Annotated in this window: 111 protein-coding genes and 1 pseudogene (1 of these 112 only partly in view); 47 read left to right on the forward strand and 65 right to left on the reverse strand. The window is 69.7% G+C overall.

Features of this window, described 5'->3' with window-relative positions; genetic code table 11:
* Positions 1–2,874: GLUG motif-containing protein (locus tag ACODT0_RS18425; protein WP_489041934.1), on the reverse strand; the 2,874-nt coding region annotated here is incomplete at its 3' end.
* A gap of 194 nt (positions 2,875–3,068) precedes the next feature.
* On the opposite strand from ACODT0_RS18425, the gene ACODT0_RS18430 reads away from it, so the two are divergent.
* The 3 genes from ACODT0_RS18430 to ACODT0_RS18440 all read left to right on the forward strand — a co-directional run bounded on the left by ACODT0_RS18430 (position 3,069) and on the right by ACODT0_RS18440 (position 5,236).
* Positions 3,069–3,950, forward strand: coding sequence for a substrate-binding domain-containing protein (locus tag ACODT0_RS18430; protein WP_413765403.1), 882 nt, complete (start codon positions 3,069–3,071; stop codon positions 3,948–3,950).
* Between the two features lie 97 nt (positions 3,951–4,047).
* On the forward strand, positions 4,048–4,722 hold the full coding sequence (locus tag ACODT0_RS18435) for a M24 family metallopeptidase (protein WP_489041935.1): 675 nt from the start codon (positions 4,048–4,050) through the stop codon (positions 4,720–4,722).
* Between the two features lie 13 nt (positions 4,723–4,735).
* Positions 4,736–5,236, forward strand: a complete 501-nt coding sequence (locus ACODT0_RS18440; protein ID WP_489041936.1) for a guanylate cyclase — start codon at positions 4,736–4,738, stop codon at positions 5,234–5,236.
* A gap of 1 nt (position 5,237) precedes the next feature.
* Here ACODT0_RS18440 and ACODT0_RS18445 read toward each other — a convergent pair whose 3' ends face one another.
* The 7 genes from ACODT0_RS18445 to ACODT0_RS18475 form a co-directional block, all read right to left on the reverse strand.
* On the reverse strand, positions 5,238–7,073 hold the full coding sequence (locus tag ACODT0_RS18445) for a cytochrome c biogenesis protein DipZ (RefSeq protein WP_489041937.1): 1,836 nt from the start codon (positions 7,071–7,073) through the stop codon (positions 5,238–5,240).
* 30 nt (positions 7,074–7,103) lie between these two features.
* Positions 7,104–7,616, reverse strand: a complete 513-nt coding sequence (gene msrB / locus ACODT0_RS18450; RefSeq protein ID WP_489041938.1) for a peptide-methionine (R)-S-oxide reductase MsrB — start codon at positions 7,614–7,616, stop codon at positions 7,104–7,106.
* A 172-nt stretch (positions 7,617–7,788) separates the two neighbouring features.
* Positions 7,789–8,613, reverse strand: a complete 825-nt coding sequence (locus ACODT0_RS18455) for an anti-sigma factor family protein (protein WP_057593070.1) — start codon at positions 8,611–8,613, stop codon at positions 7,789–7,791.
* Positions 8,610–9,173 (reverse strand): RNA polymerase sigma factor, encoded by a 564-nt coding sequence (locus ACODT0_RS18460; RefSeq protein WP_057593069.1) that lies wholly within the window; start codon positions 9,171–9,173, stop codon positions 8,610–8,612. The genes ACODT0_RS18455 and ACODT0_RS18460 overlap by 4 nt, the downstream gene beginning before the upstream one ends.
* A gap of 40 nt (positions 9,174–9,213) precedes the next feature.
* Complete coding sequence (locus ACODT0_RS18465) at positions 9,214–10,701, reverse strand: YncE family protein (protein WP_489041940.1); 1,488 nt, start codon at positions 10,699–10,701, stop codon at positions 9,214–9,216.
* A 39-nt stretch (positions 10,702–10,740) separates the two neighbouring features.
* Positions 10,741–11,076, reverse strand: a complete 336-nt coding sequence (locus tag ACODT0_RS18470; protein ID WP_261213313.1) for a DUF305 domain-containing protein — start codon at positions 11,074–11,076, stop codon at positions 10,741–10,743.
* A 190-nt stretch (positions 11,077–11,266) separates the two neighbouring features.
* Positions 11,267–12,220, reverse strand: a complete 954-nt coding sequence (locus ACODT0_RS18475) for a LysR family transcriptional regulator (protein ID WP_489041941.1) — start codon at positions 12,218–12,220, stop codon at positions 11,267–11,269.
* Between the two features lie 85 nt (positions 12,221–12,305).
* Here ACODT0_RS18475 and ACODT0_RS18480 point away from each other — a divergent pair, with 85 nt between their 5' ends.
* Positions 12,306–13,430 carry a YeiH family protein gene (locus tag ACODT0_RS18480; protein WP_082321801.1) on the forward strand — a complete coding sequence of 375 codons (1,125 nt, stop codon included), beginning with the start codon at positions 12,306–12,308 and terminating at the stop codon, positions 13,428–13,430.
* Between the two features lie 30 nt (positions 13,431–13,460).
* Here the strand turns inward: ACODT0_RS18480 and ACODT0_RS18485 are convergent.
* The 11 genes and pseudogenes from ACODT0_RS18485 to ACODT0_RS18535 all read right to left on the reverse strand — a co-directional run bounded on the left by ACODT0_RS18485 (position 13,461) and on the right by ACODT0_RS18535 (position 23,958).
* Positions 13,461–14,938 (reverse strand): annotated as a pseudogene (locus tag ACODT0_RS18485) (benzaldehyde dehydrogenase).
* A gap of 176 nt (positions 14,939–15,114) precedes the next feature.
* Positions 15,115–15,837 (reverse strand): cysteate racemase, encoded by a 723-nt coding sequence (gene cuyB / locus ACODT0_RS18490; protein ID WP_057593065.1) that lies wholly within the window; start codon positions 15,835–15,837, stop codon positions 15,115–15,117.
* The gene (locus ACODT0_RS18495; protein ID WP_422099050.1) at positions 15,837–16,526 is read right to left on the reverse strand and encodes an aspartate/glutamate racemase family protein; all 690 of its coding nucleotides are present in this window, start codon (positions 16,524–16,526) and stop codon (positions 15,837–15,839) included. The genes cuyB and ACODT0_RS18495 overlap by 1 nt, the downstream gene beginning before the upstream one ends.
* Positions 16,523–18,034, reverse strand: coding sequence for a dihydropyrimidinase (gene hydA / locus ACODT0_RS18500; protein ID WP_422099049.1), 1,512 nt, complete (start codon positions 18,032–18,034; stop codon positions 16,523–16,525). The genes ACODT0_RS18495 and hydA overlap by 4 nt, the downstream gene beginning before the upstream one ends.
* 20 nt (positions 18,035–18,054) lie before the next feature.
* The gene (locus ACODT0_RS18505) at positions 18,055–18,990 is read right to left on the reverse strand and encodes an N-carbamoyl-D-amino-acid hydrolase (RefSeq protein ID WP_489041942.1); all 936 of its coding nucleotides are present in this window, start codon (positions 18,988–18,990) and stop codon (positions 18,055–18,057) included.
* A 45-nt stretch (positions 18,991–19,035) separates the two neighbouring features.
* On the reverse strand, positions 19,036–19,722 hold the full coding sequence (locus ACODT0_RS18510) for an amino acid ABC transporter permease (RefSeq protein WP_057593062.1): 687 nt from the start codon (positions 19,720–19,722) through the stop codon (positions 19,036–19,038).
* A 21-nt stretch (positions 19,723–19,743) separates the two neighbouring features.
* Positions 19,744–20,424, reverse strand: coding sequence for an amino acid ABC transporter permease (locus tag ACODT0_RS18515; RefSeq protein WP_261213147.1), 681 nt, complete (start codon positions 20,422–20,424; stop codon positions 19,744–19,746).
* Positions 20,425–20,445: 21 nt separating this feature from the next.
* Positions 20,446–21,195 (reverse strand): amino acid ABC transporter ATP-binding protein, encoded by a 750-nt coding sequence (locus tag ACODT0_RS18520; protein ID WP_057593060.1) that lies wholly within the window; start codon positions 21,193–21,195, stop codon positions 20,446–20,448.
* A 52-nt stretch (positions 21,196–21,247) separates the two neighbouring features.
* Complete coding sequence (locus ACODT0_RS18525) at positions 21,248–22,090, reverse strand: transporter substrate-binding domain-containing protein (RefSeq protein ID WP_261213144.1); 843 nt, start codon at positions 22,088–22,090, stop codon at positions 21,248–21,250.
* 257 nt (positions 22,091–22,347) lie between these two features.
* Positions 22,348–23,262, reverse strand: a complete 915-nt coding sequence (locus ACODT0_RS18530; RefSeq protein ID WP_057593058.1) for a LysR family transcriptional regulator — start codon at positions 23,260–23,262, stop codon at positions 22,348–22,350.
* A gap of 54 nt (positions 23,263–23,316) precedes the next feature.
* Positions 23,317–23,958, reverse strand: coding sequence for a GntR family transcriptional regulator (locus ACODT0_RS18535; protein ID WP_057593057.1), 642 nt, complete (start codon positions 23,956–23,958; stop codon positions 23,317–23,319).
* Between the two features lie 498 nt (positions 23,959–24,456).
* Between ACODT0_RS18535 and ACODT0_RS18540 the strand changes: the two genes are divergently transcribed.
* The 14 genes from ACODT0_RS18540 to ACODT0_RS18605 all read left to right on the forward strand — a co-directional run bounded on the left by ACODT0_RS18540 (position 24,457) and on the right by ACODT0_RS18605 (position 36,672).
* Positions 24,457–25,407 (forward strand): TauD/TfdA family dioxygenase, encoded by a 951-nt coding sequence (locus ACODT0_RS18540; RefSeq protein ID WP_489041943.1) that lies wholly within the window; start codon positions 24,457–24,459, stop codon positions 25,405–25,407.
* A gap of 116 nt (positions 25,408–25,523) precedes the next feature.
* Positions 25,524–26,495, forward strand: coding sequence for a Bug family tripartite tricarboxylate transporter substrate binding protein (locus tag ACODT0_RS18545; RefSeq protein ID WP_261213139.1), 972 nt, complete (start codon positions 25,524–25,526; stop codon positions 26,493–26,495).
* A gap of 71 nt (positions 26,496–26,566) precedes the next feature.
* Positions 26,567–27,442, forward strand: coding sequence for an ABC transporter substrate-binding protein (locus ACODT0_RS18550; RefSeq protein WP_489041944.1), 876 nt, complete (start codon positions 26,567–26,569; stop codon positions 27,440–27,442).
* 15 nt (positions 27,443–27,457) lie between these two features.
* Positions 27,458–28,597, forward strand: coding sequence for an amino acid ABC transporter permease (locus ACODT0_RS18555; protein WP_479669234.1), 1,140 nt, complete (start codon positions 27,458–27,460; stop codon positions 28,595–28,597).
* Positions 28,598–28,612: 15 nt separating this feature from the next.
* Positions 28,613–29,356: an amino acid ABC transporter ATP-binding protein gene (locus ACODT0_RS18560; protein WP_261213133.1), complete on the forward strand. Its 744-nt coding sequence runs from the start codon at positions 28,613–28,615 to the stop codon at positions 29,354–29,356.
* A gap of 63 nt (positions 29,357–29,419) precedes the next feature.
* Positions 29,420–30,139: a histidine utilization transcriptional repressor HutC gene (hutC, locus tag ACODT0_RS18565; RefSeq protein WP_489042020.1), complete on the forward strand. Its 720-nt coding sequence runs from the start codon at positions 29,420–29,422 to the stop codon at positions 30,137–30,139.
* A 23-nt stretch (positions 30,140–30,162) separates the two neighbouring features.
* Entirely contained in the window at positions 30,163–30,933 is a 771-nt protein-coding gene (locus ACODT0_RS18570) for an AraC family transcriptional regulator (RefSeq protein WP_261213131.1), read from the forward strand.
* 33 nt (positions 30,934–30,966) lie between these two features.
* On the forward strand, positions 30,967–31,749 hold the full coding sequence (locus tag ACODT0_RS18575; RefSeq protein WP_413765418.1) for an NAD(P)H-dependent oxidoreductase: 783 nt from the start codon (positions 30,967–30,969) through the stop codon (positions 31,747–31,749).
* A gap of 22 nt (positions 31,750–31,771) precedes the next feature.
* On the forward strand, positions 31,772–32,947 hold the full coding sequence (locus ACODT0_RS18580) for an NAD(P)/FAD-dependent oxidoreductase (protein ID WP_489041945.1): 1,176 nt from the start codon (positions 31,772–31,774) through the stop codon (positions 32,945–32,947).
* Positions 32,948–32,960: 13 nt separating this feature from the next.
* Positions 32,961–33,734, forward strand: coding sequence for an SDR family NAD(P)-dependent oxidoreductase (locus ACODT0_RS18585; RefSeq protein WP_203207251.1), 774 nt, complete (start codon positions 32,961–32,963; stop codon positions 33,732–33,734).
* Between the two features lie 3 nt (positions 33,735–33,737).
* On the forward strand, positions 33,738–34,190 hold the full coding sequence (locus tag ACODT0_RS18590; RefSeq protein ID WP_489041946.1) for a VOC family protein: 453 nt from the start codon (positions 33,738–33,740) through the stop codon (positions 34,188–34,190).
* 16 nt (positions 34,191–34,206) lie between these two features.
* Entirely contained in the window at positions 34,207–34,965 is a 759-nt protein-coding gene (locus ACODT0_RS18595) for a LamB/YcsF family protein (protein ID WP_489041947.1), read from the forward strand.
* Between the two features lie 8 nt (positions 34,966–34,973).
* On the forward strand, positions 34,974–35,675 hold the full coding sequence (locus tag ACODT0_RS18600; RefSeq protein WP_489041948.1) for a 5-oxoprolinase subunit B family protein: 702 nt from the start codon (positions 34,974–34,976) through the stop codon (positions 35,673–35,675).
* Positions 35,668–36,672, forward strand: coding sequence for a 5-oxoprolinase subunit C family protein (locus ACODT0_RS18605; protein WP_489041949.1), 1,005 nt, complete (start codon positions 35,668–35,670; stop codon positions 36,670–36,672). The genes ACODT0_RS18600 and ACODT0_RS18605 overlap by 8 nt, the downstream gene beginning before the upstream one ends.
* 6 nt (positions 36,673–36,678) lie before the next feature.
* Here the strand turns inward: ACODT0_RS18605 and ACODT0_RS18610 are convergent, their stop codons facing one another.
* The gene (locus ACODT0_RS18610; protein WP_489041950.1) at positions 36,679–37,611 is read right to left on the reverse strand and encodes a LysR family transcriptional regulator; all 933 of its coding nucleotides are present in this window, start codon (positions 37,609–37,611) and stop codon (positions 36,679–36,681) included.
* 109 nt (positions 37,612–37,720) lie between these two features.
* Here ACODT0_RS18610 and ACODT0_RS18615 point away from each other — a divergent pair, with 109 nt between their 5' ends.
* The 3 genes from ACODT0_RS18615 to ACODT0_RS18625 are packed head-to-tail and all read left to right on the forward strand — an operon-like array spanning position 37,721 to position 40,343.
* Positions 37,721–38,257: a phosphonopyruvate decarboxylase gene (locus ACODT0_RS18615; RefSeq protein ID WP_413765425.1), complete on the forward strand. Its 537-nt coding sequence runs from the start codon at positions 37,721–37,723 to the stop codon at positions 38,255–38,257.
* On the forward strand, positions 38,257–38,853 hold the full coding sequence (locus tag ACODT0_RS18620; RefSeq protein ID WP_057593043.1) for a thiamine pyrophosphate-dependent enzyme: 597 nt from the start codon (positions 38,257–38,259) through the stop codon (positions 38,851–38,853). The genes ACODT0_RS18615 and ACODT0_RS18620 overlap by 1 nt, the downstream gene beginning before the upstream one ends.
* 11 nt (positions 38,854–38,864) lie before the next feature.
* Positions 38,865–40,343: an aldehyde dehydrogenase gene (locus tag ACODT0_RS18625; RefSeq protein WP_489041951.1), complete on the forward strand. Its 1,479-nt coding sequence runs from the start codon at positions 38,865–38,867 to the stop codon at positions 40,341–40,343.
* 4 nt (positions 40,344–40,347) lie between these two features.
* Here the strand turns inward: ACODT0_RS18625 and ACODT0_RS18630 are convergent, their stop codons facing one another.
* From ACODT0_RS18630 to ACODT0_RS18660, 7 genes are all read right to left on the reverse strand, one after another.
* On the reverse strand, positions 40,348–41,610 hold the full coding sequence (locus ACODT0_RS18630; RefSeq protein WP_489041952.1) for a putative Na+/H+ antiporter: 1,263 nt from the start codon (positions 41,608–41,610) through the stop codon (positions 40,348–40,350).
* Between the two features lie 113 nt (positions 41,611–41,723).
* Entirely contained in the window at positions 41,724–42,596 is an 873-nt protein-coding gene (locus ACODT0_RS18635; RefSeq protein ID WP_489041953.1) for an SDR family oxidoreductase, read from the reverse strand.
* Positions 42,593–42,910, reverse strand: a complete 318-nt coding sequence (locus ACODT0_RS18640) for a hypothetical protein (RefSeq protein ID WP_413765430.1) — start codon at positions 42,908–42,910, stop codon at positions 42,593–42,595. The genes ACODT0_RS18635 and ACODT0_RS18640 overlap by 4 nt, the downstream gene beginning before the upstream one ends.
* Positions 42,907–43,089 carry a DUF3606 domain-containing protein gene (locus ACODT0_RS18645; protein WP_296723326.1) on the reverse strand — a complete coding sequence of 61 codons (183 nt, stop codon included), beginning with the start codon at positions 43,087–43,089 and terminating at the stop codon, positions 42,907–42,909. Before ACODT0_RS18645 ends, ACODT0_RS18640 begins: the two co-directional genes overlap by 4 nt.
* A gap of 19 nt (positions 43,090–43,108) precedes the next feature.
* Positions 43,109–43,315, reverse strand: coding sequence for a hypothetical protein (locus ACODT0_RS18650; protein ID WP_489041955.1), 207 nt, complete (start codon positions 43,313–43,315; stop codon positions 43,109–43,111).
* A gap of 2 nt (positions 43,316–43,317) precedes the next feature.
* Positions 43,318–43,788 (reverse strand): PA2169 family four-helix-bundle protein, encoded by a 471-nt coding sequence (locus ACODT0_RS18655; protein WP_489041956.1) that lies wholly within the window; start codon positions 43,786–43,788, stop codon positions 43,318–43,320.
* 250 nt (positions 43,789–44,038) lie between these two features.
* Positions 44,039–44,980 (reverse strand): LysR family transcriptional regulator, encoded by a 942-nt coding sequence (locus ACODT0_RS18660; protein WP_489041957.1) that lies wholly within the window; start codon positions 44,978–44,980, stop codon positions 44,039–44,041.
* Between the two features lie 103 nt (positions 44,981–45,083).
* Here ACODT0_RS18660 and ACODT0_RS18665 point away from each other — a divergent pair, with 103 nt between their 5' ends.
* Positions 45,084–45,458, forward strand: coding sequence for a nuclear transport factor 2 family protein (locus ACODT0_RS18665; RefSeq protein ID WP_057593005.1), 375 nt, complete (start codon positions 45,084–45,086; stop codon positions 45,456–45,458).
* 21 nt (positions 45,459–45,479) lie between these two features.
* Here ACODT0_RS18665 and ACODT0_RS18670 read toward each other — a convergent pair whose 3' ends face one another.
* Positions 45,480–46,427, reverse strand: a complete 948-nt coding sequence (locus tag ACODT0_RS18670) for a GlxA family transcriptional regulator (protein ID WP_057593004.1) — start codon at positions 46,425–46,427, stop codon at positions 45,480–45,482.
* A 114-nt stretch (positions 46,428–46,541) separates the two neighbouring features.
* Between ACODT0_RS18670 and ACODT0_RS18675 the strand changes: the two genes are divergently transcribed.
* A complete protein-coding gene (locus ACODT0_RS18675) occupies positions 46,542–47,375 on the forward strand; it encodes an isocitrate lyase/PEP mutase family protein (protein WP_489041958.1) in 834 nt (277 codons plus the stop codon).
* A 10-nt stretch (positions 47,376–47,385) separates the two neighbouring features.
* Complete coding sequence (locus ACODT0_RS18680; RefSeq protein ID WP_479669268.1) at positions 47,386–48,570, forward strand: MFS transporter; 1,185 nt, start codon at positions 47,386–47,388, stop codon at positions 48,568–48,570.
* On the opposite strand, the gene ACODT0_RS18685 is transcribed toward ACODT0_RS18680, so the two are convergent.
* Both ACODT0_RS18685 and ACODT0_RS18690 read right to left on the reverse strand, forming a co-directional pair.
* Positions 48,565–49,482, reverse strand: a complete 918-nt coding sequence (locus ACODT0_RS18685; RefSeq protein WP_296723371.1) for a DMT family transporter — start codon at positions 49,480–49,482, stop codon at positions 48,565–48,567. The two genes, ACODT0_RS18680 and ACODT0_RS18685, sit on opposite strands and share 6 nt — an antisense overlap.
* 54 nt (positions 49,483–49,536) lie before the next feature.
* Positions 49,537–50,331 (reverse strand): helix-turn-helix domain-containing protein, encoded by a 795-nt coding sequence (locus tag ACODT0_RS18690; RefSeq protein WP_479672820.1) that lies wholly within the window; start codon positions 50,329–50,331, stop codon positions 49,537–49,539.
* 154 nt (positions 50,332–50,485) lie between these two features.
* Here ACODT0_RS18690 and ACODT0_RS18695 point away from each other — a divergent pair, with 154 nt between their 5' ends.
* The 6 genes from ACODT0_RS18695 to ACODT0_RS18720 all read left to right on the forward strand — a co-directional run bounded on the left by ACODT0_RS18695 (position 50,486) and on the right by ACODT0_RS18720 (position 56,691).
* Positions 50,486–52,507 carry an FUSC family protein gene (locus tag ACODT0_RS18695; protein WP_489041959.1) on the forward strand — a complete coding sequence of 674 codons (2,022 nt, stop codon included), beginning with the start codon at positions 50,486–50,488 and terminating at the stop codon, positions 52,505–52,507.
* On the forward strand, positions 52,504–52,710 hold the full coding sequence (locus ACODT0_RS18700) for a DUF1656 domain-containing protein (RefSeq protein WP_057594640.1): 207 nt from the start codon (positions 52,504–52,506) through the stop codon (positions 52,708–52,710). Before ACODT0_RS18695 ends, ACODT0_RS18700 begins: the two co-directional genes overlap by 4 nt.
* A 45-nt stretch (positions 52,711–52,755) precedes the next feature.
* Entirely contained in the window at positions 52,756–53,718 is a 963-nt protein-coding gene (locus ACODT0_RS18705) for an HlyD family secretion protein (protein WP_489041960.1), read from the forward strand.
* Positions 53,715–55,178 carry an efflux transporter outer membrane subunit gene (locus ACODT0_RS18710; RefSeq protein WP_489041961.1) on the forward strand — a complete coding sequence of 488 codons (1,464 nt, stop codon included), beginning with the start codon at positions 53,715–53,717 and terminating at the stop codon, positions 55,176–55,178. Before ACODT0_RS18705 ends, ACODT0_RS18710 begins: the two co-directional genes overlap by 4 nt.
* A 3-nt stretch (positions 55,179–55,181) precedes the next feature.
* On the forward strand, positions 55,182–56,078 hold the full coding sequence (locus tag ACODT0_RS18715; protein ID WP_489041962.1) for a LysR family transcriptional regulator: 897 nt from the start codon (positions 55,182–55,184) through the stop codon (positions 56,076–56,078).
* Between the two features lie 187 nt (positions 56,079–56,265).
* Positions 56,266–56,691, forward strand: a complete 426-nt coding sequence (locus ACODT0_RS18720) for a hypothetical protein (RefSeq protein WP_057594637.1) — start codon at positions 56,266–56,268, stop codon at positions 56,689–56,691.
* Here ACODT0_RS18720 and ACODT0_RS18725 read toward each other — a convergent pair.
* The 3 genes from ACODT0_RS18725 to ACODT0_RS18735 all read right to left on the reverse strand — a co-directional run bounded on the left by ACODT0_RS18725 (position 56,681) and on the right by ACODT0_RS18735 (position 59,208).
* Positions 56,681–58,216 carry a lactonase family protein gene (locus ACODT0_RS18725; protein WP_489041963.1) on the reverse strand — a complete coding sequence of 512 codons (1,536 nt, stop codon included), beginning with the start codon at positions 58,214–58,216 and terminating at the stop codon, positions 56,681–56,683. The genes ACODT0_RS18720 and ACODT0_RS18725 overlap by 11 nt on opposite strands.
* Positions 58,189–58,671, reverse strand: a complete 483-nt coding sequence (locus ACODT0_RS18730) for a hypothetical protein (RefSeq protein WP_489041964.1) — start codon at positions 58,669–58,671, stop codon at positions 58,189–58,191. The genes ACODT0_RS18725 and ACODT0_RS18730 overlap by 28 nt, the downstream gene beginning before the upstream one ends.
* A 135-nt stretch (positions 58,672–58,806) precedes the next feature.
* Complete coding sequence (locus ACODT0_RS18735) at positions 58,807–59,208, reverse strand: hypothetical protein (protein WP_489041965.1); 402 nt, start codon at positions 59,206–59,208, stop codon at positions 58,807–58,809.
* A gap of 347 nt (positions 59,209–59,555) precedes the next feature.
* On the opposite strand from ACODT0_RS18735, the gene ACODT0_RS18740 reads away from it, so the two are divergent.
* The 9 genes from ACODT0_RS18740 to ACODT0_RS18780 all read left to right on the forward strand — a co-directional run bounded on the left by ACODT0_RS18740 (position 59,556) and on the right by ACODT0_RS18780 (position 65,283).
* Entirely contained in the window at positions 59,556–60,719 is a 1,164-nt protein-coding gene (locus ACODT0_RS18740) for a replication initiation factor domain-containing protein (RefSeq protein WP_489041966.1), read from the forward strand.
* Between the two features lie 21 nt (positions 60,720–60,740).
* Positions 60,741–61,082 carry a hypothetical protein gene (locus ACODT0_RS18745; protein ID WP_489041967.1) on the forward strand — a complete coding sequence of 114 codons (342 nt, stop codon included), beginning with the start codon at positions 60,741–60,743 and terminating at the stop codon, positions 61,080–61,082.
* Entirely contained in the window at positions 61,082–61,312 is a 231-nt protein-coding gene (locus ACODT0_RS18750; protein WP_489041968.1) for a hypothetical protein, read from the forward strand. The genes ACODT0_RS18745 and ACODT0_RS18750 overlap by 1 nt, the downstream gene beginning before the upstream one ends.
* Positions 61,309–61,482: a hypothetical protein gene (locus ACODT0_RS18755; RefSeq protein ID WP_489041969.1), complete on the forward strand. Its 174-nt coding sequence runs from the start codon at positions 61,309–61,311 to the stop codon at positions 61,480–61,482. Before ACODT0_RS18750 ends, ACODT0_RS18755 begins: the two co-directional genes overlap by 4 nt.
* A 265-nt stretch (positions 61,483–61,747) precedes the next feature.
* Complete coding sequence (locus ACODT0_RS18760) at positions 61,748–61,885, forward strand: hypothetical protein (RefSeq protein WP_489041970.1); 138 nt, start codon at positions 61,748–61,750, stop codon at positions 61,883–61,885.
* Positions 61,886–62,008: 123 nt separating this feature from the next.
* Complete coding sequence (locus tag ACODT0_RS18765; RefSeq protein WP_489041971.1) at positions 62,009–63,370, forward strand: hypothetical protein; 1,362 nt, start codon at positions 62,009–62,011, stop codon at positions 63,368–63,370.
* An 11-nt stretch (positions 63,371–63,381) separates the two neighbouring features.
* Positions 63,382–63,687: a hypothetical protein gene (locus tag ACODT0_RS18770; RefSeq protein WP_489041972.1), complete on the forward strand. Its 306-nt coding sequence runs from the start codon at positions 63,382–63,384 to the stop codon at positions 63,685–63,687.
* A gap of 3 nt (positions 63,688–63,690) precedes the next feature.
* Positions 63,691–65,031: a zonular occludens toxin domain-containing protein gene (locus ACODT0_RS18775; RefSeq protein ID WP_489041973.1), complete on the forward strand. Its 1,341-nt coding sequence runs from the start codon at positions 63,691–63,693 to the stop codon at positions 65,029–65,031.
* Positions 65,032–65,091: 60 nt separating this feature from the next.
* On the forward strand, positions 65,092–65,283 hold the full coding sequence (locus ACODT0_RS18780) for a hypothetical protein (RefSeq protein WP_489041974.1): 192 nt from the start codon (positions 65,092–65,094) through the stop codon (positions 65,281–65,283).
* Between the two features lie 452 nt (positions 65,284–65,735).
* Here ACODT0_RS18780 and prpB read toward each other — a convergent pair whose 3' ends face one another.
* From prpB to ACODT0_RS18880, 20 genes are all read right to left on the reverse strand, one after another.
* A complete protein-coding gene (gene prpB, locus ACODT0_RS18785; RefSeq protein ID WP_489041975.1) occupies positions 65,736–66,635 on the reverse strand; it encodes a methylisocitrate lyase in 900 nt (299 codons plus the stop codon).
* On the reverse strand, positions 66,632–68,029 hold the full coding sequence (locus ACODT0_RS18790; RefSeq protein ID WP_489041976.1) for an FAD-dependent oxidoreductase: 1,398 nt from the start codon (positions 68,027–68,029) through the stop codon (positions 66,632–66,634). Before ACODT0_RS18790 ends, prpB begins: the two co-directional genes overlap by 4 nt.
* A gap of 37 nt (positions 68,030–68,066) precedes the next feature.
* Positions 68,067–69,704: an FAD-dependent monooxygenase gene (locus ACODT0_RS18795; RefSeq protein WP_489041977.1), complete on the reverse strand. Its 1,638-nt coding sequence runs from the start codon at positions 69,702–69,704 to the stop codon at positions 68,067–68,069.
* A gap of 29 nt (positions 69,705–69,733) precedes the next feature.
* A complete protein-coding gene (locus ACODT0_RS18800; protein ID WP_489041978.1) occupies positions 69,734–71,143 on the reverse strand; it encodes an FAD-dependent oxidoreductase in 1,410 nt (469 codons plus the stop codon).
* A 5-nt stretch (positions 71,144–71,148) separates the two neighbouring features.
* On the reverse strand, positions 71,149–71,397 hold the full coding sequence (locus ACODT0_RS18805; protein ID WP_261214165.1) for a hypothetical protein: 249 nt from the start codon (positions 71,395–71,397) through the stop codon (positions 71,149–71,151).
* Between the two features lie 42 nt (positions 71,398–71,439).
* Positions 71,440–72,195: an SDR family NAD(P)-dependent oxidoreductase gene (locus tag ACODT0_RS18810; protein ID WP_489041979.1), complete on the reverse strand. Its 756-nt coding sequence runs from the start codon at positions 72,193–72,195 to the stop codon at positions 71,440–71,442.
* Positions 72,196–72,197: 2 nt separating this feature from the next.
* Complete coding sequence (gene prpF, locus ACODT0_RS18815) at positions 72,198–73,415, reverse strand: 2-methylaconitate cis-trans isomerase PrpF (protein WP_489041980.1); 1,218 nt, start codon at positions 73,413–73,415, stop codon at positions 72,198–72,200.
* Positions 73,412–74,506, reverse strand: a complete 1,095-nt coding sequence (locus ACODT0_RS18820; RefSeq protein WP_489041981.1) for an amidohydrolase family protein — start codon at positions 74,504–74,506, stop codon at positions 73,412–73,414. The genes prpF and ACODT0_RS18820 overlap by 4 nt, the downstream gene beginning before the upstream one ends.
* Positions 74,507–74,537: 31 nt before the next feature.
* Positions 74,538–75,326, reverse strand: coding sequence for an SDR family oxidoreductase (locus ACODT0_RS18825; protein WP_489041982.1), 789 nt, complete (start codon positions 75,324–75,326; stop codon positions 74,538–74,540).
* A gap of 48 nt (positions 75,327–75,374) precedes the next feature.
* Positions 75,375–76,079 carry an ABC transporter ATP-binding protein gene (locus tag ACODT0_RS18830; RefSeq protein WP_489041983.1) on the reverse strand — a complete coding sequence of 235 codons (705 nt, stop codon included), beginning with the start codon at positions 76,077–76,079 and terminating at the stop codon, positions 75,375–75,377.
* On the reverse strand, positions 76,076–77,914 hold the full coding sequence (locus ACODT0_RS18835) for a branched-chain amino acid ABC transporter ATP-binding protein/permease (RefSeq protein WP_296730130.1): 1,839 nt from the start codon (positions 77,912–77,914) through the stop codon (positions 76,076–76,078). The genes ACODT0_RS18830 and ACODT0_RS18835 overlap by 4 nt, the downstream gene beginning before the upstream one ends.
* Positions 77,911–78,774 (reverse strand): branched-chain amino acid ABC transporter permease, encoded by an 864-nt coding sequence (locus ACODT0_RS18840; RefSeq protein WP_261214176.1) that lies wholly within the window; start codon positions 78,772–78,774, stop codon positions 77,911–77,913. Before ACODT0_RS18840 ends, ACODT0_RS18835 begins: the two co-directional genes overlap by 4 nt.
* A 13-nt stretch (positions 78,775–78,787) precedes the next feature.
* A complete protein-coding gene (locus tag ACODT0_RS18845) occupies positions 78,788–79,927 on the reverse strand; it encodes an ABC transporter substrate-binding protein (RefSeq protein WP_296730129.1) in 1,140 nt (379 codons plus the stop codon).
* A gap of 39 nt (positions 79,928–79,966) precedes the next feature.
* Complete coding sequence (locus tag ACODT0_RS18850; RefSeq protein ID WP_261214179.1) at positions 79,967–80,773, reverse strand: SDR family NAD(P)-dependent oxidoreductase; 807 nt, start codon at positions 80,771–80,773, stop codon at positions 79,967–79,969.
* A gap of 43 nt (positions 80,774–80,816) precedes the next feature.
* A complete protein-coding gene (locus tag ACODT0_RS18855; protein WP_296730128.1) occupies positions 80,817–81,821 on the reverse strand; it encodes a Bug family tripartite tricarboxylate transporter substrate binding protein in 1,005 nt (334 codons plus the stop codon).
* Between the two features lie 30 nt (positions 81,822–81,851).
* Positions 81,852–83,300, reverse strand: coding sequence for an MmgE/PrpD family protein (locus tag ACODT0_RS18860; protein ID WP_489041984.1), 1,449 nt, complete (start codon positions 83,298–83,300; stop codon positions 81,852–81,854).
* A 136-nt stretch (positions 83,301–83,436) separates the two neighbouring features.
* Positions 83,437–84,411: a cupin domain-containing protein gene (locus ACODT0_RS18865; protein WP_489041985.1), complete on the reverse strand. Its 975-nt coding sequence runs from the start codon at positions 84,409–84,411 to the stop codon at positions 83,437–83,439.
* Between the two features lie 26 nt (positions 84,412–84,437).
* Positions 84,438–85,340 carry a Bug family tripartite tricarboxylate transporter substrate binding protein gene (locus ACODT0_RS18870; protein ID WP_489041986.1) on the reverse strand — a complete coding sequence of 301 codons (903 nt, stop codon included), beginning with the start codon at positions 85,338–85,340 and terminating at the stop codon, positions 84,438–84,440.
* Between the two features lie 8 nt (positions 85,341–85,348).
* Positions 85,349–86,233 carry a fumarylacetoacetate hydrolase family protein gene (locus ACODT0_RS18875; RefSeq protein WP_489041987.1) on the reverse strand — a complete coding sequence of 295 codons (885 nt, stop codon included), beginning with the start codon at positions 86,231–86,233 and terminating at the stop codon, positions 85,349–85,351.
* Between the two features lie 42 nt (positions 86,234–86,275).
* Entirely contained in the window at positions 86,276–87,241 is a 966-nt protein-coding gene (locus ACODT0_RS18880; RefSeq protein ID WP_209539543.1) for a Bug family tripartite tricarboxylate transporter substrate binding protein, read from the reverse strand.
* 223 nt (positions 87,242–87,464) lie between these two features.
* Here ACODT0_RS18880 and ACODT0_RS18885 point away from each other — a divergent pair, with 223 nt between their 5' ends.
* On the forward strand, positions 87,465–88,232 hold the full coding sequence (locus ACODT0_RS18885) for a FadR/GntR family transcriptional regulator (RefSeq protein WP_261214193.1): 768 nt from the start codon (positions 87,465–87,467) through the stop codon (positions 88,230–88,232).
* 15 nt (positions 88,233–88,247) lie between these two features.
* Here the strand turns inward: ACODT0_RS18885 and ACODT0_RS18890 are convergent, their stop codons facing one another.
* The 12 genes from ACODT0_RS18890 to ACODT0_RS18945 form a co-directional block, all read right to left on the reverse strand.
* Complete coding sequence (locus tag ACODT0_RS18890; RefSeq protein WP_296730123.1) at positions 88,248–89,402, reverse strand: ATP-binding protein; 1,155 nt, start codon at positions 89,400–89,402, stop codon at positions 88,248–88,250.
* A gap of 132 nt (positions 89,403–89,534) precedes the next feature.
* Positions 89,535–90,506, reverse strand: coding sequence for an MYG1 family protein (locus ACODT0_RS18895; protein ID WP_296730122.1), 972 nt, complete (start codon positions 90,504–90,506; stop codon positions 89,535–89,537).
* Positions 90,507–90,519: 13 nt separating this feature from the next.
* On the reverse strand, positions 90,520–90,924 hold the full coding sequence (locus ACODT0_RS18900) for a hypothetical protein (protein WP_296730121.1): 405 nt from the start codon (positions 90,922–90,924) through the stop codon (positions 90,520–90,522).
* 137 nt (positions 90,925–91,061) lie between these two features.
* Positions 91,062–91,862: an SDR family NAD(P)-dependent oxidoreductase gene (locus ACODT0_RS18905; protein ID WP_261214197.1), complete on the reverse strand. Its 801-nt coding sequence runs from the start codon at positions 91,860–91,862 to the stop codon at positions 91,062–91,064.
* Positions 91,859–92,866: a Bug family tripartite tricarboxylate transporter substrate binding protein gene (locus tag ACODT0_RS18910; RefSeq protein WP_261214198.1), complete on the reverse strand. Its 1,008-nt coding sequence runs from the start codon at positions 92,864–92,866 to the stop codon at positions 91,859–91,861. The genes ACODT0_RS18905 and ACODT0_RS18910 overlap by 4 nt, the downstream gene beginning before the upstream one ends.
* Complete coding sequence (locus ACODT0_RS18915; protein ID WP_489041988.1) at positions 92,859–94,541, reverse strand: GMC family oxidoreductase; 1,683 nt, start codon at positions 94,539–94,541, stop codon at positions 92,859–92,861. Before ACODT0_RS18915 ends, ACODT0_RS18910 begins: the two co-directional genes overlap by 8 nt.
* A gap of 4 nt (positions 94,542–94,545) precedes the next feature.
* Positions 94,546–95,547 (reverse strand): Bug family tripartite tricarboxylate transporter substrate binding protein, encoded by a 1,002-nt coding sequence (locus ACODT0_RS18920; RefSeq protein WP_261214202.1) that lies wholly within the window; start codon positions 95,545–95,547, stop codon positions 94,546–94,548.
* Positions 95,548–95,598: 51 nt separating this feature from the next.
* Positions 95,599–97,086 (reverse strand): aldehyde dehydrogenase family protein, encoded by a 1,488-nt coding sequence (locus ACODT0_RS18925; RefSeq protein WP_261214204.1) that lies wholly within the window; start codon positions 97,084–97,086, stop codon positions 95,599–95,601.
* 101 nt (positions 97,087–97,187) lie between these two features.
* Positions 97,188–97,619 (reverse strand): Zn-ribbon domain-containing OB-fold protein, encoded by a 432-nt coding sequence (locus ACODT0_RS18930; RefSeq protein ID WP_261214206.1) that lies wholly within the window; start codon positions 97,617–97,619, stop codon positions 97,188–97,190.
* Positions 97,616–98,794 (reverse strand): thiolase domain-containing protein, encoded by a 1,179-nt coding sequence (locus ACODT0_RS18935; protein ID WP_261214207.1) that lies wholly within the window; start codon positions 98,792–98,794, stop codon positions 97,616–97,618. The genes ACODT0_RS18930 and ACODT0_RS18935 overlap by 4 nt, the downstream gene beginning before the upstream one ends.
* A gap of 2 nt (positions 98,795–98,796) precedes the next feature.
* Complete coding sequence (locus tag ACODT0_RS18940; RefSeq protein WP_261214208.1) at positions 98,797–99,822, reverse strand: Bug family tripartite tricarboxylate transporter substrate binding protein; 1,026 nt, start codon at positions 99,820–99,822, stop codon at positions 98,797–98,799.
* Positions 99,815–101,371: a class I adenylate-forming enzyme family protein gene (locus ACODT0_RS18945; RefSeq protein WP_261214209.1), complete on the reverse strand. Its 1,557-nt coding sequence runs from the start codon at positions 101,369–101,371 to the stop codon at positions 99,815–99,817. Before ACODT0_RS18945 ends, ACODT0_RS18940 begins: the two co-directional genes overlap by 8 nt.
* A 94-nt stretch (positions 101,372–101,465) precedes the next feature.
* Here ACODT0_RS18945 and ACODT0_RS18950 point away from each other — a divergent pair, with 94 nt between their 5' ends.
* From ACODT0_RS18950 to ACODT0_RS18980, 7 genes are all read left to right on the forward strand, one after another.
* Positions 101,466–102,482, forward strand: coding sequence for a LacI family DNA-binding transcriptional regulator (locus tag ACODT0_RS18950; protein ID WP_489041989.1), 1,017 nt, complete (start codon positions 101,466–101,468; stop codon positions 102,480–102,482).
* Between the two features lie 133 nt (positions 102,483–102,615).
* The gene (locus ACODT0_RS18955) at positions 102,616–103,800 is read left to right on the forward strand and encodes an acyl-CoA dehydrogenase family protein (protein ID WP_489041990.1); all 1,185 of its coding nucleotides are present in this window, start codon (positions 102,616–102,618) and stop codon (positions 103,798–103,800) included.
* Between the two features lie 6 nt (positions 103,801–103,806).
* On the forward strand, positions 103,807–104,940 hold the full coding sequence (locus ACODT0_RS18960; protein ID WP_057594634.1) for an acyl-CoA dehydrogenase family protein: 1,134 nt from the start codon (positions 103,807–103,809) through the stop codon (positions 104,938–104,940).
* Positions 104,937–105,833 (forward strand): enoyl-CoA hydratase-related protein, encoded by an 897-nt coding sequence (locus ACODT0_RS18965; protein ID WP_489041991.1) that lies wholly within the window; start codon positions 104,937–104,939, stop codon positions 105,831–105,833. Before ACODT0_RS18960 ends, ACODT0_RS18965 begins: the two co-directional genes overlap by 4 nt.
* Positions 105,830–107,353, forward strand: coding sequence for an acyl-CoA synthetase (locus ACODT0_RS18970; protein WP_057594632.1), 1,524 nt, complete (start codon positions 105,830–105,832; stop codon positions 107,351–107,353). Before ACODT0_RS18965 ends, ACODT0_RS18970 begins: the two co-directional genes overlap by 4 nt.
* 1 nt (position 107,354) lies before the next feature.
* Complete coding sequence (locus ACODT0_RS18975) at positions 107,355–108,359, forward strand: phosphotransferase family protein (protein WP_489041992.1); 1,005 nt, start codon at positions 107,355–107,357, stop codon at positions 108,357–108,359.
* A 17-nt stretch (positions 108,360–108,376) separates the two neighbouring features.
* A protein-coding gene (locus ACODT0_RS18980; protein ID WP_489041993.1) for a DUF6285 domain-containing protein crosses the window boundary here: on the forward strand, positions 108,377–108,732 show its 5' portion. 13 nt of this gene lie beyond the right edge of the window; the window shows 356 of its 369 coding nt (coding positions 1–356); its start codon is at positions 108,377–108,379; its stop codon lies off the right edge, out of view.

Below are 108,732 nucleotides of genomic sequence, written 5' to 3' on the forward strand. Positions count from 1 at the left end.
GGCCGCCGCCTCGGCCGCGGCCTGGGCCGCTGCTTCGGCCGCCGCATCGCGGTAGGTGCTGTTGGTGATGGTGCCCGAACCCGTGTTGTTCCCGATCAGGCGACCCGTGGTGTCGTTGCCGTGGATCACCGACCCGGTGGCGTGCGAGTTGTCGATGTCGCCGCCCTGCATGCGGCCCACCAGTCCGCCGGTGAAGTCGTGGTCGGCGCCGCCCGTCACGTTGCCGCTGGCACGCGAGTTGAGGATCGAGCCACCGTCCATCTGCCCGACCAGGCCACCGGCCGCGTAGGAGCCGAACACGTTGCCGCTCGAAAAGGAATCCGTGATGAGGCCCGCGTTGCCGCCGACCAGGCCGCCCGCGATCTCGCCCCTGACGTTGCCCGTGGCATGCGATCCGGAGATGGCGCCGCTGTTCGAACCCGCCAGGCCGCCCACACCCTGACTGACAGGTCCGCCATTCACGTCGCCGGTGGCATAGGAGTTGGTGATACTCGCTGCCGCGCCTCCGTTGTTGCCGACAAGCCCGCCCACGGAAACTCCGGACGCCGTGACGGTACCGCTCGCATGCGATCCGGAGATGGTGCCGGCGTGGTTCCAGCCGACCAGGCCACCGATGTTCTGGGTGCTGTTGTTTGCTTTTACATTGCCGGTGGCGTAGGAATCGACGATCCGGGATGTCTCTGCGTTCTGCCCAACGAGGCCACCGATGCTGGACCTTCCGCCCGTGACGTCACCAGTGGCGTACGAATTCGAGATGAGGGCCGATGGTGTGACGAACAGGCCGGTGTTGTTCAACCCCACCAGCCCGCCGACCGACTCGATGTTGTCGGACACCGTCACATTGCCTGTGGCATGGGAGTCGACGATGGTGCTGTTGATGTTGCTCCCGACCAACCCGCCGACATTCTGGTGACCGATGCTCGAACCGAGGTCGACCAGGACCGACACGTTGCCGGTCGCACTGGAGCGAAGGATCTTGTAGGTTGCTCCCTTGTTGCTTCCTACGAGGCCGCCGAAGTCAGTGAAAGCAGAGCCCGTATAGCGGGACGAAGCGGTCACCGTCGCAGCGGAAAAAGAATCGGAGATGATGCCGTTGCCATTGATGGGAAACCCGGTTTCCATGTCGAAGCTGCCGCCGTTGTATCCCACCAGGCCGCCCACGTTGTTGACGCCGCGCACCGTCCCCGTCACGTAGGTGTGACTGATGCTGCCGCCGATGTTCTCTCCGACCAATCCGCCGACCCGGCCGTAGGCATCGACATTGACGCCGATCAAGCCGATGTCGCGGATCGCGCTGCCGATCTGGGCCGTTCCCACCAGGCCGCTTGCAATGGTCCAGGGGTTGGAGTCCGGCTGCCGGATCGTCAGGTTGCTGATGGTGTGCCCCAGGCCCGCCAGCGTGCCCGACAACTTGGACACCACGGTGTTGTCATAGGTCTTGCCCGACGCATCGAGGTTGCCCGCGAGCGCATAGCGCCCGGCCGCAACACCACCAGCGTCGTCGATCCTCTCCAGATCGCTCATGCTGTTGATCAGCGTGTAGGCCTGCCCGTTCATCGCAAGGGTCGCGTTGGCGCCACTCAGCGTGACCGATGCGCCTTTGCTCATATCGATGCGGTAGTCTCCGCCGCTACCGAAGTTCAGGTTCAACCCTGCGCTTGCGCCCGTCGCCGCGATCGGCGCATCGATGCGCACGTCGTTGGCCGCGGTCAGCGTGAGCGCGGTGTTGGCCGACCAGTTCACGGCCTGTTCGATGTACAGATGGCCATCGGCGCCGTTCCCGCCCGTCGATGAGATCGCCACGTTGTTGCGGCCCAGTTGCCTGCCGAGCTGGGCACCGCTGATGTTCGCGCCAGCGCCGACGGTGAAGGCATCGGAAGCCAGCGTCCATGTGCCGGTGTCGCCGTTCGCGGCCTGGGTCGTGACAACGGCGTCGTCCGACACGCGCACGCTGCGGCCCGAGGTCTCGACGGTTCCGCCGCCGCCGGTCGCGGGCGAGGAAGCATCGAGCGTTCCGCCCACGTCGACCGTGCCGCCATCGGCGCGCAAGGCGATGCGGCCCTTGAGATCGTCCATCGTGCGCGCCTGCACGATGCCGGTGTTGTTGACCTGGCTGCCCAGCAGATCGTCGGCCGCCTTCGCTGTCAGGATCACCGTGCCGCCGTCGGCCTGGATCGCGCCCTTGTTCTCGACCAGCGCGCCGAGCGTGCCTTCGTCGATGCTGAGGCTCACCAGCGAATCGCCATTGAAGTTGAGGCTGATCTTCTCGCCGCTGCCCAGCGCCACCGTGCCCTTGGTGGCGACGATCACGCCCTGGTTCGACACCGAGCGCCCGAGCAGCGCTACATAGCCGCCCTGGGCCGCGGTCAGCGTGCCCATGTTGATGACCGAGCCGCTGCCGCCATTGCCGCGGAAAACGAAGCGCCCGGCATTGAAGTCCGCGTCGCTGATGTCCAGCGTGCTGGCCACGAGGCCGGCCGTGTTCACGCTGCTGCCACGGGTGAAAAGCACGCCATTGGAATTGACCAGGAAGACCTTGCCATTGGCATTGAGCGCGCCCTCGATCACGCTGCGTTCATTGCCCACGACGCGGTTGAGCGTGATCGCCGAGGCATTGGGCTGGTTGAAATTGACGGTTTCGCCGGCGGCGATGCCGAAGCCCTGCCAGTTGATGCTCGCGCGCTGCGTGCTCTGGTCGATCCGCGTCACGCTGCCCATCTGGCCGATGGTGGCACTGCCGCTGGTGACCGTGCCGCCCTGCGGCGCGGCCATTCCCGGGAATGAATAAGAACAAAGCAACGCGTAAATCGCCGCGCATACTTTCGAATTCAATTCGAAGTGGGTTCTTCTGGATTTTTTCGTGAGTCGCTTCATTCTTTCACCTGTCTCGTTATATTTCTGAGAGTATAGCGTCCGTGATTTTTTTGGCGCAATAGAACGTTTTTAGCTCGCATATGACATCAATTCGATGTTCATGCATTACTCGAATGCTATGCAACCTATATGCAGCTCTATATAGCGCTAAAGACTCACGGACAACCATTCATTCAATTCTTCGAGGAGATAACGTGAAAAGACTTCCGGTCAAGAAAATTGCATTGAGCGTGTCGGCATCGGTGCTGATGCTGGGTACATCCGCCACCTGGGCGCAGTCGATCACCGTGGCGGTGGCCGCGAATTTCCAGGGCGCGATGGTCCAGCTCGTCAATGCCTTCGGTGCCTCGGGCCTGCCGTTCTCGGGCAGCAGCTTCACCGTGACCTATGGCGCGACGGGCGATTTCCAGACGGCGATCAACACCGCGCTGGCCGCGCCCGGCGGCACCACGCCCTACGACCTGTTCTTCGCGGCCGACGACACCACGCCGGCCGCCCTGCGCACCGGCCATCCCACCGTGGTGCAGGTGCCGTTCCGCTATGCCGAGGGCAAGTTGATCCTGTGGTCCAAGTACGGTCCGAACGTGAGCACCAGCGGTTCGAGCGGCTTCACCAATCCCGCGAGCTACGCCTACGCGAACGGCCAGGTCGCGATCGCCAACCCGGTCACCGCGCCGTACGGCACCGCCGCGCAGCAGGTGCTCAGCCGCGTCAACGCGATCACCTACCCGGGCGGTGCCTACGACGCCAAGTTCGCGCAGTACACGACCATCGGCACCACCTACACGGCGGTGAATGCGAGCACCAGCGCCACGACCTATCCCAATGTCGGCTTCGTCGCCAAGTCCCAGCTGTGCGACAGCAGCACCGGCGCCATCCGCACGCCGCTGACCGGCACCTACTTCGAGTACACGCCGGCCACGGTCAACGGCAACCCGCCGCATGACCGCCTGCTGCAGGACGCCGTGGCGATCCGCGGCCGCGCGGGCTCGACCAACGCCGCGGTCGACGCCTTCATCGCCTACGTGGGCAGCACGGCCGGTCGCGCGATCATCCTGAAGAACTGCTACATCTAGGGCAGGAGCATCGCCGGCGGTGTTCGATCGGGCATCGCTGTATTTTGTAAGATACAGCGATTGCCCCGATCCAGGCAGACGGATACCGCCGATGACCATGATGCTTCCCGAATTGCTCCGATCCGCCGTCACCGAGGCGGGGTTGCCGTTGGCGGCCCTGCGGCGCGCACGCTCGCTGTCGCAGCGCGCGGTCCGGCAGATCGCGTCCGGCATCCGGCCCGGCATGACGCATGCGCAGGCCACGGCCCTGGCGGCGACGACGCTGCAGGCGCTGGAGATGGAGCGCAACTGGCATCCGGTCGCGATCCGCTTCGGCGAGGACACGCTCAAGACCGCCAGGGACGCATCCGACCCGGGCCGCGTGCTCGGCGAACAGGACATCTTCTTCATCGACATCGGCCCCGTGTGGGAAGGCCACGAGGGCGACGCCGGCGAGACCTTCGTGGTCGGCGGGGATCCCCAGATGGAGGACTGCGCGAGAACCGTGCGAGCGATCTGGCATGAAGTGGGTTCGCGCCTGCGCACCGAGGGCCTCGATGGCGAGACGCTGTATGCGTACGCGACGCAGCGTGCGCAGGCGAGGGGATGGCGCCTCAACCTGGGCCTCCACGGGCACCGTGTCGGCGACTTCCCGCCTGCGATTCCCGCGGCCGGGCGCGATCCGGGACTCTGGGTGCTGGAGATCCAGATCGCGCATCCGACGCGCCCGTTCGGCGCGTTCTACAAGGACCTGCTCATCGCGGACGAAGTGGTGCACGAAGCCATCTGCTAGCGCGGCCCGCCCGATGACGTCCACCCTTCCCACGCCCCCGAGGCGGCGACTCGAAGCCAGCGCGGACACGGTCCTGTCGCTGATCCAGGCGCAGGCCTTCGAACACGCGCTGCGGGCGTTGAATGCGGCGGTTCCGCACCGCTTCACCGCCATCTTCAAGCTGCAGGGCGACGAGGTCAGGAACGTGCTGCTGATCGACAAGCTCGGGCAGCCCCGGGCCGAACGCTTCGCCGTCTTCCCGCTCGCGGACAGCTTCTGCCGGTTCGTGCTGCGCGACGCCTTCCTTCATGTCGAGGACTCCACCCGGGAGGCCCTGCTGGACGGCAGTCCCTACCAGGGCGTGATCCGCGCCTACCACGCCGTCGCGTTGACGCTGCTCGATGCGCGGGTGGTCGGGACGCTGAGCCACTTCGACACCGTGCCGCGCAAGCTCGACGACGGGCATTTCGGCCTGCTCGTGCTGGCCGCCCGCGCGCTTCCCGAATACCTGGTGGACGCGGACATCTGGGACTGATTCAGCCGAAGGTGAAGGCGAAGGCCTCCACGCCCGGATCGAGGAACTCGATCTCGAAGCGCCGGTCGGCCACCGCGCCGCGCTGGCGCACCAGCTGGTAGAGACGCTGGCCGTCGACCACGCCCTTGCCCTGCGCGTCGATGTCGATGCCGTGGTCCTCGCCCGGCGGCTTGCCGTCGATGGTCACCTTGATGCGCACGGGATGTCCCGGCGCCGTCGATCCGAGCACCAGGTGCAGGTCGCGCGCATGGAAGCGGTAGGCGATGCGCCCCCGCGCCTTGTCGAGCACCGCGCTTTGCCCGCCCACGGTCCAGTTGCCGCCGAGCGCCCACTGGTTGGCCTCGAGCCGGGACGGTGCCGTGTAGGCGTGCGCCTTGCCACGGACCGGACCACCGGGCGAGACGAAGTTCTCGGCGCGTTCGTAGCCGATGTAGGTCTCGGGCGATCTCACGTTCGCGCTGTCCGCCGCGGCCTGCGCACCCTGCGCCTCGACCTGGACGAGGCCGCCCGGCATCGTGCCCCGGCCCGCTTCGGCCAGCAGCTGCCGGATCACCTGCTCCGACTCGTCGTAGGCACCTTCGCCGAAGTGGTGATGGCGGATGCGTCCCCGCGCGTCGATGAAGTAGTGCGCGGGCCAGTACTCGTTCTTGAAGGCGCGCCAGATCGCATAGTCGTTGTCGACCGCCACCGGGTAGTCGAGCTTCAGGTCCTTCACGGCCTTGCGCACGTTGTCGAGCTTCTTCTCGAACGCGAACTCCGGTGCATGCACGCCGATCACCACCAGGCCCTCGTCCTTGTACTTCTCGGCCCAGGCGCGCACGTAGGGCAGGGCGCGCAGGCAGTTGATGCACGAGTAGGTCCAGAAGTCGACCAGCACCACCTTGCCGCGCAGGGCCTCCATGCTCAGCGGCGGCGAGTTGAGCCATTGCACGGCGCCGTCGAGCGAGGGGGCGGGACCTTCGGCCGGCAGCGCCGAGGCGGATGTGCCTTCGGCCCGCATCGCGGCGTTCGCGGCCATCATCGCGTTGGAGCCCGCCATCATCACGGTGGAATCGGGCCCGGTCGTCGCCAGCGGCGCTTCATCGCCGGACGGCGCGGCCTCCCTGGGCCGCACCCTGTCGATCAGCGCCTGCTCGACCGACGAGGTGCCCGCCAGCGAGAGCTGCGCCAGCACACCGGTGTCCAGCCCCAGCGCGATCGCCGCCACGCCGCACAGCAGGGCCGCGCCGATGCCGCGGCGGATCCATTCGCTCGTGCCCAGCGACTGCTTCATGGCCTTGAACAGGCGCCCGCCCGCCAGCAGCGCGCCAGCCAGCGAAGTGGCGGCGCCCGCCGCATAGGCCAGCAGCAGCAGCGAGGTCCGGACGCTGGCACCGCCGAGCGCGGCGCCGGTCAGCACCAGCCCGAGGATCGGGCCCGCGCAGGGCGCCCACAGCAGGCCCGTGGCGACGCCGAGCAGCAGGGAGGTGCCGAAGGCGGAGCGCGGCGCGCCGTCAGCGCCGGCCTCGGCCGAGGCGGACAGCCGCTCGCCCCAGCCCACGAGCGGCCGCGCGAGCCGCTCGGACAGCCCCGGCAGCAGCAGCGCCAGGCCGAACAGCGCCATCAGCACGATCGCGACCATGCGCCCGTACTGGTTCGCCTGCACGGCCCAGCCGCCGCCGACCGCGGCGAGCGAGGCCACGCCGGCGAAGGTCAGCGCCATGCCGATCAGCAGCGGCAGCCCGTTGCTCGTGAACGGCCGGTCGCCGCGCGCGAACACGAAGGGCAGCACCGGCAGGATGCAGGGGCTCAGGATGGTCAGGACCCCGCCCAGGTAGGCGACGACGAACAGCAGCATGGTGGAGGGCCAGGGTGCGGGGAATCGGGATCAGGCGGCGCCGGGCGCGAACTTCATCGCCAGGCCGTTCATGCAATAGCGCAGGCCCGTGGGCTTGGGGCCATCGACGAACACATGGCCCAGGTGGCCGCCGCAACGGCGGCAGTGCACCGAGGTGCGCGTCATGCCGAAGGAGCTGTCGCTCTTCTCGCCGACGGCATTCGGCAGCGGCTGCCAGAAGCTGGGCCACCCGGTCTTGCTGTCGAACTTCGTCTTCGAGGAGAAGAGCTCCAGCGCGCAGCCCGCGCAGGCGAAGCGGCCCTCCCGGTGTTCGTCGTTGAGCGGGCTGCTGTAGGGCCGCTCGGTCCCGTCCTGCCGCAGCACCGCGTACTGGTTCGGCGTGAGCAGCTTGCGCCATTCGGCGTCGGTTCGGGTGACCTCGAACTTGGCCGGTTCCGCGGCGTGCGTGGCGCCGGAGTGCCAGCCCCAGGCAGCGGCCACCGCGGCCGCCAGTGTCGAGGCCGAGGCCCCGAGGAAGAAACGACGATCCGGACGATGGGTCATGACAACTCCTGGACGATGAGCGGCGGATGCCGCCCTCGATATGTACTCGTGAATATAACGAAGCAGATGCGGGGCGCCAGGTTGGCGCAACGCCGCCGCTTCGAACGCTAGTTCAGTTGCCAGGGGCAAATGGTTACGCCCCCGGGCATCCACTTCGCCCGGCCGCCCGGGCCTACCCCTTGAGTTCTTCGCCGATCTGGCGCCGCATCTCGTCGGCCAGCGGATGCAGCACGTTCGCCTCGTTCGCCCCCACCACGCCATAGCCCAGCCCGCGGTCGGCCCAGGCATAGCCCGCGTGCGGGCCGTCGATCCGCTTCATGGTCGGCGTGTCCTGGTCGACGGCCATCGGCCGCACCATCAGCGCGAGCCGCGTGGCCCGCGCATCCTGGTAGATGAAGAGGCCGGCCGGGCCGTGCTCGGTCATGACCAGGCGGCCGCCCACGAAGCCGTAGCCCGCGGCCGCGAGATCGGGGATCGCGACCTGGCGTCCCAGGCGCGACGAGACCCAGCCGACGAGCTCCGCGCGCTGCGCGGGACCCATCTCCACGGGCCGGCTGGCGTCGGAGGCATAGGTCTCGTAGCCGCGCGCCGCTTCGCGCCCCAGCGCGAAGATGCCGCCGGCCTCGTTCGCCTGCACCCCGCGCAGCGACCATCCCGCGCCGCCGCCCACGCCGAGCGCGAGCACCAGCGCCGCGGCCATGCCCCACGGCCATCGGCGCGAAGGCGTGCGCCCGACATCGCGCGCCTGCCGGTCGTGCTCCGCCACCATGCGCGCGAGATTGAGCGACGGCGGCAGCGGCTCCTCGGCGATGGGCGCCAGCGCCTCGCGCAGTTCGCGCCGGTGCCGCGCATGGGCCTCGACCTCGCGTGCCGCCTCGGCATGCTGCCGCAGGTAGTCCTGCACCTGGGCATGGCGGCGCGGGTCGAGCACGCCGTCGACGTAGGCATGCAGGTCTTCTTCGAGGATGGGGCGGGCGTCGGGTGGATCGACGTTCATTTGAGTCTCCGCAGGTGGGGGCGTGCCGAATGCTCGGCATGCGACGGATCGGCCGGTGGCATGGCCTCGACGCCGTCGAGCATGCGATGCAGCCGCTGGCGCGCGCGGGCCAGGCGCGACATGACGGTGCCCACCGGAATGCCGAGCGCCGCGGCGGCTTCGGCATAGGACAGGTCCTCCACGGCGACCAGCAGCAGTACCGCGCGCTGGTCTTCCGAGAGTCCGTCGATCGCGCGCATCAGCTCGTGATGCCGCACGCGATGCTCCTGCTGCGCGGGCATGCCCAGCGCCTCTTCGTCGATCTTGTCGATCTCGTCGATGGCCAGGTGCAGGCCGCGGCGCGACTGCTGGCGCATGCGCTGCACCGCGAGGTTGTGCAGGATCGCGAAGACCCAGGACCGCGTGTCCTCGGCCTCGCGCCGCTGGGCCCAGCGCGCGATCACGCGCTCCAGGCAGTCCTGCACCAGTTCGTCGGCCGATTCGCGGTCCCGCAGCAGCGCGCGCGCATAGCGCCGCAGGGCGGGAATCATCGGCTCGACGAGCAGGATCAGGTCGCTCATGGATGCGCGTGGCGGTGGATCGCGAAAGGGCCCGGCGCCATCAGAGGTCCTGGACCTGCACCGGGGCCGCGGGCCTGCCGCCGACCTGCGGCGCGATCACCAGGTAGCGCCGAGTATCGCCCGCGGCGCCGTCCTTCACCTGCTGGCGGATCGGCCCGATGGCATTCACGATGGCGGCGCCCGCCGGGTTGGTCATGAAGCTGGCGAGCGGCTGCAGCGTGCCGCTGCCGTCGGGCTTGTCGGCCAGCGCGAGCACATAGGGCTGCTTCGGCTCCAGGCCGGTGGCCGAAGCCTGCAGCACCTGCAGCAGGCCCTGGTCGAAGAGGGCCACGCTGGTGGGCGCGCCAGCCGCGGCCGCCTGCCTGCGCGGCCCGGCCGCCACCAGCGAGAGATGGGCGACCTGGCCCGCCAGTCCCGGCGGCTGCAGGCCCTGCATGCCGTCGCCCGCATCGGCCGGCACCGCGTTCGGCACATAGGCGATCGCCTGCGGCGCCTGGCCGATGGGCACGTTCGCGACCACGGTGTGGGTGGCCGTGTCGATCGCGGCCAGCGCATCGGCGTTCTCGAGTCCCACGTAGATGCGCTTGCCGTCGCCCGAGGGCCACACGCCGTGCGGCAGCTTGCCGACGGGAATGGTCGCGACCTGCGAGAAGTCGTCGGTGCGGAACACCTTGACCTGGTTGAGGCCGCCCACGGTCACGTAGGCGAAGCTGCCCTTGGCGGTGGTGGCGAAGTTCACGTGGTTGGTGATCGGCCCCGTGTCGAAGGCCTTGATCGGCGCGAACGGCGGCTTCGCATCGAACACCATCGTGCGGCCGATGTCCTTGAGCGTGAGCCAGACCTGCTTGCCGTCGGGCGTGGCGGCGATATTGGGGCAGAACGGGCTGTCCTGCTTCATGCGGCCCACGACCTGCTTGCTGGCCGTGTCGATCACCACGGTCTCGGGATTGAACGAGGAGCAGATGTAGCCGTACTTGCCGTCGGGCGAGAAGATCTGCATGCCCGGGCCGTTGGGCGTGGCGATGCGCGTCTTCTCCTCGAAGGTGGCGGCGTCGAGCACCGCCACATGGCTCTCGCCGCGCACCGTGACCCACACCTCCTTGCCGTCGGGCGTGTAGAAGGCCTCGTGCGGCGAGCGGCCCACGTAGGTGGTGTGCTTCACCGCATTGGTCGCGGTGTCGATGAAGCTCACCGAGTTCGAGCCGATCGACACCACCGCGAGCGTGCGGTGGTCGGGCGAGAAGCCCATGCCGTGCACCAGCACCTGGCCGCGGTACAGCGGACTGAAGTTGCCGGGCGCCGGATCGCCGAGGCGGATCACGCCCAGCAACCTGTTGTCGACGGGATCGGTGACCGACACCGTGTTGGAGAACTGCTCGGCCGCGTACACGCGGTCGCGGTGGCTCATGGGGATGTCGGCCTCGGCGGCGGCGCGCGGCGCCTGGCCGGCCTGCGCGCAGGCGGCCGAGGCCAGCAGCGCGAGGGCCGTCAGCCAGCGGGGGAAGCGGGGGGAGGGGCGGTTCTTCATGCGTGCTCCAGGAAAAAGATGGCGTGGGCCCGGCGTCCCTCAGGGACGAACGGGCTGCGTGGGTGCGGGCGTGGAAGGCGGCAGCGGCTGGTCGAGCGCCAGGCGCATGGCGGCGATCTCCTGCTGCTGCTCGACGATGATTTCCTGCGCGATGCGGCGCAGCTGCTCGTTGCCGCCGTGGCGCAGCTCGGCCTGCGCCATGTCGATCGCGCCCTGGTGGTGCGCGATCATCATCTCGGCGAAGTCGCGGTCGACGTTGCCCGAGGGCTTGATGTCCATGCCGGCCATCATCCGGGCCATGGCCGCGTCGTTCTCGGCGGCGAATCCCGCCTGCGCCGGATCGCGGGAGCTGCAGACGTCCATCAGCCGGGCCATCAGGCCGGCATCGCCCGCCATGCCGGGCGATGGCCCGCGCAGGGCGCCGAAGGCGGCCGCCGCGCCCGCGAGGGCCACGGCGCCGAGGGCCAGGACGCGGGCTCGCCGCGGGCGGAAGGAAGGGGTCGTCTGCATCGTTCGTCCTCGAAGAAGAGGGGCTGTTGCAGACGTAGACGCCGCCGCGCGCGGCTTATTCCATGCGATGCGATATTTCTTCGGGCCCGCCTTCGGCCATCTCCGACGCCACGCAGTGCGCCACGAAACGCTGCAGGTTGCCCGACAGCCGCTTGCGGGCGTGGTGCACGAGGTAGAAACGGCGCGCGAGTTTCGGCAGATCGGTCTTCAGCACGACCAGGCGGCCCAGCGTGACCAGGTCCTCGACCGCGCAGCGCGACAGGCAGGCCAGGCCCAGGCCCTCGACCGCGGCCTGCTTGATCGCCTCGGTGCTGCCGAACTGCATCTCCTCGCGCAGATGGTGCAGCTTCGGCAGCAGCGCCTGCTCGACGGTCTCGCGCGTGCCCGAGCCGACTTCGCGCAGCAGCCAGGACGCCTGGCGCAAGGCCTCGAGCGGCACGCCCGCGCCGCTCCCCGCGGGTGGCGGCGCGCTCGAGGGCGCGCAGACGATCACGAGCTCGTCCTCGAGCCAGGGTTGCACGCGCAGGTCCGGTTCGTGGCAGGGCCCTTCGATCAGGCCGATGTCCACGTCGAGCCGCGCCACGGCCGCCGCGACCTCGCGCGTGTTGCCGATCCGCACGTCCACGCTGACGGCCGGCCAGGTGCGCCGGTAGCTCGCCACCAGCGCGGGCAGCAGGTAGTTGCCGATCGTGGTGCTGGCGCCGACCCGCAGCCGGATCGCCGGTGCCTCCACGGTGCCGCCCACCGGCCCCATGCCGAACTGGGCCTCGATGTCCTGGACGTCGTCGAGCGCCGCCCGCGCGAGCGGCAGCAGTGCCCGCCCCACGTCGTTGAGCACCAGCCGCTTGCCGACCCGGTCGAACAGCCGGGAGGACAGCAGCCCCTCGAGTTCGTTGAGCGCGCCGCTGATGGCGGACTGGGACAGCGCGATGCGGGCCCCGGCCGCCGTCGTGGTGCCCGTTTCCGCGACGGCGATGAAGATCTGGAGTTGGCGCAAGGTCAGGCGCATGGGCCTCTTTATATCTGTTCGACAGATTGTTTATAGCGAAACTATCTGTTTGCCGGTTATGCAAGCGGCGGCCAAAGTTCGCTTCATGCCTCCCGAAGCCGACCTCCTGGCGCGTTCCGCCAGCACCGCATCTCCCCCGTCGCATTCCGCCGCGAGCACCGGCAGTCCGCCCTGGCGCGCCTGGCTGCCCGGCCTGGCGTTGACCGCCGCCATCGCGGCGCTCGCGATGCAACTGGGTCGGCAGGACTGGTTCCAGGCCCGCGGCATCAGCGCCCTCACGCTCGCGATCGTGCTGGGCATGCTGGTCGGCAACACGGTCTACGGGCGTGTCGCGCCTGTCGCCGCCGCCGGCGTGGGGCTCTCCAAGACCCGCCTGCTGCGGCTGGGCATCGTCCTGTACGGCGTGCGGCTGACCTTCCAGGACATCGGCAACGTGGGCTGGGCCGGCTTCGCGATCGACGCGCTGGTGCTGTGCAGCACCTTCGGCATCGCCTGCGTCCTCGGCACGCGCGTCTTCGGCCTCGACCCGAAGACCGCCATGCTGATCGGCGCCGGCAGCTCGATCTGCGGCGCCGCCGCGGTGATGGCCACCGAGCCCGTGGTGCGCGGGAAGGCGGAGCAGGTCGCCGTGGCCGTGGCGACGGTCGTCGTGTTCGGCACCGTGGCCATCTTCCTCTACCCGATGCTCTACCGGCTCGAAGCCGTGCATGCCCTGGTGCCGATGACGCAGTCCGGCTACGGGCTGTTCGTCGGCTCGACGGTCCACGAGGTGGCGCAGGTCGTGGCCGCCGGACGGGCCGTCGGCGAGCAGGCCGCCGACACGGCCGTGATCGCGAAGATGGTCCGCGTCATGATGCTGGCGCCGTTCCTCATCGTCCTCTCGGCGTGGCTCTCGCGCCGCCCGGGCGGGTCCGACATGGCCGGCACCCAGGGCACGAGCGGCATCGTCATTCCGTGGTTCGCGCTCGGCTTCGTCGCGGTGGCCGGTTTCAACTCGCTCGCGCTGCTGCCGCCCGCGGCCATCGACCGGATCGTCGACATCGACACGGTCCTGCTCTCGATGGCCATGGCCGGCCTCGGCCTCACGACCCACGTGTCGGCGATCCGCAAGGCGGGCGCCAGGCCCCTGGCGCTGGCGGCGCTCCTGTTCGCCTGGCTCGTGGTCGGCGGCCTCGCGATCAACGCGGGCGTGGCACGGCTCTGGAGCTGAGCCGCGGCGCGGCGCGCTTCCGAAGGCGCATCACAGGGGATAGCGTGGCGCGGCGTCCTTGACCGTCATCCACTGCCACTGGGTGAACTCCTCCCAGTTGGCGGGCCCGCCGATGCTGGTGCCGTTGCCCGAGGCGCCGACGCCACCGAAGGGATTGACCACCTCGTCGTTGACCGTCTGGTCGTTGATGTGCAGCAGGCCCACGCGCAGTTGCTCGCCGATCGCCATGGCCCGGCCCACCGATCTCGAGATGATGGCGGCCGAGAGCCCGAAGTCGGTCTGGTTCGCGAGCCGCACCGCTTCCTCGTCGCTGTCGAAGGGCGTGATCGAGGCGACCGGGCCGAAGATCTCCTCCTCGAACGCCGCCATGCCCGGCTTCACGCCCGACAGCACCGTGGCGCCGAAGAACAGCCCCTTCGCCTCGCCGCCCGCGGCGAGCTTCGCGCCCTGCGCGACCGAGCGATGGACGATGTCGCTCGCATGGTCCACCTGGCCCTGGTTGATCAGCGGGCTCATCGCGACCTGTCCGCTCGCGGGATCGCCGACCGGCAGGTTGTTCGCCTTCTCCGCCATGCGCCGGGTGAACTCGTCCGCGATCTTCGAATGAACGAGCACGCGCCCGGCCGACATGCAGATCTGCCCCTGGTGCAGGTAGACGCCCCAGGTCGTGTTCGCGATGGCGAGGTCCATGTCCGCGTCGTCGAGCACGATCAGCGAGTTCTTGCCGCCGAGCTCGAGCGACAGCTTCTTCAGGTGCTCGCCGGCCACCTTGCCGACGCGACGGCCGGCGGCGGTCGAACCGGTGAACTGGATCATCCCGACGTTCGGGTCCTTGCACAGCGCCTCGCCGGCATCGCCGCCACCGGGCAGCACGTGGAGCACGCCGGCGGGCAGGCCCGCGTCCTCGAACAGCCGGGCGATGCTGAAGCCGCCGCACACCGAGGTCCGCGGATCGGGCTTGAGCACCACCGCGTTGCCGACCGCGAGCGCCGGCGCCACGGCTCGCATGGCCAGATACAGCGGAAAGTTGAATGGCGAGATCCGCCCACCACGCCGATGGGACGGCGGCGCGCGATGCTGAGCCGCCCGGGCTCCGAAGGCAGCACCTGGCCCTGGGCCTGCGACGGCATCGCGCTGGCCTCGTGCAAGGCCTTGATGGTGACCGCGAGCTCGAACTCCGCCTTGGGCCGGATCGAGCCGCTCTCGCGCACCAGCCAGTCGACGATCTCCTCGCGGTTCGCGCCGGCGAGTTCGGCGGCCTTGCGCAGCACGGCCGCGCGCTGGTCGTAGGGCGTGGCGGCCCAGGCGGCCTGGGCCGCGCGTGCATCGGCGGATGCCGAGGCGATGTCGTCGGGCGATGCGATCGCCACGGCGCCGAGGGTGCGGCCGGTGGCCGGCTCGATCACGTCGCTCGATTTTCCGAGGGCCCGCCACCCGCGGCTGAAGGCCTTGCTGTTCCAGGTCGTCGACGCCAGCCATGGGCCGGCGGCATCGGGGGTGGTGGTCATGGGGAAGGTCCTTCCTGGATGAGGATCGGGGATCGGGCAGGCGCCGGCAAGGCGACGCCTGGAAGAGGGTGCGTCAAATCATTGAGCAGCACCCCGAGCTTCGCTCTAGGAGATTCCCCCATACCTTCGGCCACCATATCTCTATATTCAACAGAATATAGCGACGGCCGATTTCTTCAGCCGGTCGCGACGGCGGGCCGCATCAGCCCGATGGCCTCGCGCGCCAGCGCATCGATCGAATCGGTCAGCACCACATCGAACTCCCCGCGCCGGGCCGCCGGCACGGCCAGCGGCAGCTCGGTGCAACCGAGCACCACCGCGCGCGCGCCTTGCCGCGCGAGCGCACGAATGCCTTCGGCCGCGGGCGCGAAAGCCTCGTCGATGCGGTTGGCCTTCACGGCCGCGATCGCGGGCACACACAGGCGCCGCACCTCCTCGGTGGAGGGTTCGATGGGCTGGTAGCCCGCGTCACGCAGGTGGCGCTGGTACAGCCCCATCGCGATGGTCGCGGGCGTGCCGAGGATGCCGACCTTGCCTTCGGTCACGCCCTGGCGGCGCAGGTCCGCCACCACGGCCTCGACGATATGCAGCAGCCGGGTCGGGCTCGCGGCCTGCAGCTGGTCGAACCACAGGTGGGCGGTGTTGCACGGGATGGCGATGCAGTCGGCGCCTCCGGCCACCAGCGTGTCGATGCCGCGCAGCATGCCGGGCAGCGGGCTCGGCCCCTGGCCGAGGAAGGCCGAGGAGCGATCGGGAATGGCGGGGTCGTTGCACAACAGCACCGGGATGTGCTGCTGGTCGTTGTCGGCCGGCGTGAGCTGCACCATGCGCAGCGCGAAGGCGGCGCCGGCCAGCGGGCCCATGCCGCCGAGCACGCCCAGCCGCCGCGGTGCGCTCATCACGTGGCGGCTCCGTCGCGCCAGGCCCGCGCGAGCCGGGCCGAGAGTTCGGCCGCCGCCTCGCAGGGATCGATCACGGGCACGCCCACCGCGGCTTCGAGCGGGGCGCGCAGCTCGGCCATGCCGGCGCAGCCGAGCAGCACCACGTCGGCGCCGTCCTCGTCGACCAGCAGGCGCGCCGCCGCGATCATCGGCGCCAGCGCATGGGCGGCATCGCCCGACAGGTGCACCGGCAGGTCGAGCGGCCGTTCGGCCACGACGCGCTCGCGCACGCCCAGCGCCTCCCAGTAGCGCAGGTGGCGCGGGATGGCGGCACTCGCGATGGCGACCACGCCCACGCGCGCGCCGCGCGCCATGGCGGCGCGCATGCCGGCCTCGCCCAGGCCGACGACCGGCCGCTCGCTGCGCGTGCGCGCCGCGGCGATGCCGGGGTCGCTGAAGCAGGCCAGCACGAAGGCATCGGCCTCGGCGGCATGCGCGGCCACGTCCTCGGCCGCGAGGCGCGCGCCCAGCTCGAAGTCGTCCTGCGTGACGATGCCCGGCGGGCCGTCGTGCGCGGTGACGCAATCGAAGTCGCATTGCGCGGGCGGCACGGTGGCGCGGAACGCGCGTGCCACGGCCTCGGTCACCGAGACGCTGCTGTTCGGGTTCAGCACGCGCACGCGCGGCGGGGTGGCGGTGGTGTTCATGCCTTCTCCTCGCCGAGGCCGATCAGCGCCTTCAGCACACGGCCGTGCGGGCGCTGCGCGGGCGCCACCGGGGCGCGGCGCGCGAGGTCCGGCGCGCCGCGGCGCAGGTACTGGCCGCTGCCGCGCTCGGCATGCAGCGCGCCGTCTTCGATCACCACGCGCCCGCGGCTCACGACCACCTCGGGCCAGCCCTGGATGGTCCGGCCCTCGTAGGGCGTGTAGCCGGCGTTATCGTGCAGCATCGCGGCGCTGATGGTGGTCTCGCGCTCGGCGTTCCACACCGCGATGTCGGCGTCCGCGCCCAGCGCGATCGCGCCCTTGCGCGGCGCCAGGCCGTAAAGCCGGGCGTGGTTGGTGGCGGTGAGCGCCACGAACTGGTGGATGTCGATGCGCCCCTTGAGGAAGCCTTCGCTGAACAGCAGCGGCAGGCGCAGCTCGATGCCGGGCACGCCGTTGGCCATTTCCTTGAAGGTGGTGGCGTCGCCCTTGGGCAGCTTGCCGGTCTCGTCGAAGCGGTAGGGCGCGTGGTCCGACGAGTAGGTGGCCAGGGTGCCGTCGATCAGGCCGCGCCAGATGGCTTCCTGCGCATCGGCATCGCGCGCGGGCGGCGAGCAGCAGAACATCGCGCCCTCGAGGCCCGGGCGGTCCATGTCGGCCGCCGTCAGGAACAGGTACTGCGGGCAGCTCTCGGCCAGCACGTTGGCACCCAGGGTCTGGGCCTGGCGGATTACTTCCACGGTGTCGCCGCCGGCCACGTGCACCAGCAGCAGCGGCACGTCGACCAGCCGCGCCAGCGCGATGGCGCGGTAAGTGGCCTCGGTCTCGGCCAGCGGGTCGTGCGCCACACCGTGGAACTTCGGCGCGGTGTGGCCGCGGTCGATCAGGCGCTGCGCGATCCAGCGGATCATGTCGTTGTTCTCGGCATGCACCATCACGAGTGCGCCCTCGGCCCGCGCCAGCGCGAGCACCTCGAGCAACTGGTAGTCCTCGAGCTTCATGCGGTCGTAGGTCATGTAGACCTTGAGCGAGGTGATGCCGTCGCGGATGGCCGCGGGCAGGTCGGTCGAGAGCGTGGCGTCGTCGGGGTTGGCCAGGATCAGGTGGAAGCCGTAGTCGATCACCGCCTTCTCGGCCGCGCGCCGGCTGTAGTCGGCCAGCACCTCGGGCACCGACATCTCGCGGTGCTGCGCCGCGAAGGGAAGGATGGTGGTGGTGCCGCCGAAAGCAGCCGACACGGTGGCCGAGTAGAAGTCGTCGGCGCACATCATGCCCATGCCCGAGCGCTGCTCGACGTGGCAATGGCTGTCGATGCCGCCCGGCAGCACCCAGCGGCCGGTGGCGTCCACGTCGCGGCGGCCCGGCGGCAGCGAGCCGCCGATGGCGGCGATGCGGCCGTCGCGCACGCCGAGGTCGCCCTCGACCACGCGGCCGTCGGTGACGATGCGCCCGCCGCGGATCGTGAGGTCGAAGGGTTCTTCGCCGATCAGCGAAGCGATGGTGGTGTCCATGAGGGGTTCCGTGCGCGCGTTCAGACCAGCGGCTCGCCCGCGCCCGTGCGCTCGACGATCAGGCGGTAGTGCTCGGGGCGGCGGTGCTTGGCGAAGTTGAACACGTGCTGGCGGAAGTACTCGCCCAGCGACATGTCGGCCTTCACGCAGATCACCTCGTCGTCTTCCGTGAGCGAGCGCGCCACGATCTCGCCCGTGGGCGCGACGATGGCCGAGCTGCCGATCATGTGGTGGCCGTCTTCCGAGCCGCACTTGGCGGCCGCCGCCACCCAGATGCCGTTCTGGTAGGCATTGGCCTGCAGCGACACCAGGTGCGTGGTGGTGCGCAGGTGCACCGGCTCGTTCCAGTGGATGTTGAGCGAGGGCGTGTTGTAGCCCAGCACCACCACCTCGGCGCTCTGCAGCGCCATCACGCGGTAGGTTTCGGGCCAGCGCCGGTCGTTGCACAGGCACATGCCGAAGCGCGTGCCCATGGTGTCGAAGACGCGGAAGCCCAGGTCGCCGACCTCGAAGAACTTCTTCTCCAGGTGCTGGAACGGCGCCTCGGGCTTGTGCTCGGAATGGCCGGGCAGGTGGATCTTGCGGTACTTGCCGACGATGGCGCCCGCGCGGTCCACGACGATCGCGGTGTTGTAGCGCGTGCCCTCGGGCGTCAGTTCGGCATAGCCGAGGTAGAAGCCCAGGCCGAGCTTCTTCGCCTCGTCGAACAGCGGCTGCACTTGCGCATTGGGCATGGCCGGCTCGAAGAAGCGGGCCTCGGCCTCGGCCTCATCCATCCAGTAGCGCGGAAAGAAGGTGGTGAGCGCGAGCTCGGGGAACACGACCATCTCGGCACCGCGACCCTTGGCGTCGCGCATCAGCTCGACCATGCGGCGCACGACCGCCTCGCGGGTGTCCGCCAGATGTACCGGGCCCATCTGGGCGACGGCCAGGCCCAGGGTACGTTTGCTTGTCATCATTGCTTCCTCAATCAGCGTTGGTGGTTGTAGGGGACAGGCGCCTCAGGCGGCCTTGGGGTTGGGTCGGCGCTGGCGTTTCTCCAGCCGCCCCAGCAGCACGACCAGCGGCCACAGCAGCGCGAGATAGATCAGCGCGGCCAGCACGATGGGCGTGGGGTTGTAGAGCATCGATTGCGCGGAGCGCGCGGCATACAGCATCTCGGGCACCGACACCACGCTGGCGATGGTGGTGAGCTTCACCACCTCGATCATGTTGCTCACGAGGTCGGGGAACACGTTGCGCACCGCCTGCGGGATCTCCACGAACAGCAGGCTGGCCGGGCGGCCCATGCCGGTGGACAGCGCGGCCTCGCGCTGGCCGCGCGGCACCGACTCCAGGCCCGCGCGCAGGATCTCGCCGAAGTAGCTCGAGTTGTTGAGCATGAAGCCCAGCGCCACGCAGGCCATCGGCGAGAGCTCCATGCCGAGGTAGGGCAGGCCGGTGTAGAGGAAGATCAGCAGCACCAGCGGCGGGAAGGCGCGGAAGAAGTCGATGTAGACCACGAGCAGCGCGCGCACCAGCCGGTTGCGGATCACGAAGCCGGCCAGCGCCAGCACCATGCCGGCCGCCAGCCCGAGCGGGATCACCCACGCCGACAGCAGCAGCGTGTTGAGCAGGCCCTGCAGGATGTAGGGCCCGACCTCGCGCACCACGCCGAGGTTGAAGAAGTACTGGAGGATGAGTTCCATGGAGGGCTCCGTTCGGCGGCGTCAGTGGCGGCCCGCGCCGTGGCGCCGCTCGATGTAGCGCCCGGCGACCACCACGGGCAGGAAGATCACGAGGTAGCCCAGCGCGCCCATCATCAGCGGCGTGGGATTGCCCGCGAAGCTGGTGGCCGAGGTGGCCTGGTTCAGGATCTCGTTGAGCGCGGCCACCGAGCCGTAGGCCGTGCCCTTGGTGATGGCGATCACGCGGTTGGTCAGCGGTGCCACCATCAGCCGGCACGATTGCGGCAGCAGCACGTGCACCATGGCCTGCGTGTGGCTCAGGCCGGTGGAGCGCGCGGCCTCCATCACGCCGCGCGGCTGCGACTCGATGCCGGCCCAGAACACCTCCTCGGAGAAGGCCGCGAGCACCAGCGTCAGGGCCAGCCAGGTCGAGGCGAAGGCGCCGAGCGACACGCCCAGGAAGGGCAGCGCGTAATAGAGCAGGATGATCAGCACCAGCGGCGGCAGCGCGCGCAGGATGTCGACCAGCGTCGACACCAGGAGCGGCAGCCCGCGCACCGGCAGGCTGCGCAGGTAGGCCAGCACGATGCCCAGCGCCAGGCCGGCGGCGATCACGGCCAGGCCCAGCTCGATCGTCACGCGCGCGCCGTCCAGCACCTGGGGCAGGTAGCGCGCGGCGATGTCGCCGTTGAAGAAGGTGAAGACGAGCTTGTCGAACTGCATGCGGCGCTTCCGGTCGGTCGCTCAGAGCGCGCGGCTGCCGATGCTGGCGATGAAGGCCGCGGTGCGCGCATGCACCGGCGCCTCGAACACCTGCGCGGGCGAGCCCTGCTCGACGATGACGCCGCCGTCCATGAACACCACGCGGTCGGAGGCCGCCTTGGCGAAGCCCATCTCGTGCGTCACCACGACCATGGTCATGCCGTCGGCGCGCAATTCGCGCATCACCTGCAGCACGCCGCCGACCATCTCGGGGTCGAGCGCGCTGGTCGGCTCGTCGAACAGCACCAGCGCGGGCTTCAGCGCGATCGAGCGCGCGATGCCCACGCGCTGCTGCTGGCCACCCGACAGCTGGGTGGGGCGCACGCGCGCCTTGTGTTCCATGCCGACGCGCGCGAGCGCCTCCATGGCGCTGTGCTCGGCCGCGTCGCGCGCCATCTTCTTGACCTTGCGCAGCGCCAGCGTCACGTTGCCCAGCACGTCGAGGTGCGGGTAGAGGTTGAAGGCCTGGAACACCATGCCCACGCGCTCGCGCAACCGGTTCAGGTTGGCGCCGCGCGCATAGATGTCATGGCCTTCCACGCGCACCTCGCCGCGGCTGGCGTCCTCCATGCGGTTGCAGCAGCGCAGCAGCGTGCTCTTGCCCGAGCCCGAGGGCCCGATCACCGAGACCAGCTCGCCCGCCTGCACGTCGAGGTCGATGCCGTTGAGCACGGGAACGCTGCCGAAGGATTTGTGCAGGTTGCGGACTTGCAGGAGCGGGGAAGACGTCACGGCGATGCTCGGCTTGTGGGGGACTGGGTGAACGGGAAGGGCAGGGACGCGCTTACTTGCAGACCGGCTTGGCGCTCGTGGCCTCGTAGCCGAACAGGCCCGGGATGCCGTGGCCGGCCGGCGAGACCACCGTGGCCGAGTCGGCCGCCGGCTCGGCGCCGAACCACTTCGTGTGCAGCTTCTGCAGCGAGCCGTCGAGCTTCATGCACTTGAGCACGTTGCTCACCTGGTCGCGCCCGGCCTTGTCGTCGATGCGGAACGGAATGGCCCAGACCGAGCCGGTCTTGATGACGAAGGTGGTCTTGATCGCCGGCGTGCTCTTCACGGCCCAGGCCGAGGGCGTGACGCCCGCCAGGTTGGCGTCGCCGCGGCCCGAGATCACGGCCTGCACCGCGTCGGCGTTGGTGCCGTAGACGGCGATCTCGTAGCCGTACTGCGCCTGGTTGTTGCGCGCCCATTCCTCGGGGCCCGAGCCCTTGTTCACCGCGATGGTCTTGCCCTTGAGGTCTTCCAGGCGCTGGATGTCGTTGCGATCCTTCTTCACGACCAGCGTGAAGTTGTTCTCGAGGTAGCCCTCGGTGAAGAGCACGGACTTCGCGCGCTCGGGCGACACCGTGGTCGGCGCCATCAGGAAGTCGAACTTGCCCGCGTTGAGCGCGGGGATCAGCGCCGAGTACTGCGCGCCCTCGATCTCGATGCGGCGGCCGAGACGCTTGGCGATCTCCTCGCCGAGCTCGACGTTGAAGCCCTGGTAGCCGCCGCTGAGCTTGGGGAAGGCATGCGGCGGGAAGTTGGGATCGACGCCGGTGCGCAGCGGCGCGGGCTGGGCAGCGGCGCCACCCGCGATGAGGGCGAAGGCCAGCGGCGCCAGCAGGGACTTGAGGTGACGGAACATGGGCTTTTCTCCAGAAATAGTCGCGGTCGGAACGGCGGGGTTCGCGGGGTGCGAACTGCATCGCCGTGGTGTGCGGCGGCCATGCGACGAATTATTTCGAGCGGGAAAAGCGGCGTCGATTGATGCTTTGTGCGGCGTCCTTGCGCGTGGGTTAACACCTGGCCTCGGGCTGGTGCACCATGCTGGCGCACGCTTACATGCGGTGCGAATCGCATGCTATTGGGGCATTCCCTGGCCCGCGGCGGCGGGCCCGCCGGTCAGTCCTCCTGCACTTGCGGCGCGGCGAGCCCGCGCTGCATCAGCACGCTGCGCAGGGTGCGCGCGAAGGCTTCGGCGGCCGGCGAGAGCGGGTCGGTGCGCAGGTGCACGAGGTGCGCGACCAGCGGCTCGATGCCTTCCACCGGCAGGATGCGAAAGCGCGCGTCGGGCCAGGCCTGCAGCGAGAACTCGTCGACCAGCGCGATGCCCGCGCCCAGGTGCGTGAGCGCGCAGGCGTTCTGCGGTGAACCCACCTCGAGCATGGTGCGCGGCACGTTCTCCTGCGAGGCGAAGAAGTGGCGCACCAGTTCGCCGAAGGGCGTGCCGCGCGGGTACGACATCAGGTCGTAAGGCAGCAGGTCCTGCGCGCCGACCGCGTTGCGCGCGGCCAGCGGATGCGTGCGCGGACAGATGCACACGATGCGGCAGCGCGCGACCGGCATCGTGATGAGGTTCGGATGGTCCACCGCCTCGAGCGAGATGCCGAGGTCGAAATGCCGGCTCAGCAGGCGCTCGCGCAGCAGGTCCTGGTTGAGGCACTTGAAATGCACGCGCGTCTCGGGGTTGGCCTGGTGGTAGTGCGCGATCGCCATCGGCACCAGCATGTGGCCGATGCCCGGGCTCGACACCACGCTGATCAGGCCCGAGCGGCGCGCCGAGAGCTCGTGCGTGAGGTCGCTGATGCGCTGCACGCCCTGGTAGACGTCCTCGACCTCGTGGTACAGGCGCCGCGCCTCGGCCGTGGGCGACAGCCGACCCTTGATGCGCATGAAGAGCGGAAAGTTGAGCTGGGTCTCGGTGTGCGAGAGCACCCGGCTCACGGCGGGAACGGACACATGCAGCAGGCGGGCGGCATCGCTCACGGAGCCGGTGGCCATGATGGCCCGGAACACTTCGATTTGGCGCAGATTCATGGCGCGGAACTTTAGCGCTACATCGCGCCGCCCCTGGAACCGCGCCGCGGGCGCCTATTCCTGCAGCGCCGCCTGCGTGTGCTCGATGTGCTTCTCGAGCAGTTCCACCGCCAGCGGGATGTTCTTGGCGATGCAGGCCTTGAGGATCTGCGAATGCTCGGACTGCGAGGACTTGCGCCCCACCTTATGCGACTGCAGGGCGCGCAGGTGGCGCGCGATGCCGCGCACGCTTTCCTCGATCATCCTGAGCAGCTTGTCGCGCCCGCAGGGGCGGTAGAGCGTCAGGTGGAACTCGAGGTTGAGGTCGGCCCACTCTTGCGGCGATTCGCTGCCGTCGTAGCGCGCGATGATCTCGCGCGCGGCGCGGTGGTCGGCGGGGCGCAGGTGCGGGATCGCGAGCTTGAGCGCGCGGGTCTCGAGCGCGATGCGGATGTCGAGCGCCTCGACCAGGTCCTTGATCGACTGCGACGCGACGGTCGAGCCCGCGTGGGCGCGGTGCTCGATCAAGCCCTCGGCCTCGAGCCGCTTCAAGGCCTCGCGCACGGGGATGCGGCTGACGCCGAAGCGCTCGGCCAGCGCCTGCTGCTTGAGCTGCACGCCGATCCCCAGTTCGCCGCTCAGGATCAGTTGCCGCAAGGATTCCGTGACGGAATCGGCCGAGAGGATCTGCTCGCCGGTCGGTGCCTGGGCCACCATTCGAACTCCCTTGTTGTCTTCGCCATGAACTGCGGGGATTCTACGGAAGATCCCATTTCGGATCCCTTGGACGAGGGGGCCGGGACATCCTGTATAGCCGGCGGCCGCGGCAGCGGTTAAAAACGAGATCCTGGATTGGATCCAATCTGGAACGCTTCTTGCTCGCCGTTTTTCCTGAAGTTCGGAAGGGGCCTGCCAGGCGACGAATGTGTGCGTTGCGCCCCACATTGGATCCAATCCTGAATTCAATCATGGAGCCATTTGTAGGTATTTGCCCTTGATTTGCCCTCGTGCCCGTTGCGGTGGATGCGAATGGCTGCCTAACATCTGTACCTGTCTATACATCAGTAGACAAAGCCCAATCATCTTTCTGGAGAGTTCATGTCCGAGTCGAGTTATCTGAGCGGCGCCTGCGTTTGGTCGGGTGCCGAGATGGGCCAAAACCATCGGTGGGTCAAACAGTTTCCCGCCGTCGTTCTGGATCAAATCGATACTGCGTTGCAAAAGACCGAGGGCCTCGACTGGCGCAGGATCGACCGCCAGAACTTCCCGCTGCCCGATGCCAAGGCCTTCTTCGACGAGGTGCGCGAAGAGCTCGAGAACGGCTCGGGCATGGTCAAGATCCGCGGCCTCGAGGTCGGGCGCTACCAGCAGGAACAGCTGCGCCGCATCTGGTACGCGCTGGGCGCGCACCTGGGCACGCCGATGTACCAGAACTACCGCGGCGAGGTGATGCGCGAGATCAAGGACGAAGGGATGGGCGTCGGCGCCAAGCTCTACGGCGCGACCGTCGACGAGCACGGCAAGCAGTTCCTCTCGTCGGGCGCGCGCACGCTGTCGCCGGGGCAACTGCGCTTCCACACCGACCGCTGCGACGTGGTCGGGCTGCTGTGCGTGCGCCAGGCCTCCGAAGGTGGCGTCAGCAAGCTCGCGAGCAGCGCGACCGTCTACAACCGCATCCTCGAGCGCCGGCCCGACCTGCATGCGCTGCTGTGCAGGCCGATTCCGCGCAGCCGCTTCGGCGAGGAAGCCGGTGGCGAGCACGTGGCCTACGACCTGCCGATCTTCGGCGTGCGCGACGGCAAGCTCACGAGCCACTTCTCGCTGACCTACATCGAGAATGCGCAGATGCTGCCCGGCGTGCGCAAGCTCGGCGAGGCCGAGCACGAAGCCATCCAGTTGCTGATGCAGGTGGCCGAGGAGGAATGCTTCGAGATGCGCTTCGCGCCCGGCGACATCCAGCTGCTCAACAACCACGTGATCTACCACGGCCGCACCGCCTTCAAGGACAACGTGCAGACCGGCGAGGACCGCATGCTCATGCGCCTGTGGCTCTCGGTGCCCAATTCGCGCGCGCTGCCGCCCGACCATGCCGTGCTGTGGGGCGATGTCGGTTCGGGCAAGCCGCACGGCGGCATCGCGCAGCCCGCGGCGGCGCTGCCCGCCTGAACCCGCGCCCTGGCCGGCGCCCGGCCAGGCCCTGGATCCCTGTCTTCGCCGCAGGACCTCCTTTGCAAGGGGGTGCTGCCTTCTGCAACTTGCGTGCGTTCTCGCTGGAGGTTCCCATGAATGGATGGATGCGATGGCTGGCCGTGGCTTTCATGGTCTGCACGGCCGGTGCCGCGTCGGCGCAGGACTGGCCGAGCCGGCCGATCCGCTTCGTCGTGCCCTGGCCGCCCGGCGGACTCAACGACACCATCGCCCGCGCGTTCAACGACCGCGTCGGGCAGGCGCTGGGGCAGCCGGTGGTGCTGGACTTCAAGCCCGGTGCCGCGGGCCGCATCGGCGTGTCGGACGTGGCGCGCTCCGCGCCCGACGGCTACACCGTCGGCATGGGCAACCTCGGGCCGCTGACGATCCATCCGGTGCTCTACAAGCAGATGCCCTACGACGTGAAGAAGGACCTGCTGCCGATCGCGATGTTCGCCGCCTCGCCGCTGGTGCTGGTGGTGCCCGTCACTTCGCAGTTCAAGTCGGCGCGCGACCTGGTCGAGGCGGCGCGCGCGAAGCCCGGTGCCTACAACTTCGCCTCGGTGGGACTCGGCAGCCCCGCGCACCTGACCTTCGAGCTGGTGAACGCCAAGGCCGGCATCCAGATCGTCCACGTGCCCTACAAGGGCACCAACGAAGCCCTGCCCGCGGTCATCGCGGGCGACGTGCACGCCACCTTCGACACGCTGTCGAGCCTGCAGCCCTTCATCAAGGCCGGCAAGCTGCGCCCGCTCGCCGTCACCACGGCGGAACGCGTCGCGCAGTTCCCCGAGGTGCCGACGCTCAAGGAGCTCGGCCTGCTCGATGATCCGGTGCTGTCCTGGTATGCGCTGATCGCGCCGGCGCGCACGCCGGCCGCGATCGTCGCGAAGCTGTACAAGGCCTACGGCGATGCCGCGCAAACCCCGGAGATCCAGAAGCTGCTGGCCGCGCAGGGACTGATCTACCTGCCGATGTCCTCGGCCGAATTCCAGGCCGGCATCGACAAGGAGACCGCCCGCTGGGGCCGGATCATTCAAGACCACCGCATCGAAGTCACGCCCTGAACGCCGCGCATCTCTCGCCACCCGGACCGCTTTTTCCCCCTCGATTCCAACCAACCCAACGGAGCCCCGACATGACATCCCCCAAGCGCCAACGAACCACGTCCCACGCCAGGCCCATCGCCTCGGTACTCGCAGCCCTCCTCGTGAGCGCCGCCTCGTTCGCGGCTTCCGCGGCGCCGGACTACGGCAAGTGCGAAGTCACGGGCCAGCGCGGCTCGGTGAAGCTCGAGACCGTGGTGCCGGGCGCGCTGTCCGTGCGGCCCGTGCTGCCCTCGCCGGGCTGGTGGAACGGCGACTCGATCGACACCATCAAGGACGGCTTCGAATACTGCATGGCCGCCAACATGGCCTACCGCGCCGGCCTCGACAAGGTGATGGTGGTGAACCGCTCGTTCGCGCAGATCCTCACGGGCCAGGCGCAGGGCTTCGACATCGCGCTGAGCCAGATCACCATCACCGACGAGCGCAAGAAGGTGGTGAACTTCACCGAACCCTACTTCAGCTCGGACCAGGGCATCCTCGTGAAGGCCGGCGTCAAGGTCGACAAGGAGAGCATCAAGAAGCTGCGCCTCGGCGTGAAGCAGGGCACCACCATCCTTGGCTACCTCGCCGACAACGTCAAGCCGGTGGAACAGCCCAAGGTCTTCGCCGAGGCGGCCGCGATGTACGCGGCGCTGGCGGCCGGCCAGGTCGATGCCGTGCTCTACGACACGCCCAACCTGCTGGCGCGCGCCAAGCAGTCGAACGGCCTGTTCGAGGTGGTCGGCCGCTACGACACCGGCGAGCGCTGGGGCGGCCTCGTCAACAAGGACTCGCAGAACATGGCGACCTTCAACAAGCTGATCGACGAGATGAAGCGCGACGGCACCTTCGCGCGCCTTGCGAACCAGTACCTGACGCCCAGCCTCGGCGCCGATCCCACCAAAGTGCCCGTCTTCAATCCCTGAGACCGAGATCCGACCATGAACAGTGCAACGCAGCAGTCCGCCGGCCTGCCTTCGCCCGTCGCGGGGCAGGAGCGCCGCCTGAACATCGGAGGCATGCCGAAGGTGCCGCTGATGCTCTTCCTCTTCGCGCTGGCGGGCGTGATCCTGGTCGTCGCGGCCAGCTGGTACACCCTGCAGTCCCTGCGCGAGGCCCTGCGGGGCAGCGCCTGGGACGGCTGGTGGATCACGGCCGGGGCCGGGGTCCTGGCGCTCGCGTCGCTGGCCGTGGTCCGGCCGCTCGCGCGCGCCTTCCAGCGCTGCCGCGGCGTGCGCGCGGCGGCGGGCCGCATGGACATCGTGGCGGCGCGCATCGAGCGCTCCGACGCCTGCGTGCAGAGCTGGATCGCGCTCGGCCACACGCTGGCGCAGTTCCTCGTGGTGCTGGGCTTCCAGTTCCTGCTGGCCAACAACCAGGCGGTCGCCAAGACCTTCTTCCTGGTGCCGCTGATCGTGAAGACCTTCCCGCTGGTCCTCGATGCGTTCTGGGTCAACGTGAAGATCTTCCTGATCGCCGAGGTGCTGGTGCTGGTCTGGGGCCTGATCGTGGCGCTCGCGATGTTCGCGCCCGGGGCTGCCGGCAAGCCACTGCGCTTCATCGCTACGGCCTATGTCGACGTGTTCCGCTCGATTCCCGCGGTGCTGGTGATCTACCTGGTCGGCTTCGGCCTGCCGTTGACGGGCGTGCCCATCCTCAAGGACCTGTCGCTCACGACCTATGTCGTGATCGCGCTGACCCTGACGGTCGGTGCCTACGTGGCCGAGATCTACCGCGCGGGCATCCAGAGCGTGCACTGGAGCCAGACGGCCGCCTCCCGGTCGCTCGGGCTGTCGCACATGCAGACGCTGCGCTTCGTGGTCGTGCCCCAGGGCGTGCGCCAGATCATTCCGCCGCTGCTCAATGCCTTCATCGCGCTGCAGAAGGACACCGCGCTGGTCAACGTGGTCGGGGTGGTCGACTCCTTCAACCAATCGATGATCGTGGCCTCCAACTACTACAACCTGTCGGCCGCGACCACCGTCGCGCTGCTCTTCATCGTCATCTCCATCCCGCAGACGCGCTTCGTGGAGCGCATGGCCCGCCGCGATCGCGCCCGCATGCGCGCTGGCAACGCATAAACCGAGTCCCCACACATGTCCTTCATCGAGATCAGGGAAATTTCGAAGTCCTACGGCGAGCTGCCGGTGCTCAACCGGCTCGCGATGGCGGTCGAGGAGCACCAGGTGGTGAGCCTGATCGGTCCCTCGGGCTCCGGCAAGTCGACGCTGCTGCGCTGCATCAACGGCCTGGAACCCATCGACGCGGGCGAGATCCGCGTGCACGGCGACCGCATTACCGGGCCGGGCGTCGACGTCAACTCGCTGCGGCGCGACATCGGCATCGTGTTCCAGGGCTACAACCTGTTCCCGCACATGACCGTGCTGCAGAACGTGACGCTGGCGCCGATCCAGGTGCTCAAGCAGTCGAGGGAGGAGGCCGAGGACCGCGCGATGGCGCTGCTCAAGCGCTTCAGCCTCGCGCACAAGGCCAAGGAATATCCCGACCGCATGTCGGGCGGCCAGCAGCAGCGCGTGGCGATCGTGCGCGCGCTGGCCATGGACCCGATGGTGCTGCTGCTCGACGAGATCACCTCGGCGCTCGATCCCGAGCTGGTGTCCGAGGTGCTCAACATCGTGCGCGACCTCGCCAACGAAGGCATGACCATGCTGCTGGCCACGCACGAGATGGGCTTCGCGCGCGAGGTCTCGTCCAAGGTCTGCTTCCTGTGCGACGGCGTCGTCTGCGAGGAAGGGCCGCCCGAGCAGATCTTCGGCGACCCGCGGCAGGACCGGACCCGTTCGTTCCTGCGCAGCATCAAAGAGGCGAAGCGCATCTAGATGAGCGACCGAAGCGCCCGCCGGCCGCGCCGCGACGCTCCGGACGAGGAGGGCGGCCGTGGCATGCTCGAGGGAATGACGACGACCCTGCACGAGCGAATCAAGGCCCATGTGACGCAGGGCATCCTCGACGGCACCTGGCAGCCGGGCCAGCGGCTGCCATCCGAGTTGGAGCTGGTCACGCAGTTCGGCGTCTCGCGCATGACCGTCAACAAGGCGCTGCGCGAGCTCGCCAACGCGGGCCGGATCGTGCGCGTGGCGGGGGTCGGCACCTTCGTGGCGGAGAAGAAGCCGCAGTCCACGCTGCTGCAGATCGCCAACATCGCGAGCGAGATCCGGGCCCGCGGCCACGAGCACCGGTGGCGCGGCCTGTCGCGCGAGCGCGTGGCGGCCGCGCCCGACATCGCGGCCTGGCTCAACATGCTGCCGGGGCAGTCGATCTTCCGGCTGCAGAGCGTGCACCTCGAGAACGGCGTGCCCGTGCAGCTCGAGGACCGCTACGTCAACCCGAAGATGGCGCCCGCCTTCCTCGACCGGGATTTCTCGGACATCACGCCGGGCGAATACCTGCTCTCGCTGGTGCAGGCCGATCTGGTGGAGCACGTGGTCGATGCCGTCATGCCGACGGCGGAACAGGCGCGCATCCTCGAAATGAAGCCCACCGAGCCCTGCCTGCAACTGACGCGGCGCACCTGGCTGCGCGAGGTGCCCGTGACCTGGGTGCGCTGCCTGAACCCGGCCTCGCGCTACAGCCTGGGCAGCCGGTTCCGGCCCTCGCCCTGAACCGCGCCGGGCCGGAACGCATCATGCGACTCGACGAACAGGTGCAGGCGTGGCTCACGCGCACGCCCGGGCTGATCGAGACCCTGTTCGACCGGCTGCCCGACGTGCTGTTCTACGTCAAGGACCAGCAGGGCCGCTACCTCTGGGCCAACCAGACGCTGATCGACCGCGCCGGCCTGCAGGACGGCGAGAGCGTGGTGGGCAAGACCGCGGACCAGCTGTTCCCGGCCAGCGGCCTCAGCACGGTGGCGCAGGACCTCGAGGTCATCGACAGCGGCCGGCCGATGCGCGAGCTGCTGCGCATGTACCAGACCTGGCGCGGCGACCGCTACTGGTGCCTGAGCTCCAAGTTCCCGCTGCTCGATGCCGACGGCCGCATCGTCGGCCTGGCCGGGCTGTCGCGCGACCTGCCGCGCCCCAACGAGCGCCATCACAGCTACCGGCGGCTGCGGCGCTTCCTCGATTTCATCGACGCGGGCCTCGACGGGCCGGTGCTGATCGCCGAGGCGGCCGCCCATGCCTCGGTGTCGATGGACACGCTGGCGCGCCTGGTGCTCGAGGTCTTCCACGTGACGCCCAAGCAGTTGCTGATGAAGAAGCGCATCGACAAGGCCTGCCAGCTGCTCGAGGAGACGCCGGCCTCGATCACGGAGGTGTCGGCCGCCTGCGGCTATGCCGACCACAGCGCCTTCTCGCGCCAGTTCAAGGTGGCGACGAACATGACGCCGGCGCAGTACCGCGCCTCGCGCCGCGACTATGCAGAAAACCGCAACCCGGTGCGCCGTGCGTTCTAGCTGCGCCTGAGCCCGGCGCTCAGAATTCGCGGCATGAACTGCCTGATCGTTTATGCCCACCCCGAACCCGCATCGTTCAACGGCGCACTGAAGGACGTCGCTGTCCGAGAGCTCGAGCGCATGGGCCATTCGGTGGTCGTCAGCGATCTCTACCGCATGGGCTGGAGCCCGGCGCTGGGCCCGGCCGATTTCGAGGGCGGGCGCGCGAACGCCGACTATCTCGATCTCTCGCGAGAGCAGGAACATGCCTTCGCGGCCGGCACGCAGCACCCCGCGGTGGCGGCCGAGCAGGCGAAGCTGGCGGCGGCCGACTTCGTGTTGCTGCAGTTCCCGCTGTGGTGGTTCTCGATGCCCGCCATCCTCAAGGGCTGGGTCGACCGCGTGCTGAGCCGCGGCTTCGCCTACTCGGCGGGGCGCAAGTACGAGACCGGGCATTTCAGGGGCAAGCGCGCGATGCTCAGCATCACGACCGGCACGGCCTCCACGCTCTACGAGCCGAACGGCATCGACGGCGATCTCCATCACGTGCTCTGGCCGATCCACAACGGCATCCTGGCCTATACGGGCTTCACGGTGCTGCCGCCCTTCGCCGCCTGGATGCCCGCGCGGCTGTCGCCGCAGGAGCGCCAGGCCTGCCTCGATGCCCATGCCGAGCGCCTGCGCGGCATCGAGCGCATCGAGCCGCTGTTCTTCCATCCCTGGAGCGACTACGACGAATCGCAGCGGCTCAAGCCGGGCGTGGTGGCGCGCTCGGGCGTGCAGTGGAATCCGCGCGCCGGCCAGAGTTTCGAGGACTCGGCGTCGGCCAATGCCTGAGCGTACTGTGCAGGAAACCCGCATGTCCTCCGCCCAATCACCGCGCGTCGTCATCGTCGGCGGCGCCATCATCGGCAGCTTCTGCGCCTGGTCGCTGCGCCAGGCCGGCTTCGCGGGACCGATCACCGTGGTCGAGAAGGATGCCTCGTACCAGTTCTCGTCGACGGCGCTGTCCGCGGCCTCGATACGCACCCAGTTCGGCACGGCCGCGAACATCCGGATGAGCCTCTACGGCGCCCGGATGTTCCGCGACATCAAGGCCGTGTTCGGCGACCAGGCCGACATCGGCTACCGCGAGCGCGGCTACCTGATCCTCGGCGGCCACGACCAGGTCACGCAGCGGCTGGAAGCCGTGCGGATGCAGCGCAGCCATGGCGCCGACATCCGGGTGCTCGATCCCGGCGAGCTGGCCGCACGCTATCCGGGCGTGGACTTCGGCGACGTCGGCATCGGAACGCTGGGCGTGCAGCACGAAGGCTGGTTCGATGCCTGGAGCCTGCTGTCGGAAGTGCGCCGCGCGGCGCGGCGGCTGGGCGTGGACTACGTGGAGGCGAAGGCCAGCGGCTTTCGCACCCACGGCGCGCGCGTGAGCGGTGTCGAGCTGTCGAACGGCGAAGTGCTGACCTGCGATTTCTGCGTGCTGGCCGCGGGCGCGCTGTCGGGCCGACTGGCCGCCTTGCTGGACATCGCGCTGCCGGTGGTGCCGAAGAAGCGCACCGTGTTCTCGTTCAAGACGCCGTTCAAGGCGAGCGAACTTCCGATGCTGTTCGACTCGAGCGGCATCTGGGTCCGGCCCGAAGGGGAGGGCTTCATCGGCGGCATCCAGCCCCCGACCGAGATGGACGGGGACGCCGACGGCGACTTCGAGCCGCACCACGACCTGATGGAGTCGTTGTTCTGGCCCCTGCTCGCCAAACGCATTCCGGCCATGGAGGAACTGCGCCTGCAACGCGCCTGGGCCGGGCACTACGAGGTCAACACGCTCGACCACAACGGCGTCGTCGGCCCGCATGACGCGCTCGGCAACCTGATCTTCGCGACCGGCTTCTCGGGCCATGGCGTGATGCACGCGCCGGCGGTCGGCCGCGGCGTGGCCGAGCTGATCACGACGGGCGCGTTCCGCACCATCGACATGAGTCCCCTGGGCTGGGCGCGCATCCGCAGCGCCACGCCCTTGTTCGAATCCATCGTTTACTGAAAAGGAGATCGCCATGAGACTGGCAGGCAAGGTGGCAGTGGTGACGGGCGCCGCGCGCGGCATCGGGCGCGCGACGGCGGAGCGGCTTCTGGCCGAGGGCGCGAAGGTGGTCGTGTCGGACATCGACGCCCAGACCCTTGAGAAGACGGCCGCCGAGATCGGCCCGGCCGCCAACGTCTTCGCGGTGCGCGCCGACGTGTCGAAGAAGAGCGAGGTGGTCGGCCTGGTCGAGGCGGCGGTCCGGCATTTCGGCACCCTCGACATCATGGTGAACAACGCCGGCATCGCGCCGGTGGTGGAGTTCCTCGACGTCACCGAGGAGATGCTCGACCGCGTGCTCGACGTCAATCTCAAGGGCGCCTTCTACGGCACCCAGGCAGCGGGGCGCGAGATGGTCGCGCGCGGCAAGGGCGGGGTGATCATCAACATGTCCTCGATCAACTCGGGACTGGCCAATCCCAACGTCGCGCCCTACGCGATCTCCAAGGGCGGCATGAACCAGGTGACCTCGACCGCGGCGGTGGCCTTCGCGCCGCACGGCATCCGCGTGGTCGGCGTCGGGCCCGGGACCATCATGACCGACATGGTGGCCGGGGCCTTCGTGCAGAGCGCGGGCAACCATGCCATCCTCTCGCGCACGCCGCTGGGCCGCTATGGCCAGCCCTCCGAGATCGCCTCGGTGGTCGCCTTCCTGGCCAGCGACGATGCCTCCTACATCACCGGCGAGACCATGTACGTGGACGGTGGCCGGCGCGTGCTGAACTACGTGGTCCCGGTCAAGGGCTGAGCGATGACGCATCCCTTCGCCAAGCTGCACCACCTCTGCATCGTGGTGCACGACATCGACCGGACGCAGGCCTATTACGAGGCTATCGGCATCGGCCCCTGGACCGAATACCCGCCGCTGGCCGAATACGAGGAGCTCGAGGCGCCCAGCAAGCCCGGCTTCCTCGCGCTCAAGTACCGCGTGTGCAACCTGCCGACCGTGCAGCTCCAGCTGTGCCAGCCCGGCGCCGAGCCGACGCCGCAGCGGCTGCACCTGGACAGCAAGGGCGAGGGCGTGTTCCACGTCGGCTTCGAGGTGCCGGACGCCGATGCCGCGCAGGCGCAGGCCACGGCGCTGGGCCTGCCGGTGCTGATGCGCGGGCGCCGCGCGAACCGCACGGGCTTCACCTACTACGACAGCGCCGAGGGCGCGGGCGTCACGCTGCTCACGCGGGCGACCCACCATCCGGGCAAATAGCAGCGAGGAGCGGGCCATGCGGATCGATCTGAATTCCGACCTGGGCGAGGGCTATGGCCCGTGGACGATGGGCGACGACGCGCGGATCCTCGACTGCGTGACCAGCGCCAACATCGCCTGCGGCGGCCATGCGGGCGATGCGGAAACCATGTACCGCACCCTGCGTCTGGCGGCGGAGCGCGGCGTGAATGTCGGCGCCCATCCAGGCTACAACGACCGCGAGGGCTTCGGACGGCGCGTGATACCGATGCCGCCCGCCGAGATCGGCCGCATGGTCGCGGCACAGGTCGGCGCGTTGGTGGCGATGGCCCGGCTCGCGGGCACCGAGGTGCGCTACGTCAAGCCGCATGGCGCGCTCGGCAATCTCGCGGCCGCGGACATGGGCGTGGCCCAGGCCATCGTAGCCGCGCTCGAGAAGATCGACCCCGCGCTCGCGATCCTCGCCATCTCGGGCACCTGCCTCGAGCGGGCCGCGCGCGCGCAGGGGCTGCGCGCCTTCTCGGAGATCTTCGCCGACCGTGCCTACCAGCCCAATGGCCAGCTGGTGCCGCGCGGCCAGCCGGGCGCGGTCCTGCACGATGCCGAGGCGGCCGCGGACCGGCTGATCGGCTTCGTGCGAACCGGGAAGATGCCGGTGCAGGGCGCCGACCCCATCGCCTTGAAGGCCGACTCGGTCTGCGTCCATGGCGACAACGCCGAATCGGTCGAGATGGCGCGGCACATCCGCCAGCGGCTGACGGCCGAAGGGATCGTGCTGGCCCCGTTCCTCGGATAGCCGCGGGTATGTCGACGCCGGAATGGCCGCGCTATGTGCCGGTCGCGGACCACTCGCTGCTGGTGTCCTTCGCCGATGCGATCGCCGACCCGGCCAGCGCCGCGGTGCTCGCGCTCGACCGGGCCCTGGCCCATGCGCCGCCCGAGGGCCTGCTCGAATGCATCCCGGCCTTCGTCAGCCTGTTGATCGTCTTTGATCCCCTGGTCACCGATCACGCCCGGATCCGGGAGGCGGCCGAGACGCTGCAGCGCGATCCGCCGGCCGGCCCGCCGGCGGGAGAAGCGCGCGAGGTCGAGGTCTGCTACGACGACGACTTCGCGCCCGACCTCGAAGCGGTGGCACGGGCTTCCGGCCTGGGCATCGATGCGGCGATCGAGCTTCACCTGCGGGGCGACTACCGGGTGCGCATGTACGGCTTCGCGCCGGGCTATGCCTACATGTCGGGCGTGCCGCCGGAGATCCAGGTGCCGCGCAAGCCCTCGGCCCTGCGCGACATCGCCGCGGGCAGCGTGCTGATCGCGGGACCGCAGTGCCTCGTCACCACGCTGCGGATGCCCACGGGCTGGTCGATCGTCGGCCGCTCGCCCACGCGCATCCTGACGCGCGACGACAGCGCGCCCTTTCTCTTCGGCGTGGGCGACCGCGTGAAGTTCAAGCGCATCGGCCGCGCGCAATACGAAGCCAGGCTGGAGAACGAAAGCCATGGCTGAAGCCAGGCTGCGCGTGCGCGCCTGCGGCCCGCTGGTCACGTACCAGGACGGCGGCCGACCGGGCATGCTGCGCTTCGGCGTGCCCGCCTCGGGCCCGATGGACCGGCTCGCGCATGCCGCGGCCCATGTCGCGCTCGGCAACCCGCCGGATGCCACCGCCATCGAGGTCTCGCTGGGCGGGCTGGAGCTGCTGTGCGAAGCGGGCGAGGTGAGCTGCGGCATCGCCGGCGGCGAGTTCCAGGTCCGCCATTCGGGCGCGGCGACCGGTTCGTGGTGCGTGCGAACACTGCGCGCGGGCGACACGCTGTCGATCCGTCCGGGCCGCTGGGGCAGCTGGGCCTACCTGGCCTTCAGCGGCGAGCCGGTGTGCGGGCATTGGGCCGGGCACAGCGCCACGCATTTGGCCTCGGGCCTCGGCGGCGGCAGCCTGGTGCCGGGCGCCGAGATCGTGTTGCGCAATACGCAGGTCGTGCAGGAACGCGAGGGAGACCGCACCGCGCCCGCGCTGGCCGGTCCGCGCCCGCTCGTGCGCGTCGTGCTCGGGCCGCAGACCGACAGCTTCGAGACCGCTTCCGTCGCCGCGTTCCTCGACGCGGGCTTCTCGGTCACGCCCGCCCGCGACCGCATGGGCATGCGCCTCGCGGGACCGGCACTGGCCTTGAACAATGCCTTGTCCATTCCTTCCGAACCGATCGTGCGCGGCTCGATCCAGGTCGGTGGCGATGGCGTGGCCTCGGTGCTGCTGGCCGACCACCAGACCACCGGCGGCTACCCGAAGATCGCCACCGTCCTGTCCTGCGACCTCGATGGCCTGTCGCAGCTCCGGCCCGGCGACGGGCTGCGCTTCCAGGCCGTGGACCCGGCGGAGGCGATCCGGCTCGTGCGCCTGGAAGCGCCGCCGAGAAGCCGGTTCCTGCAGGCGATGGCCCAACCGCCGGGCAGCCTGCCGGACCGCCTGATGGCCGAGAACCTGATCAGCGGCGTCGTGCTGGCTTAGCGCGCCTCATGCGCCGAGCCAGCGGCCCTCGGGCCAGGCACCGGCATCGATCGCGCGCCGCGCCTCCCGCGTGAGCACGTCGACCGCGCAGCGCACATGCCGCGCGATCGGCCGGTTGACGGGCAGGGCCAGCACGATGGTCCGGCTGATGCCGGGATCGGCCAGCGGCGCGCCCCTGAGCTTCTGCGTGCGCAGGTCCTCCGCGACCGCGATCGGCGGCAGGAGGGTCAGGCCATGGCCGCCGAGCACCAGGCTTCTCTGCACGCTCAGCGCATTGGTCTCGGCCGACAGGTCGAGCGTCACCTGGGCCACCGCGCAGGCATGCTCGACCAGCGTGCGGATGCCATGCGGCGCGCTCGGCAGCACCAGCTTGTGGCCCGCGAGTTCGGCCAGCGCCACCGGCCGGTCGGGCCGCAGCTTGCTGCTCTTCGGGCCGATGACCCACAGCGCCTCCTCGATCAGCGGCGTGGTCTGGATGTTGGGCGAGCGCTCCGCGCCATAGAGCAGCGCGGCATCGACCTCGCCCGATTCGAGCCAGCGCAGCAGCGTGCCCGCGTAGCCCATCGCGATGCGCACGCGGATGCCCGGGTAGTCGGCCGCCAGCGTCGCCACCAGCGGGCTCGAGAGGATGTCGATGGTGCTCGGAAGCAGCCCCAAGGTGACCAGCCCGCCGATGCTGTTGTCGACGGTGCCGATCTCGGCCCGGGCCCGGTCCAGCTCGAGCAGCGCGCGGCGCGCATAGCCGACGAGCGCCAGCCCCGCATCGGTCAGCACCATGCCGTGGCGCTCGCGTTCGAACAGGGGCGCGCCGATGTCCTCCTCGAGCAGACGGATCTGCCGCGACACCGCGGGCTGCACGAGGTGCAGCACCTCGGCCGCGCGCGTGACGTTGCCGGTCTCGGCCACCGTGAGAAAGGCGCGCAGTTGCTTCAGGTCCATGTGGTCGCCTCCATGCGCAAACGTGATCGTGGAATCTCGAATTTCTATTTCACATTCCCAGGCATCAAATTCTATGATTTCTGGCACTTTCACCAACCAACCCCGATTCATGAACCAGACCACCCAGGCCGCCCCCGACTGGCAGCAGGCCGCCTTCCGCGTGCTCAAGGCGGGCGGCGTGAGGCAGATCGCCTACGTGCCCGACGCCGGCCATTCGCACGTGATCCGCAGCGCCATCGCCGACCCCGACATCGAGGACGTCGTGCTGACCACCGAGGAGGAGGGCGTGGCGCTGGTGAGCGGCGCCTGGCTCGGCGGCCAGCGCGCCGTGCTGCTGATGCAGAGCAGCGGCGTGGGCAACTGCGTGAACATGTTCTCGCTGCTGCGGGCCGCGGACTTCCCGTTCTTCACGCTCGTGACCATGCGCGGCGAATACGCCGAGTTCAATCCCTGGCAGGGTCCGATGGGCAAGGCCACGCAGGCCGCGCTCGAGCTCATGGGCATCCATGTGCTGCGCGCCTCGAAGCCCGAGGAGGTCGAGGAGATCGTCAGCGCGGGCTTCGATGCCGCCTTCGAGGCCGGCGAGAAGGTCGCCGTGCTGCTGGGACAGGAACTGATCGGCCGCAAGAAGTGGGAGCGCAAGTGATGAACACGAAGACCCCGGCGCAGCGCGCCGACCGCCGCGAATTCGTGGCCAAGCTGATCGCCGCCATTCCCGATGCCCTGATCGTCACGGGCCTGGGCTCGGCCTCCTACGACGTGTTCGCCAGCGGCGACCGCGAGCGCAACTACTACCTGTGGGGCGCCATGGGCGGCGCCGCCTCGCTGGGGCTGGGCCTGGCGCTCGCGCAGCGCGACAAGTCGGTGGTCGTCATCACCGGCGACGGCGAGCAGCTGATGGGCATCGGCAGCCTCGGCACCATCGGCGTCAAGCAGCCGAAGAACCTCAGCATCGTGATGCTGGACAACGGCCATTTCGGCGAGACCGGCATGCAGCGCAGCCACTCGAGCCTGGGCGCCGATCTGGTGGCGGTGGCCAGGGGCTTCGGCATCGCCGATGCGTTCTCCGTAAGCAGCATCGATGCGTGCGAGGACCTGGCCGAGCGCATCAACGCCCGGCGGCAAACCACCTTCGCGCAGGTGTTCATCGATGCCAACGAGCCACCGCGCGCGCTGCCGCCGCGCGACGGCTCGTACATCAAGAACCGCTTCCGCGCCGCGCTGGGCTTCACCCCTTTCTGACGGGCAAGCCCATGCAACGCTATTCATTGCACATCGGCGGCGACGCCTGCGAGCCGCATGGCGGCACCTGGTTCGAGACCCAGAACCCCTTCACCGGCGAGAGCTGGGCGCAGATCCCGCGCGGCGACGCGCAGGACGTCGACCGGGCCGTGCGCGCCGCGCACCAGGCGCTGACCAGCGGGCCCTGGTCGGAACTGACCGCGACGCAGCGCGGCGCGCTGATGCGCAGGCTCGGCGACCTGATCGCGCGCGACGCGGCCCGGCTGGCCGCCACCGAGGTCCGCGACAACGGCAAGCTGCTCGCGGAGATGCGCGGCCAGCTCGACTACCTCCCGCAGTGGTTCTATTACTACGGCGGGCTGGCCGACAAGGTGCAGGGCAGCACGCTGCCGCTCGACAAGAAGGGCTACTTCGCCTTCACGCGCCACGAGCCCGTGGGCGTGGTGGCGGCCATCACGCCGTGGAACTCGCCGTTGCTGCTGCTGGCCTGGAAGCTGGCGCCGGCGCTGGCGGCGGGTTGCACCGTGGTGGCCAAGCCCTCCGAGTTCACCTCGGCCTCGACGCTCGAGTTCGCGCAGCTGTTCGAGGAGGCCGGCTTTCCTCCGGGCGTGTTCAACGTGGTGACGGGCTTCGGTGCCGAGGTGGGCACGCCGCTGGTCGAGCATCCGCTGGTGGCCAAGATCAGCTTCACGGGCTCGGATTCGACCGGCCGCCTGATCAACGAGCGGGCCGGGCGCCTCTTGAAGCACACGGCCATGGAGCTGGGCGGCAAGTCGCCCAACGTGGTGTTCGAGGACGCTGACCTCGAGCAGGCCGCGTTCGGCGCGATCTCGGGCATCTTCGCCGCCACCGGCCAGACCTGCATCGCCGGCTCGCGCCTGCTGGTGCAGGCCAGCATCCACGACGCCTTCGTCGAGCGCCTGCTGGCGGTGGCGCTCACCGCGCGCATGGGCGACCCGATGAGCGCCGACACCCAGGTCGGCCCGATCACCACGCCGCCGCAGTACCGCAAGGTGCTCGAGTACATCGACATCGCGCGCGCCGAGGGCGCGACCGCCGTGCTGGGCGGCGCCAAGGGCACGGGCCCGGAGTGCGGCACGGGCTGGTTCGTGCAGCCCACCATCTTCACGGGCGTGCGCAACCACATGCGCATCGCCCAGGAGGAGGTATTCGGCCCCGTGCTGTCGGTGATCCGCTTCAAGGACGAGGCCGACGCGCTGCGCATAGCCAACGACGTGCGCTTCGGCCTCGCGGCGGCGGTGTGGACGCAGGACATCGGCCGCGCGATGCGCATGTCCGAGAAGCTGCAGGCCGGCACGGTGTGGATCAACACCTACCGCGCCGTGAGCTTCATGGCCCCGTTCGGCGGCTACAAGGACTCGGGCCTGGGCCGCGAGAACGGCATCGACGCGGTCCGCGAGTACCTGCAGACCAAGTCGGTGTGGATCAACGCCGGCGCGGCGACGGGCAATCCCTTCGTGATGCGCTGAGGCCTCAAAGGAACAGGAACGCCGCCGCCGCGACGGCGGTAGGCCCGAGCGCCCCGAGCAGCAGGCCGCCCGCGCCGATGGTCTCGTCGGCGAAGCCGCGCCTGAGCAGCGCCACGCCCGCGGGATTGGGCGCGTTGGCGATCACCGACAGACCGCCGCCGGCCACGGCGCCCGCGACCAGCATGTACTTCGATTCGTCCGAAATGCCGACGATCAGCGAGCCCAGGTAGGTGAGGGCGGCGTTGTCGGTGATCGCGGTGAGGCCCAGCGCGCCGAGGAACAGCGCGACGGGCGCGAGCTCCGAGACGATGGGCTGCAGCCACCACTGCTGCATGCCGCCCAGCACGACCAGACCCGCGAGGAAGAAGCCCACGAGCAGCGCCTCCTTGATGATCAGCGGGCTCTGGTGGCGCTCGTAGGCCTGGGTGAAGCCGAGGAACATCAGGAACAGGCCGAGGAACACCACGGGATGGTGGGCGGACAGCACCACGCCCGCGAGCAGGCCCAGGTGCACCGCGACCACCGGCAGCGGGACGCGCTCCCGCGCCGCCGCGCCCGCGTCGCCCGCCGCGGCGGGCTGCAGGTGCTTGCGCAGCACCCAGGTGGCGACGGTGGCGTTCAGCAGCACCGCGAGCGCGGCCTTCCAGCCGAAGGTGGCGAGCATGAAGGCGCTGTCCCATTGCCAGGTGGTCGCCACCATCAGCACCGGCGGCGCGGCATAGGAGGTCAGCGTGCCGCCGATCGAGATGTTGACGAACAGCACGCCCAGCGCCAGGTACTTCACCGCCTCCGGCACGCGGGGCCGGAAGATCTGCGGCGCGAGCATCAGGGCCGCGATGGTCATGGCGGCCGGCTCGGTGATCAGCGAGCCGAGCAGCGGCACCGCCGCGAGGCCCAGCCATGCGCTGGCCAGCGGCGTGGGCACGGGGGCGATGCGCGCGACGGTGTCGACCAGCGACATCGCCGTGCGCAGCACCGGGCGCGAGGCCGCGATCACCATCACCACGAAGACGAACAGCGGCTCGGTGTAGTTGCGCGACTCGGCGTAGTCGAGCGCGGTGCCGCCGCCGGCGAGCAGCGCCATCGAGACCACCAGCACGATGGCCCAGAAGCCGAACACGACCTCGACTTCACCGAGCAGGTGGAACAGGCCGGCGTGGCGTGGATAGCGGTGGGAGAGGCGCTCGAACTGTTTGGCGCTGAAGGTGTGGAGCAGGGCGACGGCAAAGATGGCCGCGGCGATCCACTGGATCGGGGTGTGGGACATGGGATTCCTCGACGAGGCGAAACCGCGAGGCGGCCCGACCTGCGCAAATCCTGGAATGCCTGAAACGGCAGCCCACCCGGGAGGAATTTTACCCGATGGGTTCGGGCCGCCGCTCAGATGAACGGCACGCCGCCCGTCACCGGAATCGTCGCCCCCGAGATGTAGCTGCCTTCGTCGGAGGCCAGCAGCACGTAGACGGCCTGCAACTCGCGCGGCTGGCCCGGGCGCTTCATGGGCGTCTGCGTGCCGAACTCCTTGACGTTGTCTTCCGGCAAGGTTGAGGGGATCAGGGGTGTCCAGAAGGGGCCGGGCGCCACGCAGTTCACGCGAATGCCCTTGTCGGCGAGCAGTTGCGCCATGCCGCCCGACAGGTTCTGGATCGCGCCCTTGGTCGCGGCATAGGCCACGAGCGTGGCGTTGGGCTTGTCGGCGTTGACCGAGGCGGTGCTGATGATCGAGCTGCCGGGCTTCATATGGGGCACCGCAGCCTTGCAGAGATAGAAATTCGCGTAGACGTTGGTGCGGAAGGTGCGGTCGAACTCTCCGGCGCTGATCTCCTCGAGCGACTTGTGCGACATCTGGAAGGCGGCGTTGTTCACCAGCACGTCGATGCGCCCGAAGTGTTCGAGCGTGCTGGCCACAAGAGCCTGGCACTGCGCCTCCTCGCGGATGTCGCCGGGTGCGAGCACGCAGCGGCGACCGGCGCCCTCGACCAGGCCGCGGGTGACCTGGGCATCGGATTCTTCCTGGGCCAGGTAGGAGATCACCACGTCCGCGCCTTCGCGGGCGAAGGCCAGCGCGACTGCGCGGCCGATGCCGCTGTCGCCGCCCGTGATAAGGGCCGCCTTGCCGAGGAGCTTGCCGGCGCCAACGTAGGAGTGCTCGCCGAAATCGGGACGGGGCGACATCTCGGATTCGAGGCCCGGTGGTTGCTGCAGAGAGGTGGAGAACGGCGGCTGGGGAGCCGCTTCGCGTGGATCGGTCATGACGGGTCCTCGGTTCGGGGATTCGGTGGCGCGTTCGCCGCTGCGCCGTCGCGGGAGGTGCCACCGATGGGGCCGACCGGCGGCGCGTCCTCGTCCTCGCCGGCATCGCGAGGACCGTTGCGCTCGTCGGGCACCATCCGCACGAGTTCGGCGCATCCGTCCTCGAAGGCGTCGAGCCACAGGTCGTAGGCCATCGGGCTGGCGGACAACTCGATCCATTCGCTGGCGTCGCCGCCTTGCTCGTGCAGCACCCAGTGGTAGTTTCCCGCCCCGACTTCCTCGACGAATACGGCGATTCGCCGAAGCCGGCTCATTTCAGTTTCTCGGCCAGGTACTGGCGCACCTCGTCGGCCGAATTGCCGACGGCTTTCACCGCGTCGCGCAGTTGCGTCTCGGTGCAGCCCAGGCTCTCGGTCCATGACCGGACTTCGTGGGGTTCGTGCAGCGCGATGAGCTTGCGATCGAGCGCGGTCTTCTTGGGATCGTCTGCCATGGGACCTCCTGTGGAATGTCTAGGCCTTCTCGCCGTTGCGCCCGGTGTCCGCGGGCCGCCCCGCGCGCTCGGCATCGGGCGCCGGCGCATCGTGCCCGCGCTCGCCCGGGTCGCCCGAGGGCTTGTCGGCCTCGCGGCCCATGCGGCTGCCGTCCAGCGGCGTGTCGATGCCGACCTCGCGGTTCTGCTCGATGTTCACGGGCGACATGGGTTTGCGCGTGGTCATGCTCAGCCCTTCCTGGCCTTGTACTGGTCGCGCAGGTCGCGGATCTGGTCGTGGTTGCGCTGGGCGCCATCGGCCTGCCGCTGCACGACGGCGAGCACTTCGGCGGGCAGGTCGTTCTTCAGCGCCTTGCGGTAGCGCGCAACGGCCGAGTCCTCGCCGCGTTCGCACTCCTCGAGCATCGACAGGGCGCTGTCCGCACCCAGCGTGCCCTTCACATGGACCCAGCCGCGGTGCAGCGCGCCGCTGACGCTGCCGCCCTTGTCGGCTTCGCCGCCGAGCGAGCGGATCAGCGTCGCCAGTTCGGCGGCCGCCGCGGCGCACTGGGCCGAGCGGTTCGCGAAGACCCGCTTGATTCGGGCGTCCTCCACCTCGTCGGCGCAAGCGCGAAAGCCGTACTCGCCATCGCGGGAGTTCTCGAGCAGGTCGTTGAGGATCGACAGGACTTCGTCGCTGGTGATGGATGCGGTGGACATGATGTGGCTCCTGGTTGGGTTAGTTGGCTGATCGAGGGCTCACGGTGACGCGCCGACCCGGACCGGCATGTAGGTGCCCGCCGCGCCAACTCGTCGTGGCGCTCTGACGGTGCCAGGAATGGCGCAGGGCGCGTGGACGTCGCGGGAAACGGAAACGCGCCTACGCCTGCCGCACGGTGCGAGGCCGAGAACCCGAAGCAGGGGGGCAAGGATTCGGCTTCGACCAGGAGGTGGCGGACATGCGTTCAAATCAGGCCGAGCGCGCGTGCTCTCCGGATTGCGCCCCCGGCATCATGCGCACGACGAAGTCGATGAACGCCCTGACCTTGGCCGGCACGTGTTCCCGGCCCGGGTAGTAGACGTAGAGCGGAAAGGTCTCGTCGGGCCAGTCCGTCAGCACCGGCACCAGCGTGCCCGCGCGCAGGTGCGTCTCGATGCCGAGGTCGATCACCTGCGCAATGCCGTAGCCCGCGAGGCAGGCGCCGATCTTGGTGCCCGCATCGGTGACCGTCAGGCTGCCGCGCACGGCCACCTTCAGCTTCTCGTCGCCGCGCCAGAACTCCCAGTCGAAGAGCCGGCCGGTGGATGGGTCGATGGCATGGATGCATTCATGGCCGCCGTCGACCAGGTCCTGCGGCGACCGCGGCCGGCCGCGTTGCTCGAGGTAGGCGGGCGCGGCCACGGTCAGGATCCGCGGGCTGTAGAGCCTGCGGCAGACCAGCGTCGACACCGATGGCGCTCCGAACCGGATGGCGAGGTCGAATCCGTCGCCGACCAGGTCCGGGAGATCGTTGCGCGTCTCCAGCTTCAACCGGAGCGCGGGATGGCGCTTGAGGAACTCGGCCAGTTCCGGTGCCAGCACGAGGCGGGCGAACACCGCATCGCACGCCACGCGCAGCGTTCCGTTGACGACCGAGGTCTGGTCCGACGCGCCGACCGTCGCCTCCTCGATGCCCTGGAGCAGGGGCAGCACCTTCGCCAGCAGCGCACGCCCCGCATCCGTCACCTCGACCTGCCGGCTGGTGCGATGCACGAGCTTCGCGCGCAGCCGGTCTTCCAGCCGCTGGATGGCGCGGCTCACCGCGGGCTGCGTCCGGCCCAGGCGTGACGCGGCACCGCTGAAGCTCCTGCATTCGGCGACCGCGGCCAGCACCAGCAAGCCGCCGACGAGTCCTCCATCGAGGTCTTCCATGATCCATGTCTTCCTGTAATGGCTGCGATGCCCGATTCGCCGTAGCCGGGCGTTGAAGGAGCTTTCACCATACGAAGCTTCCATCCCTCGCAGAGAGTTCGCAATGACCCAGACCCACGCCGTCGCCGCCCTGATCGACGACTATTTCAACCTCGCCCACGAGCCGAAGAGCCGCGACTTCCACCAGGTCTTTCATCCGTCCTGCCTCGTCCAGTGGCTCCAGGACGGCCAGTTGCAGACCCTGTCGGCGCCGGAGTATGCGGCGCTCATCCATGGCAGGCCGAGCCCCCGCTCGATGGACGCACCTCGCGAGGAGGCGATCCTGTCGATGACGCACATCTCGGACAGCCTTTCGACGGCCACCGTGAAGGTGCGGATCGGCCAGAAGCTGTTCAACGATCACTTCGTGATGCACGAGGTGGAGGGGCGTTGGTCGATCACGAACAAGTCGTCCTTCGTGGCGCGGACCTTCGACTGAAGCGCATGCCGGCCGCCGGCCTCAAGCACGCCGCGCCTCCGACCGATTGGCCCGGCGGATCACCTGCGGCGGCTGCCCATAGGCCCGCAGGAAGGCCCGGCGCATCCGGTCGGGATCGCCGAAGCCGGTGTCGCGCGCCACGGTCTCGATCGGCAGCAGCTGCGACTCGATCATCAGCCGCGCCGTCTCGGTCCGCAGCCGCTCGATGGCCTTGGCCGGCGTCTGCCCGGTCTCCTCCCTGAACACGCGGCCGAACTGGCGCGGGCTGAGGTTCGCGGCCTCGGCGAGTTCCTCGAGCGAGAGCTCGTTCGTCAGGTGGCTCTTGGCATAGGTGAGCGCCTTCTGGATGCGATCGGTGCGCGGGCGCAGCTCGAGCAGCGCGGAATGCTGCGACTGGCCGCCGGTGCGGCGGTGATACACCACCATGCGCTTCGCCACGAGCTTGGCGACATCGGCGCCGCAGTCCTGCTCGACGAGCGCCAGCCCGAGGTCGATGCAGGCGGTCGCGCCGGCCGAGGTCCAGACACCATCGTCGTGCACGAAGATGCTGTCCTCCTCGAGCAGCACCTCGGGATGGTCGCGCCGCATCTTGACGACGTGCGCCCAGTGGGTGGTCGCGCGCTTGCCGTCGAGCAGCCCGGCCTGCGCGAGATTGAAGGCGCCGGTGCAGGCCGCGCCCAGGCGCCGCGCGCGGCGGGCCGACTTGCGCAGGAAGCCCAGCAGGGCAGGGGAGCCCTCGGTCACGACCGTATCGCCGACCACCAGCACGGTGTCGTAGCGCGCGTTGCCGAACGGCACCGTGCCGACTTCCACGCCGCACGAGGACCTGACGGGCCCGCCGTGCTCGGAGAGCAGGGTGTGGGCATACAGCGGCTCATCAAGCGACATGTTGGCGTACTCGAACACCGAGACGACCGCCAAAGTGAGCAGCTGGAAACCGGGATAGATCGCCACGCCGACACGAATCATTCGAGACCTCCTTTGATGGCGCAAAAAGACGGAAACCCGACCTTAACGTCATCGCAGTTTATCGCGAAGATGAGCCCCTGTCACCCCGCGAGGGGCCCACCCCAGGAGCACGCAATGACCCATCCGAACCGCGACAAGCCGAAGAACACGGCCGCGCATTTCCGCCAGCTTCACCACGCCGCCACGCCGCTGGTGCTGCCCAACGCCTGGGACGCGGTCTCGGCACGGCTCTTCGAGAGCGCCGGCGCCGCGGCCATCGCCACCACCAGCGCGGGCCTCGCCTGGTCGCTGGGCTGCGCGGATGGCCGGGAACTGCCGGTCGACGAAGCCGTGGGCGCGGTCGCCCGCATCGCGCGGGTGCTCACGGTGCCGCTGTCGGTCGACATCGAGAACGCCTATTCGGACGACCCGAAGGCCGTCGTCGAGTTCGTGCGGCGGCTGCTCGACCTCGGGGTGACCGGCATCAACATCGAGGACGGGCGCGACGCGCCGGAGACCCTGGCGGCCAAGATCGAGGCGATCAAGGCATTCCTGCACCGCACGAACACCGACCTGTTCGTGAACGCGCGCACCGACGTGATCCTCGCCGGGCTCGCGGAGCCCTCGCAGCGGGTGGAGGAAGCGATCCGGCGCGCGGGGCTGTATGCGCAAGCCGGCGCCGACGGCCTGTTCGTGCCGGGCCTGCGCGAGCCGACCGAGATCGAGGACGTCGCCCTCGCCACGCGGCTGCCGCTGAACGTGATGGCCTGGGGCGGCCTGCCCGCGGCGGCCGAGCTGTCCAGGCTCGGCGTGCGGCGGCTCAGCGCGGGTTCGGCCATTTCGCAACTGGTGTGGGGGCAGGCCGAGCGCGCCGCCAGGAGCTTCCTCGAGACCGGCCATTCGGATCCGCTCTCGGCCGGCGCGAAGCCGTTCGCGGAGATGCAGCAACTCTTCGCCGCGGCGCGCTGAAGGAAAAGCCATGGACAAGCGATTGCTCGTGCTGGCGCTCGGCATGTTCGCGCTCGGCACCGACACCTTCGTGGTGGCCGGCATCCTGCCGCAACTGGCGCACGCCTTCGACGTCGACATCGCCGTGGCCGGCCAGTTGACGACGCTCTATGCGATCTCCTACGCGCTGCTGGCGCCGACCATTGCCGCCATCGCGGGCAACGTGCCGCGCAAGCGGCTGATGCTGGCGGGCCTGGGCATCTTCGTGCTCGCGAACCTCGCCACCGCGCTCGCGCCCACCTTCGCGCTCGCGCTGGCCTCGCGCGTGTTCGCCGGGCTGGGCGCGGCCATGTACTCGCCGACCGCGACCGGGACGGGCGCGAGCATCGTGGAGCCGAACCGCCGCGGCCAGGCGATCGCCGTGATCGTGGCGGGCCTGACGGCGGCCACGGCGCTGGGCTCGCCGATCGGCACGGTGCTCGGCGGGCTCGGCGACTGGCGCTGGACGATGTACTTCGTCGCGGCCGTGGGGCTGGCGGCGGGCCTGGGCATCCTGGTACTGCTCGAGCGGGTGCCGCTGGCGCCGAGGATCGGCCTCATGGCACGCCTGGCGCCGCTGAAGGATTCGCGCATCGGCTGGACCCTGCTCACCACCTACCTGGGCATGGCGGGCAATTTCCTGGTCTACGTCTACTTCTCGGTGGTGTTCGATCGCGTGCTGGTCAACTCCCTCGTGTTCGGCGCGCTGCTGGTGGTCTGGGGTGCGAGCGGAACGCTCACCAACATCGCGCTGGCGCGCGTGCTGGACCGGACTTCTCCGACGACGGTCATGTTCGTGGTGCTCGTGGCGCAGGCGGTGGACATGGCCTTCCTGCCCTGGACCAGTGCTTCGCTATGGCCCGCCGTGGTGGCGGTCGCCATCTGGGGTGCGACGGGCTGGGGCATCCAGGGGCCGCAACAGTACCGGCTCGTCAACGTCGCGCCGGCCATCGCGCCGGTGCTGCTGGGCCTGAACACCGCGGCGACCTACCTCGGCGTCACGACGGCCGGCATCCTCGGCGCCGTGGGCATCCATCTGCTCGGCGCCCACTGCCTGAGCCTGCTGAGCGTGGGCGTCTTCATGCTGGCGATCTTCAGCTCGCACATGGCCGGGCGCCGGATCGCCGGCCACCGCGCGCAGGCGGCTTCGGGCGCCGCGCTGCCGGTGCGCTCATGAGGACGAGCGCGTCACGGGGGCGGCCGGCCGCTGCTTGTTCCGGGCCGACCTCGATGCCTCGCTGCGCGCCAGCCAGAGGCCGCTCGCGACGATCAGCGCGCCGCCGCCCAGCGTCCAGGCATCGGGCACGGCCTGCCAGAACAGCCAGTCGAGCAGCAGGGCCCAGGCCAGGGCGCTGTACTCGAAGGGCGCGATGGCGGCGGCCTGGCCGTGGCGGAACGCCTCGGCGATGGCCAGCTGTCCCAGGAAGCCGCTGAGGGCCAGGCCCGCGAGCATCCATGCGTGCTCGGCGCGGATCGGCACCCATTGCGGCGCCGCCAGCAGGCTGCCGCCCACGGCCATGCCGACGGTAGTCCAGAACACCAGCGCGGCACTCGGTTCGGTGCGGCTGATGAGCCGGCCCAGCATGTTCGACAGCGCATAGCAGACCGCGGCCACCAGGATCGCGATCGCGCCCATCGAGAGGAAGGCGCCCTGCTCGGGCCGCAGCGCGATCACCACGCCCGCGAAGCCCAGCCCGATGGCGACCCAGTGCCGCGCGTGGATCGACTCACCCAGCATCGGCACGGCGATCAGCACCATCAGCAGCGGCGCGATGAAGGTCAGCGTGTAGGCCTCGGCCAGGCCCAGGGTCTTGAGGCCATGGACGAAGAGCATGAGCATCGCCATGTTCAGCACGGCGCGCAGCAGGTGCAGGCGCCAGCGCAGCCGGCGGTTAAAGACGCCGGCCGCCTCGCGGCGCCAGGCGACGTAGAGGCACACCAGCGGCAGGGCCGTCAGGCCGCGCAGCGCCATCACCTGCGCGGGCGGATAGTGGCCGGCCAGGGTCTTGAGCAGCGCGTCCATGCAGGCAAAGAAGGCGCAGGCCAGCAGCATCGCGGCGATGCCGCGCAGGGTTCCGGTCGATTGCATGGATGGGTTGTCTCGCTCCTGCCGCATTCTGCCTGCCGGGGCAGGGCGCGCGGATCAAGGGCCCACCTTGAACCGCTCGGCGATGTAGGTGGCCGGCGGTTTGCCGAAGGCCTTCTTGAACATCGTGATGAAGGCGGACGGCGACTCGTACCCCAGGCCATAGGCCACCTGCTGCACGGTCGCGCCACCCGACAGCTCGCGCAGCGCCACGATCATGTGCAGCTGGCGCCGCCAGCGGCCGAAGCTCAGGCCGGTCTGCGCCGTGCACAGCCGGGTCAGGGTGCGCTCGCTGGTGCCGGTCTCGGCGGCCCAGTCCTGCAGGGTCCGGCGGTCCGAAGGGTCGAGCGAGATGGCGCGCGAGATCCTGCGCAACCGCGCATCCTGCGGCATCGGCAGCGAGAAGTCCTCGTTCGGCATCGCGCCGAGCTGGTCGAGCACCACATGCGCGAACCGGTCCGTGGCGCTGCCGGGCTCGTAGGTCGGCGCCAGGCCGGCCAGGTGCTGGATCATCTCGCTCAGCATGGTGCTGATGGCCAGGGTGCAGCACCTGGTCGGCAATGCGCCCGCGCCCGGCGCGACGAACAGGTAGAAGATCAGCGCGTTCGCCGTGCCGTGGTTGCTGTGCGGCGTGCCGCCCGGAATCCACACGCCCGCCTGCGGCGGCACCATCCACAGCGCGCCCGGCACCTCGCACGACACGGCACCGCGCAGCGCGATGACGAGCTGCCCCATCTGGTGCTGATGGACCGGGATCTCGCGCGCACGCGCCTCGACGTCCACGCGAAGCGCCATCACGGGCACGGTGAGCGGGTAGTCCAGGCCTTCGGGGACGACCTCGGGGCGTTGCATGGTCTCCATGAGCGTTGCTGCGAACCCGCCATTCTCGCCCGCCGGCCGCGGGGCTCCGCACGGAAGGGACGCAGTCCGCGCCGTGGCCGAAAAGAGAAATCGTTCGGCCGGGATTGCAATTTCCGACACGGACGGCGCTGCCTAGCATCGACGCATGCAACGGATCCGCTTCTCTCGCCAGGAGATGCTCTTCTCCCTCAAGAGCTTCGCGGGCGCCATGCTCGCGCTCTACCTGGCCTGCCGCGCCGGCCTGCCACGGCCCTTCTGGGCCTTCATGACCGCGTACATCGTGGCGCATCCGCTCGCGGGCCAGGTGCGCTCCAAGGCGCTCCATCGCTTCGTGGGCACCGTGCTCGGCTGCGCGGCCACCGTGGCGCTGGTCCCCGCGCTGTCGGCCGCGCCCGAGCTGCTGACCCTGGCGCTCGCGCTGTGGACCGGGCTGTGCCTCTACCTCTCGCTGCTGGACCGCAGCGCGCGCTCCTATGTCTTCCTGCTCGCGGGCTACTCGGCCGCGCTCATCGGCTTCCCGCTGGTGGAAGCGCCCGCGGCCATGTTCGACACGGCCATGGCGCGGGTGCAGGAGATCGGACTCGGCATCCTGTGCGCCAGCCTGGTCCACGGTCTCGTGCTGCCGGCCAGCCTGGCGCCGTCGCTGCTGGCCCTGATGGACCGCGCGCTCGGCGACGCGCGCCGCTGGATGAACGACCTGCTCGGCGACGGGCACGCGGACGGCATGCGCATGGCCGCGGACCGCCAGCGGCTCGCGCTGGACATCACGCAGCTGCGCCTGCTGTCGACCCATGTGCCCTTCGACACCGGCAACCTGCGCTGGACCGCGGGCGCCATTCGCGCCATGCAGGACCGCCTCTCGGCGCTCGCGCCCACGCTGTCGGCGATCGAGGACCGGCTCGAGGCGTTGAAGGCCGCCGAGGGCGAGGTGCCGGAAGACATCGTCTCGGCGCTCGAGCGGCACGCGGGCTCGATGGCGCCGCCGGGAGCAGGGCAGCCGGCCGCGTCCATGGACGAAGCACGCGCCGCGTTCCAGGCCCTGGCGGATGGGCCGGCGGCGTCGCCCTGGATCCGCGCGCTGCGCATCGACCTCGCCGTGCGGCTCGACGAACTGGTGTTCGAGTGGCGGGCCTGCGTCGGGCTGCGCGCCGACATCGACGCCGGCCTCGCCGGCGGCGCGATGCCGCCGCGGCGCAGCGCGGCACTCGGCCAGAAGGTGCTGCATCGCGACCGGGGCCTGGCACTGCGCTCGGCGGCGACGGCCGTGCTGGCCACCTGCGCATGCTGCGCGGCCTGGATCGCCACGGCATGGCCCTCGGGGTCGGCCGCGGCGATGTCGGCGGCCGTCTTCAGCAGCTTCTTCGCGACGATGGACGATCCGGTGCCCGCCATGCACAGGTTCGTCGTCGCCTTGCTGTGGTCCTTGCCGGTGTCGGTGTTCTGCGTGCTGGTGGTGATGCCGCTGGCGCGCGACTTCGGCATGCTGGCGCTGTGCATCGCGCCGTTCTTCCTGCTGGTCGGCTGCTACATCGCGCGGCCCGCCAGTTCGCTCGCGGCGCTGGGCCTGTTCTTCGGCGTGGCCGGCACGCTCGCCTTGCAGGACACCGCCAGCGCGGACCTGCCGACCCTGCTCAACTCGAACCTCGCGTTGATCCTGGGCGGGGTGGCCGCGGCGCGTGTCACCGCATTGGTGCGCAGCGTGGGCAGCGACAGGAGCGCCCGGCGCCTACGGCGCGCGACCTCGCTCGACCTGGCCGAGCTCGCGGCTCGCCCGCGGGGCGCATCCGCGCGCGACGCCTATGCGGGCCGGATGCTGGACCGTATCGCGCTGCTCGCACCGCGCACGGCACCGGGCGCGGGCGAGGAAGCCCGGGCCCACGCGCGGCTGGCGCTGCGCGAGCTGCGCACGGGTGCCGACATCGCAACCCTGCAACAGTGGCGCCGCTGCCTCCCCGCCGGAGCCCTCGGCCGCCTGCTCGCGGACTCGGCCCGGGTCTTTCGCGCCCGGGCCGCGGGAGCGCCGCGGCGCGATGAACCGCTGCTGCCGCAGATCGACCGCCTGCTGCTCGACGCGCTGCACGGCGGCGCCGCGCCGCCCGCCATCGCGGCCCTCGTGGGCCTTCGACGCAACCTCTTTCCGGCGGCCGACGGCACGCTCCACCCATGATCGAAACGAGTTTCCACGGCGTGTACCTGCCGGGCCTGATGCTGCTGGCCGGCGGCGCGCTGGCGTGTTCCTGGGCGCTGCGCCGCCTGCTGGCGCTGGCCGGCGTCTACCGCTGGGTGTGGCACCCGGCCCTGTTCGACCTGGCGGTGTACGTGCTGCTGCTTCATGCCCTGGCCCGTTTCACCGGCGCCTTCGCCACCTGATTTCCGCGCTTCGCATTCCATTGCCTTTTCATGAGACCTGACGCCATGTCCTTTCCTGCATGGGCCCGACCGGGCGCCCGCGCGCTCCTCACCCTGGCGGTCGTCGCCGCCGCCTGCGGCTCCGCCTGGCAACTGTGGGACCACTACGAGCTGGCCCCCTGGACCCGCAACGGACGCGTGCGCGCCGAGGTCGTGCAGGTCGCGCCCGACGTGTCCGGCCTGGTGACCGAGGTCGCGGTGCGCGACAACCAGTTCGTCGCCGCCGGCGCGCCGCTGTTCTCGCTGGACAAGGCCCGCTTCGAACTGGCCGTGCAGCAGGCCGAGGCGGCCGTCGCCGCGCAGGCCGTCGCGCTCGACAACCAGCGCATCCTCATCGCGCAGGCACGGCGCGAGAACGACCGCAACACGGGCCTGGCCGAGCTGGTCTCGCGGGAGCTTCGCGAGCAGTCGCGCCTGCGGCTGGACCAGGCGAACGGCACCCTGCGCGCGGCCGAGGTGGCGCTGCGCCAGGCGCAGGTCGCGCTGGACACCGCGCGGCTGAACCTGCGCCGCACGCAGGTGCATGCGCCCGCCGACGGCCTCGTGACCAACCTCGACCTGCGGCAGGGCGCCTACGCGAGCGCCGGCCATCCGGTGATGGCGCTGGTGGAAGCGGGGTCGGTCTACGTCGAAGGCTATTTCGAGGAGAACAAGCTGCCGCGCATCCACCTGGGCGACCGGGTGCGCGTGACGCCCATGGACTCCGGCGCGCTCGAAGGCAGCGTGGAGAGCATCGCGGCCGGCATCGCCGATCGCGATCGCAGCACCGGCGCCAACCTGCTTCCCAGCGTGAACCCGACCTTCAACTGGGTGCGGCTCGCGCAGCGCGTGCCCGTGCGCGTGAAGCTGGACGCGCTGCCGGCGGGCACGCGGCTGGTCACGGGCCAGACGGTCACGGTGCAGGTGCTCGGGGCCCCGGCGGCGCCGGAGACGGCCGCCGCCGCGCGCCGTGCGGAGCCACGAGGATGACCCGCCTTCACCGACACCTGGCCACCGTCGCGGCGGGCGCGCTGCTGGCCGGCTGTGCCCATTCGCCCATCGGCCCCGACTATGTCGCGCCGGCCGCGCTCTCGCCCGCGCAGGCGGCCTCCGCGGGGCCGTTCCTGTCGGCCGGCGGTAATGCGACGGACGCGGCGCTGCCGCCGAACTGGTGGCATCTCTACGAGGACCCGCAACTCGACGCGCTGGTCGCCCGGGCCCTGGCGCACAACGCCGACCTGCGGCAGGCCATGGCCAGCCTCGAGCGCGACCAGGCGCTCGAAGCCGAGGTGCGCGGGCCGCAGCGGCCGACGCTGGCCCTGAACGGCGGCCCCGGCTTCGGCCATGTCTCGGGGCTCACGCTCGTGCAGAAGGACTACGAGCCGCCGAGCCGCTTCACCTATGGCGTGGGCGCGAACCTGTCCTACCAGCTCGACCTGTTCGGCCAGTTGCACCGCGCCATCGAGGCGGCCGAAGCCGGCAGCGGCGCGGCGCGGGCGGCCGTCGACCTGGTGCGCGTCAACGTCGCCGGCGGCACGGCCCGGGCCTATGCCGAGGCCTGCGCCACCGGCTTGCGTCTGCGCAGCGCCCGCGAATCGGTGCGGCTGCAGGAAGAGGCCGTGCAGCTCGCGCAACGGCTGCAGCAGGGCGGCAGGGTAGGGGCCATCGACACCGCGCGCGCACGCGGCCAGCTCGAACTGCTGCGCGCCTCGCTGCCGCCGCTGCGGGCGCAGCGCCAGAACGCGCTGTACCGGCTGGCCACGCTGACCGGCGCGGCCCCGCGCGACTTCCCGGCCCAGGTGGCCGCATGCGACAGCCCGCCGCGCGTGGCGGGTCCGTTGCCCGTGGGCGATGGTGCAAGCCTGTTGCGTCGCCGGCCCGACGTGCGACAGGCCGAGCGCAGCCTCGCGGCCGCCACCGCCCGCATCGGCGTGGCGACGGCCGAGCTCTATCCCAAGGTCGTGCTCGGCCTGTCGGCCCGCTCGGCCGGCTTCATGGACCGGTTCGGCAACCGCGAGTCGTTCAGCTACAGCCTGGGGCCGCTGGTCAGCTGGACGCTGCCCACCAACGGCGTGGCCCGCGCGCGCATCGCGCAGGCCGAAGCCGCCACGCGGCAGGCCGCCGCGCGCTTCGATGCCACCGTGCTCACGGCGCTGCGCGAGGTCGAGAGCGCCCTCGAGTCCTACGCGCGCGAACTGGAACGGCACGCCGCCCTCGCGGCCGCCCGCGACCAGAGCGCCGTCGTGGCGGCACAGGCGCGCACGCTCTACGTCAGCGGCAAGACCGCGCAACTCGATGCGCTCGATGCCATGCGCACGCTGGCGGCCAGCGAGGCGGCCCTCGCGGCATCGGAAGCCCGGCTCGCGGACGACCAGTTCGCCGTGTTCATGGCGCTCGGCGGCGGCTGGGGAGGCCAGGGGCAGGACCTGCTCGCCGGCGTGGCGCCATAGGCCATGGAAGACTTGCAGCAGCTCAGGGTCTTCGCCGAAGTCGTCGCCCGCAAGAGCTTCACGCGCGCGGGCATCGCATTGGGAATTTCCAAGGCCAGCGTCACCAAGATCGTGGCCCAGCTCGAGAAGGGCGTGGGCGTGCGGCTGCTGAACCGCTCGACGCGTTCGGTCACGCCGACCGACGCCGGGCAGACGCTCGCGCGGCGGCTGGCGCCTCTGTTCGGCCTGCTCCAGGAGCTGAGCACGGAACTGTCGGACTTCGCGGCGCATCCGCGCGGACGCCTGAGGGTCGCGGCGCCGCACGGCCTGTCGCTGAGCCTGCTGGGCTGGCAGATCGAGGACTTCATCACCGACCACCCCGACGTGCACGTGAGCATCCACCTGAGCAATCGCGACGACGACCTGGTGATGGGAGGCATCGATGTCGCCTTGCGCATCGGGCCCATCGAGGCCAGGGACGTCGTGGTGCGCAAGCTTCGGCCCATGCCGCTGGTGCTCTGCGCATCGCCGCAATACTGGGCGCGCAAGGGCATGCCGTCGAAGCCCGAGGACCTGGCCCGGCACGAACTGCTGACCTTCTCGCTGTGGGACGCGTCGCCCCGGCTGCCCTTCCTGATCGATGGCAAGACGCACCACGTGCCCGTGCGCAGCCGCCTCGATGCGGACGATGCCGCACCGCTGATCGCACTGGCGGTGAAAGGGCTCGGCGTCACCTGCGTGCCCGAGGTGCTGGCGCGCGCGCACCTGGGCTCGGGTGCATTGGTGCCCGTGCTGAAAGATGCGATGCCCCCGACGATCTGGCTGTATGCGACCTACGCGCATCGCAATCACAAGAGCGCGGCACTGCGGGCATTCCTGGACTTCCTCACGTCGAGCGCCGGGGATCTCTCCGTGCGCTGATGCGGGCACCGGCGATCCGTCGAAGCTTGCCCTGAACCTGGGCTGGGCTGGCCTGGCTGGACGCTCTCACGTCGTGGCGCGCCGATTCGCACGGACCCCTGCAAGGCACATGGATGGCGGCGTGATCGGAAAAGCGCCTACGAGCAGGGCATGTTCCTCGTTCCATAAAGTCGTTTCGGGGGCGCCAATGTTCGACTTCAGCCAGGAGAAGGTAGCGATGCGTCGAAAGATCCTCAACGAGCGGCAGCTTCGCGTGCTGGACAGCATGAGGCTGCTGGCGTCCTTCTGGCAGCGGCGCCTGCCCGCCGAATCGACCTCCCCCGACGAGATCGAACAGCTCCTCTCGCTGGAGGCTGCCGGCCTCGTGAAGGCACGCTTCGACCCGCCGCGCAGGGAGCGCACCGGCGAGCTCGTGATCGCACGCGCGGTCGTTCTCGAAGTCACGGCCGAAGGACTCTCCGCGCTGACGCACGCGCAGCGTCAGCAGCCGGGCATTCTCGGGGAAGCGCCGGGTCGCCGACCCGTTCGGTCGAGCCGGGCGCGCAAGCTGGAGGCGCGCGCGAACCCGCTCGACGCCTGCCGCACGAACGTCCGCGGGCCTCTCAGCGATTGAGCAGCACCATCGCCCTGATCGCGGGCCCGACCTGCGTGGTCAGCGTGTTCGCGTAGCTGGCCTGGGCGGGGTCGATGGTGCGGCGGAAGAGGTTGAGGGAGCCCACGAGAAAGTTCACGCCGTCGCTCGAAGGGTCGAAGGCGGTGGCCACAGGATTGATCAGGCCGTGGATCGGGAAGGGCGTCCCCAGTGCGCCGGTGGCCATGTCGGTGATCGCCCGCGTGTATTGCAACTGGTTGACCGTATCGACCAGGCTGAGCATGCGGCCCCTGCCGTCGATGGCCAGGGAGGTCGACCCATCCACTCCCAGGCCGGCCACCGTCAGGGCCGTCTGCGTGAGGGCGCCGGTCGACGCATGGATCGAGTAGGTCCGCAACATGCCATCCGTGCCGATGGCATAGAGGTAGGCGCCGGAAGGGTGGACCACGACCGATACCACGTCTGTTGTTGCTTGCCGGACCGGGTCATCCAGCGTGCCATCCGCGCGGATCGGCAGCGTCTGGATGCCCTGGCCGCTGGTGCCGACGAACACGAAGCGCCCCAGCGGATCCACCGCCAGCGGCAGCGGCAGCGGGGAGGTACCGCTGGCGCCCGAGAGGAATTTCTGCTGAAGAACGCCCGGTGCCGCGGGCGTGGCCGGGGGCACGGCATACGTGCTCAGCAGGCCGTCGCCGTTCGCGACGACATAGAGATAGTCGCCGCTGGGATGCATGCCCACCGCGACAGCTCCGCGGGCGCCCAAGGTTGCGGAGCTCATCGTATCGATGCCATCGCCTTGCCGGATGGCATACACCCGACCGCTGTCGCTCCCGCCGAACACGAGACGCCCCTTCGGATCGGCCGCGAACGACACGAAGGTGGCGGGCGCGATGGTCGATGCCTGTGCCGTCAGGTCGGCGGCGCTGTAGCGCATGAGCATGGGAATGCTGGAGCCGAGCAAGGAGGACACGTAGACGCTGCGCGTCGCGGGAGTGGCGCAGGCCACGCTCACATCGTCGATGTCCGCCGCGGCGACCGTGCCGTTGCCCCGGCCGACGGTGCAGAACTGGGTGTACATGCGCGGCTGGGATTTCACCGTCACGGCATACGTGCTCCCTTCGGCGACGGAGGTCGCGAACTGGCGCCTGCCATTGGCGCCGACGGCCAGGTCGTCGCCCGAATTGTTCTGCAGCACCAGGCCCTGTCCGTCGAGACCGCTCACCGTGACGTTCACCGCACGGGTGCGGGTGGCGCAGACCACCTGCACCGAAGCCACGTCGTCCGCGTCGATGGTGCCGCTGCCCTGCGCCACCGAGCACAGCTGGGTCGGTCCACCGGGCTGCGTCTTCACGGTCACCGCATAGGCGGCGCCGCTGGCCACCGCGACCGGAAACACGAAGCTGCCGTTGGCCGCGACGGGCAGATCGTCCCCCGCATTGTTCTGCAGCACCAGGCCCGTGCCGGCCAGTCCGCCGACCGTGCCGCCCACCGCGTACGACTGCGTGGCGCACAGCACCTTCACCCCGGTGACCGCCGTATCGGCCACGGTGCCCGTGCCGCCGTTGACCGTGCAGACCTGGAAGGTCCGCCGGGCTGGGACCGCACGCTCACCGCGTAGGTCGCGCCTTGCGCCAGCGCGGTGGAAAAGGTGAAGGCACCATCGGCCGACACCGCCAGCGTGTCGTCGTTGTTCGCCAGCACGAGCCCGTGGCCCTTCAATCCGGTGACCGTTCCCCCGATGGTGAGCGGCGGGGGCGGCTCCGGCACGGAAGGCTCCGTCGGCACCGAAGGCTCCGTCGGCGCGGAGGGCTCCGTCGGCGTCGTCGCGGGGCCGACGGGCGGCAGTGCGAACGCGCCGCCACCGCTGCCTCCACCACCGCCGCAAGCGGCCAGCAGCAGCACCAGCAGTGCGCAGCTGCGGCGTGCGACGGCCCGAAGCGAGCCGGTGCTGTGGGTTGACGAAACAGGGGCGGGGATGGCCGCGAGCGTGTGCTGTTGCATGAAACGATGAGCCCGGTGGCACGACATGGCGATCGCGGGGCAGGGTCGGGAAAACGGGCGATCCTAGGGAGCTCCGCCTCGAGAGCCAATCCCCGAGAACTGGTAAATCGAGGGCTGCGGCTGCATCGTCTTTCGTCAGCGTGATTTGACATAACACTCATTGTGTAGTGGCTTCAGCACCGGCATCGCTTCAACCCTCTGGGGGATGAGCGAAGAAATCGCTAGTACCACGGCGCCAACGATACCGGCTATTGCGCCAGTCAGACGCGATGACTTTCCCAAGGCTTTCATGAGCAGGTCTCCCTTCGAAGTGCCTTGATGCTTGTCCAGTGTCGCGCGTGCGAGTTCTGCCACTGGATCGAGTCCTGCCACTGCGGCCAACAGCGCGCGGTTCTCGGGAGAGCAAGAGGCCCGGTCGTGGCGCCAGTTGCTCACGTTTTGAGGCATCGCGCCGATCATTTTCGCGAGTCGGTAATCGCTACCGGCTATCGCAGATGCCTTGTCGATCAAAAGATTTAACTCTTCAATCTGATTCATTTAGTAACTCCTGAGGCTAGTATCTCGCCCGGCTAGTAGTAGCTCTGACAGTTATATGACCGTCAGTTACTAATCGTGAGGGCGATTATGGCGCTGATTACCACAACCGGAAAACTAGGCGAGGGCAAGACCTATCGCCTCCGTAACGGCCAGTCCGGAGCGGGAATGCTGTCCGGCTGGATCACGCCGCCTGTCGCGGGCTCACGCCGGAGCAAAGCGGGCGCCGACACGAGCGCACGCGCCTGCGCGGGCGCCGGGTCGGTGTCAGCCACCCCCGTTGGTAATCACGGGGGTAACGTTCGATGACGCGCCCGGCTCGGAACTCGCTCGTCTTGGATGGTGGTGAGGTGAAGTGGAGGCTCCAAGCGGAGCGCAGGGCGTCGAAGACTAACGTCCATGTTGACTGGGTTCGTTTCACTGTCCAGCGTCGCAATGCCGCCCTCCCCTCGGCCGAGCTGCTGTTCGGGCCCGAGCCCTTCAACATCTGGGAAGCGCAAGCGCATCGGGTGCACAAGGTGCTGGCCGAGCTACCGAACGAGGAGCACTGGGCGGGCACGCAGGCGATGCAGCTCGCGCAGACCGTCGCGGGCATCCTCGGCCGAGAGTTCAGCGTGCACCCCGAGATTCGCAAGGGCCATGACTTCTATCGCTACCGCTGGAGCATCGAGCGCAACGGCCAGGAATGCGGCTGGGTCGGCTTCCTGACCAGCAGTGACAGCCCTCGGCAGCAGGCACAAGCGCAGACGCTGCACTGCAACCTCTTCGGAGCCGCGTGCACGTTCGCAGAGCACGAGTGGACCACGCGCCTGGCGAAGCTGATTGATGACGAAGACGGCGATGTGACGCGCGTCGATCTCGCGTTGGACTTCTTCGACGGTATGCCAGGCGGCATGGAGCGCTTGGCCACGGACTACCGGGCGGGGGCCATGGATGTCTACGGCAAGCGGCCGAAGACCACGCAGCCAGGCGACTGGATCAATGGCAAAGCGCGGTCCTTCTACCTGGGCATGAAGTCCACGGGAAAGCAGACCAACGTGTACGAGAAGGGTCACCAGCTCTTCGGCGAGGACTCTGGCAACCCCTGGGTGCGCATCGAGACGCGCTATGGCAACAAGGTGCGGGAGCTGCCCTCCGACATGCTGCGGCGGCCGGCTGACTTCTTTGCAGGTGCGTCCGCCTGGCATTCGGAGATGCTCGCGCTCGCAGATGAGCTGTTCGAGCGGCAGCGCATTAAGACCACTCCGCGCCTGCCCCTGGAGACGGTGAACGCGGAAGTCTCGCGCTGCATCCGCTGGCTGCGCAATGTGGCCTCGCCAAGCGTGTCCTTCGCCATCAAGCACCTCGGCGTCGATGTGCTGCTCGACCTCTTCCCCGTTGGTGACGATGGCCAATACAAGCGGCCGGGGCGGCTCAAGGCCTTCTCCGAGCTGGAGCTGGCTGCATCAGCCGCCCGCACCGTCGTGACCTTTCTACAGCCCGCAGGCCCTGGCCAGGCCATGCAAGCGGCTTAACCCGGCCTGGAGAAAACCAGTATGCAAATGCAATCGGAAGTGCTTGTGCACGGTATCAAGGAATCGACCGGCACGTTCGAGGGTCGCGCGTTCAGCTCGACCGTCTTCCACTGCGAAGTGGATATGAAGGAGAACGGCGCAGGCCGCGCGCTCGGCCACGTGACGCGCCCGTTCAAGCTCGGCGATCACACCGAGTTCGAGAAGTGGGCGCACCTTGGCCCGACGCTCAACGCGGCGCCCATCCGCGCCATGGCGACCTTCGAGGTCGAGGCCACGCGTGAAGACGGGACCAAGATCATCATGGTCGCGATCAAGCCGCTCGACATGAAGCAACCCGCTCAGCGGGGTCCGCAGGCGGCGTGATGCGGTTCGTCGTCCAGTCTCTCGAAACAGGGCGGTTCCTCTGCCCGTCACTAGTTGATGGCCAGCCGGAATGGGTGCGCTCGTTGCGGGAGGCTGGCGGCGGTGTCATCACCGACGAGGAGGAAGCCATGCACATGGCCATCGAGTACGCCGAGCATGGTGAGCCGGTGACTGTGATCGATTTGGATCGCCTGGGCACGGCCGACGACTATGCAGAGGGCGTGCGATGACGTTCGAGTTCTGCATGGTCGTGTTCTTCTGGAGCATTGCGGCGTTTGTCGGTCTGTGGCTCGTGGCCGACGTCATCGAGCGTGCCGCACAGCGCGGCGAGCGCATCTACCTGGCACGCAACCGCGATCACGCGGCCGTGCCCTGCATTCGCTGGAGGGATGAGGCGTGATTTGCGCGCAAGCCCTGCCAGCACTAGCGGATGGCTCGCAGCCGCTCGCAATCACGGCCTCGCAGCCGTCGGACCTTTCAACCTGTTCGTATGTCGTTGTCGCCGGGTCCGAACTCGGCGTTGCATCGGCGTTCGTGACTCCCTCGCCAACCGAGTTTGCTGCCGTCTGGGCGTGGGGGTTTTCGTGTGTGGTCGTCTGCTACCTCTTCGGGTGGGCAGTCGGGACGGTGGTCAATTTCATCAACTCACGTTAAAGGAAATCATCATGGACTTTTCTTCGATCACGGGCGCTGTGGACTTCGCCGCAATCGGCGTTGGCATCCTGGCCATCGGCGCGCTGAAGGTCGTGCCGGAAGTCGTGCGCTACGGCGCCAAGAAGGTCATCGGCTTCATTCGCGGCTGATGCCACTAGCTCGGGTCGTCACTAGTGACGGTCCGAGCATTACCACCATGTGGCTCATCCTTGCTTTCTTCTGCGGCGTCCTCAGTGGCGCCGCTTGCGTTATGGGCCTTCGGGTCAATTGACATGACGCGTCATCTGCTGCGCGTGTTCGCGCTGTTGCTGCTGCTGGTCGCTGGGCAGGCTGTTGCGTTGATTCCTACGGTCGCTGGCACTGAGTACAGAATTCAAAATCCGCAGGGTTGGTTTTCAACAAAGGAGGCGGCTTGCGCGGATTGGATGGCCTATCTAGGCGGGGATACGTTGACCACCTTCGCGAATTCCTATATCAACGCCAATGGCAGTTGTGCCTATCAGAGGTTTCAGCGAAGCAATGGTCAGCGCGTGTCGGATTCCGCTGGTAGCACCTTCCAGACTCGCGCCGCGCAGCTTTGTCCTGCGAACAGCACGCTTACGGGGACTCAGTGTGCTTGCAATTCACCTTATACCGAGAATGCTGCACACACTGCGTGCGAGCTGAATCAAGCCAACTGCACGCCTGGTCAGACGATCAGCGGCGGTTACTTCGATGCGGGCAGCGAGATTGCCAAAGGGCCGCCGTACATCGTTTGTTCCAAGGGTTGTGCCGCTGCTTTCGATGGGGAGTTTCCTGCGGGCTCTGCCCTTGTTCAGGGCAAGAAGCATTACTTCGCCAAGGGTTCTTACTCGACGAATGGCAGTAAGTGCGATTCTGGCGGTGGCCCTGGTGTGCCCACCGGCGATGGGAATGCGCCCTCCCCTAACGATGCGGTGCCTCCCGATTCCTGCGCGCCTGGCGAGGCTGCTGGCGTGGTGAACGGCAAGCCTGTGTGTGCGCCGGATATGTCGCAACCTGGTGACGGCACGAAGCCGCCAGGCACGCCCGACCCGCCGAAGTCCGACGACAAGAAGACGTCAGAGACGACGTCAGAAACGGCGACGAATGCCGATGGATCGAAGACCACGACAACGACGACGACGACGAAGAATGTCGACGGGACGTCGACCACCACGAAGACTGTTCGCACTACAAACCCGGATGGCACCTTGCGTAGTGAGAGCACCACTACGACCGGGAGTGGTGTGACGAAAGAGGCCGAGAAGGAAGGCGACAAGAAGGCTGAGAAATGCGAGAAAAACTCGTCGGATACCGGGTGTGGTGGTGACCCCACGAAGGTGGATGGTTCGAAGCTGTACACAAAGGGTGAACGTACCTTCAAGGGGGTGCTTGTCGCTGGTAAAGATGCCATGCTGTCGTCTCCTGCAGGTGCTGCTGTTGCGGGCTTCTTCAACGTCGCAGGTGGCGGTTCCTGCCCCACGAGCGAGGGTTCGTTCCCGCTGTTCGATAGAACGGTGTCGTTCAGCTTCGATGCGTTCTGCTCGACCATGGCGGAGCGCGTCATGTTGGCCATCAAAGGCGTGCTGATGCTGCTGGCCACGATCTGGGCCTTCCGCTCGGCGATCGAGTAATCGGAGACAGCATGCTCAAGCAATTTACCGACTGGTTGTGGTCCTTGGTCGTTGCCGTGTTCGGCGCCATGTGGGACTTCGTGCAAGACGCGTTCGTGGCTGTGCTCGATGGCCTGGTCGGCGCGTTTGTCTACATCGTGTCCATCATCCCTGTGCCGGCCTGGCTGTCGGGCGGGCTCGGCGGTGTCTGGTCCGGCATGGACGGCGGAATCATCTGGGTGGCTACGCAATGCGGTGTCCCGCAGGCCATGGCCATCATCGGCGCGGGCTACGCGTTCAGGCTCACGCGCAAGTTCTTTACCCTCTTCCAGTGGTAGACCATGGCAATCCTTTTTTACGAGGGCCTGCCTCGTTCTGGCAAGTCGTACGAGGCAATGAGTACGCTTGTCATTCCGTGGCTCAAGAAGGGCCGCGAGGTGGTGGCGTACATCGAGGGGTTGGACACCGAGGCGTGCCAGGCACGGATCGCCGAAGCTGCCGACATTCCCTTCGAGCAGGTCAAGGCATTGCTGTTTCCGCTGACGCGCGAGGACATGCGGCCCCGCGAGGTGAAGCGCAAGGGCAAGATGGTCACCATCGACGGGACGTGGATCGAAAAGACCCGGGACAACGCCCTGCACGTCTTCGATGAGGCGCAGAGCTGGTGGGGCAATCGCACCAAGGCCACCGAGGAGCTGACGTTGTTCGTGTCGGAGCACGGCCACCGTGGCATGACGGTGCTGCTCATGGGTCAATCCCTGCTCGACGTGTTGGCGCTCTGGCGGCGGCGGGTTGATCAGAAATTCACGTTTTTGAAGCTGTCCGCGCTCGGCCAGGACAAGCGGTACCGCGTCACGATCTACAAGGGCCAGGGCAACGGCGAGTTCGTCAAGGTCACCGACAACATCAACAAGTACGACGTGAAGTACTTCGGGACCTACAAGAGCCACAACTCAGAGGAGATCGACACTGAGACGTACACCGATAACCGCGCGGTGTTCTGGAAGAGTTCGGGCTTTCAGTACGGGGCGATGATCGCGATCTTCTGCCTGGTCTGGGGTGGCTGGAAAGCCTACGCGTTCTTCAAGCCACCGCAGCCAACCGCGGTTGCGCATTCGACTGCGGCAAGCGGCAAGGCTCCGCCAACGGCCGGAATGGCACCGCCAAGCGCTCAAATCGCACCGGTCAAGGCCCAGGCACCAGCGGCCGAGAAATCGCCTCAGGAGCGCTATTTCAATGACCTCACCTCGAAGTATCGGATTCGACTGTCCGGCCTCCTCGTCGGGCGCGGCCACACTGCCGGGGTCGTGGAGTGGATCGACGGTGGTACGCGAGTCGTGGAGCGGCAGACCCTCGATACCTTGCGCGACCTCGGAGTGGCCGTGATCGTGACTGGGCCTACGGTGCGGCTCCAGGTCGGGGAGTGGTCTTCGATGGCCACGATGTGGCCGATGGAGGGGGAGCTACGCGTGTCCGACGCGAGGCAGGACCAGATCCGCTCTGAGTCCGGTCGCGTTGGCGCGGACCAGGCTGACCAGGCGGCCAGTCGTCCGGCCGGTCTGACGCTCATTGACAACGGCGTCAAGCGCCAGCCGGCTGCGCCGTTGGAGACGCAGGGCGGCAACAACGGATTTCAGCCGCGAGTTAAGGCGGGCTCGCCCTGGTCCTTTCAGACCCAGTAGACAGGCCGTCACTAGTGACGGTACGATCTGGGCATGCAACGTAAACGGAAGGTGGAACCTATGACCGGCGCAGAGCGGCAAGCGGCTTACCGAGCACGCAAGGGAAAGCAGGTGGTGCTGCTCCTTCCCGACGATGTGAAAGAAGGCTTGGACGCGTACCTGGCCAGGCAGAACATGGACGGCCAGGTTGGCATGACTGTGAGCGACGTTGTCGCGAAGCTCCTGCGCGCGCAGTTGCTGCGGAAGAGGTAGCTCATGAGCTGGGACTCATACGAGTTTTCGGTCATCTGCTGCTGCGCGCTCTTCGGTGTGGTGGGGCACCTGGCGATCAAGGCTGTGAAGAGGCAGCTAGACAAGGATTCTGGCGATCGCGATCACTAGTTACATGCCGAGACGCTAGCGCAACCCTGTTGCAAAACCATTGCCGGAGCCCTTGTGGCGTAGGCGTGTATCCAAGAGGGTGCAAGGTGGTTAGCTGCCCTGCCCTGCTCGCCCGTGCAGAAGGAAAACGCTGGCGGCCGCCAGCTCCTGCGGTCGAAAAAGCTAAGGCCCCTTACGGGGCCTTTTCGTCGTTCATACTCTTTCAGAGATTTACGATTTTTCAAGCTGGAAACGCTTGACATAAGCCCGCTTGTGTCTCACGGAATTGGCGTATCACTCATTGTTTTTTTGAAACGACTGCAGCCACAGCAGCCAAGGCCCCCTCAAGCCCCGCGACGCCCCTGCGAAAACAACGCATCGAGCCGCTGCTCAAAGGCGTGATAACCGATGCGTTCATAGAGCTCCTCGCGCGTCTGCATCGAATCCAGCACCGCGCGCTGATGACCATCGCGACGAATCGCACCATAGACCGCCTCGGCCGCCTTGTTCATCGCGCGGAAGGCGCTCAAGGGATAGAGCACCATCGCGACGCCGGCGGAACGCAGTTCCTCGACCGAGAACAGCGGCGTCTGGCCGAACTCCGTGATGTTCGCGAGCACCGGCACGCCGGTGGCGTCCACGAAGCGCCGGTAAGTCGGCAGGTCCTGCGCGGCCTCGGCGAACACGGCGTCGGCGCCGGCCTCGACACAGGCGCGTGCGCGCTCGATCGCTGCATCGACGCCCTCCATCGCGATCGCGTCGGTGCGCGCGATCACGAAGAAGGCATCGTCGGTGCGCGCATCCACGGCCGCCTTCACGCGGTCGGCCATCTCGCGCACGCCGACGATCTCCTTGCCCGGCCGATGGCCGCAGCGCTTGGCGCCGACCTGGTCCTCGATGTGGCAGGCGGCCGCGCCGGCCTTGACCAGGCTGCGCACCGTGCGCGCAATGTTGAAGGCGCTGGGGCCGAAGCCGGTGTCGATGTCCACCAGCAGCGGCGTGTCGCACACGTCGGTGATGCGGCGCACGTCGACCAGCACGTCCTCCAGGCCGCTCATGCCGAGGTCCGGCAGGCCCAGCGAGCCCGCGGCGACGCCGCCGCCCGAGAGATAGATGGCGCGGTAGCCGGCGCGGCGCGCCAGCAGCGCATGGTTGGCGTTGATGGTGCCGACGATCTGCAGCGGCGACTCCTCGCGCAGCGCAGCGCGGAAACGCGCGCCGGGGCTGGTCTGTCCCGCGCTCATGCCGCGGCCCTCGCCACGGCATGCTGCGCCGCCAGGCGTCCGAAGATGCAGCCCTTGGCCAGCGAGGAACCGCTCATGTAGGTCTCGCCATGGAAGCCGCCCATCACCTCGCCCGTCGCATAGAGGCCCTCGATCGGCCGCTTGTAGACGTCGAGCACGCGCGCATCGACGTCGATGTGCAGGCCGCAATAAGTCGAGGTCAGTCCGGTGGTGCAGGCCAGGCCGTAGAACGGCCCGGTCTCCACGCGCGTGGGCTTGCCGTAGCCGGTGCTCAGCGAGGTGCGGGCGAAGGCATCGGGCTCGGCGCCGTCGCAGGCGCGGTTGTAGGCGTCGACGGTCTCGCGCAGCGCGGCGGCCTCGATGCCCAGCGCGGCGGCCAGCGCCTCGAGCGAATCGGCCTGCTTCACCAGGCCGGCATCGAGCGCGCCCTTGTAGTCGGCCACCGTGGGCAGCGGCGAGGACTGGTCCATCACCCGCTGGTCGAAGACCTGGAAGCCCAGCAGCTCGGGCTGCTCGAGGCAGCGGTCGCCGATGGTCTTGTACGACACCGATTCGTTCACGAAGCGGCGCCCTGCCCTGTTCACGATGATCGCGCCGCGGTACATGGCCGACACCAGCCGCGGCGCCACCTCCTCCTTGCCCGGCGCCGGCTCCGCCACGGGCGCGCCGAAGGTGCCCTTGACGTAGCCGAGGTCGATCAGGTCGGCGCCGAGCGCCCAGGCCATGCGCAGGCCGTCGCCGGTGTTGCCGTGGCCGCCCATGGGCCGCGCGTCGCGCAGGTGCGGCGCGAAGCGCTCGACCAGGTCGGGCGCGCGCGAGAAGCCGCCGGTGGCGATCACCACGCCGCCGCGCGCGCCGATGCGCTCGCCGTCCTTCAGCACCACGCCGGTCACGCGGCGCGCGTCGCCCTCGCCCTGGGTCAGCAGCCGCTCGACGTGGGCGCCGGCGCGGTACCCGACGCCGGCCGCGAGCGCCTGCGCATGCAGCGTCTCGAGCACCAGCACGGGGTCGATGCTGTGGTTGCGCGGCACCGACTGGCTGCCGCTCAGCGAGACCTTGTCGAAGCGCAAGCCCATCGCCTGCAGCCATTCGTAGGTCTCGTACTGGCGCTCGGCGTACACATGCACCAGCGCCTTGTCGTTGCGATGCTTGCCGGCCTCGAGCAGGTCCTGCTCGAGCAGCTGCGCGCTGTCGGGAATCTCGTTGCGCCGCTGCACCTCGGTGCCGGCGAACGCGAAGGCGCCGCCGCACATGCGGGTGCTGCCGCCGTACAGCGCGGTCTTCTCGAGCAGCAGCACGCTGGCGCCGCGCCGCGCCGCCTCGATGGCCGCGCAATGGCCGGCCATGCCGGCGCCGATCACGACCACGTCGTGCTGGTTCTCTTGCTGTGTCATTGCATTCCTCTCGTTTCCATTTCTTCGTCTATCCCGCTCAATGTCCGGCCACGGTCTTCACCAGCGCCGCCGGGTCGCGCGGCATCGCATCGCCGCGCCAGGCCACGTGCCCGTCGGGCCGCACCAGCACATGGCGCTTCTGGTAGGCCGCGATCACCTCGGGCTCGCGCATCGCCTGCTGGCGCACGGGCACGCCCGCCGCCTCGGCCGCGGCCAGCAGCGCGGCGGCCTCGTCGACGTGGGCCGCATCGCTCATCAGCACGAAGCCGCGGCCGAACAGGTCGAGCGTCGAGCGCCCGTCCTCGAGCCAGGCATGCGGCGCGCGCGCGCCGGGCCGCGTGCCGGGCCGGTAGTTCACGGCATCGAGGAACTCGGCCTGGATCTGCTCGGGCGACTCGGGCTCGTCGTAGACGCACACGGGCGAGCCGGTGTAGCGGTTGCCCAGGTGCATGTTCTTCGAGAACCACTCCTTGCGCAGCCCGTCGGACAGCGCCTGCCCCACCTGCGCGCGGGCGCGGTCGCCCGCCTCGCCGGGCTCGAAGACCCGTGCGGTGTGCGGCACCTGCTGCATCACCTCGAGGTTGCTGGTGGAAAAGCGCGTGATGCGGTGCGCGATCGGGCGGCGCTCGATGCCGTAGGACGCCAGCAGCGCCGGACCGCCCCAGCCCTCGAGGCAGGCCGAGAGCTTCCACGAGATGTCGACCGCGTCGCCAATGCCGGTGTTCATGCCGAGCCCGCCGGTCGGCGAGGTCAGGTGGCAGGCATCGCCCGCGATGAACACGCGATCGCGCCCATAGGCGTCGGCCACCTGCTCGATGCGGGTCCAGCGCAGGATGCTGAGGATCTCGAGTTCGAACACGCGGCCCACCGCGCGGTGCGCGAAGGCCTTGAGCTCGTCGTCGCCGTAGACCTTGCGTTCGTCGGCGGTGCCGATGATCGACATGCGCCACTGGTCCTTGCCGTTGATCGCGACGATGGTGGCCCACACGCCCTGCGCGCCGACGAACATGTAGCGGTAGCCCGGCACCTTGTCGTGCAGCGCGTTGAAGCCGGCGCAGCGGAAGATCACGTTGGTGGTGTGCGTGAGCACGCCCTTGCCCTGCATGCCGATGCCCAGCCGCTCGCGCACGGTGCTGCGCCCGCCGTCGCAGCCGACCAGGTAGCGCGCGCGGTAGACGGTCCTGACGCCGGTGGCGGCGTGCTCGACGGTGGCGGTCACGCCCTCGGCGTCCTGCTCGAAGTCGAGCAGCCGCTGGCCGTAGCGCAGCGAGACGCCCGGGCGCGAGCGCGCGAACTTCTGCAGGATCGGGTCGAACATGTTCTGCGGGCAGCGCTCGCGCTTCTGCGGGCTCTCGGGCGGCGGCCGGTCGTCCTGCATCGCCGGCATCGGCTGGCGGCCCAGCTCGTAGCCGTCGAGCGTGGTCAGGTAGACGTTGTCCTGCGGATAGGCGCGGTTGTAGTCGCTGCCCTCCACGTCGGCCACGATGCCCCACCGCCGGCAGAACTCCATGGTGCGCACGCCCACGCCGTCCATCTTGGCCTGCCGCACCACGCCGTCGCCCTGCTCGATCAGCACGCACGCATGGCCGCGCCAGCCCAGGTCGCCCGCGAGCGACAGCCCCACCGGACCACCGCCCACCACGAGCACGTCCGTCTTCACTGCTTGTTGTTCCATTGCTTCCCAGTCTTGATGTTGCGCATCGCTCAGGAGCGCGCCGTTGCGCGCTGGCCCACGATGTGCTCCGCGGCACGCAGGCCGGTGGTCGCAGCCTTCGCCAGGCCGCCCACGTAGCCGACGTCCTCGCCGCCCTCGAGGCCGCCGCTGGCCCCGCCGGCCGCGTACAGCCCCGCGAAGGGCGCGCCCTGTTCGTCCATGGCGCGCGACCATTCGTCGATCGCGAGGCCGCCCATGGTGTAGGTGATTCCGGCGCATACCGGCACGCCGTAGAAGGGCCCGGTCACGACCGGCAGCGCCTTGTAGCGCTCCAGGCTGCGCGGCGGCGCCAGTCTGGCCGTCGTGCCCGCCGCCAGCGCGGCGTTGTGGCCCGCGACCGTGGCCGCGAGCGCCGCACCGTCGATGCCGAGCTTGCCGGCCAGCGCCTCGATCGAATCGGCGCGCTCGATGGCGCCGCCGCACTTCTCCATGTGCGGATTGGGCGGCAGGAAGCGCGAGGTGCCCGGCCCGTCCCAGATCGGCTGGTCGAAGACCACGAAGGCCGACAGCGGGTCCGCCAGCGCCGCGATGCGGTTGGCCAGGTAGACGCCGCCGCGGCCCTCGTCGGCGATGCGCTGCCCGCCGGCATCCACCACGATGGCGGCTGTGGCCACGTTGTCCATCCACGGCAGCGGCCACAGCCGGTCGTCGGTCATCGCGTTGCGGTTCATCACGTGGCCGTAGAAGCCGCGCAGGTCCGACAGCCGTGCCCCGGCCGCCTGTGCCATGCGCACGCCGTCGCCCAGGCCCGAGCGCGCATTGCGCTGCAGCAGCTTCGCGGGCTCGGGCGAGATGCTCTGGCGCAGCAGCGCCGGATCGCACTGGAAGCCGCCGTCGGCGATCACGACCGCGTCGGCCTCGATCGAGAACGGCCCCTCCTGCGCCAAGCCCTTCACGCCGACGCAGCGGCCATGCGCCACCATCAGTTCCTGCGCGCGGTGGCCGCGCCTGAGCTCGCCGCCATGACGCGCCAGGGCCGCGCCCAGCGTGCGCAGCAGCACGTCGCCGCCGCGGCCGCGCCATTCCGAACCCACGCGCTGCAGCGAAGGCGGCGACAGCACGAAGTTGTGGTGCGGCTCGGAACCGCCCTTGATGAAACGGATGCCCTGAGACTGCAGCCACTTGACGGCGCGGCGCGCATCGGTCGCGATGGCGCGCGCGAGGCCCGCGTGCGCGGCGCCGTGCGTCGCGTCGAGGATGATCCGCTCGAGCCGGCCGGCCTCGGTCTGGATGTCGTTGAGGCAGACGTGGAAGGCGCCGCCGGTCAGCCGCGAATTGCACAGGTACTCGGGATCGGCCGAGCGCTCGAGCACCACCACGCGCAGCCCGGCCTCGGCCGCGCGCACGCCGGCGGTCAGCCCCGCCAGGCCCGCGCCCACCACGCAAACGTCGAATGTCATCGTGCTCATCTCGGCATCAGCGTCTCGGCGACCAGCTCGATCACCTCGACCGCCACCTTCATGGCCATGTGCACCGCCGCCGCGAGCACCAGCGCGATCGCATACAGCTCGACGACGCCGGTGCGCCATGCCAGCCAGATGCCCAGCGCGGCGACGCCCGCGCTGGCCACGCCGACGATGCGGCGCTTGTGCTTCAACACCGACCGGATCTGCGGAAACGGCGCTGGCGCTTCCTGCTCCAGGGTCTGCTCCATCGGGGGAACTCCTTGATCGTTGGAAAAAAATGGGGACCGGCCTCAGGCCATGGTCTCGCCGCCGTTGATGTCGACCACCGTGCCGTTGACGAAGCTGGCGCCGTCGCTGGCGAGGTAGAGCACGGCCGAGGCGATCTCGCCGACCGTGCCGAGCCGGCCGGCCGGAATCTTCTTCGCGGCCTCGGCGAGCACCTCCGGCGCCGAGGTCCGCGCCAGCGGCGTCTCGATCTGCCCGGGCGCGATGCAGTTGGCCGTGATGCCGAACGGCGCGTAGTCGCCCGCGATCTTTCGCGTCATGCCGATCACCGCGGCCTTCGACGCCGAGTAGTGGGTGCCGGCGCGCGGCGAATAGGTGCGGCCCGCGCGCGAGGCGATGTTGACGATCCGGCCCCATCCCTTGTGCTTCATCGCCGGCAGCATCTTCTGGCACAGCAGGAACGGCGCGGTGGTGTTGACGCGGAAGACGAACTCCCAGTCCGCCAGCGCGATGGCCTCGAACTGCGCGATGCGGCCATCGACCTTGGGATGCACGCCCGCGTTGTTGACCAGGATGTCGACGCCGTCGCACAGCGCCAGCACCTGGTCGCCAACGCGATCGAGCGCGGCCAGGTCGGAAAGATCGGCGACGACGGCCTCGGCCTTCGCGCCCGCGGCGGCAAGCTCGGCGGCCGCTTCGCGCACCTGCTCGCTGCGATCGAGCAGGATCACGCGGAGGCCGGCTTCGGCCAGCAGCCGCGCGCTCTCGCGGCCGATGCCGCTGGCCGCGCCCGTCACCAGGGCGGTTCGTGTAGAGGTCATGTTCATTGCTCCTTGTTCGTTGAATTTGCGGGGGCCGCCTCGAAGCAGGCCGCCGGCACGCAGACGGCGCCGACCATCAGCCGGCGCGCGCTGCGCGACAGCGACACGCGCCGGATCCGCCAGTGCCCCTCGGGTGCCCGTTCGGCCTGCGCGCCGACCTCGATCGCGCCCGAGGCGTGGCCGAAGCGCACGCTGCCATCGGCCTTCGCCGGCGCGATGCGCGAGACGACGGTGCCCGGCACCGCGGCGGCGGCGGCGATCGCCACCGCGCCGGTACCGGTCATCGCGTGGTGCAGCTTGCCCATCGACAGGATGCGCGCCACGAGATCGATCTCATGCGCCGCCACGCGGCGTCCGCCGGCCACGGCGTGGTCGACCGGCGGCGCGACCCAGGCGAGCTTGGGCGTCGCGGGACGCGATTCGGTGGCCTCCTGGGCCGTGCGCGCCAGCCCCATGCGCACCGCCGCGTGCGCGCGCAGCTGCTCGAGCCGGGCGAGCAGCTCGGTGTTCGCATTGATCTCGCCCTGCGATTCGGTGCCGGTGAGCCCGAGGTCGGCGGCCGCGACGAACACGGTCGGGTTGCCCGCATCGACCAGGCTGGCCTCGACGGTCGCGGCGCCGGGCACTTCGAGGATGTCTATCGCCCGGCCTGTGGGGAAGAGAGCGCCACCACCGCCCTCCTCCCCTCCCGCCGGGTCGAGGAAGTCCAGCCGTATCGCCGCGCCCGGAAAGCTCAGGCCATCGAGCTCGAAATCGCCCTCCTCGACCACCTCGCCGTCGCGCATCGGCACCTGCGCGACGATGCGCTTGCCGATGTTGGCCTGCCAGATCCTCACGGTGGCCATGCCATCGCGCGGCGCATCGACGAGGCCGCACGCGATCGCGAAGGGACCGACCGCGGCGCTCAGGTTGCCGCAGTTGCCGCTCCAGTCGATCACCGGCGCCTCGATGGCGACGGCGCCGAACAGGTAGTCGACATCGCAGTCCGGCCGGCTCGCGGGACCCACCAGCACCACCTTGCTGGTGCTCGAGGTCGCGCCGCCCAGGCCGTCGATCTGCTTGCCGTAGCGGTCCGGGCTGCCGATCGCGCGCAGCAGCACCCGGTCGCGCAGCGCGGCATCGCTGGCCATGCCGTGCGGCAGCGCGCGCGTGTCGAAGAACACGCCCTTGCTGGTGCCGCCGCGCATCCAGGTCGCCGCGATCTCGCGCTGTCCCGTCATGCGGTGTGCTCCGGCGCGCGCTGCGCCAGCGCGGCCGGCAGACGGTAGGTGCGTACCGCCGTGCCCGCCAGCAGCGCCGCGCGCTCGTCGCTCGACAGCGGCGCGGCCAGCCGCTTGAAGGTGTTCCACATCGTGCGGTAGCTGCACAGGGACTTGTCGACCGGGAAGTTGCTCTCGCACATCGCGCGCGCCGGGCCGAAGGCCTCGAGGCAGACCTCGAAGGACGGCCGCCAGGCCTCGGCCAGTTCCGCCGACGTGGGCGGCAGGTCGCGGTCGTGGAAGCCGAAGCCGCCCAGCCGCATGCCGATGCCGCCGATCTTGATCGAGACCTGGGGCCGCTTCGCGAGCTCGCGGATGCCGGCCGCCCATTGCGCGAAGGTGGCCGCGGGATCGGCCGCGTAGGGGCCGAGGCCGGCGCGTCCGCCCATGTGGTTGAGCACCACGCGGACCTCGGGATGCGCATCGACCAGGTCGACGAGCTCGGCCAGCTGCGGGTGGTAGACCCAGGCGTCGAACACCAGGTCGAGCGGCGCGAGCTGCGCGAAGCCGGCGCGGAAGCCCTTGTCCATCAGCAGCCCGCGCGGCGGCGGCCGCACGAGAGTGCTGACCTCGGGACTCGCGTCCCAGGCGGCCATGTGGCGGATGCCGCGAAAGCGATCGGGCGCGCGCGCGACGCAGGCCTCGAGCAGCTCGCGCGCCGAGGCGCCCTCGCTCAGGTCGACCTTGCCCACGATGGCCGCGCACACGCGCACCGGTCCGTAGACGCCGCTCGCGCTCATCGCGCCGATGCCGTTGGTGAACTCCACCTGGCCCAGGCAGGCCAGGCGCGGGTCGCCGTCGGCGCGGTACATCGAGGTGCATTCGACGAAGCCGGTGCCGCGCACGTGGTGGCCGCTCGCCTGGATGTCGGCCAGGATCTCGGGCAGCAGGTACAGGCTGTGCGGGCGCCGGTCCCACAGGTGATGATGCGGATCGAAGATCGGCAGGTCGGGTTCGAGCACGGGCTCGCTGCGCAGGGCCAGCCATTCCTCGTCGACGAAATGGTGCGGCGCGGCGCCGCGCAGGGGTTTGGCGTGATGAGCAGTCGACATGGCGTTGTCCTTTCTTATGGCGACGCGGCGCTCAGGCCATGAAGGTGCCGCCGTTGACGTCGATCACGGCGCCCGTCAGGTAGCCCGATTGCTCCGAGGCCAGGAAGGCGGCGACGTGCCCGATCTCCTCGGGCGTACCGATGCGGCCGACGGGAATCGCGCCCACCAGCCGCGCGCGCTGCGCCTCGTTGCCCTGCTGCGTCATCGGCGATTCGATGCGCCCGGGCGCGATGCAGTTGACCGTGATGCCGTCGGCCGCCACCTCGGCGGCCAGCACGCGGCTCATGCCGATCATTCCGGCCTTGGAGGCCGCGTAGTGCACGCCGGCCGTGCCGACCAGCGTGCGGCCCGCGCGCGAGGACATGTTGACGATGCGGCCCCAGCCGTTGCGCCGCATCGCGGGAATGGCCTCGCGGCTGAACACGAAGGCGCTCGTGAGGTTGACGTCGAGCACCTCCTTCCACTGCGCGGTGCTCATGGCCGTGACGCCGGTGCGCTCGCCGTCGGTCTTCGGATGGATGCCGGCGTTGTTGACCAGCACGTCGAAGCGGCCGAAGCGCTCGAGCGCCGAGGCCACGAGCGCGCGCACGCCGTCCTCGTCGGTGACGTCGAGCACCGCCGCCTCGATGCGCAGGCCGCGCGCGGCATGCGCGGCGACCGCCTCCCCGACCTTGGGCGAGCGGTCGATGGCGATCACGTGCAGGCCGGCTTGCGCCAGCGCCACGGCCACGCCGAGGCCGAGGCCACCGCCCGCGCCGGTGACGGCGGCGACCCGCACGGGCCCGGGCGCGGAAGGATCGATGGATGTCTGTGGGGTCATGGAATCTCGTGTCCTCTGGAAGATGTGATCGGTCGTGCGCGGCGCGCTCTACATGCCCATGAAGGCGGCGCGCACCTCCTCGCTCGCGCGCAGCGCCTGGGCCGGGGCCTCGGTGACGACGCGCCCGCCCTGCAGCACATAGCCGCGGTCGGCCGTCGACAGCGCCATCTCGGCGTTCTGCTCGGCCAGCAGCACGGCGATGCCGCCGCGCGCGAAATGGCGGATCGCGGCGGCCAGCTCGCGCACCACGATCGGCGCGAGGCCGAGCGTGGGCTCGTCGAGCATCAGCAGGCGCGGGCCGGCCATCACGGCGCGCGCGATCGCCAGCATCTGCTGCTCGCCGCCCGAGAGGCTGCCGGCCGCCTGGGCCTCGCGCTCGCGCAGCCGCGGGAAGCGCTGGTACATGGCTTCGCGGCGCGCCGCGCGCTCGCCGCCGTCCTTGCCCAGGTAGCCGAGGTCGATGTTCTCGCGCACCGTGAGCTGCGGGAACACGTGGCGCCCCTCGGGCGACAGCGAGATGCCCGCGAGCAGCCGCTCGCGCGTGTCGGCGCGCTCCAGCGCCCGCCCGTCGATGGCCACCTTGCGCGCCGTGTGCGGCGTGAGCGCCATCACGGCTTTGAGGATGGACGACTTGCCCGCGCCGTTGGCGCCGATCAGCGCCACCACTTCGCCCGGCGCGATGCGCAGCGACACGTCGTGCACCGCCGTGACGGCGCCGTAGCGCACCTGCAGTCCTTCGATGGCGAAGCTCATGCCGGCACCTCCTCGGGCGTGGTTTGCGCGGCGGCCGGCTCGGCGGGCGTGCCCAGGTAGGCGCGCAGCACCTCGGGATGCACGGCGATGGCGGCCGGCGTGCCCTCGGCGATCTTGCGGCCCTGCTGCAGCACCACCATGCGGTCGCAGATCGACATCAGCAGCGGCAGGTTGTGGTCGATGATCGCGATCGTGCAGCCGTCGGCGCGCACCCGCTGCAGCACGGCCGCCAGCCGCATGCCCTCGGTGTGGTTGAGCCCGGCGGCGGGCTCGTCCAGCAGCAGCACGCGCGGCCGCGTGGCCAGCGCCACCGCCACGCCGAGCAGCTTCTGCTCGCCATAAGGCAAGGTACCGGCCACGGCATCGGCGCGCTCGGCCAGGCCGACCGCCGCGAGGCAGCGCGCCGCGTTCTCGCGCCGCTCGCGCTCGCGTGCCTCGAAGGCCGGCGTGCGCACCAGGCCCGCCCAGGGCCGCTCGCGATGCAGCAGGTAGCTGGCGAACAACACGTTGTCGAACGCACTCAGCGATGCGCAGTGCGCGGTCTGCTGAAAGGTGCGCACCAGCCCGCGCCGCGCGACCCGGTTCGGCGCGCCGGCATCGATGGCCTCGCCGGCCAGCCGGATCTCGCCCGTGCTGGTCGCCATGAAGCCGCCGAGCATCGACAGCAGCGTGGTCTTGCCCGCGCCGTTGGGTCCGATGATGCCGAGCAACTCGCCGCTGGCGATCTGCATGTCGACGCCGTCGACCGCGACCAGGCCACCGAAGCGCCGGCCAACGCCGCGGGCGGTGACGATGGGCGCGCCGGTCGCGGCCACGGGGCGCGCCTCGCTCGTCTCCACCATCGCCACCGCGGGCAACGCCGCGGCGACCGTGGCCGCACCGCCGGAAGTCGCCGGCCTGCGCCAGCGCGGCAGCAGCGACACGAAGCCCTCGGGCAGCAGCCGCACCACCACCAGCAGCATCAGCGCGAACAGGCCGAGCCGGTACTCGTCGATGGCGCGCAGCATCTCGGGCAGCACGCCGAAGGCGATGCCGCCGATCACGGGCCCGATCAGCGTGGCCTTGCCGCCGAGGATCACCGCCAGCAGGCCCGCCGCCGAATGCTGCACGCCGAACAGGTCGGGCGAGAGCACCAGCGCCTTGGGCACCAGCAGGCCACCGGCCAGCGAGGCCAGCGCGCCCGACAGCGCGATGTTGATGACGCGCGCGCGCAGCGTCGGGATGCCGACCGACTCGGCCAGCGCGGGCGCCTCGCGCACGAAGGTCCAGGCGCGCCCGAGCGGCCCCGCGCGCAGCCGAGCCAGCAGCAGCAGCGCCAGGCCCAGCGTCGCGAGCAGCACGAACAGGTAGCCCTGCTGGCCGCTCCAGCCCAGGCGCTCGGTCCAGGCCATGGGCTGGACCATGACCATGATGCCCAGCGGCCCGCGCGTCACGTCCATCCAGTTGGTGGCCACCAGCCGCAGCATCTCGGCCAGCGTGAGGGTGGCGATCGCGAAGTAGGCGCCGCCCAGGCGCACCGAGGCCAGGCCGACCAGCGCGCCGAGCGCCGCGCCGGGCAGCAGCGCCAGCGGCACCGCGCTCCAGTAGTCGAGCCCGCCGCGCGTGACCAGCAGGCCGACCGCGTAGGCCCCCACGCCGAGGAAGGCCGCGTGGCCGAAGCTCACGTAGCCGAGCTGGCCGAAGGTCAGCCCCACCGCGAGCGAGAACAGCGCGAGCACCACCGCGTAGCTCAGCACGTCGGCCACGTAGGGCGCGCTCGCGAGGCCGGCGATGGCGGCGCTGGCGAACGCCACGCCGGCGAGCAGCACCGGCAGCCGAGTGAGGAGCGCCTTCATGCCGCGCGCCCCATCAGGCCGTGCGGCCGCCACAGCAGCGTGACCAGCATCAGCGCGTAGATGGCCGCGGCGGCGAAGCCCTCGGACATGAAGGCGCCCGCCAGCGCCTCGACCACGCCCAGCAGCACGCCGAACACCACGGCGCCGCGCACGCTGCCCAGCCCGCCCATCACCACCACCACGAAGGCCTTGATGATCACGGCATGGCCGATCTGCGGCGAATAGAGGATCACGGGTGCGAGCAGCGCGCCGCCGAGCCCCGCGATGGCACTGGCCAGCACGAAGGTCAGGCTGTTGACGCGCTGCACGCGGATGCCCACCACGCGCGCGGCGAAGGCGCTCTGGGCCACGGCGCGCAGCTGCACGCCGAAGGCCGTGCGCCGAAGCAGGAACTCCATCCCCACCAGCACCACGACGCCCGCGCCGAGCACGAACACGCGCTGCCACGGCACGGCGACGCCGCCGGCCGTCCACACGCCCGGGATGCCCGGCACGTTCTCGGCCTGCGCGCCGAAGCTCACGAACACCGCCTCGAACACGATGATCGAAGCCGCGAAGGTCGCGAGCAGCACCTCGGACTTGTCGTGGCTGCGCGCCAGCAGCGGCGCCACGCAGACGCGGTCGAGCAGCGCGCCCAGCGCCACGCCCGCCAGCACCGCCAGCGGCAGCGTCGCCAGGTAGGGCAGGCCCCAGCGCGTGCCCAGCAGGGCCGCGAGCGCGCCGACCATGAACACCTCGCCGTGCGCGAAATTGATCACGTGCAGCACGCCGAAGACCAGCGTCAGGCCGAGCGCGACGAAGGCGTAGCCCACGCCGTTCGACAGGCCGTTGGCCAGCAGCTGAAGGACGAATTCCGTCATCGGTGCCGTCCGCTCACTGCGACGCCGTCAGCTTGCCGCCCTTGGCGACGAAGTCGACGTAGTCGCGGGCCTGCGACTGGCCGCCGGCATCGAAGCGGATCTCGCCGCGCGGCGTGGTCCAGGCGTTCTTGTGCAGCGCCTCCGCCACCTTGGCCGTGTCGGTGCTGGTGCCGGCCGCGGCCATCGCCTTGGCGGTGAGCCAGACCGACTCGAAGCCCAGCACCTCGACCTTCTCGGGCACATGGCCGTGCTTGGCCTGGAAGCGCTTGACGAATTCGTCGTTGAGCGGATTGCGCCGCGTCGACACGTAGATGTCGGAGCCGAAGGCGCCCTCGGCGGCGTCGCCCGCCAGCCGCAGGATCTGGTTGTTGAGCACGCCGGTGGCCGTGCACTTGCGCGCCTGCAGGCCCACGGTGCCCATCGCGCGCAGCGCGTTGGCCGCCTGCTCGGGCTTGCCCGCGACGATGCACACGGTGTCCGCGCCGCTGGCCTTGACCTTGGTCATCAGCGTGCTGAAGTCGCTCTGGCTGAGCTCGAAGGTCTCGCCGGCCACGAACTTGTCGCCGAAGCGCTTCTTCGAGCCCTCGATGACGTAGCGGCCGTAGTCCGTGTTCTCCGCCACCACCGCGAGCTTCTGCGGCTTCACGCGCTCGAGCAGCTGGCGATCGAAGTACTCCGAATCGGCGTCGAGCGTGGTCGTGAGGCGAAACACCTTGTCGTAGCCCGACTTCGTGAGGTCGGGGTGCTTGGGCACCGCCGCCATGAACAGCACGTTGTTGGCGCGCGCGATCTGCAGCACCGCCAGCGCCACCGTGCTGCTGATCTCGCCGGCGATGAACTTCACGCGGTCCTGGTTGATGAGCCGCTGCGCCGCGGCCACGCCCTCGACGGGCTGGAAGTTGCTGTCGTAGACGATGAGCTGCACCTTGCGCCCGCCGAGGATGCCGCCCTGGTCGTTGATCATCTCGGCCGCGAGCTCCGCGCCCTGCTGGCCCTGCTGGCCGATGACGCTCTTGGTGGGCATCAGCACGCCGATCTTCACGGGCTCGCCCTGCGCGAAGGCGGCGGACGGCAGCGCGGCGCAGGTGGCGAGCAGCGTGGCCGAGACGGCCGCGAGCAGGCGGCGGCGAAGGGGTCGGTTCGAATGGTTCATGGCTTGTCTCCGGTTCCGGTCAATAAAGGGCAATAAGGGTCACGACGGCGTGAGCACCTTGCCGCCGCAGACGGAGATGCACTGGCCGGTCACGTAGGAGGAAAGATCGGTCGCGAGGAACTCGAGCGGCCCCGCCATGTCCTCGACGGTCGCGAGGCGGCGCAGCGGGATCTTCGGCAGGTCGGCATCGCCCACCATGCCGCGCGCCCGGGCCTGGCTCGCGACGCGCGCGGTGGCCGTGGAGCCGGGCGCGATGCAGTTGACGCGGATGCCGTCGGGGCCGACCTCGGCCGCGAGGAAACGCGTGAACTGCACCACGCCGGTCTTCGCCATGCCGTAGTGCGCATAGGCGCCGGCGCGGTGCGCGGCATCGAGCCCCAGCGTCGAGCCCACGTTGATGATGTTGCCGCTGCGCCGCGCGCGCATGTGCGGCAGCACCGCCTGGCTGCAGTACACGGTGGTCATGAGGTTGACGTCGAACATGTCGGCCATGTCGCGGTCGCTCATCTGCGAGGCGCGGCTCGCTTCGATCGGCGCGAAGGCGCCGCCCGCGTTGTTGACGAGGATGTCGACGCGGCCGAATTCCTCGATGGCGCGCGCCACCAGCGCGTCGGCGGCCGCGCGCTGGCGCAGGTCGCCCTGCACGCCGATGCTGCGGCGGCCCAGCGCGACGATCTCGTCGCTCACGCTGGCGGCGCTGAGCTGCTCGTCGAAGCGGCGCGCCGCGTCGAGGTCGACGTCGGCCACCACCACGTGACAGCCGAGCCGGGCGAGGCGCAGCGCGAAGCCGCGGCCGATGCCGCGCGCGGCGCCGGTGACGATGGCGACCTGGTCCTGGAGTTTCATGAAGGGGTCCTCGTTGGATGGATGGGGCAAGGCGGCGGGAGCCTCACTGCTGCTGGACCAGGCCGTACTCGTCGGCGATGCGGCGGTACTGCGGGATCTTGGCGGCCAGGTCCTTCTTCATGGCCTCGCCGTCGAGCACGTAGAGCGGCACCTGCATCTGCTCGAGCAGGCTGCCGAAGGCCGGGCTGCGCGCGGCCTTGAGGAAGGCGGTCTCCAGCGTCTTGCGGATGGGCTCGGGCGTCTGCGCGGAGACCGCGAGGCCGGTGATCCAGGGAAACTGCCAGTCCACGCCGAGCTCGGTGAAGGTCGGCACCTGCGGCATCGAGGGCATGCGCTGGCGGTCGAGCAGCGCGAGCGCGCGCAGCTTGCCGGCCTTGACCATCTCGGCGTAGTTGGAGGTCGGTGCGAAGGTGGTCTCGCCCGACACCACCGCCATCAGGCTCTGGTTGGCGCCCTGGTAGGGAATGTGGTTGAAGCGCACGCCCTTGGCGCGCTCGAGGGCCTTGGCGCCGAAGTAGGCGGTGTCGGAGGTGCCGACCGTGCCGAAGCTCAACTCGCCGGGACGCGCGCGCGCATCCGCGATCAGGTCGTCGAGCGTGCGGTACTTCGAGTCGGCCTTGACCACCAGCGCATGCGAAGGCCCCGCGTAGTTCAGCACGTAGGCGATGTCCTTGAGCGGATCGAAGGGCGCCTTGGTCAAGAGCGGACTGATCAGCACCACGCTGGTGGTGACGGCCACCAGCGTGTAGCCGTCGGCCGGCGCGCGCAGCACCTGCGCGGTGCCGATCAGGCCGTTGGCGCCGGGCCGGTTCTCCACCACCACCGGCTGGCCCAGGTCGTCGGCCACGAGCTGCCCGATGCGGCGCGCGCTCACGTCGGTCAGGCCGCCCGGCGGGAACGGCACCACGATGCGGATCGGCTTGCTCGGGAAGGCATCGGCGGCGCGCGCCGGCTGCGCGAGCGGCGCGAGCACGGCGCCCAGCGCCATGGCCGCGCACAACAGGCGCGAGACGAAGCGGGGAAGGAAGGGACGGACGGTCAGGGTCATGTCGGCTCCTCGGGATGGATGGGGAAGGCCTCAGCAGGCCGGATCGAGCGCGCGGGTCAGTGCGCGCACGTCGGAGAGCGACTCGAGCGCCATCACCATGTCGACCGCCTCGTCGATGCGCGCGTCCCAGCGGCTGGACATCGGCGCGAGCGTGCGTGCCATGCGGCGGAACTTGTCGACCACGTCCTGCTCGCCGTAGCGCGGCGTGCCCTCCCAGCTGTCGCCGAGCGCGAAGTCGCTCTCCAGCTCGAACTCGCGGCCGCGCGCGCGCACCACCGCGCGCGACGGCACCTTGAGCACCTGCTGTTCCAGGCCCCAGGTCGCGGGGTCGTAGCCCTTGGGCTCGTTGGCCAGGCGCACCTTGCGGCGCATCGCGCGCGCCACCTCGCCGCGCATGTTCTGGTCGCTGAACCACTCGGGGCCGGCCGGCACGCCCAGCGCCACCATCGCGGCCGCATGCGGGAAGCTGAAGGTGGCGGCCACGAGGTTCGGCGGATCGCCGTCGTCGGCGAAGCGCGGGTACGGGATCATCGGGAACGAGCGCAGCTCGATCGATTCGATCTCCTCGGCGCGCAGCGCATGGCGGCGCAGCAGCTGGTCGAAGGCGGTCAGCGCGTAGTGGATCCAGCGGCAGCAGGGCCAGAACTTGATCGAGGTGCCGGGCAGGTACCACTCGCTGCCCAGCTTCGCGAGCATCGCGCCGGGATCGAGGATCACGCCCTGGAACACCTGCGCGTAGCTGTCGGTGTCGAAGATGTCGCGGATGCCGCGGATGCCTTCGCGCGCATGCCAGGCGGCCATCAGCCCGCCCTGCGCATTCCAGCCGGTGTCTGCGTACTTGAAGGTGCCCAGGTCGGTGTCGCGCCCCCACTGGCGCGACCAGTCGCGGCCGACCATGTACTGGGCGCAGTTGCCGAAGGCATCGGCGAGCTCCGCGGGCGTGGCGCCGATCAGGCGCGAGGCCGCGGTGCAGGCCGCATGCACGCCCTGCCCCGGGCCGACCAGCCCGGTCCAGCCCTTGGTGCGGCCCTGCTCGTCGACGGTCACGCGCGGGCTCAGGAAGTTGCCCAGCCGCACGCCGACCTCGAAGCCCAGCGTGAAGGCGGCCAGCAGGTCGGCGCCATTGCCGCCCTGCTCCTCCGACAGCGCGAGCGCCGCGCCGAGGCTGGCCTGCGCATGGTGGCCCTGGACCTTGTAGCACTCGTCGATGTCGAGGATGTTCCCGAGCCGCCCGTTGGCCCAGGCGGCGGTGGCGACCGAGGTCTTCTGGCCCGTGCCGAGCACGCTGGCCGGGCCGCCGATGCCGTTGCGCCGCACCATGCGCCGCACCGCCAGGCCGGGATCGGTGCCGACCGCGCCGATGGCGCAGCCCAGCGTGTCCAGCAGCAGCAGCTTGGCGCTGCGGCGCACCGCTTCGGGAATGTCCTCGTGGCGGGTCTCGATGGCGAAGGTCGCGAGTCGGCGGGTGGTGGTGTCCATGGTGGCGAACGGAGCTGCGTGGGTGGAAGGGGCGAACCGGCTCCTGCCGGCACGGGGCCTGGCATGGAGAGCGAAACGGAAGGTGGGCGGCCGGCACCTGCCGGCCCGCCTCAGTTCATCGGTGCATGGCCGTGGCTCACGGAGGAAGCGTCCCCGAGCGCAGCCAGCGGAAGGCGCGCATCACCGGGGCATCGGACATGCGCACCAGGATCGCGTCGCGCGTGGCGCTGTGTCGCTGCGCGAGCCAGGCCGGCGCCGCGATCACGTCGCCGCGCCGCCATTCGAAGCCGTGCTCGCCGATGCGCGAGCTGCCCTCGCCCTCGACCACGATGAAGATCTGGTTCGCGGTGCTCTGCGCGACCTGCCACGCGCGGCCGGCCGAAAGCGCCACCGCCACGCGGTCGAAGGTGTCGAGCGTCGGCGGTCCGAACTCGAGCGTGCGCACGCCCGGCGCGGTCTCGGGCGCGTCCAGCAGCCGCGGCTTGTAGTCGCGCAGCGCGAAGCGCATCGGGCTCGCGGGATCGACGCGCTCGGCCTTCTCGACCTTGTCGGGATGGTGCTCGAAGAACATCGGCCCGAGCAGTTGCACCAGCGGCGCGTCGAGGATGTCGATCCAGTAGGCGTCGACCTCGCTGCGGTTGTCGTGCCCGTGGAAGCTCCAGTTGGGCGTGAGCAGCACGTCGCCGGGCTCCATCGGCACGTCGGTGCCATCGACGATGGTGAAGGTGCCGGGCGCGGCCTCGACCACCACGCGCATCGCGTTGGGCGTGTGGCGATGGCTGCGCGCGGCCTCGCCGCCCTTGACCATCTGGTAGGCCGCCACCAGCGTGGTCACGGTCGGGTAGTCGTTGCCGGGGATCGGGTTGGCCAGGATCAGGTTGCGCCGCTCGGCCCATTCGGTGCCGACGAGGCGGCCGGCCGCGTGCAGCGCGGCGCGCGCGTCGGCGTACTGCCAGTGCGCGGGCATGTAGTGCTGTTTGGGCTGCGGATAGAGCGAGGGCGTCGGCTTGTTCCAGCCGTTCTTCACCTGGATGTCCTCGAGCATGCGGTGCAACTGCGCGAGATCGCTCGCGCTGTCGAAATCGGGTCGGGCGGTGGCGGTCGTGTTCATGGCGGTGGGCCTTGGCTCTGTGTTCTTCATTCGGGCTTCACGCCCGCGGCCTGCACCATCTCGCGCGTGACGGCCACGTCGTCGCGGATGGCCTGGCGCAGCTCGGCCGGCCCGCCGGCGTTGACCTCGAGGCCGCGCGCGGTGGCGTTCTTGCGTGCGAACTCCGGCTCGCCGAGGATCGCCTTGACGTCGGCGGCAATGCGCTCGATCACCGCTTCGGGCGTGCCGGCCGGCGCGACCAGCGCGTACCAGACGGCGGCGCGCAGCTGCGGATAGCCCTGCTCGGCCGTGGTCGGCACGTCGGGGAAGAGCGTGGAGCGCTTGATTCCGGCCACCGCCAGCGGCTTGATCTTTCCGGCCTTGAGCAGTTCGCCCGCGACGCTCGCGCTGCCCGTGGCCAGCTGGATCTCGCCACCCACGAGCCCGGTCATGACCGGCGCCACGCCCTTGTAGGGCACATGGGTGATGTCGAGCGAGGCCTTGGCCTTGAGCAGTTCGTAGACCAGGTGCGGCTGGCTGCCGTTGCCGAACGAGCCGTAGGCCAGCGTGCCGGGTCTGGCGCGCACCGCCGCGACGAGTTCGCGCAGGTCCTTCGCCGGCACCGAGGGGTTGGCGATCAGGAACTGGTCGCTGGTGGTCATCAGCGCGACGGGCGCGAAGCTCTTGTCGGGGTCGTAGGGCAGCGACTTGTAGAGGAAGCGGTTCGAGGTCAGCGTCTGGTTGATGGTCGCCATCAGCGTGTAGCCGTCGGGCGCGGAACGCGCCACCGCCTCCGCGCCGATCAGCGAGCCAGCGCCGCCGCCCGCCGGGAACGGCACGATGATGCGCACCGGCCGGGACGGATAGTCCTGCTGCGCGTGCACGGCGGTGGCGCCGCCGCCGAGCAGCGCGAGCGCGCAGGCCAGAAGACGCAGGGTTCGCATCGCCATCCTTGTCCTCAGAAGCGCCGCGGCGCGAAGTCTTCTTCCTCGACGACCGGCAGCGTCATCGAGCCCACGCGCTCGATCTCCATGCGGACACGGTCGCCGGGCGAGAACTGGCCCACGCCCTCGGGCGTGCCGGTGGCGATGATGTCGCCGGGCTGCAGGGTCATGACCGAGGAGGCCCACTCGATGAGCCCGGGCACGTCGAGGATCAGCGCGCTGGTGCGCGAATCCTGGCGCAATTCGTCGTTGACCCACAGGCGGTTCGCGAGGTCGCCGGGGTCTCCGATCTCGTCGGCCGTCACGATGTACGGGCCCACGGGCGTGAAGGTGTCGAAGGACTTGCGCGCGACGCGCTCCTCCTCGAACCGGCCGGGCTCGATGCGCAGGGTCACGTCGATCAGGCAGCAATAGCCGAACACGTGCGAGAGGGCCTGATCGCGCGGCACGTTGCGCGCCTGCCTGCCGATCACCACGGCGAGTTCGGATTCGTGGTCGAAGCGGCGCGTCGAGCCGCGCGGCAGGCGGATCGCCTCGCCCGCGCCGATCACCGACGAGGAGGCCTTCAGGAAGAAGCCGCGCTCGACCGCCGAGGCACCGCCGCTGACCGAGCGCGCGCCGATCTCGCCGATGTGCTTGCGGTAGTTGACCGGTGCCGCCACCACGTGCAGCGGGAAGGGATTGGGCGCGCGCAGCGTCACCTCGGACAGGGGGCGCGCCCGCGCCTCGCGGCGCGCCTTCTCGATGTCGGCCTTGCGCCGGTCCCATTGCGCGATCAGCCGCGACATGTAGACGCGCGGGAACTCGGGCCCGGCATCGGGCACGGCCGCGGTCACGTCGTAGATCAGGTCTTCCTCGACGAGGCCCACGCGGTCGTCATCGAACACGGCAATCTTCACTTGGCTTTTCCTTTCAGGTCTCGGAGGGAACGGGGCGGCGGCTCAGTCGAGCTTGATGTCCGCCTCGGTCACGAACTTCTTCCACATCGCCAGGTCGGCGCGGGTGGTGGCGTCGAGGTAGTGCACCGAGGTGTCCTCGGCCGGGTCGACGCCGATGTCCTTCATGCGCTGGCGCATCTCGGGCGAGCGGACCACCTTGGCGATCTCGGCGTTGAGCCGTTCCACCACCGCCTTGGGCGTGCCCGCCGGCGCGGCGATGCTGTACCAGGAGCGGATCGAGAAGCCCGGGAAGCCCTGCTCCTGCATCGTCGGTAGGTTCGGCGCCATGCCCAGGCGGCTCGGGCCGGTGACGGCCAGCGCGCGCAGGTTGCCGCCCGTCACCTGCGTCATCGCGGAGGTGTCGCTGAACACCAGCTCGATCTGCCCGCCGATCAGGTCGACGATGGCCGGCCCGATGCCCTTGTAGGGCACGTGATTGATCGAGATGCCGGCCATGCGCCGGAACATCTCGCCCGACAGGTGCGGCGTCGCGCCGTTGCCCGAGGAGCCGTAGTTGAGCTTGCCCGGATTGGCCTTGGCGTAGCTCACCAGGTCGGCCACGCTGCGGTACGGGCTCTTGGCATTGACCATCAGCACGTTGGCCGAGGTGTAGACCATGGCCACCGGCGAGAAGTCCTTGATCGGGTCGTACTGCAGCTTGGGGTAGATGGCCGGGTTGATCGCCATCGTGCTGTTGACCGCCATCAGCAGCGTGTAGCCGTCGGCCGGCGCCTTGGCGACCAGGGCCGCGCCGAGCCCACCATTGGCCCCGGGCCGGTAGTCGACCACCACGCGCTGCCCCAGTGCCGGGCTCAGCGCCTCGCTCATCAGGTTGCCGAAGGTGCTGCCCATGCCGCCGGGGGCATAGGGCACGACGAGCGTGATCGGCTTGTCCGGGTATGCGGCGCATGCCATGCCCGCGGCCAGGGACAGGGCCCATCCCACCAGGTGACGTCCAGCGGTACTCATCGTGTCTCCTTCATCATGGAAGGTACGATAGCTAATAAGGTCATACCTTATACATGAGGCAAACCCCGATACCATCGAGCGCATTTTGGCGTTAGGTGCTAAGGTCTGACCTTTTAGGAATATGGATGGCGCTGCTTGAAAATCCCTGGTGCGACACCCCTCTATCGAGACAAGGACATAAGGTATAACCTTTGCCCGAACCGCAAGAAAGAGGAGGCGCCGCATGACTGCCGAACAGACCGACATCGAGAACGCCGAGGCCGGCACGGCCGGCCGTTCCGGACCGAATTTCCAGCCGATCAAGGCCAAGCGCGCCTTCGAGGCGGTGTGCGAGCAGATCCGGCGCGAGGTGGCGCTGGGCACGCTCAAGCCCGGCGACCGGCTGCCGCCCGAGCGCGAGTTCGCGGAGCAGCTCGGCGTGAGCCGCACGGCCGTGCGCGAGGCCATGCGCAGCCTGGAGAACGCGGGCATCGTGCAGTGCCAGCAGGGCATGGGCGGCGGCGCGTTCATCCGCAAGCGCGACTCGAGCACCGTAACCCAGGCGGTCGGCGACATGGTGATGCTCGGCCAGATCCCCTCGCACAGCGTGACCGAGATGCGCATCATCCTGACCGAGCAGGCGATCCGCCTCGCCTGCGAACGCGCCACCGAGGAGGACTTCCAGGCCATCGAGCAGGACATCGACCGCGCGGAGGAGCTCACCCTGCGCGGCGACTTCTCGCGGCGCAATGCCTACATCACCGAGTTCTACCGGATCCTCGCGCAGGCCACGCACAACCAGGTGATGGTCATGCTGGTGGAGTCGCTGTCGGAGCTCACGCGCGCGCTGCTCGCGAAGGCCAGCCCGGTGCCGCGCAGCGACGTGATCGGCGTGCGCCGCAACGTGCTGCGGCTGATGCGCGCGCGCGATGCGGAGGGCGCGGTGAAGGAAATGCGCGCGCACCTGGAGCGCCTCAACCGGCTGCTGGAGAAGCCGGCGACCGAGGGCTGAGCGCCGCGCAGACTTCTAGGCCGCGGCGTCCAGCAGGCCGTGCCGGCGCATCAGCTCGGCGGTCATGCTCTCCTCGAGCGAGTAGACGCCCCGCTTCTCTTTCCAGACCAGCGACTTGTCCTGCAGCGCGCCGAGCGCCGCCTGGACGTTGGACACCTCCGGCACCATCGTCTCGCCCGGCGCGAGCGCCGCGAGCATCGCGCGGTAGCGCTCCATGGTCCCCGCCTCGAAGGGCGCGTACTTCTCGCCCTCGCGCGCCAGCACCCGCAGGACCGCGGACTGCAGCGGGGTGAGCGCCTGGATCACCCGCAGGGTCTGCAGGTCGACTTCCTCGATCTGCTCATCGACGGCCTGGGCGAAAGCCGCCGCGGCATCGGCCGGAGCGATGTTGAAGTCGAAACGGATGCTGTCGGCGGCGGCACCGAGGATCTCGGGCCGATGGCCCGCCCGCTCGAAGAGCTTCGTGACCGCGTCCGGATCCAGCGGGCCCGCCAGGCCGACGCCCTTGCAGAACCACTGGATGTAGTCGGCGTCCAGGGGCGGGAATGCGACCAGGGGCGCGCCGAAGAAGGCCTGGTCCTTGCTGTTGCGCAGCATCGCCAGCTTGTCGCGGTTGGAGCCCGTGGCCACGATGCGCAACCCATGGTGCTCGCTGCTGTTGAGCTCGTCCCGCGCGGCCTTCAGCGCGAACAGGGCGTCGTAGCCGCCCTCCGTGGCGATCGCGTGCTGGGCCTCGTCGATCAGCAGCACGATCGGCTGCCTCGTCTCGTCGGAGAGCGCCGCCAGGGCCGCGCTCAGCGAGATCTCCTTGCCCAGTCCGACGCGATCGAGCGAGAAGGCCACGCCGCCCACGGTGACCTTCTCCATGCCGGCCGACCTCGCAAGCCGGGCCACGACACCCTCGTGCCGGGCCAGCTCGGCGCGCACCGCGCCGACGATGACCGCGCCTGGATCCGCCTTCCTGTTCGCCCAGAGATCGACATAGAGGACCGTGGCGCCCCGGTTCTGCAGCGCGGGGCGGAGATCCTCGCGCACGAAGGTGGACTTGCCGGTGCGCCGGGGCGCGGCGAGAAACAGGCCCGAAGCGGCCGCCGAGCCGACGGCCGAGGCCATGACGCCCTGGGCCATCCGATCGGCCAGCTGGGTGCGGTGAAAAACCGTGTCCGCCATGGATGTCTCCTCGAAGTGCCGCCGCCTGGGTCAGCTCTGGAGATTACAGCAGATTATAGTTTTCTCTTTTAAATTATAGTTAGCAGTCGCCAACTATAGATTCAAGACATAGAGTGCCGTAGTTGCCCCGGCCTAAGGTGCCAGGGCACGGGGCGCGCCCTCGTCCCGCAGCTGCGCCACGGCCGCCCGCGCCAGCCCGATCGCGCCAGCCAGGGACCCGGCGCCGGCGATGAACAGGTTGTTGTGACAGAAGACGGCGTCCTCGACGCCGGTCACGGCCGCGAGGTCCTGGTTGCGCAATCCGGCCCAGGCGGACGGCAGGTCGCGGCGCGCCACGAAGGACTGGGGCTTGATCGGCGCCACGCGCACCTGGTGCTGGCCGCCCGGAGTCTCCGGGTAGACCACGAACAGGACATCGGGCATCTCGGCGCAGACGACACCCGACCAGGACAGCCCCGACGTCTTCAGCACCAGGATCTTCCCGTCCGCCAGCAACTCGCCCTGCCGGACCAGCGACTCGCCCGCGAACTTGTCCGAGAAGCGCACCATGAGACGGTCGATGAAAAGACCCATGAAGCCCATCACGGTCTTGAACTGCGCCAGCTCGAGCGCGGCGATCGCCGGCGGCGCGCCCGCGGCGCCCTCCTCGCTGCGCGAGGTGTTGAAGGCACTGACCATCGCGGAAATGCCGAAGTACCCGGGCGCGGCGTTGAGCGCGCCGGTGTCGGCCATGTCCAGGTGCTGCACGAGCTCGTCGTCGATCGCGTCGCGCACGCGCAGCGCGATCTGCTCGTCGATGCCCGGCAGGCGCTGGCGGATCAGGTCCAGGCCATGGGCCAGCCACACCAGGCCGGAGCTCGCGTAGACGACGCCGCTGGGCCGGTGCTCGGCGAAGCCCTTCTGGTGGTGGTCGAAGCGGCCGCGCGCGGGATCCCATTCCCCGCCCACGTCGACGGCAAAGTCCGCAGCGGCAACGAGCCCCGTGTCACGTGTGCGGATCAGCGTCGCGCCGGGGTGCAGCGCCATCAGCACGGCCGCGGCGAAGACGTCGTCCGCATGGAAGGAGTTGCCATGCACGGCGACGGTCGGCGGAGGGTTGGTCATGAACGCCGATCCGCTAGTGCGCGGAGAAGAAGCAGCGGAACGCGACGTTCTTGTCGCCCATCTCATCCGCGACGTCGCGGAACATGTCGAGGATCTCCTGGCACAGGGCGTACTGGGCCCGGGTCGGCAGATGTTCGAGGACCACGACGAAGCCCGTGTCCGCCGAGCGCGGGACCGAGCGCACGATGCTGGCGCCGAGCTCGGTCAGGCCCTTCTGCGCGCCCAGGCCGAAGTCCTCGACGATCTTCGCCACGGCGTCGGCCTTCGTGGCCATGTCGCGCAGCGACGTGCGCCAGAAGACGTTTCGCTCGCGCTGCGCGGCTTCCTGGAGGTCGCCGATGCGCAGTGCGCGGATGGACTGCACGAAGTTCGGGCGCATGTCGCCCAACCTGAGCATCTCTTCCAAAACCAATTCCATTCGATCTCTCTGTGTCGTTGATCAGGGCGGTGGTCGGTCGGATGACCGCTGCAGCGGAACTTCACGTGTGAGGCCGCCCCGACGGGGAAAACCCTCGATTATCGAGCTTCCCCCGTTTCAACGAAAGCCGCCGCGCGTCAGTGCGCCATCGTGCAGGTCACCCCACCGTCGATCGGTAGCGCCGCGCCCGTGATGTACTTCGATTCGTCGCAGGCCAGGAAGACCGCGGCATTGGCGACGTCCCAGACATCGCCCATGCGCTTCATCGGCACGCAGCGCGAGCGGGCCTCGCGCATGCGCTCGACGTCGCCGTCGTAGAAGGACAGCATCGTCACGTGGACGCGCGGCGAATCGATGAGCCCGGGCAGGATGCTGTTGCAGCGGATGTTGTCGGGGCCGTGCTGGACGGCGATCATCCGTGTCAGGTGGTTGAGGGCCGCCTTCGAGGCCTGGTAGGACACGATGGGATGGCCGGTCCAGGTGATGCTCGCGATCGACGACACATGGATGATCGAGCCGCCGCCCTGCGCCTTCATGACCGGGATGACGGCCTTGCAGCTCAGGTAGGCGCCCTTGACGTTGACATCGAACACGCGATCGAAGTCCTCCTCCGCCGTCTCGACCACGCCGCCGCGGGTGTTGATGCCCGCGTTGTTGTGCAGCACGTCGATGCGGCCGTAGCGCCGCATGGCCTCTTCGACCACCGCATTGACCTGCGCCGCATCGGCGACGTCCGCCGCGGCGTGGATCGCCTCGCCGCCCTCCGCGTGGATCAGGCCCGCGGTGCGCGCGGCCGCCGCCTCGTTCATGTCGACGCAGACGACACGCGCGCCCTCGCGCGCGAACGCCACGGCCGCGGCATTGCCGTTGCCCCAGTCGTCGACCACGCAGCCGGCGCCGAGCACCAGCGCCACTTTTCCTTCGAGTCTTCTTTTCATGGCTTCGTGCCTTCGCAGGACGCACCGCGGCTGCTGCAGGGCAGCTGTTGCACGACGGCGCGCCATTTTTCGGATTCGATCGCGACCGCCCGCTTGAGCGCGGCGGACGGGATGGCCTGGGCGTGATAGCCCAGGGTTTCGAGCTGGCGCCGGTAGTCGGGGTCCTGCGCGATGCGCGCGACCTCGGCCTCGAGCCGCTTCGCGATGTCGGCCGGCAGCCCCGCGGGCGCCACCAGGCCGAACCAGCCCGTCGCCTCGTAGCCGGGCACGGTCTCGGCGACCGTGGGCACATCGGGGAGCAGCGACGAGCGCGCCTTGCCGCTGGTCGCCAGCGCCTTGACCTTGGCGCCGTCGATCAGCGCCTTGGCACCGCCGACGACGTCGAACATGAAGTCGGTGCGCCCGGCGATCACGTCGATCATTGCCGGGCTGCCGCCGCGGTAGGGGATGCCGTTGAACCGCACCTTCGCGAGATCGCCGAGCAGCGCGCCCGCCAAGTGGTTGCCCGTGCCGACGCCCGACGAGCCGTACGAGACGGCATCGGGTGCCTTGCGGGCCCGCGCGAGGAGCGCACCCAGGTCCTTGTCGGGCGCATCGGCGCGGGTGACCAGCACGTACTCGAAGGACGCATAGGTCCCGAGCCAGGTGAAGTCATTGACGGCATCGTAGGGAAGCCTGGACATGTGCGGCGCCACGGTGTGCAGGCTGTTGGCCGTCGCGCCGAGGGTGTAGCCGTCCGCGGGCGCGGAGGCGACGCGCTTCAATGCGATCTCTCCCGAGGCCCCGGTGAGGTTCTCCGCGACGACCTGCTGCCCGAGCGCCGTGCCCAGCCGCTGGGCCAGCAGGCGCGCCGCCTTGTCGGTGGCGCCGCCGGCCGCGAGCGGAATGATCAGCCGGATCGGATGGTCGGGCCAGTTCTGCGCCGCGGCCGGCCCGGCGGCGATGGCGGCCAGCAGCAGGGCCGACATGCCGCGCAGGTGGCCGAAGACGTGGCGGCTACGCATGGAGCGGCTCCTCTTGGTCTTGCGACACAGTAGCGGGACGCTGCGCCGTCTGCTCCCGCCGTGCCTCCACGTTCTTGCCAAGCACCATGTCCGCGGCCTTCTCCGCCAGCATCACGGTCGCGGCGCAGGTGTTCGAGGACGTGATGGTCGGCATCACGGACGCGTCGATCACGCGCAGGCCCTGCATGCCGTGCACCCGCAACTGCGGATCGACCACGGCCAGCGCGTCCGATGCGGGGCCCATCTTGCAGGTGCCGATCACGTGATAGCCGGTGACGGCATACCGGCGCACGAAGTCCAGGAACTCGTCGTCGGTCTGCACGGACGGGCCGGGCAGCAGCTCGGCGCGCACCGTGCCGCGCATGGGTTCCGTCTCGAAGATGCGGCGTACCCAGCGCAGCGCATCCACCACCACGCGCTGGTCGGTGGCATGCGACAGGTAGTTGGGCTGGATCAGCGGTGCGTCGCGGCCGTCGGCCGAACGGATGCGCACATGGCCCTGGCTCTGCGGGCGCAGCTGCCACGCGCCGCAGGTGAGGCCGGGCTCCTCGTCCACCTCGCCGAGCCGGCCGAGCGAATAGCTGGCCGAGATGAAGGACAGCGCGAAGTCGGGCGACGGCAGCTCCGCGCGCGTCTTCCAGAAACCGTAGATCAGGATCGGGCTGATCGAGAGGATGCTGGGCCGCCGCACGGCCCAGGCCGCGACCTCGCGCGCGAGCCGCAGGCCGCGCACGCGCCGGTTGATGCTGTCGGCGTCCGGGCTCGTGCGGGCGACGAAGCGCGGGCAGTAGTGATCGCGCAGGTTCTCGCCGACGCCTGCCAGCGCCTGCACGACCTCGATGCCGTGCGCCTGCAGCAGGCCCGCCGGCCCGATGCCGGACAGCTGCAGCAGCTGCGGGCTGTGGATGGCGCCGGCGCTCACGATCACCTCGCGCCGCGCGGCGATGCGTTCGGGCTGCATCGCGCCGTCGCGATGAAACTCCGCGCCGGTCGCGCGGCGCTGCTCGGTCAGGATGCGGCTCACGCGCGCACCGGTGACGACCCGCGTGCCGAAACGGCGCTGGGCCGGATGCAGGAAGGCATGGGCCGTGCTCCAGCGCCGGCCCTCGTGGATCACGCTCTGCGTGTAGCCGATGCCGGCCTGCGAGGCGCCGTTGTAGTCGGCCGTGCGCGGAATGCCGGCCCGCTGCGCCGCCTGCAGGAAGGTCTCGCACAGCGCATCGCGCCAGGGGGTTTCCTGCACGCGCATGGGACCGTCGCGCCCGTGGTATTCGTCGCTGGCCGGCCCGACGAAGCCTTCGCTGCGCCGGAAGTACGGCAGCACGTCGCGGTAGCCCCAGCCGGTGTTGCCCAGCTGCTCCCAGCCGTCGAAGTCCTGCGCCTGGCCGCGGCTGTAGACCGCGCCGTTGACCGCGCTCGAGCCGCCGAGGGTGCGGCCCTGGACCAGGGCGGTGCGGCGCCCCGCCGTGCCCGGCGAGGGCTCGCACTCGAGCTGCCAGCTGTAGCGCGGGTCGCGCAGCAGGCGCGTGAAGCCGGCGGGGATGCGCGTCCAGGCGCTGTCGTCGGACGGCCCGGCCTCGAGCACGCAGACGCTGTGGCCGGCTTCGCCGAGCCGCCAGGCCAGCACGCCGGCCGCCGTGCCGCCACCGACGATCACGTAGTCGAAACTGTCCATGGGATCAATCGACCTTCAGGTCGAGCCTGGTCACCAGTTCGCGCCACTTCTTCTGCTCGGTGGCCATGATGCCGCCGAGCTCCGCGCCCGAAGTGACGCGCGGCACCAGGTTGTTGGTCTGCAGGTACTCCACCACGGCCGGGCTCTTCGAGGCCTCGCGGATCGCGGCGTCGAGCCGGGCGATGGCCGCCGGCGGCGTCCTGGCCGGTGCCACGATGCCCATGAACGCGGCCGTGCTGAGCTTGGGCATGCCGAGTTCGGCGAAGGTCGGCACGTCGGGCATCCTGGGCATGCGCTTGTCGCCCGAGATGGCCAGCACCTTCATGCGGCCCGCGTTCACGTACTGCACCGAGGTCGACACATCGTTGAACATGGCCTGCACCTGCCCGCCGATCATGTCGGTGATGGCCGCCGCGGCGCCCTTGTACGGCACGTGCGTCATCTCGATGCCGGCCACCGACTTCAGGTTCTCCATCGCGAGGTGCGGCAGGCCGCCCGACGCGGTGCTGGAGTAGTTCAGCTTGCCCGGGTTGGCCTTGGCATAGGCGATGAATTCCTTGACGTTGTTCGCGGGCACGAAGTTGTTGACGGCCAGGCCCAGCGGAATCTCCGCGACCGAGGTCACCGGCACGAAGTCGCGCGTGAGTTCGTAGGGCTGCTGCTTGTAGAGGTAGGCGTTGTACGAGAGCAGCGACAGGTCCATGAAGAAGATGGTGTAGCCATCGGGCGGCGCGGTGGCCGCGGCCTGCGTCGCGATGAGCGTGTTCGCGCCGGGCTTGTTGTCGACCACGATCTGCTGGCCCAGCTTGTCGCTCATGACGGTGGCGAACTGGCGCGCCATCACGTCGGTGACGCCGCCGGCCAGGTAGGGCACGATCATGCGGATCGGCTTGGAGGGATAGGTGTCCGCGAGCGCGGGCAGCGCGCTCGACACCAGCATCAGCGCCGTGGCGGCGAGCAGGCGGCGGCGCATCGTGCGCCCGGCGAGGTGGTTGGCGATCTTCATGGTGTTGTCTCCGTTGAGGTTTCTTTCGAGGATGCGGATGGGGCGAAGCGGTCAGCCCATGTCGAGCACCACCGACTTGAGCTGCATGAACTCGTCGATGTGGCGCGTGCCGAACTCGCGCCCATAGCCGCTCATGCGGTAGCCGCCGAAGGGGATCGACGGGTCCATCTGCAGGTAGCAGTTGATCCAGACGGTGCCCGAACGCAGCGCGCCGCTGACGCGATGCGCCTTCTTCACGTCGCGGGTCCACACGCCCGCGCCGAGGCCGAAGGGCGTGTCGTTGGCGATCGCCAGGGCCTGGTCGGCGTCGTCGAAAGGGATGGCGGAGATCACGGGGCCGAAGATTTCCTCGCGCGCGATGCGCATGTCGTTGCGCACGCCCGCGAACACCGTGGGCGGCACGAAGAAGCCGTCGCGCAATGCATCGTCGTCGCACCGGTTGCCACCCGAGACGAGCTGCGCGCCCTCGCGCGGGCCGGCGTCGAGGTAGCCGCAGACGCGATCGAGCTGCTTGCGCGAGACCAGCGGGCCGATCTGGGTGGCCGGGTCCAGGCTGTGGCCGATCTTGAGCGAGCGGCCGACCGCGGCCACGCGCTCGACGAATTCGTCGTGGATCGAACGCTCGACCAGCAGGCGCGAGCCCGCGCAGCAGATCTGGCCCGAGTTCGCGAACACCGCCATCGCGGCGCCACGCGCCGCGGCGTCGAGGTCGGCATCGGCGAAGACGATGTCGGGCGACTTGCCGCCGAGCTCGAGCGAGAGCCGCTTCACGTTGCCGGCCGAGGCGCGGATGATGGCCTGCCCCGTGACGGTGGAGCCGGTGAAGCCGAGCTTGTCGACGCCGGGATGCGCCGCGAGCGCCGCGCCGGCATCGCCCGCGCCGGTGACGATGTTGAGCACGCCGGGCGGCACCCCCGCCTCCACCGCGAGTTCCCCCAGCCTCACGGCGGCGAGCGATGCCTCTTCCGACGGCTTGAGCACCACCGTGCAACCCGCCGCGATGGCCGGCGCGATCTTCGTGATGCACACGCTCAGCGGGCCGTTCCACGGCGTGATGGCGCCCACCACGCCGATCGGCTCCTTCAGCGCATAGCTCAGGAAGTGGCCGGGCAGCGAGTTCTCGATGGTCTCGCCATGGATCGCCGTCGCCAGGCCCGCATAGAAGCGCAGCAGGCCGGTGGGGCGACCCATGCCCGCGCGCACCACGCTGATCGGGCCGCCGAACTCCAGCGACTGCAGGTAGGCCAGCTCTTCCCTGTGCCGGTCGATGAGGTCGGCGATGGCCAGCAGCAGGCGCTGGCGCTCCACCGGCTTGGTGCCGCGCCACGGACCTTCGAAGGCTCGGCGCGCCGCCGCCACGGCATCGTCGATGTCGGCTTCGCCGCCTCGTGCCAGCCGCGCGATGACCTGGCCGGTCGAAGGATCGACCGACTCGAAGGTCTGGCCGGAACGCGCGGAGGTCCATTCGCCGCCGATCAGCAGGCGCGTGTCGCGCGACAGGATGGCGGGGCGCGATGGGTCGTTTGGGGTGTTGGGCATGGTGAATCTGAAAACGTTTTTCTCTGCCGTTCTATTGGGAAGCAGAGCGAACATCGCTGCAATCCCGTGGAACGTTTCTATGTGGGAAAACCACTAGCGGCTCACGGCCGGGCGCTGAACACCGGTGCCATGCGGCCTTGCTCGGTCGCGCGAAAACGCACCGCGACGGGCATGCCGACACGCACGTCGGCGAGGTCGGTGTCGACGATGTTGGTCATCAGGATCGGGCCTTCCTCGAGACGCACATAGGCCAGCACATAGGGCGCGCCGGTGCGCCGGACGATGGAGAAGCTGTAGACCTCGCCCAGGCCCGATGCCTCGATCCAGTCGAGCGCATCGGCATGGCAGAACGGGCAGAACGCGCGCGGATGCCAGTGCCATCGCGAGCACGCGCGGCAGCGCGGAAGCAGCAGCTGCCCCGCGGCACTGGCACGCCAGAAGGCCTCGGTCTCGGGAAAGGCCTGGACATAGGGGTCCCGCAGCGTGCGCTCGAGAGCGCCGGCCGCAGCCTGCTCGACGTCGGGCTTCGTCATGACGTGCGCTCCATCAACAGCGTGGCGTGCGAATGGCCGATGCCGAACACCATGCCGGGACCGGTGGCCATCGCGATGTCGCAGTTCGGCACCTGCACGGCCGCATGCGCTTCGCCGCGCAACTGCCGCACGGCCTCGATCACCTTGGTCATGCCGCCCCGGTTCTGCGGGTGGTTGTTGCACAGGCCGCCGCCATCGGTGTTCCATGGCAGGCGCCCGACGCCCGAGACCAGGCCGCCATCCGCGACGAAGCGGCCGCCCTCGCCGCGGGCGCAGAAGCCCAGGTCTTCCAGCTGCAGGATCACCATGATGGTGAAGTTGTCGTAGATGGACGCGTACTTCACGTCGCGCGGCGTGAGGCCCGCCGACTCGAAGGCGTCGCGCCCGGAGATCGCCGCGCCGGTGCGCAGCATGTCGAAGTCTCCGGCCTCGCCGGTGCGCACCGTCTCGCCGAAGCCGCGCACCGCCACCATCGGGCGGCGCAGGCTTCGCGCGATCTCGGGACGCGTCACCACCAGCGCGCCGCCGCCGTCGGTGATCACGCAGCAGTCGAGCCGATGCAGGGGATCGGCCACCATCGGCGAGTTCAGCACGTCCTCGACGGTGAAGACCTTGCGCAGCAGCGCATGGGGGTTGTGCTGCGCATGCATCGACGCCGCCACCTTGACCCAGGCCAGCTGCTCGCTGGTGGTGCCGTGCTCGTGCATGTGGCGGCAGGCGAAGTTGGCGTAGATGCCGCTCACGGTCCAGCCGTAGGGGCTCTCCCAGGCCGACCAGGGCCTGTCCGCGGGCAGCACGCGCAACTCGGTGCCCGTCGCCTGGCCACCGCTGCGCGGCTTGCCGGCCAGCGTGACGAGCGCGACCGAGCAGCGCCCCTGCGCGATCGCCTGCGCGGCGCGGCCCACGTGGCTGATGTACGAGCAGCCCCCCGACTCGGTGCCGTCGACGTGCCGCACCTTGAGGTTCATGTAGTCGGCCATCAGCGCGGGAACGCCGGCGGGTGCATCGGCCGCGCAGAAGTAGCCGTCGACATCGGCGAAGCCCAGGCCGGCGTCGTCGAGCGCGCCGCGTGCGCACTCGGCATGCAGCTGCGCGACCGACTTGTCGGGCGCGTGGCGCGTGGGGTGTTCGTAGGCGCCGACGATGCAGGCCGGATAGGGTCGTTGCACGGACATCGCTACTCCGCCTTCGCGCCGCTGTCGCGCACGAGCTTGAGCCATTGCTCGCGCTCCGACGCGATGGTCTTGCGCCAATCCGCATGGCCGACGAAGTCGGGCTCCATCCCGATCGATTGGGCGTACTCCCTGAACGCGGGCTCGCTGGCCACCTCGCCGATCGCGTCGGACATCTTGCGCACGATGGCCTCGGGCGTGCCCGCCGGCGCGAAGAAGAAGGTGTTGGCGACGTAGGCGTAGCCCGGCACGCCGGCTTCCGCCATCGTCGGCAGGTCGGGGTAGGAGGCCGAGCGGCTCGCGCCGCTGGCCGCGAGCACGCGCAGCTTGCCGGCCGCGATCAGCGGACGCGCCGTCGTGATCGCGGCGAAGGAGAAATCGACCTCGCCGGTGGAAGTGCCCACGGCCGCGGGCACCTGGCCCTTGTACGGCACGTGCAGCAGCTGGATGCCGGCGAGCGTGGCGAGCAGCGCGGCCGACAGATGCTGCGAACTCCCATTGCCGCCGGATGCGTAGCTGAGCTTGCCGGGGTGCGACCGGGCATGGGCGACGAGGTCCTGCACGCTCCGGAAGCGCGACTCGGCCGGCACCACCAGCAGCAGCTGCACCGCGCCGACCTTGGCGATCGGCACGAAGGACTTCAGCGGGTCGTAGGTGATGCGCTGCATCAGCGCCTCGTTGGTGAAGTAGCCCGTCGAGGTGATCATCAGCGTGTAGCCGTCGGGCGCCGAGCGCGCGGCCAGCTCGGTGCCGATCAGCCCGTTGGCCCCGGACCGGTGGTCCATGACGAGCGGCACCTTCCAGCGCTCGCCGATCTTCTGCGCGATGAAGCGCGAGGAGGCATCCGTCGCGGTGCCCGGCGCATAGGGCTGGATGAGCGTGATCGCGCGCTCGGGCCATGCCGTTGCCTGGGCGCGAGCCGCCAGCGGCAGGCCGGCCGACGCCACGGCGGCGAAGGCGCACAGTCCTTCGACGATCCACGAGCGGCGCCGGATCCCGCTGCCCGCGTGTTGGTGTGAGAGTTCAGACACGGCGCGCACTCCCTTGCCAGAAACGTTCGCGAATCTCGCGCTTGAGCACCTTCCCGACGGCGCTGCGCGGCAACTGCTCCCAGACCTCGATGGTCTTGGGTGTCTTCATGCCGCCCAGCCGCTCGCGGCACAACGCGAGCGCCGCGTCGGAGTCCAGGCTCTGCCCGGGCTTGAGCTCGACCACGGCCTTGATGGCCTCGCCCCAGACCGCATCGGGCACGCCGATGACCGCGCAGTCGCTCACCGCGGGCAGGGTCCACAGCACCTGCTCGATCTCGCCGGGCGAGATGTTGAAGCCGCCGGAGACGATCAGGTCCTTGAGGCGGTCGACGATGTAGAAGTAGCCGGCCTCGTCCATGTAGCCGACGTCGCCGGTGTGCAGCCAGCCGTGCTTGAGCGTCTCGGCCGTCTTCTCGGGGTCGTTGTAGTAGCCCTTCATCACGATGTCGCCCTGCACCACCAGTTCGCCGCGCTCGCCGGCCGGCAGCAGCCCGCCCTGCGGATCCATGACCGCCACGCGCACGAACGGCGACGCGCGGCCGCAGCTCGCCAGCCGTCCATGCAGCGCGGAATCGGCCAGGATGTCGGCATGGTCCTGCGGCGTGAGGCAGGTGCAGATGAACGGGGCCTCGGCCTGCCCGTAGCACTGCACCATGACCGGCCCGAACACATCGAGCGCCTGGCGCAGCTTGTCGACCGACATCGGGGCCGCCGAGTAGACGAAGTAGCGCAGCGCGCTGTAGTCGTGCCGGCGCAGGTCCGGATGCGCCAGCAGCTTGTAGATCACCGTCGGCGGCAGGAAGAGCTGCGTGACCCGGTAGGCCGAGAGGGCCTCGAGGATGGCACCGGCGTCGGCCGATGCCAGCACGATGGTCGAGCCGCCATAGGCCATGGTCATGAAGCAGACTGCACCGGCGGCGTGCGTCATCGGGGCCACGGCCAGGTGCACCGGCCGCCCCACCACCGGCATGGCCGCGAACCAGTTGGCCATCATGGCGCCGTAGACGCGGTGCGTAACCAGCACGCCCTTGGGCAGCCCCGTGGTGCCGCCGGTCCCGCGGATGGCGACCACGTCGTCGGACCGTGCGGGGCTGCGGTGGCGCGCATCGGACTGGCGCGCGGCCCAGCTCTCCAGGCTGGGCACGCCGTCGAGTTCGCGGTCGATGCAGACCACGCCGCGCAGTTCCGGGATCGCCTCGCGCAGCATCGGCAGCTGGGCCTCGAAGCTGCTGTGGATGAAGAGGAAGCGGCAGCCGCCGCGCGCGAGGATGTTGACGTTCTCCTCGGCCGAGTTGCGCGCGTTGACCGGCAGCCACACGGCGCTGGAGCGCACCGTGCCGAGCACGGCGACCATGGTCAGCAGGTGGTTCTGGGTCAGCAGGCCGACCTGCGATTGCGCATCCATGCCCGCGGCCTGCAGGCCGTTGGCGATGCGGTGCGTCAGGGCATCGACCTCGCCATAGCTCAGGGTGCGCCCGCCGGGCTCGACGAGGCAGGGCGCGTCGGGGCCGAGGCTCAGGCCCCGGTCGAAGGAGTCGATCAGCTGCATTGGGGGTTTTCTAGAAACGATTTCATATGCGTTTCACTCTACGATAGGCACCCGATTCCGCAAATGGTGTGGAACGTTTCTATACTGGTAAACGATGAGACAACGGATCTCGGTGCGAGATGTGGCCCATGCGGCCGGCGTGGCGATCGGCAGCGTGTCGCGCGTGCTCAACGACAGCGGCTATGCCAGTCCCGAGTTGCGGCGGCGCGTGCTCGAGGCGGTCGCGAAACTGGGCTACGAGCCGGACTTCACGGCGCGCCATCTGCGCACCGGACGCAGCAAGACCATCGGCTACCTGCTGCCCAACATCGCGAACCCCTCGCTGGCCGCGCACCTGAGCGAGGTCGAGCGCCTGACGCAGGCCGCGGGCTACTCGCTGCTGGTCGGCAGTTCCGAGCGCCAGACGCGCGACCGCGAACTCGTCGCCTTCTTCGAGAACCGCCGGCTCGAGGGGATCATCGCGTCGCCGACCTTCGAGTACCCCGACCCCGAGGACTGCCCCTTCGCGCAGTCCAAGCTGCCCGTCGTCATCTGCGACCGCGACATGGGCGCGGCCTTCGACAGCGTGCTCATCGACCACCTGCGCGGCATGCGCCGCGCGGTCGACTACCTGCTGTCGCTGGGCCACCGGCGCATCGCGCTGTTCGTGTCGAGCGCGAGCCTGCGCCCCGGGCGGGAGAAGCTGGCGGGCTACAAGGCCTCGCTGGCCGCCGTAGGCGTCGCGTTCGACGAGCGGCTGGTGTTCATGCCCAATTCCTGGATCGAGTCGTCGAGCACGCGCATGTCCGAGATGCTGGCGCTGGACGAACCGCCCACGGCGATCATCGCGCTGGGCACCCGCATGCTGTCGGGCGCGGTCCATGTGGCACACGAGGCCGGGCTCGAGATACCGCGCGACCTGTCGGTCATCGGCATCGGCGAGGCCTCGACCCTCGAGCTCATGTACCCGCCCCTGACGATGCTGCGCTACAACTTCGAGCGCAGCGCCCAGTTGGCGGTGAAGCTCATTATGGACCGGGTCGCCGACGAGGCGCCGGCCCATCCGCGCAAGCTGATGGTCGACTGGGACCTGGTCATCGGCCGGTCCTGCGCGCCTGCCCGGCAGCGCTGATCCGGCCCGGGCCGCCGAGGCATCCAGGTTCCCGTGAATTCTGGCTTCGGCCTCATGAAAGCAATGGTTGATCCAATCAGAAGTCCGGCATATGATGGCCTGAGCCAACTCTCAGCCACCGCTGCTTCGCCCGATGGATCTCGCCACGCCCCCCGACCAAGCCGCCTTCCGCCGCGAGGTCCGCCAGTTCATCGAGGAACGGCTGCCCGCCGAGATCCGAAACCGCCTGCGCCTGGGCCATCCGCCGCGCAAGCAGGACACCGTCACGTGGCAGCGCATCCTCAACGAGAAAGGCTGGGCGGCGCCGCACTGGCCGCGTGAGTACGGCGGCGCCGAGCTCGGCCAGGCCGAGCGGCTGATCCTGCTCGACGAGCTGTTCCGCGCGCCCGCGCCGCTGCCGCAGGTGTTCAACGTGGGCATGCTCGGGCCGGTGCTGCTGAAGTTCGGCACCGAGGCGCAGAAGCGCTTCTTCATGCCCCGGCTCGCGAACCTCGACCTCTGGTTCTGCCAGGGCTTCTCCGAACCGGGCTCGGGCTCCGACCTGGCCTCGCTGCGCACCTCGGCCAGGCGGGAAGGCGAAGGCGAGGACGAACACTACGTCGTCGACGGCCAGAAGATCTGGACCACCACCGCGCACCTGGCCGACTGGGTGTTCGCGCTGGTGCGCACCGACGGCACGGGCAGCAAGCAGCACGGCATCTCCTTCCTGCTGATCGACCTGCGCAGCTCCGGCATCACGATCCGCCCGATCACCTCGATCGACGGCCAGCACCATCTCAACGAGGTCTTCTTCGACGCGGTGCGCGTGCCGGTCGGCAACCTCGTGGGCGAGGAAGGCCGCGGCTGGGACTGCGCCAAGTACCTGCTGATGAACGAGCGCACCGGCATCGCCAACGTGGGCCTGTGCCGCGAGCGGCTGGACTATGCGCGCGAGCTGGCTGGTCGCCTCACGCAGGCCGGCCGGCCGCTGCTCGACAGTCCGCGGCTGCGCGCCGAAATGGCGGTGCTCGACGCCGAGATCCGCGCGCTCGAGGTCACGAACTGGCGCTTCCTGCTGTCGAACGACACGGCGCGGAAGAATCCGGGCTTCGCCTCCGTGCTCAAGCTCAAGGGCACCGAGCTGCAGCAGGAGATCGCGCAACTGTTGCAGCGCATCGCCGGTCCCGCGGCAATGGAGCGCCGCGCGCACGACGGGGCCGGCGCGGAGCACTGGGCCGGACCGCTCGCGATGCGCTACTTCTACAGCCGCGCCGCCAGCATCTACGGTGGCACGAGCGAGGTCCAGAAGGACATTCTTTCCAAGACGATCCTGGGATAGGCCCGCATGAACTTCGAACTGAATGAAGAGCAGCAGGCGCTGCAGGCCAGCCTCTCGCGCCTGCTCGGCGATGTCTACGGCTTCGAGCAGCGCCGCGCGATCGCCGCCACGCCCGCGGGCTGGAGCGAAGCGGTGTGGCGGCAACTGGCCGATCTGGGACTGACCGCCCTGCCCTTGCCGCAGGCCCACGGCGGTTTCGGCGGCGGCGCGGTCGACCTGCTGCCGGTGATGCAGGAGCTCGGCCGCGCGCTGTCGCTCGAGCCCTTCCTCGCCTCGGTCGTGCTCGGCGCCACCGCGCTGCGGCTCGCGGGCGACGACGACATGCAGGCGCGGTTGCTGCCCGGCGTGGCCAGCGGTGAAGTCCGCCTGGCCTGGGCCCACGACGAAGCGGCCGGGCACCAGGCGCCGCTGTGGATCGAGACCGTCGCGCGCCGCGATGGCGAGCGCTGGCGGCTCGACGGCGTGAAATGCAACGTGCTGCATGCCACGGCCGCTCACCATGTCGTGGTCAGCGCACGCGTCGCAGGCGTGCCCGACGATGCACAGGGCCTCGCCCTGTTCCTGGTCGATGCCCAGGACCCGGGCGTGCGGTGCCGCGCCCATCGCCTGGTCGACGACACGCCGGCCGGCGAGCTGCGCTTCGAATCCGCCACCGCGCTGCCGCTGCACGATCCGCACGATGCCGCCACCGCGCTGCGCGCGCTCGAGGGAACGCTGGCCGCCGGCACCGCCGCGGTCTGCGCCGATGCCGTCGGCCTCATGGAGTCGGCCTACCGGCTGGCCGTCGACTACCTGAAGACGCGCCGCCAGTTCGGCCGCCTGATCGGCGAGAACCAGGCGTTGCGCCACCGCGCCGCGGAAATGCTCGTGAGCCTCGAGATGTGCCGCAGCATGGCGCTGGTGGCGGCTGTCGCCGCCGACGACCTCGACGCACCCGGCGCGCGCGCCGACCTCGCGCGCGCCAAGCTCATGATCGGCCGCCACGGCCGCGGCCTGTGCCACGCGGCGATCCAGCTGCATGGCGGCATCGGCATGACCGAGGAATACGCGGTGGGCCACTGCCTGCGCCGCCTCGCGCTGCTCGACCAGCTCTTCGGCGATGTCGACGCGCAGTCGGCGCGGCTGGCGGCGATGGCATGAGCGAACCCGCCTTCGAGACCCTGCGCTGGGACCTGTCGGGCCCGGTGCTCACGCTGACGCTGCACCGCCCCGAGCGCATGAACGCGATGACCCGCGCCATGCGCCGCGAGCTGTGCCGCGCGCTCGACCTCGCGGATGCGCAAGACGCGGTGCGCGCCATCGTGATCACCGGCGCGGGCCGTGCCTTCTGCGCCGGCTTCGACCTGTCGGAAGGCGCGCGGGCCTTCGATCCGGCCGCGGCCGCGCGTGACGCCGAATCGGGCGAGGAGCCGGGCCGCGATGGCGGCGGCGTGCTCGCGCTGCGCCTGTTCGCGAACACCAAGCCGCTGATCGCCGCCGTGAACGGCGCGGCCGTCGGCATCGGCGCGTCGATGCTGCTGCCGATGGACATCCGCATCGCCTCGCGCGACGCGCGCTTCGGCTTCGTCTTCGCGCGCCGCGGCATCGTGCCCGATGCCTGCGCGAGCTGGTTCCTGCCGCGCGTGGCCGGCATCTCGAAGGCGCTGGAATGGAGCATGGGCGGCCAGGTCTTCGATGCCGAGGAGGCCCGCGCGGGCGGCCTCGTGAGCGAGCTGTGCGAACCCGGCGAGCTGCTGGCGCGCGCGCAGTCGCTGGCCGCGGAGATCGCCACGCATGCGGCACCGGTGTCGGTGGCGCTCACGCGGCAACTGCTGTGGCGCATGCTCGGCGCGGCGCATCCGATGGAGGCCCATCGCCTCGAAAGCGCCGCGCTGCGCGCGCGCGGCGCTTCGGCCGACGCGGCCGAGGGCGTGGCCTCGTTCCGCGAGAAGCGGCCCGCGCGCTTTTCCGATGCCGTCAGCACCGGCATGCCCGCGCCCTACCCCTGGTGGACGGAGCCGCCGTTCGCCCCCATCGGAGACACGACGACATGAGCCAGGTGATCCTCGACGGGCGCGCGATGGAGCGCGACCTGCTGACCCGGCGCGCCCTGCAGGCCGCGCGCGGTCTCGATGCGCTCGGCGTGCGCGAGGGCGACGCGGTGGCACTGCTGCTGCGCAACGACTTCGCCTTCCTCGAGGCGCAGCAGGCCGCGGCCGCGCTCGGCGCCTACGCCGTGCCGATCAACTGGCACGGCAAGCCCGAGGAGGTGCTCTACATCGTCGAGGACGTGCGTCCGCGCGTGATCGTGGGCCATGCCGACCTGCTCGCGCCGGTGCGCGAGCGCTTCCCCGTGGACACCGCCGTCGTCACGGTGCCGACGCCGCCCGAGGCGGTGCGCGCCTTCGCGCTGACCGACGAGGCCGCCGCGGTGCCGGGCGGTGCGCTCGAATGGAACACCTGGCTCGCGGCCTTCGCGCCCTGGGACGGCCCGCCGATGCGCAGCCGCGCCACCATGATCTACACCTCGGGCACCACCGGCCGCGCCAAGGGCGTGCGGCGCGAGGCCGCCACGCCCGAGCAGGCGCGCGCCTATGTCGAACTGCTGCGCAGCGTGTACGGCCTGCAGCCCGGCGTGCGCGCGCTGATCGCGGGGCCGCTGTACCACTCCTCGCCCAATGCCTTTGCGCGCCAGGCGCTGCCCGCCTGCGAGGTGCTGGCGATGCAGACCAAGTTCGATCCCGAGGCCGTGCTCGCCGCGATCGAGCGCCACCGCATCAGCCACATGGTGGCGGTGCCCACGATGTTCGTGCGCATGCTCAAGCTGCCCGAGGCGGTGCGCCGCCGCTACGACCTGGGCTCGCTGCGCTGGGTCACCCATACCGGCGCGCCCTGCGCGCCCGAGACCAAGCGCGCGCTCATGGACTGGTGGGGACCGGTGGTGTACGAGACCTATGGCGGCACCGAGGTCGGCACCGCCACGCTGAGCACGCCGCAGGACTGGCTGGAATTTCCCGGCAGCGTGGGCCGGCTGACGCCCGGCGCGCGCATGGCGCTCTACGGCGAGGACGGACGCCCGGTCGCGCCGGGAGAGGTCGGCGAGATCTTCGTGCGCGTGCCGGCCTATGCCGACTTCACGTACCACAACCATCCCGAGAAGCGCCGCGAGGTCGAGCGCGACGGGCTGATCAGCTGCGGCGACGTGGGCTACGTCAAGGACGACCACCTGTACCTGTGCGACCGCCGCGCCGACATGGTGATCTCGGCCGGCGTGAACATCTATCCGGCCGAGATCGAGGCCGTGCTGCTGCAATGCCCCGCGGTGCGCGACTGCGCGGTGTTCGGCATTCCGGACGACGAGATGGGCGAGTCGCTGGCCGCGGCCATCGAGTGCATGCCCGGCGCCGCGCCCGATGCGGAAGCGATCCGCGCCTTCCTCGCCGAGCGGCTGGCCCGGTACAAGGTCCCGCGCCGCATCGACTTCCACGCGTCGCTGCCGCGCGAGGACAGCGGCAAGATCTTCAAGCGCCGCCTGCGCGATCCGTTCTGGCAAGGCGCGGGCCGCAGGATCTGAAATGGCGCCCGCCACGGAAGCGATGGCGCAACGGCTCGCCGCCGCGCTGAGCCGCCATGCGGGACTGCACGGCCGCGTCGAGGCGCTGCGCCGCCTCACGGGCGGCGCGACCAAGACCACCTGGTCCTTCGAGCTCGCGACCGCCGACGGCCCTGTCGCGCTGATCCTGCAGCAGGCACCAGCCGCCACACCCGAAAGAAAGGAATCGTCGGCACCGAAGCTCGATGCCGCCGACGATGCGCGGCTGATGATCGCCGCGCGCACCCACGGCGTGCCGGCGCCCAGGGTACGCGCCATCCTCGACCTGCACGACGGCCTCGGCCGCGGCTACGTCACCGAGCATGTGGCAGGCGAGACGCTGGGCCGCAAGCTGGTCGCCGACCCCGCGCATGCCGGTGCGCGCGCGGCGATGGCGGAGCAGGCCGGACGGATTCTCGCGACCATCCATCGCATGCCCACCACGGGACTGGATTTCCTGCAGCGGCTCTCGCCCGCGCAGGAACTCGCGGTATACGCGGGCCTGCTCGACGCCACGGGCTTTCGTCATCCCGCGCTCGAATTCGCGCTGCAATGGGTGCGCCGCCACCTGCCCGCGGACGATGCCGACGCGCTGGTGCATGCGGACTTCCGCACCGGCAACCTGATCGTCGGGCCCGAGGGCATCCGCTGCGTGCTCGACTGGGAGATCGCACGCCGCGGCGATCCGATGCAGGACCTCGGCGTGCTGTGCATGCGGACCTGGCGCTTCGGCGCCGCGCCCGAGGTCGGCGGCTTCGGTGCGCGCGAGTCGCTCTACGCAGCCTACGAGCGCGCGGGCGGCGCGCCGGTCGATCCCGCGCGCGTGCGCTTCTGGGAGGCCTTCTCCAACCTCAAGTGGGCCATCGGCTGCGTGCGCCGCGGCCTCGCCACCCGCGACGACGGCACGCCCGCGAGCCTGGAGCTGTGCGCCGTGGGCCGGCGCATGGAAGAGCCGCTGTGGGACTTCTTCCAGCTCGTCGATCGTTGAAGAAAGGAGCCGCGGCCATGTCCGACAGCGTACCGCCCACCCCCACCCTGCTCGCGGCAACCGCGCGCTATCTCGAGGACGAGCTGATGCCCTCGCTCGAGGGCTATCACCGCTTTCAGACCCGCATCGCGATCAACGTGCTGCGCATCGTCGAACGCGAGCTGCGGCTCGGCGCCGCGCACGATGCCGCGGCCCGCGAGCGCCTGCTCGTGCTGCTGCGGGACGCGCCGACTTCCCCTTCCCCGTCTCTCGCGCTGGCCGATGCGCTGCGCGACGGCCGGCTCGACCCCGACGCGCCCGGCGTCGCGACGCACCTGCGCGCCGCGCTGGCCGAAGCGCTGGCCATCAACAACCCCCGCTGGATCACCAAGGA

Source organism: Variovorax sp. FG153, assembly GCF_057809595.1.

What these genes read in the sequence shown, in the direction of transcription:
- ACODT0_RS18435 (WP_489041935.1), top strand. Translation starts at nt 4,048, where the DNA reads ATGATGCTTCCCGAATTGCTCCGATCCGCCGTCACCGAGGCGGGGTTG.
- ACODT0_RS18440 (WP_489041936.1), top strand. Translation starts at nt 4,736, where the DNA reads ATGACGTCCACCCTTCCCACGCCCCCGAGGCGGCGACTCGAAGCCAGC.
- ACODT0_RS18445 (WP_489041937.1), bottom strand. Translation starts at nt 7,073, where the DNA reads ATGCTGCTGTTCGTCGTCGCCTACCTGGGCGGGGTCCTGACCATCCTG.
- msrB (WP_489041938.1), bottom strand. Translation starts at nt 7,616, where the DNA reads ATGACCCATCGTCCGGATCGTCGTTTCTTCCTCGGGGCCTCGGCCTCG.
- ACODT0_RS18455 (WP_057593070.1), bottom strand. Translation starts at nt 8,613, where the DNA reads ATGAACGTCGATCCACCCGACGCCCGCCCCATCCTCGAAGAAGACCTG.
- ACODT0_RS18460 (WP_057593069.1), bottom strand. Translation starts at nt 9,173, where the DNA reads ATGAGCGACCTGATCCTGCTCGTCGAGCCGATGATTCCCGCCCTGCGG.
- ACODT0_RS18465 (WP_489041940.1), bottom strand. Translation starts at nt 10,701, where the DNA reads ATGAAGAACCGCCCCTCCCCCCGCTTCCCCCGCTGGCTGACGGCCCTC.
- ACODT0_RS18470 (WP_261213313.1), bottom strand. Translation starts at nt 11,076, where the DNA reads ATGGCCCGGCTGATGGACGTCTGCAGCTCCCGCGATCCGGCGCAGGCG.
- ACODT0_RS18475 (WP_489041941.1), bottom strand. Translation starts at nt 12,220, where the DNA reads ATGCGCCTGACCTTGCGCCAACTCCAGATCTTCATCGCCGTCGCGGAA.
- ACODT0_RS18480 (WP_082321801.1), top strand. Translation starts at nt 12,306, where the DNA reads ATGCCTCCCGAAGCCGACCTCCTGGCGCGTTCCGCCAGCACCGCATCT.
- cuyB (WP_057593065.1), bottom strand. Translation starts at nt 15,837, where the DNA reads ATGAGCGCACCGCGGCGGCTGGGCGTGCTCGGCGGCATGGGCCCGCTG.
- ACODT0_RS18495 (WP_422099050.1), bottom strand. Translation starts at nt 16,526, where the DNA reads ATGAACACCACCGCCACCCCGCCGCGCGTGCGCGTGCTGAACCCGAAC.
- hydA (WP_422099049.1), bottom strand. Translation starts at nt 18,034, where the DNA reads ATGGACACCACCATCGCTTCGCTGATCGGCGAAGAACCCTTCGACCTC.
- ACODT0_RS18505 (WP_489041942.1), bottom strand. Translation starts at nt 18,990, where the DNA reads ATGACAAGCAAACGTACCCTGGGCCTGGCCGTCGCCCAGATGGGCCCG.
- ACODT0_RS18510 (WP_057593062.1), bottom strand. Translation starts at nt 19,722, where the DNA reads ATGGAACTCATCCTCCAGTACTTCTTCAACCTCGGCGTGGTGCGCGAG.
- ACODT0_RS18515 (WP_261213147.1), bottom strand. Translation starts at nt 20,424, where the DNA reads ATGCAGTTCGACAAGCTCGTCTTCACCTTCTTCAACGGCGACATCGCC.
- ACODT0_RS18525 (WP_261213144.1), bottom strand. Translation starts at nt 22,090, where the DNA reads ATGTTCCGTCACCTCAAGTCCCTGCTGGCGCCGCTGGCCTTCGCCCTC.
- ACODT0_RS18530 (WP_057593058.1), bottom strand. Translation starts at nt 23,262, where the DNA reads ATGAATCTGCGCCAAATCGAAGTGTTCCGGGCCATCATGGCCACCGGC.
- ACODT0_RS18535 (WP_057593057.1), bottom strand. Translation starts at nt 23,958, where the DNA reads ATGGTGGCCCAGGCACCGACCGGCGAGCAGATCCTCTCGGCCGATTCC.
- ACODT0_RS18545 (WP_261213139.1), top strand. Translation starts at nt 25,524, where the DNA reads ATGAATGGATGGATGCGATGGCTGGCCGTGGCTTTCATGGTCTGCACG.
- ACODT0_RS18550 (WP_489041944.1), top strand. Translation starts at nt 26,567, where the DNA reads ATGACATCCCCCAAGCGCCAACGAACCACGTCCCACGCCAGGCCCATC.
- ACODT0_RS18555 (WP_479669234.1), top strand. Translation starts at nt 27,458, where the DNA reads ATGAACAGTGCAACGCAGCAGTCCGCCGGCCTGCCTTCGCCCGTCGCG.
- ACODT0_RS18560 (WP_261213133.1), top strand. Translation starts at nt 28,613, where the DNA reads ATGTCCTTCATCGAGATCAGGGAAATTTCGAAGTCCTACGGCGAGCTG.
- hutC (WP_489042020.1), top strand. Translation starts at nt 29,420, where the DNA reads ATGCTCGAGGGAATGACGACGACCCTGCACGAGCGAATCAAGGCCCAT.
- ACODT0_RS18570 (WP_261213131.1), top strand. Translation starts at nt 30,163, where the DNA reads ATGCGACTCGACGAACAGGTGCAGGCGTGGCTCACGCGCACGCCCGGG.
- ACODT0_RS18575 (WP_413765418.1), top strand. Translation starts at nt 30,967, where the DNA reads ATGAACTGCCTGATCGTTTATGCCCACCCCGAACCCGCATCGTTCAAC.
- ACODT0_RS18580 (WP_489041945.1), top strand. Translation starts at nt 31,772, where the DNA reads ATGTCCTCCGCCCAATCACCGCGCGTCGTCATCGTCGGCGGCGCCATC.
- ACODT0_RS18585 (WP_203207251.1), top strand. Translation starts at nt 32,961, where the DNA reads ATGAGACTGGCAGGCAAGGTGGCAGTGGTGACGGGCGCCGCGCGCGGC.
- ACODT0_RS18590 (WP_489041946.1), top strand. Translation starts at nt 33,738, where the DNA reads ATGACGCATCCCTTCGCCAAGCTGCACCACCTCTGCATCGTGGTGCAC.
- ACODT0_RS18595 (WP_489041947.1), top strand. Translation starts at nt 34,207, where the DNA reads ATGCGGATCGATCTGAATTCCGACCTGGGCGAGGGCTATGGCCCGTGG.
- ACODT0_RS18600 (WP_489041948.1), top strand. Translation starts at nt 34,974, where the DNA reads ATGTCGACGCCGGAATGGCCGCGCTATGTGCCGGTCGCGGACCACTCG.
- ACODT0_RS18605 (WP_489041949.1), top strand. Translation starts at nt 35,668, where the DNA reads ATGGCTGAAGCCAGGCTGCGCGTGCGCGCCTGCGGCCCGCTGGTCACG.
- ACODT0_RS18610 (WP_489041950.1), bottom strand. Translation starts at nt 37,611, where the DNA reads ATGGACCTGAAGCAACTGCGCGCCTTTCTCACGGTGGCCGAGACCGGC.
- ACODT0_RS18615 (WP_413765425.1), top strand. Translation starts at nt 37,721, where the DNA reads ATGAACCAGACCACCCAGGCCGCCCCCGACTGGCAGCAGGCCGCCTTC.
- ACODT0_RS18620 (WP_057593043.1), top strand. Translation starts at nt 38,257, where the DNA reads ATGAACACGAAGACCCCGGCGCAGCGCGCCGACCGCCGCGAATTCGTG.
- ACODT0_RS18625 (WP_489041951.1), top strand. Translation starts at nt 38,865, where the DNA reads ATGCAACGCTATTCATTGCACATCGGCGGCGACGCCTGCGAGCCGCAT.
- ACODT0_RS18630 (WP_489041952.1), bottom strand. Translation starts at nt 41,610, where the DNA reads ATGTCCCACACCCCGATCCAGTGGATCGCCGCGGCCATCTTTGCCGTC.
- ACODT0_RS18635 (WP_489041953.1), bottom strand. Translation starts at nt 42,596, where the DNA reads ATGACCGATCCACGCGAAGCGGCTCCCCAGCCGCCGTTCTCCACCTCT.
- ACODT0_RS18640 (WP_413765430.1), bottom strand. Translation starts at nt 42,910, where the DNA reads ATGAGCCGGCTTCGGCGAATCGCCGTATTCGTCGAGGAAGTCGGGGCG.
- ACODT0_RS18645 (WP_296723326.1), bottom strand. Translation starts at nt 43,089, where the DNA reads ATGGCAGACGATCCCAAGAAGACCGCGCTCGATCGCAAGCTCATCGCG.
- ACODT0_RS18650 (WP_489041955.1), bottom strand. Translation starts at nt 43,315, where the DNA reads ATGACCACGCGCAAACCCATGTCGCCCGTGAACATCGAGCAGAACCGC.
- ACODT0_RS18655 (WP_489041956.1), bottom strand. Translation starts at nt 43,788, where the DNA reads ATGTCCACCGCATCCATCACCAGCGACGAAGTCCTGTCGATCCTCAAC.
- ACODT0_RS18660 (WP_489041957.1), bottom strand. Translation starts at nt 44,980, where the DNA reads ATGGAAGACCTCGATGGAGGACTCGTCGGCGGCTTGCTGGTGCTGGCC.
- ACODT0_RS18665 (WP_057593005.1), top strand. Translation starts at nt 45,084, where the DNA reads ATGACCCAGACCCACGCCGTCGCCGCCCTGATCGACGACTATTTCAAC.
- ACODT0_RS18670 (WP_057593004.1), bottom strand. Translation starts at nt 46,427, where the DNA reads ATGATTCGTGTCGGCGTGGCGATCTATCCCGGTTTCCAGCTGCTCACT.
- ACODT0_RS18675 (WP_489041958.1), top strand. Translation starts at nt 46,542, where the DNA reads ATGACCCATCCGAACCGCGACAAGCCGAAGAACACGGCCGCGCATTTC.
- ACODT0_RS18680 (WP_479669268.1), top strand. Translation starts at nt 47,386, where the DNA reads ATGGACAAGCGATTGCTCGTGCTGGCGCTCGGCATGTTCGCGCTCGGC.
- ACODT0_RS18685 (WP_296723371.1), bottom strand. Translation starts at nt 49,482, where the DNA reads ATGCAATCGACCGGAACCCTGCGCGGCATCGCCGCGATGCTGCTGGCC.
- ACODT0_RS18690 (WP_479672820.1), bottom strand. Translation starts at nt 50,331, where the DNA reads ATGCAACGCCCCGAGGTCGTCCCCGAAGGCCTGGACTACCCGCTCACC.
- ACODT0_RS18695 (WP_489041959.1), top strand. Translation starts at nt 50,486, where the DNA reads ATGCAACGGATCCGCTTCTCTCGCCAGGAGATGCTCTTCTCCCTCAAG.
- ACODT0_RS18700 (WP_057594640.1), top strand. Translation starts at nt 52,504, where the DNA reads ATGATCGAAACGAGTTTCCACGGCGTGTACCTGCCGGGCCTGATGCTG.
- ACODT0_RS18705 (WP_489041960.1), top strand. Translation starts at nt 52,756, where the DNA reads ATGTCCTTTCCTGCATGGGCCCGACCGGGCGCCCGCGCGCTCCTCACC.
- ACODT0_RS18710 (WP_489041961.1), top strand. Translation starts at nt 53,715, where the DNA reads ATGACCCGCCTTCACCGACACCTGGCCACCGTCGCGGCGGGCGCGCTG.
- ACODT0_RS18715 (WP_489041962.1), top strand. Translation starts at nt 55,182, where the DNA reads ATGGAAGACTTGCAGCAGCTCAGGGTCTTCGCCGAAGTCGTCGCCCGC.
- ACODT0_RS18720 (WP_057594637.1), top strand. Translation starts at nt 56,266, where the DNA reads ATGTTCGACTTCAGCCAGGAGAAGGTAGCGATGCGTCGAAAGATCCTC.
- ACODT0_RS18730 (WP_489041964.1), bottom strand. Translation starts at nt 58,671, where the DNA reads ATGCAACAGCACACGCTCGCGGCCATCCCCGCCCCTGTTTCGTCAACC.
- ACODT0_RS18735 (WP_489041965.1), bottom strand. Translation starts at nt 59,208, where the DNA reads ATGAATCAGATTGAAGAGTTAAATCTTTTGATCGACAAGGCATCTGCG.
- ACODT0_RS18745 (WP_489041967.1), top strand. Translation starts at nt 60,741, where the DNA reads ATGCAAATGCAATCGGAAGTGCTTGTGCACGGTATCAAGGAATCGACC.
- ACODT0_RS18750 (WP_489041968.1), top strand. Translation starts at nt 61,082, where the DNA reads ATGCGGTTCGTCGTCCAGTCTCTCGAAACAGGGCGGTTCCTCTGCCCG.
- ACODT0_RS18755 (WP_489041969.1), top strand. Translation starts at nt 61,309, where the DNA reads ATGACGTTCGAGTTCTGCATGGTCGTGTTCTTCTGGAGCATTGCGGCG.
- ACODT0_RS18760 (WP_489041970.1), top strand. Translation starts at nt 61,748, where the DNA reads ATGGACTTTTCTTCGATCACGGGCGCTGTGGACTTCGCCGCAATCGGC.
- ACODT0_RS18765 (WP_489041971.1), top strand. Translation starts at nt 62,009, where the DNA reads ATGACGCGTCATCTGCTGCGCGTGTTCGCGCTGTTGCTGCTGCTGGTC.
- ACODT0_RS18770 (WP_489041972.1), top strand. Translation starts at nt 63,382, where the DNA reads ATGCTCAAGCAATTTACCGACTGGTTGTGGTCCTTGGTCGTTGCCGTG.
- ACODT0_RS18775 (WP_489041973.1), top strand. Translation starts at nt 63,691, where the DNA reads ATGGCAATCCTTTTTTACGAGGGCCTGCCTCGTTCTGGCAAGTCGTAC.
- ACODT0_RS18780 (WP_489041974.1), top strand. Translation starts at nt 65,092, where the DNA reads ATGACCGGCGCAGAGCGGCAAGCGGCTTACCGAGCACGCAAGGGAAAG.
- prpB (WP_489041975.1), bottom strand. Translation starts at nt 66,635, where the DNA reads ATGAGCGCGGGACAGACCAGCCCCGGCGCGCGTTTCCGCGCTGCGCTG.
- ACODT0_RS18790 (WP_489041976.1), bottom strand. Translation starts at nt 68,029, where the DNA reads ATGACACAGCAAGAGAACCAGCACGACGTGGTCGTGATCGGCGCCGGC.
- ACODT0_RS18795 (WP_489041977.1), bottom strand. Translation starts at nt 69,704, where the DNA reads ATGGAACAACAAGCAGTGAAGACGGACGTGCTCGTGGTGGGCGGTGGT.
- ACODT0_RS18800 (WP_489041978.1), bottom strand. Translation starts at nt 71,143, where the DNA reads ATGACATTCGACGTTTGCGTGGTGGGCGCGGGCCTGGCGGGGCTGACC.
- ACODT0_RS18805 (WP_261214165.1), bottom strand. Translation starts at nt 71,397, where the DNA reads ATGGAGCAGACCCTGGAGCAGGAAGCGCCAGCGCCGTTTCCGCAGATC.
- ACODT0_RS18810 (WP_489041979.1), bottom strand. Translation starts at nt 72,195, where the DNA reads ATGACCTCTACACGAACCGCCCTGGTGACGGGCGCGGCCAGCGGCATC.
- prpF (WP_489041980.1), bottom strand. Translation starts at nt 73,415, where the DNA reads ATGACGGGACAGCGCGAGATCGCGGCGACCTGGATGCGCGGCGGCACC.
- ACODT0_RS18820 (WP_489041981.1), bottom strand. Translation starts at nt 74,506, where the DNA reads ATGTCGACTGCTCATCACGCCAAACCCCTGCGCGGCGCCGCGCCGCAC.
- ACODT0_RS18825 (WP_489041982.1), bottom strand. Translation starts at nt 75,326, where the DNA reads ATGACCCCACAGACATCCATCGATCCTTCCGCGCCCGGGCCCGTGCGG.
- ACODT0_RS18830 (WP_489041983.1), bottom strand. Translation starts at nt 76,079, where the DNA reads ATGAGCTTCGCCATCGAAGGACTGCAGGTGCGCTACGGCGCCGTCACG.
- ACODT0_RS18835 (WP_296730130.1), bottom strand. Translation starts at nt 77,914, where the DNA reads ATGAAGGCGCTCCTCACTCGGCTGCCGGTGCTGCTCGCCGGCGTGGCG.
- ACODT0_RS18840 (WP_261214176.1), bottom strand. Translation starts at nt 78,774, where the DNA reads ATGACGGAATTCGTCCTTCAGCTGCTGGCCAACGGCCTGTCGAACGGC.
- ACODT0_RS18845 (WP_296730129.1), bottom strand. Translation starts at nt 79,927, where the DNA reads ATGAACCATTCGAACCGACCCCTTCGCCGCCGCCTGCTCGCGGCCGTC.
- ACODT0_RS18850 (WP_261214179.1), bottom strand. Translation starts at nt 80,773, where the DNA reads ATGAAACTCCAGGACCAGGTCGCCATCGTCACCGGCGCCGCGCGCGGC.
- ACODT0_RS18855 (WP_296730128.1), bottom strand. Translation starts at nt 81,821, where the DNA reads ATGACCCTGACCGTCCGTCCCTTCCTTCCCCGCTTCGTCTCGCGCCTG.
- ACODT0_RS18860 (WP_489041984.1), bottom strand. Translation starts at nt 83,300, where the DNA reads ATGGACACCACCACCCGCCGACTCGCGACCTTCGCCATCGAGACCCGC.
- ACODT0_RS18865 (WP_489041985.1), bottom strand. Translation starts at nt 84,411, where the DNA reads ATGAACACGACCGCCACCGCCCGACCCGATTTCGACAGCGCGAGCGAT.
- ACODT0_RS18870 (WP_489041986.1), bottom strand. Translation starts at nt 85,340, where the DNA reads ATGGCGATGCGAACCCTGCGTCTTCTGGCCTGCGCGCTCGCGCTGCTC.
- ACODT0_RS18880 (WP_209539543.1), bottom strand. Translation starts at nt 87,241, where the DNA reads ATGAGTACCGCTGGACGTCACCTGGTGGGATGGGCCCTGTCCCTGGCC.
- ACODT0_RS18885 (WP_261214193.1), top strand. Translation starts at nt 87,465, where the DNA reads ATGACTGCCGAACAGACCGACATCGAGAACGCCGAGGCCGGCACGGCC.
- ACODT0_RS18890 (WP_296730123.1), bottom strand. Translation starts at nt 89,402, where the DNA reads ATGGCGGACACGGTTTTTCACCGCACCCAGCTGGCCGATCGGATGGCC.
- ACODT0_RS18895 (WP_296730122.1), bottom strand. Translation starts at nt 90,506, where the DNA reads ATGACCAACCCTCCGCCGACCGTCGCCGTGCATGGCAACTCCTTCCAT.
- ACODT0_RS18900 (WP_296730121.1), bottom strand. Translation starts at nt 90,924, where the DNA reads ATGGAATTGGTTTTGGAAGAGATGCTCAGGTTGGGCGACATGCGCCCG.
- ACODT0_RS18905 (WP_261214197.1), bottom strand. Translation starts at nt 91,862, where the DNA reads ATGAAAAGAAGACTCGAAGGAAAAGTGGCGCTGGTGCTCGGCGCCGGC.
- ACODT0_RS18910 (WP_261214198.1), bottom strand. Translation starts at nt 92,866, where the DNA reads ATGCGTAGCCGCCACGTCTTCGGCCACCTGCGCGGCATGTCGGCCCTG.
- ACODT0_RS18915 (WP_489041988.1), bottom strand. Translation starts at nt 94,541, where the DNA reads ATGGACAGTTTCGACTACGTGATCGTCGGTGGCGGCACGGCGGCCGGC.
- ACODT0_RS18920 (WP_261214202.1), bottom strand. Translation starts at nt 95,547, where the DNA reads ATGAAGATCGCCAACCACCTCGCCGGGCGCACGATGCGCCGCCGCCTG.
- ACODT0_RS18925 (WP_261214204.1), bottom strand. Translation starts at nt 97,086, where the DNA reads ATGCCCAACACCCCAAACGACCCATCGCGCCCCGCCATCCTGTCGCGC.
- ACODT0_RS18930 (WP_261214206.1), bottom strand. Translation starts at nt 97,619, where the DNA reads ATGACGAAGCCCGACGTCGAGCAGGCTGCGGCCGGCGCTCTCGAGCGC.
- ACODT0_RS18935 (WP_261214207.1), bottom strand. Translation starts at nt 98,794, where the DNA reads ATGTCCGTGCAACGACCCTATCCGGCCTGCATCGTCGGCGCCTACGAA.
- ACODT0_RS18945 (WP_261214209.1), bottom strand. Translation starts at nt 101,371, where the DNA reads ATGCAGCTGATCGACTCCTTCGACCGGGGCCTGAGCCTCGGCCCCGAC.
- ACODT0_RS18950 (WP_489041989.1), top strand. Translation starts at nt 101,466, where the DNA reads ATGAGACAACGGATCTCGGTGCGAGATGTGGCCCATGCGGCCGGCGTG.
- ACODT0_RS18955 (WP_489041990.1), top strand. Translation starts at nt 102,616, where the DNA reads ATGGATCTCGCCACGCCCCCCGACCAAGCCGCCTTCCGCCGCGAGGTC.
- ACODT0_RS18960 (WP_057594634.1), top strand. Translation starts at nt 103,807, where the DNA reads ATGAACTTCGAACTGAATGAAGAGCAGCAGGCGCTGCAGGCCAGCCTC.
- ACODT0_RS18965 (WP_489041991.1), top strand. Translation starts at nt 104,937, where the DNA reads ATGAGCGAACCCGCCTTCGAGACCCTGCGCTGGGACCTGTCGGGCCCG.
- ACODT0_RS18970 (WP_057594632.1), top strand. Translation starts at nt 105,830, where the DNA reads ATGAGCCAGGTGATCCTCGACGGGCGCGCGATGGAGCGCGACCTGCTG.
- ACODT0_RS18975 (WP_489041992.1), top strand. Translation starts at nt 107,355, where the DNA reads ATGGCGCCCGCCACGGAAGCGATGGCGCAACGGCTCGCCGCCGCGCTG.